The following is a 113,938-nucleotide window of genomic DNA, read 5'->3' as shown; positions in this document are numbered from 1 at the left end:
GGTGAGCGTGCCGTCCAGGTAGGACTTGATGTAGATCAGCACGTTCAGGAACCGGTCGGTGGGGAGCACCGGCACCTTGAACTCGTCCCAGCGCTGGCCCTGGCCGTCCTCCGGGTTGAACCGCGCGATCTTGACATTGATCAGCACGGAGCCTTCCGGCACCGGAGCGGCCTTCTGCGGCGTTTCAGCGACAGCAGTCATCAGTACTTACGCTCCATCGGCTCGTAACGGGTCTGCACCACCGGCTTGTAGTCCAGCCGGATGTCCGAGATCAGCTCCGGGCCGGTCTTGTAGGCCATGGTGTGGCGCATGTAGTTGGTGTCGTCGCGGTCCGGGTAGTCGTCGCGGGCGTGGCCGCCGCGCGATTCCTTGCGGTTGAGCGCGCCGACGACCGTGACCTCGGCGAGCTCCAGCAGGAAGCCGAGCTCGACGGCTTCGAGCAGATCGCTGTTGTAGCGCTTGCCCTTGTCCTGCACGGTGATCCGGGTGTACCGCTCCTTGAGCGCGTGCACATCGGTCAGCGCCTGCTTGAGGGTGTCCTCGGTGCGGAACACGGCGGCGTTCATATCCATCGTGTACTGCAGTTCGGTGCGGATGTCGGCCACGCGCTCATTGCCGTGGTCGGACAGGATCAGCGCCAGCCAGTCCTGCACCATCTGCGCCGGGCTCTCCGGGAGCTCGACGAATTCGGTGCGGGCGGCGTATTCGGCGGCGGCGATGCCCGCGCGGCGGCCGAACACGTTGATGTCCAGCAGCGAGTTGGTGCCCAGGCGGTTCGAGCCGTGCACGGACACGCACGCGCACTCACCGGCCGCGTACAGGCCGGGGACCACATCGGTGTTGTTGCGCAGTACCTCTCCGCGAATGCGGGTCGGGATGCCGCCCATGACGTAGTGGCAGGTCGGCATGACCGGAACCAGTTCGGTCACCGGGTCGACGCCCAGGTAGGTGCGCGCGAATTCGGTGATGTCGGGGAGCTTCTCCTCGAGCACGTCCTCGCCGAGGTGGGTCACGTCGATGTAGACGTAATCCTTGTTCGGTCCGGCGCCGCGGCCCTCGAGCACCTCGAGCACCATCGAGCGCGCGACGATGTCACGCGGTGCGAGGTCCTTGATGGTGGGGGCGTAGCGCTCCATGAACCGTTCACCCGAGGCGTTGCGCAGAATGCCGCCCTCGCCGCGGACCGCCTCGGAGATGAGGATGCCCAGACCCGCGAGGCCTGTCGGATGGAACTGGTGGAACTCCATGTCCTCCAGCGGAAGTCCCTTGCGGAACACGATCGCCATACCGTCACCGGTGAGGGTGTGGGCATTGGAGGTGGTCTTGTACATGCGGCCCGAACCACCGGTGGCGAAGATGATCGACTTCGCGTGGAAGACGTGGATCTCGCCGGTGGCCAGCTCGTAGGCGACCACGCCGGTCGCGGCGGTGCCGGACATGATCAGGTCGAGCACGTAGAACTCGTTGTAGAACTCCACGTTGTGCTTGACGCAGTTCTGGTACAGCGTCTGCAGGATCATGTGACCGGTGCGGTCGGCGGCGTAGCACGCGCGGCGAACCGGGGCCTTGCCGTGGTCACGGGTGTGACCGCCGAAGCGACGCTGGTCGATCTTGCCCTCGGGCGTGCGGTTGAACGGCAGGCCCATCTTCTCCAGGTCGAGCACGGCGTCGATGGCTTCCTTGGCCATGATCTCCGCGGCGTCCTGGTCGACCAGGTAGTCACCACCCTTGACGGTGTCGAAGGTGTGCCACTCCCAGTTGTCCTCTTCCACGTTCGCGAGCGCGGCGCACATGCCGCCCTGCGCCGCGCCGGTGTGGCTGCGGGTCGGGTAGAGCTTGGTCAGGACAGCGGTCCGGACGCGGGGCCCGGACTCGATCGCCGCGCGCATGCCAGCGCCACCGGCACCGACGATCACGACGTCGTAGCGGTGCTCCTGAATCGGTCGAGATTCACTCATCGGAGGCTGCCTGTTCCTAACTGATGTTGGGGTCGAAGGTGAAGATCACGTACGTGCCGGTCACCACGACGAGAATCATGGAGATGACCAGGGCGGTCTTCAGCCAGAAGCGGGTGGAATCCTTGCGCGCGTAATCGTCGATGACGGTGCGCAGGCCGTTGCCGCCGTGCAGCTGCGCCAGCCACAGCATGGTCAGATCCCAGATCTGCCAGAACGGCGAGGCCCAGCGGCCGGCGACGAAGGCGAAGTTGAGCCGGTGCACGCCGCCGTCCAGCATCAGCATGATCGTCATATGGCCGATGACCAGGACGATGAGCAGCAGGCCGGAGAAGCGCATGAACAGCCACGCGTACTTCTCGAAGTTATTGCCGCCGGCGCGCCGGGGAGCGCGCGGGGCGTCCAGGCTGGCGGGGCGGTCGTAGGACTTACCGAGAACAGGTGCGGTCATGGTCAGTGGCTCAATTCGTCAGCAGGTAGAAGAGCTGGCGGCCGATCCCGGCGCCCGCGACGACAATCCAGATCGCGAGCACGATCCAGAGCATCTGGCGCTGGTAGCGGGGGCCCTTCGACCAGAAGTCGACAAGGATGACCCGGACGCCGTTGAACGCGTGGAAGAGCACGCAGACAACGAGGCCCATCTCCATGAGGGCGACGACGGGGTTCTTGTAGGTCTCGATCGCCTGGTCGTAGGTGTCCGGGCTGACGCGCACCAGGGCGGTGTCGAGCACGTGGACGAACAGGAAGAAGAAGATGGTTACGCCGGTGATGCGGTGCAGAGCCCAGGACCACATGCCGGGGTCGCCTCGGTACAGGGTCCGCTTCGGCTTGGCCGGAGCTTCTAGCGTGGTCATAGAGTGCGGTGCCTCCAACGTCGTTGATGGACCCGGTCAGATCCGGCGCGGAGCCATTGGACTGTCGAATAACACCAGCTCACGGCCGGAATGACGTCCGGTGGCAGTGCTGCAGGCCCGCAGTCGGGAACCTGAACCGATCTGTTCTGAACTCTAATCCCAGCCATCTTCCGGAACTAATTCGGCGTGCCGCTCGTTGGCCTTGAAATTGCTGAGTTAGGTTTGCCTTTCCTGATTTTCGGGGTGTCGTTCGGGGCGTTTCAGGCGGGTTCCCGCATGGGCATGGAAGGATGGTCCGATATGTCGGATATTGACTGGAATACCCTGCGCCGCAACGCTTTCGAAGTAATGCAGAATGCCTATGCGCCCTACTCCAGATTCCCCGTCGGCGCCGCTGCTCTCACCGTTGACGGGCGCGTGGTGAGCGGCTGCAATGTGGAAAATATCTCATACGGTTTGGGCCTCTGCGCCGAATGTGTACTGGTCGGTAACTTGATTTCGTCCGGTGGCGGACGACTCGCGGCGGTCTCGGTCTGCGATTCGCGGGGCGAAATCCTGATGCCGTGCGGACGCTGCCGGCAGCTGCTGTTCGAACACGGCGGCGGCGACGTCGTCATCGATCATCGCGGCGCACCGGTACCGCTGAGCAACCTGCTGCCCGACGCCTTCGGACCCGACGACCTGGAAGCCGGGCAGCGGTAGCTCGCACATGGAAGTGTTGCGTCCATGAGTGTGCACTCGGCGGTAGCGGTGATCCGGGCCAAGCGCGACGGCGGCGAACTCAGCGACGCGCAAATCGATTGGGTGGTGGACGCCTTCACCCGCGGCGAGATCGCGGATGAGCAGATGTCGGCGCTGGCCATGGCGATCGTGTGGCGCGGTATGAGCAGACGCGAGACCGCGCGCTGGACCGCCGCCATGATCGACTCCGGAAAACGCCTGGACTTCAGCGATTTGACCCGGCCCACCGTGGACAAGCACTCCACCGGCGGCGTGGGGGACAAGATCACGCTGCCGCTGTCGCCGCTGGTCGCGGCCTGCGGTGCGGCGGTGCCGCAGCTGTCCGGGCGCGGATTGGGCCACACCGGCGGCACTTTGGACAAGCTCGAGGCCATTTCGGGCTGGCAGGCCGATATTTCGGTCGAGCGAATGCGGGAGATGCTGGCCGATCCGGCCATCGGCGCGGTGGTCTGCGCGGCGGGCGCGGACCTGGCTCCGGCCGATAAGCGGCTCTACGCGTTGCGCGATGTCACCGGGACCGTCGAATCCATCCCGCTGATCGCCAGCTCCATCATGAGCAAGAAGATCGCCGAGGGCACCGGTGCGCTGGTGCTCGATGTGAAGGTCGGGCGCGGGGCGTTCCTGAAGGAGCTGAGCCAGGCGCGCGAATTGGCCACCGCCATGGTCGAACTCGGCACCGACGCGGGCGTGCGCACCGTGGCGTTGCTCACGGCCATGGACACCCCGCTCGGGCGCACCGCCGGAAACGCCCTCGAGGTGGCCGAATCGCTCGAGGTGCTGGCCGGCGGCGGACCCGCGGACGTGGTCGAACTCACGCTCGTGCTGGCCCGGGAGATGCTGGCGCAGGCCGGAATCGACGGCATCGACCCGGCCGACGCGCTCGCCGACGGCCGCGCCATGGACCACTGGCGCGCCATGATCACCGCCCAGGGCGGCAACCCCGAGGCGCCGCTGCCCACCGCCCGGCACACCGAAATCCTGCGAGCCCCGCTGTCCGGCACCCTGATTCGGCTCGACGCGCTCGACGTCGGCATCGCCGCCTGGCAACTCGGTGCGGGCCGTGCCCGCCAGGGCGATGCGGTCCAGCCCGGCGCGGGCATCGAAATGCACGCCAAGGAAGGCGATTCCGTCACCGCGGGCGAACCCCTGCTCACCCTGCACACCGACACCCCGGAGGCCATCCCCGTCGCCCTCGAGACCCTGCGCGACTCCTACGACATCGGCGAGACCGACGAACCCTTCGGCCCCCTGGTCCTGGGCCGCATCACCGCGTCGTAAGCCCAGCCCTCGTCATCAACCCCGTCATCCCGGCATGCTTTTGGCCGGGATCCACACCGGTCCGGCATCCCCTCGATGTGTGGATCCCGGCCAAAAACGCGCCGGGATGACGGGGGAGTGTGCATAGTGGGCGCTTGACCTGGACCTGGGCGGGTCATCGAAGATCGGCCTAGCCTGGGATCGTGAAGCATAGAAGCGATTTCCGATTACGCGTTTCGATGGCCTGTCTGGGCGCGATCGCGTGCACCGCGGTGCTGCCCGCGGTCGCCTCCGCCGAACCGCGGATCAACAACACCCCGCCGCCCTCCTCGCAGGCCGCGCCGTATCCGTACTACGTGAACTGCGAGCAGGTGCGGGCGCAGGGCAAGGCTCCGCTGCTGGCCGGACAACCCGGGTATACGCGTCAGCTGGATCCGGACGGGAACGGCGTCGCCTGCGGGTACTGACCCGTCCCGCCGACCGCCGTCGCGCAATCACGCGGGGCGGCCCGGGGATTCGCGCGCGCACCCGGGTGAAGATCGCCACCGTACCTAGCAACGGGTGGGCAACGACACGCCTACGAGAGGGTGCACACAGGCGAACTACCATGCCGCAGAACGGGAATGCGGCTACCGTTTCTACATGACTGGACCGACGCCCCTCACCCTCGCTTCCATCCGCCAGGCGCCGAAGGCGGTCCTGCACGATCACCTCGACGGCGGGCTGCGTCCCGCGACCGTGCTCGAGCTCGCCCGCGACTGCGGATACGACCAGCTACCGGCTGGTGACGCCGAAACGCTCGGCAATTGGTTCCGCGACGCCGCCGACAGCGGCTCGCTGGAACGCTATCTGGAAACCTTCGCGCACACCGTCGCCGTCATGCAGACGCCCGAGGGTCTGCGCCGCGTCGCGCGCGAATGCGCGGTGGACCTCGCCGCCGACGGGGTCGTGTACGCCGAATCGCGCTTCGCGCCGGAACAGCATCTGGAGAACGGGCTCACCCTCGACGAGGTGGTGCAGTACACCATCGAGGGCTTCCGCGAAGGCGAGGCTTTGGCCGCCGCGGCGGGCACCCCGATCCGGGTGGTCTGCCTGCTCACCGCCATGCGGCATGCGGCGCGTTCCCGGGAGATCGCCGAATTGACCGTGCGCTGGCGCGATCGCGGCGTCGGCGGCTTCGATATCGCGGGCGCGGAAGCCGGGTACCCTCCCACCCGGCACCTCGACGCGTTCGAATACATGCGAGCCAATAGCGCGCACTTCACCATTCACGCGGGTGAGGCGTTCGGGTTGCCGAGTATCCATGAGGCGCTTGCCTTTTGCGGCTGCGATCGACTCGGGCACGGGGTGCGCATCACCGATGACATCACCGATTCGCCGGAAGGCCCGAAACTCGGACTGGTCGCGAATTACGTGCGGGACATGCGAATTCCGCTCGAACTCTGTCCGTCGTCGAATGTGCAGACCGGGGCGGTGCCCTCGCTCGACAAGCATCCGTTCGATTTGCTTGCGCGCCTGCGCTTCCGGGTCACCGTCAATACCGACAACCGGTTGATGAGCGACACCAGCATGAGCGAGGAGATGCACAAACTGGTGCAGACCTTCGGCTACGGCTGGAGCGATCTGGAGCGGTTCACCATCAATGCGATGAAGTCCGCGTTCATCCCGTTCCCGGAGCGGCTGCGCATCATCGACGAGGTCATCAAGCCGGGCTACGCGGTGCTGCTCGGTTGAGCGCACCCCCCGTCATCCCGGCGCGCTTTTGGCCGGGATCCACTGCGGCGGTGTGGATCCCGGCCAAGAAGCATGCCGGGATGACGGGTGGTTCATGCCGGGATGACGGGTGGTTCATGCCGGGATGACGGGTGGTTCATGCCGCGATGGCGGGGCGGTTACGCCTTGCTGAGGCGGTTCTCGAAAGCCTCTTCCAGGGCGCGCCAGGCATCGGCTTCGGCCTTGAACGGCGGGTTCGGGGCCATCCGGCTCGGGTCCGGGTTCAGCAGGTAGGACACGTACCAGCCGAGCGGGGACGACACCGCCAGCGCGGTCTCGACATTGTTCTCGTCGGCGTAATCGGCTGCGTCGGTGAATAATTCGACCGCGAGGTCGAGCTGGTCGGTATCCACCGCCTGCGGGCCCTCGGCCAGATCGTCGGCCAGGCCGGGCAGCACGTAGACGTTCTCCTCGTCGACCTCGACCTCGAGGCCGCCGTCGACCGCGGCGGTCTGGATATCGCCGTAGGTGCTCACCCGCACCAGATCGTGCTCGTGATCGTCGGCGAGGTAGCGGGCCAGCGCGCGCTCGGAACCGAACACGGTGATGGACCCGTCCTTGCCGAGGAAGATCGGCTCATCGTCCACGTAGCAGCGCAGCGTGAACCAGGTGCCCTCGGAGGTGACGATCTTGACCGGGTCGATGCCGACCTCATGCCAGAACGAGAGCTCCTCGTCCTCTTCGTCCTCATCCTCTTCGTCGAGATCGACCGGCTCGATATCCTCATCGGTATCGGCGGCATCCTCAGCGTCGACGATGTTCTCTTCCGCCGCAAGCAGTTCCGCCTCGGCGACGGCCACCGCGTCCGCGTCCACATCCGGGATCTCCACCACCGAGTCGATGGCGTCCAGGACCGCGTCCCAGTCCTTGTTGATCGCCGAGCCGATGGAATCCCACAGCTCCTCGCCTTCCTTACCGGCGAAATTGCTCACGCCGGTGGCGAGCGCGCCCAGCACCGGATGCGAGCCGAAGAACTTGTTGACGACGTCGAGTTCGCAGACGTCGCCGATATTGCGGACCATCTCGAGGGTCTCCTCGAGCTCGGACAGGATCTCCGGATCCGGATCGTCCGCGGCCAGCTCGGGCACGCCGACCAGATCGAAGACGTACTGCTCCTCCGGCTCCAGTTCGGCGGCCGACAGACCAGCGATGATCTTCCACGCGGGATGGTCGACGAGATCGTTCTCGGCATTGGTCCGGATGAACGCGGCCAGCTCCGCTACGGAGTCGAAACCGTAGAGATCCTCCTCGTGGCCGAGGAATGCCTGCCACTCATCGTCGCCGTCTCGCCAGCGCGGTGCCCACAGGGTGACGAGATCGCCTTTGGTCAGGCCGAGCGCGATCGGGACGATGTCTCCAGAAGCCATGACCGGAAGCCTATCTAGTGGTCGCTCTTGGCACTATCCGGGTCGCCCCCAACATTTCCCGGGGCGAGAGACCGGTTCAATCCGGTGAGGATTTCGGCGCGTTGCTCGGTCGCTTGCGCGGCGGCCTGACGACAGGCCCACAGCACCAATCGGGACACCTCGGCGGGTGGGCGGGAGGTCACCGATTCGGCCAGCCAGAGGCCCGTCAGCGCGCCGTCACCGTCCACTTCGGCGGTGACCGAACGGTCCTCGCTGGTGAATCCGCCGCGCACCGCGTGCAATCCGGCGAGGGCCGATTCGAGGGCTTCGAGCTGGTTGGTGACGCCGTTGACCAGCGCGTCCATCTCGGCGCTCATGAGTTCCGCAGCCAGTTCGCCGGGCCGGTATCGGCATCGTCGAGGCGATCGAGGGCATCGACGGCGGCCTGCCGGGTGGGCAGGCCGAGCCGGTCCAGTGCTTCGGCCGGCAGCCCGGCCTCGGCGAGCAGTTCGCGGCGGCGGGATTGGGCGGCGATGGCCGAGCGCTTGGTCAGGCGCAGGATCTCGTCCGCCAGAGCCTGTGCGCCGTAACGGTATTCACTCCGCTCGAAGCGGATCTCCACCGGCAGGCCCTGGTCGGTGGCGTGCACGGTGACGGTGCCCGCGCGATTGGCGCTCGCGGCCACGGTGACCTTGGGGATCTCGCTCATGCTGTGGGCCTGTAGAAGCCGAGGAAATTCATACCGCTGTTCTCCGTTCGAATCGGACCCGTCTGGACGGGATCGCCCGCCTCCACCAATTGACCGTTGCCGATCACCATCGCCACATGGCCGTCCCATACCGCCAGATCCCCGGGCATCAAGTCCCCTGGACCGATCTGGGTGTGGCCGAAGCCCTGTTCCTGTGCCAAACGCGGCAGCGGAACCCCGGCCTGCGCGTACGCCCACTGCGTCAAACCACTGCAATCCAGACCCGAACCGGGCGTGGTGCCGCCCCACACGTAGGGCGTTCCGACCGCGCTCAGCGCATTGCGCACCGCATCGGCGGCCTGCTGGTTCGGGGCCTCCACGGTACTGCCGTCCGGCAGGGTCAGCTTCACCCCGGTCCCGGTGGGGCGGGTGTCGGCGGTGGGGTGCCGGGGGCGATGCGAACCGGTCGACGGCGAATCACCCACGGACGCGGCGGTTGTGGATAAACCGGTCAGCATCGAAGCGCCGGATTCGAGTGTCCGGCCGCCGGAGGGCAGCACCGCGGACCCGATCTGCCTCGTGGATTCGGTACTCGCGGGCACGACCGTCGCGGCGGGCGAGACCTGCGGCGCATCGGTCTTCTCGGGCGCGAGCGCGGCCGGGGCCGGAGTCTTTGGCGGCGTGACCAATTCGCGCATGGCGGCGTCATCGGCCTCGAGTTCGGCTCGCACCCGCTCCACCACGCGCAGCGCCTGACCCACATGATCGATGGCCGCGCCGACGAGCAGGGCCAGCGCCGCGGGACTGAACCCCGCCGCCGCTACCGCATCGACCTTCGCGAGGAATGACCGCAGAATCTCCGCCACCTCGCGCCGTCCCGCCGCGACCTCCGTCTCGACGCGATCCAGCACGATGGCCATTCGCTCGCCGCGATCGGAGACGGTCGCGACACCCGTCTGCGCCTGAAGTGCCTTGTCCATGGCCGCGTCCCCGCCGCGTCCATTCCAACTCGGGTACATCGCGTTGATCGCGGCTCGCCCCGTCGCGTGGGTCTCGTCCGCCGTGCCCGACGCTTCGCGCAGTGCCGTCCCGGCGGAGGTCACCTCACCGGATCCGAAACCGGCCAGCAACTCCACGATCGGCTGCGCCAGCCCCGATATGTCCGGCCCGGGGCTCATGACCTCGGCCCTTTGCGCACCGCGCGGATCGGCCGACCGATGATCGATCCGGAGGCATCGGCGCTCATGCGTCCACCTCTCGGCTGTGCGCGCGCAACGCTGTCGCGTAGGCGGTGTCGGTCGTCGAGTACGCGGTCTCCGCGCCGATGGTCGCCGCGCCGAGGCTCGCCAGGACGGTGGTGAGATCCGCCAGGGCGGTCAGGTGCGTGGTGTGCGCGGCGCGATACGTGGTGAGGAAGTCCGCGCCGATGAGGCCGAGGGCGGAGGCGAGTAGGAGCGGGTCGGCGGCGGTGGCGCGGACGGTCGCGGTGGCGAGGGTCGCGGCCATCGCGGCGGCCGTCGTCGCGTACTCGGTGAGACCTGCTGGATCGATCGTGATCCGGTGCATGGATGCCCCCATCGTGCCGGTCGCTGGCTGATTACGTCCTGCAAAAGATTGGACGGAGGGCGGGTGAATTCGGTTCCGCCGGGCATGGAATTCGGGCGGCCGTATCCTCGAATCGCTGGGCTGACCTATCGTTTTCCTATGCGCACTGACATCGTGGACCACCCGCTCGCTGCCGCATTGCTGACCACCATGCGCGATGCGCGCACCACCAACCCCACCTTCCGAGCGGCGCTTCGCGATCTGACCGGTCTGCTGGTCTACGAGGCCATGCGCGACGCCCCCGTCACCCGTTTCCCGATCGCGACCCCCGTGGCCGCCGCCGAGGGCACCTGCCTGGCGTCCCCGCCGCTGCTCGTCCCGGTCCTGCGCGCCGGGCTCGGCATGGTCGAAACCGCCGAGAACCTCATCCCCGACGCCCGCATCGGCTTCGTCGGCGTGGCCCGCGACGAGGAAACCCACCAGCCCACCCCGTACATGGAATCCCTGCCCGAGGACTTATCCACCACCCCGGTCATCGTGCTGGATCCCATGCTCGCCACCGGCGGCTCCATGGTCTTCACCCTGGACCTGCTCGCCACCCGCAATGCCCGCGACATCACCGTCATCTGCGTCGTCGCCGCCCCCGAAGGCATTGCCGCCCTGGAGAAATCAGGCCACCCCATCCGCCTGGTCACCGCCTCCATCGACCGCGGCCTCAACTCCGACGCCTACATCGTCCCCGGCCTCGGCGACGCCGGCGACCGCCAATTCGGCCCCCGCTGAACCGAATTCGTTCCCACGGCCGGGAAATCCCGCCACCCCGGCGGATTTCCCGGATCACCTCCGAACGAACAACTCCAGGTGCCCGCACCCGATGCACCGGAACGCGTGTATAGCGAACCGCTCCCGCCCCCTACGCTTCGCATTGCCGAGCGCCCCCATCTCCAACGCCCCCTCGGTCCACCGCGTGTACCCGACGGTCGCGTTCTCATCGATGAACCCCGGCTCCAGATCCGTACCCCCGCACTGGGTGCAGTGCGGGACGGGCACTTCGCTCACAGTTTCTCGCAGAAGGCGCGGATCTCGGAGAGTTGCTGTGCGGCAGTGGCTTTCGCTGCTGGCAGATCCTCCGGTGTGGGGACCGGCTGGACTACCTCGACGTAGCATTTGAGTTTCGGTTCGGTGCCGGAGGGGCGGATGACTACGCGGAGGGAGTCGCCCTCGAAAACGAGTGCGTCGGTGCGCATTTGGCCGCGGAGTTGGGACATGTCGACGCAGGTCACCTTTTCGCCCGCGATTTCGGCGGGGGGTGTTTCGCGCAGGCGTTCCACCACCTTGGCGGCTTCGGCGGCGTCGGCCAGGCGCAGGGAGATCTGGTCGCCCGCGTGGACGCCGAATTCGATCGCGAGGGCGTCGAGGGCGTCATCGACGGTGCGGCCCTGGGCTTTCAGCTGGGCTATCAGGTCGGCCGCGAGGACCGCCGCCGAGATGCCGTCCTTGTCGCGGACGGTCGACGGGTCGACGCAGTGGCCGATGGCTTCCTCGTAGGCGTAGACCAGGCCGTCGCCGGCGCGCGCCAGCCATTTGAAGCCGGTGAGGGTTTCGGCGTAGCGGGCTCCGCGCGCCGGGGCCAGCTTGCTCAGCAGGCGCGAGGACACGATCGTGGTGGCCACCAGGGAATCCGGTGCGGCGGTGCGCAATACGAAATCGCCGAGCAGAACGCCGGTCTCATCGCCGCGCAGCATGCGCCAGCCGTTCGACCCGCGCACGCCCACGGCGCAGCGATCGGCGTCGGGGTCCAGCGCGATGGCGATATCCGCGTCGAGTCGTTCGGCCAAGTCCAGCAACCGATCCGAGGCCCCCGGCTCCTCCGGATTCGGGAACGACACGGTGGGGAAGTCCGGATCCGGTGCGAACTGCTCGGATACGACCAGCACCTCACCGAACCCGGCCGCCCGCAGCGCCGCTGTCGCGAGCTCGCCACCGACCCCGTGCATGGCGGTCAGTGCGATGCGAATATCGGCGCGATCACCGGAACCGCCTATGCGCCCCGGGAGTTCGGCGACTCGGGCGAGGTAGCGATGGACGATTTCCTCGCCCATATCGGTGATGGTCGCTGCGGCGGGGAGGCCGAGGATCGAGGGGTTGGGGGCGGTGGCGGCGGCGTCTTTGCGAGGGATGGTGCCGGTGACGGTGTCGATGCAGCGTTCGATTTCGGCGTCGGCGGGTGGGACGAGTTGGGAGCCGCCGTCGAGGTAGAGCTTGTAGCCGTTATCGGTGGCGGGGTTGTGCGAGGCGGTGATCTGTACGCCCGCAACGGCTCCCAGGGCGCGCACGGCGTACGCCACGATGGGGGTGGGGAGCGGGCGGGGGAGTTCGAGGACCGTGAATCCGGCGGCGGCGAAGACTTCGGCTGTGGCGAGCGCGAATTCGGCGGAGCCGTGCCGGGCGTCGCGGCCCACGATCACCAATCCGCCGCCGAGGCAGCGATTTCGGAGCCAGTCGGCGATGCCCGCGCTGGCCTGCGACACCGTGTCGACATTCATCCCGTCGGGACCCTCTTGCAGCGGTCCGCGTAGTCCAGCGGTGCCGAATCGCAGCATGTGCGCCTCCTGATGTCGTTCCTGCCGCGCGGCCGGGCAGCGTTCCCGGCGATGCTCAGCCGTTCCGCGGTCCGGGTCGTCCGGGTTCCGCGGGCCGTCCGGCCATGGCGCGGGGTGAGCGACAGGGCCGCGCGCGGCGGACGGTTCCGCCTTCCGGCGTGCGGTTACCCGATTACAGGCGTTCCAGTACTCCGCGCAGCAGTTTGCCCAATCGCGGTGCGGCGGCGTGGCCTTCGGCCAGCACTTCGGCGTGTGAGAGGTGCGCCCCGGTGACGCCCGCGGCCAGATTGGTGACCAGCGAAATGCCGAGCACCTTGGCCCCGCCCTCGCGTGCGGCGATGGCCTCGAGCACGGTGGACATGCCGACCAGATCCGCGCCGATGGTGCGCAGCCAGCGGATCTCGGCGGGTGTCTCGTACTGCGGACCGGTCAGGCCCGCGTACACGCCTTCGGTCAGGCTGGGGTCGACTTCCCTTGCGAGGGCACGCAATTCGGGATCCCAGGCATCGACCAGGTCGACGAAGTTGGCACCCGCGATGGGGGTGCGCAGGGTGAGATTCAGGTGATCGCTGATCAGCACCGGTTCGCCCACGTGCAGATCATCGCGGATGCCACCGGCGGCATTGGTGAGCAGCACGGTCTCCGCGCCCGCGGCCAGCGCGGTGCGCACGTTGTGCACGACCTGTGCGGGCTCATGGCCTTCGTAGAGATGCTGTCGCCCCATGAGCAGCAGCACCGGCGAATCGTTCACCACGACCGAGTGAATGGTCCCCTGATGTCCCTGCGCGGTCGGCGATCCGAACCCCGGCACCTCACCCATGGGGATGGTGCTCGCCGGTTCCCCGATTTCGAGGGCGGCTTCCTGCCAGCCCGATCCGAGAATCACCGCGACCCGGTGACGCTCGATACCCGTTCGTTCCGCGATGGCCTGAGCGGCCTGCTCGGCTAGCATGTCTGCCACCCTAGTCCCAGGCGATCACGGACGCTCGGTCACGCCCGCGACCTGCCGTATTCGCCCCAATTTCGCTGTGCCCGCCGCGGTTCGCCGCCGCGCTCCCGGCGCGCCCCGCCGCAGTTGCTACCCGTCAGTAGGAGCCGTCGCGCGCCCCCGCTAATCTGCACCCATGCCGTATTTGAAGCGTGACGGGGACGTGTTCGTGCTGTACCTCGGAGCCGAGGGACAGAACATCGACAGCGAGAACCGCTTCCACCCGGACTGGATCACCGAGGTGCACGCCCTGCTCGACGAGGTCGAGGCGTCCGAGGGCCCGGCCGCACTGGTGGTCACCTCGAACGGCAAGTTCTTCAGCAACGGCCTCGACACCGATTGGCTGTTCGGCAATTTCGATCGGAACTGCTGGTACCTGGACCGGGTGCATTCGCTGTACACCCGCCTGCTGGCCTTCCAGATGCCGACCATCGCCGCGGTGAACGGCCACGCCTTCGGCGCGGGCGCGATGCTCGCCACCTCCTGCGATTTCCGCCTGATGCGCGCGGATCGCGGTTTCTGGTGCCTGCCCGAGGTGCACCTGGGCATGCCGTTCACGGTCGCGATGAACGCGCTCGTCACCGGCCGCCTCACCAATCAGGTCGCCGTCGAGGCCATGACCACCGGTCGCCGCTACGGCGCGGATGACGCCATCGCCGCGGGCATCGTGGACGGCAAACTGGCCGCCGAGGCATTGCTGGCCGGTGCGGTCGCGCAGGCCGACGCGCTCAAGGGCAATCGCAAGCCGAACCTGCCGGTCATCAAGCGCGCCCTGCACCAGCACATCCTGGCGGGCCTGGCCGTCGAGACCACCCCGGAGAACCTGGGCTTCAGCCCCAGCTGAGCCGTATCGAGAATGTGCGACCGCCCCGCTTACCAGACCGGATAAGCGGGGCGGTCGGTTTTTATCGGCGGCACGCTGTCCGCTGGTCCAGAGGTTGCGGAGCGGCGGAAGAGTGTAAGACTGTGGTTTATGCCACCATCGCGCAACGGCGATGACCGGAATTCATTCCCCCCGATAAGTCGGTACGGTTCGCCCCTGCCGTCATGGCATGCTGCGTCGATGAATGCGTCCGTGGCACCCGGGGATCCGTCGCTGTTCGCCGCCGCCGACTCGGCCATCGCGGCGGCGCGGGAAGAGTTGCTGGCGCTGTCGCATTCGATTCACGCCGAGCCCGAGTTGGCATTCGAGGAATTTCGCAGCGTCGCCAAGACGATCGAGCCATTGCGCGAGCGCGGATTTCATATCGAGTCCGGTATCGCCGATCTCCCGACGGCTTTTTCCGCGACCTACGGCCATGGTGACCTGGTGGTCGGTATTTGCGCGGAGTACGACGCCCTCCCGGAAATCGGACATGCCTGCGGCCACAACATCATTGCCGCGTCCGCGGTCGGCGCGGCGCTCGGCCTGGCCGCGGTCGCGGACGCCTGCGGCATCACCGTGAAACTGCTCGGCACCCCCGCCGAGGAGAGCGGCGGCGGCAAAGTCCTCATGCTCGAGCGCGGCGCTTTCGACGGAATCGCCATGGCGCTCATGGTGCATCCGGGTCCGGACGATATCTCCGGTGCGCATTCGCTGGCCCTCGCCGATTTGTCGGTGACCTATCTGGGTCGCGAATCGCATGCCAGCGCCGCGCCGCAATACGGACGAAACGCCCTGGACGCGGTCACCGTCGCGCAAGTTGCCTTGGGTTTGCTCCGCCAACATCTCCTCCCCGGGCAACAGCTGCACGGTATAGTCGGCTCGGGCGGTGTGGCCCCGAATATCGTGCCGGGACACGCGGAACTGCTGTATTACCTACGGGCAGTCGACTCCGCGACCCTCGATGATCTGATGCAACGCGCATCGGCCTGTTTCGAGGCAGGCGCCCTGGCGACCGGATGTACCCACGAAATCCGGAAGCTCGCGCCGACATATACCGAGCTGACTCCCGACAGCGCACTACTGTGTGCCTATCGCGAGCAGATCCGCGATCTCGGACGCGAGCCGATAGCCCCGGAACTCGAGGCCGCACGCCCGCTGGGCAGCACGGATATGGGCAACGTCACCAATGTCATCCCCGGCATCCACCCGGTCATCGGGATCGATGCGGGAGGCGCGGTGACGCATCAGCCCGCGTTCGCGGCTGCCGCGGTGAACGCCTCCGCCGACCGGGCTGTGATCGACGGGGCAACGGCTTTGGCCCGCACCGCGATACAACTCGCAGGCGACAAATTTCATAGGGACAGGTTGTCGGAACGAGTCATGCAACGGCAGTTTCTTCGACAGGAGGACATTCGGTGAGCACAACCGGCCGGTCCACGGGCCACGCGAGCGCAGCGTTCGACACTGCGCGAGCCACGGGGCATTCGGCTGCTACGCGTGCGACGCAGGCTGCGAGCATCGCGGCAGGCGGCTCGGTGGGGGTCGATATGGGCTTGGAAATGGGCACGGTGGGTGTTGACATGGATATGGCTGGATTACCGGACGACATAATGCGCGGCCGGGACGTGGTGGACGCGTGGCTCGCCGAGCACGCCGACGACCTGGTGTCCTGGCGACGGCACATCCACGCCAATCCGGAGCTCTCCCGTACCGAGTTCGGCACCACCGAATTCATCGAATCCTGGCTGGTGAAGGCCGGTCTGGAACCGCGCAAACTACCGGGCGGCACCGGACTGATCTGCGATATCGGCCCGGACACCCCGCGCATCGGCCTGCGCGCGGATATGGACGCCCTGCCGCTGCAGGAGTACACGGGCCTGCCGTTCGCTTCCACGGTTCCCGGTGTCTCGCACGCCTGCGGGCATGACGCGCACACCACGATCCTGCTCGGCACCGCGCTCGCGCTGGCCGAGGTTCCGGACCTGCCGGTCGGTGTGCGGCTGGTGTTCCAGCCCGCCGAGGAGGTCATGCCCGGCGGCGCCATCGATATGGTCGCCGCGGGCGCCATGGAGGACGTGTCGCGCATGTTCGCGCTGCACTGCGATCCGCGCCTGGAGGTCGGCCGCGTCGGAATTCGGGTGGGGGCCATCACCTCCGCCGCGGACACCGTCGAACTGGTGCTGGATTCGCCGGGCGGGCATACCTCGCGCCCGCATCTCACCAGCGATCTGGTGTACGCCATCGGCACCGTCATCACCGGTCTGCCGGGTCTGCTGAGCCGTCGCATCGATCCGCGCACCAGCACCGTCATGGTGTGGGGTGCGGTGTCGGCGGGCAAGGCGCCCAACGCGATTCCGCAGACCGGCATGCTCACCGGCACCGTCCGCACCGGCGATCACGCCACCTGGTCACTGCTCGAGCCGATGGTGCGCGAGATCGTCGAGGGTCTGCTCGCACCCACCGGTGTGCGCTGGCAGCTCAACTACAAGCGCGGCGTGCCGCCGGTGGTGAATGACGAACTGGCCGTTCGCATGTTCGAGGACGCCATTCGCGAGGTCGGTCCGGACGCGCTCGCGGACACCCAGCAGTCCGGCGGCGGCGAGGACTTCTCCTGGTACCTCGAGGAGGTACCCGGGGCCATGGCGCGCCTTGGCGTCTGGTCCGGTCAGGGCGAACAGCTCGACCTGCACCAGCCGACGTTCGACATCGACGAGAAGGCCCTCGAGGTCGGCGTCCGAGTCATGACGAACATCGTCCTGAACGGCTACTGACCGGCGGTTACCGCCGAAAACCAAGCGCCGGGCCGCACCTGAGGGTGCGGCCCGGCGTTGTTTGCGTGAACTGGTTGTCACATGGCGAAGGGCCCGCACATTGCGTGCGGGCCCTTCGGGGATGGTCGGGTGGGGCGGCGGCTCAGGGGCCGAAGGTGCCGGGGCCTACGTTCTTGCTGTTGCGGGTGCGTAGGGCGTGCACGTATTCGCTTGGGGCGCCCGCTTTTTCGGCCCCTTCGGCGATGACGCCGATGTAGCGGGCCGAGGGTAGGCCGCCTTCGTAGGCGTCCAGCACGTAGAGCCAGGCCAGCACGGGCTGGGTGGCGGCGCCCTGGTTCAGGGTGACGCGGAGGCGGATCTTCTTGTGAATGCCGAAGTCCGAGCCCTCCCAGCGGTCCAGGCTCGCTTCGTCCTCACCCGGGACGTCGTAGAGGACGACGAAAACCCGGGATCCGGGCTCCTCGACCACGGTCGCGAGCGGTCCCTCCCAGCCGATGTCGTCCCCGGCGAAGGTCAGGCGCCAACCCTCCAGCCAGCCGGTTCCGTACACGGGGGAGTGCGGACAGCGCTTGAGCATCTGCTCGGGATCCATGTTGGATCCATAGGCGGCGTAAATCGGCACTGTTAGAGCGTATCGAACAATCCCGGGCAACCGCCCCTGATCCCGATCCTCAGCGGTTCGTGTGCAACCCGACCGGTCACCCCGGAGCAGCCTTTATCTCATTTACCGCACCCGCCAATTGTGACGAAGCTGTCTTCAGACGCGGTCGGAGCTGTGGGGATACCGCCCGTTAGGGTTTTAGTGCGGCGCCGGAGATCCCGGTTGCCCACCAGAAGCGAGGGAAACAAATGACCCGCATTGCGATCATCGGAGGCGGACCCGCCGGATACGAAGCGGCTTTGGTGGCCGCACAGCACGGCGCGCCCGTCACGCTGATCGACAGTGACGGCATCGGCGGCGCCTGTGTGCTCTGGGACTGTGTGCCCTCCAAGACCTTCATCGCCTCCACCGGCGTGCGCACCGATCTGCGCCGCGCCCGCGATCTCGGCATCACCGTGCATCCCTCGCAGGCGCAGGTGCGCCTGGCCGAGGTGAACTCGCGTGTGAAGGCCCTCGCGCAGGCGCAGTCCGCCGATATCAAGGTGAAGTTGCAGACCGCCGGGGTGACCGTGCTGTCCGGGTACGGCGAACTCATCGATCAGGCCCCCGGTCTGGCCACGCACCTGGTGAAGGCGACCCTCGCCGATGGTCAGCAGCAGGTGATCGAGGCCGAGGTGGTGCTGATCGCCACCGGTGCGAGCCCGCGCGTGCTGGAGGGCGCGGAGCCCGACGGTGAGCGAATCCTGAACTGGCGTCAGCTCTATGACCTCAAAGAGCTGCCCGAAACCCTGGTGGTGGTCGGTTCCGGTGTCACCGGTGCGGAATTCGTCTCGGCCTACACCGAGATGGGTGTGAAGGTGAAGCTGGTCTCCAGCCGCGACCGCGTGCTGCCCGGTGAGGACGCCGATGCCGCGCTGGTGCTGGAGGACGCGCTCGCCGAACGCGGTGTGGAACTGGTCAAGCACGCCCGCGCGGACGCGGTGGAGCGCACCGCCGACGGCATCGTGGTGAAGCTGTCCGACGGTCGCACGGTGACCGGTTCGCACGCGCTCATGACGGTTGGTTCGGTCCCCAATACCCAGAACCTGGGTCTGGCCCGTCTCGGCATCGAACTCGACAAGGGCGGTTACCTCCGCGTCGATCGCGTCTCGCGCACCACCGCCACCGGTGTGTACGCGGCGGGCGACTGCACCGGACTGCTGCCTTTGGCCTCTGTAGCGGCCATGCAGGGCCGAATCGCCATGTATCACGCACTGGGTGAGGGTGTGCAGCCGATTCGCCTGAAAACCGTTGCCTCAGCGGTGTTCACGCGCCCGGAGATCGCGACCGTCGGTGTCAGCCAGACGGCGATCGACAACGGTGAGGTGCCCGCGCGCACGGTCATGCTGCCGTTGAACACCAATCCGCGGGCCAAGATGTCGGGTCTGCGACGGGGTTTCGTGAAGATCTTCTGCCGTCCCGCCACCGGTGTGGTGATCGGCGGCGTCGTGGTCGCGCCGATCGCCTCGGAGCTGATTCTGCCTATCGCCCTTGCGGTGCAGAACAATCTGACGGTGAACGATCTCGCGCAGACGTTCTCGGTGTACCCGTCGCTGACCGGTTCGGTGACCGAGGCGGCGCGTCAGCTGATGCGGCACGACGACCTGGACTGACGGGTTAACTTCCGGTGTAATGCCACTCGCCGTCTTGCCTGGATAACGCTGGTGTGATTCACTTCGCGACGGGAAGCGATCGGCAGGGCGGTCGCGAGAACGCCGGGGGGTCAACCCTTTCCGAGGCGGCCGCTGTGCAGCTCGTACTCGCCCCGCTTGCTCGATCGCGGCGATGAGGTACGAACGAATAGGGCGAAAAGTGAAGCACCGCAAGCCGAATCGGATAAAGGCCAGTACCTCCCTGTCGCTGGCCGGCGCGGTCGCCGTGGTCAGCCTGCTGGGCGCACCCGCGAACGCGGCCCCCAACGACCCGGGCGCGGTCCCGGCGCAGCCGGGCCAGCAGCCCGGCGATACCCAGCAGCCGCCGACGACCGATCCCGCCCCCGAAAATCCGCAGGCCGCAGTGGTTCCCGCGCCCAAGCCGGAGAATGTGCAGCCGGGCACCACCAAGCCGCAGCAGAGCCAGCCGGGTGTCACCACGCCGGGCTCGCCCAAGCCCGACACCACCCAGCCCGGTACCACGGTGCCCTCGGGTGAGACCCCGAAGACCGATGACACCACCCCCAAGCCGGACGCCCAGCCCGCCGGTGTCGCCCCGCAGGCGAATAAGCCGACCCAGCCCGGTGTGACCGTGCCGCGCGTCGCGCCGCTGCCGGTGCCCGGTCAGACCGCGCCCGCCATCCCGGTGCAGAATCCGCCCGCGGGCACCCAGACCACGCCCGGTGTGCAGCCGAACAAGCCGGGCACGGCGCAGCCTGCGGTCACCACCGATCAGGATCAGCCGGACACCACGCTGAACACCCTGACCGGTGAGCAGACCAAGCCGAAGCCGCAGTGGCAGGCCCCGGCCGTGGAAACCGCTCCGGCGGCTCCGGTGGTCGCCATGCAGGGTCCGCACACCGAGGTCGGCGCGAATATCGACGGCGGCGCGGCGTTGCCCGGCTTCGCCGCCAACACGCACCACTTCAGCAACCTGGACGGTTACGTCGGCACCATCGGCTACACCACCCCGGGTGGTACCGGTGAGGCCGGTATGTCGCTGGACTTCACCCAGGTCAACCAGATCAAGGTGACGGCGTTCGCGAGCGCGGGCCCCGGCGATGATCGCAAGCTGGAGTTCGTGCTCGACTCCACCGTGGCCAATCAGGCCAAGGCGGACACCGAGAATTTCATTCGCCTGCTCCCCGGTGGCGGCACCATCCTGGACGCGGCCGCTCAGATTGGTAAGCTCCCGCAGGGCGATATCCCCGGGCAGACCACCGACCTCGGCGGCGTGACCACGCAGGTGGGCGGTTCGGTCCAGTACTGAGAATTTGCGGGCGCCCGATAGGCGCCCGCCAAGCACTGAGTTGTCGCGTGGGGCGGTCGTGAGACCGCCCCACGCGTGTGTGGCGAAAGGACGTGTGATGGATTCCGGCAAGGGCGAGTCGGCGGACCGCCCCGCATCGGGTGCCGGCTCCGGAGCGCCGGATCCGGGGACCGAGCACGACGCGCTGACCGAAGCGCACCGGCGGATCCCCGTGGAGCAGCCGGACGCGGATTCCGGGTTCGGGCCGCCGGTGTCGGAGTTCGGGCCCTCGCTCAATGACTTCGGTCCGCCGATTTCCGTATTCGGCTCCGCCGGTACGGGTTTCGGTGCGCCGAGTGGCGAATTCGGTGCGCCGGTCGCGGATTTCGGTGCGGGCGAGTTCGGCCCGCCGACGGGTGAGTATCCGGCGGTGCCGGATGCGGCCGCGCCGGGTTGGACGCCCGCGCCGGGCAGTCCCGAATTGGCCTGGCGGCCCGCCGACGACGGCGCGGTGACGCCGGGTGTCGCGCCGGAGTATCTCGCGCCGGATTCCGGGACGCCCTACGCCGGTGATCCGAATGCGTTGTACGGCAATGATTTCGACGGCTCCGAGCAGACTGTTCGGCATGCGACCGCGCCCGATCCCGAGCCGCCCAAGCGGTCCTCGGGCTGGGCCACCGGCGGCGGGATCAAGACCTCGCAGATCGGCCGGGAATCGGCCTGGCTGCGCTCCGCCGAGAACGGTATGCCGCCCGCGGATTCGGCCGCGCCGCAGCAGGAATCGCTGTCGTGGGCGGATGATCCGCTCACCAAGATGCTGATGCCCAAGAAGGACGAGTCGGGTAAGGGCGGGGCCAAGAAGGAATCGCTGTCCTGGGGCGATGACGAGATCGCCAAGCGGCTCGCGCCGAAAACGGCCGCACCGCAACGCAAGTCGAAGAAGCCGTGGATGCCGATCGCGGTCGGTGCGGGCGCGGTGGTGCTGATCGCCGTGGTCGCCCTGGTGGTGGTCTCGCTGACCGGCGGCGACGACAAGGCCCCGGAGTCCGACGTCGCGTTCGGTCCCGGCGGCAATGTCACCACCGCCGCGCCGACCTCGGTGGCGGCGCTGAGCTGTCCCGCCAAGCGCGAGGGTCCGCTGACGATCGGCAACGGCGCCGGTGGCACCGATTCCGGCGCGAACGCCATCCTGGGCTTCCAGCACGCCTTCTACGCCGATCGTGACGGCGGTAAGGCGCGCTCCTTCGTGGCTCCGGACGCGTTGAACGTCTCGCCCGCGGACACCATCCAGAAGGCCATCAACGATGTGATCCCCAAGGGCACCAGCTACTGCCTGCGGATCACCGATGTCAGCACCGAGGACGGTATCCGGGACGGCAACAACGCCTATGACGCCGATCTCACCGAGCATCGCACCGACGGCACCACGACGGTGTACCGCCAGCGCATCGGCACGGTGACCCGGGACGGCAAACACCTCATCTTCGCCATCGACGAGCGCTGAGCATTTGCCCGCAAGGGTGCTCGGCCGCCGGGGACGCCGGAGCTGAATCTCACAATGCGGGATCGGAATTTCATATTCTGGTAGCGCTGTGAAACAGTGGAATTTGGCGTACCCCGGCGTTCCCTCGGAGGTGTTTCATGTCCGCGATCACTCCACCGCTGTCCCGGCGGCTCGGTGGCCTGCAGAGTTCCGCGATTCGCGATCTGCTCAAGCTCACCGCGCGTGCCGAGATCATCAGCCTGGCAGGTGGATTGCCCGATGCGCAGCTCATGCCCCGGGACCGGATCGCGGTAGCCGCCGACGCCGCGCTGAGTGATCGCTCGGTACTCCAGTACACCGAATCCCCGGGCTGGGGTCCGCTGCGCAAGGTGCTCGCCGCCCGGGAGTCGACCCGCATGGGTCGCGCGATCCCGGTCGACGAGGTGTTCGTCACGCACGGCTCGCAGCAGGCGCTGTCCCTGCTCGCCGAGGTACTGCTCGATCCGGGCGCGCTGGTCGTGGTGGAGGATCCCGCGTATGTCGGTGCGCTGCAAGTGTTCCGCGCGGCCGGAGCCCGCATCGTCGCCGTTCCGCTGGATGCCGACGGTATGCGCGTGGACGTGCTGCGCGAACTCCTCGCACAGGGGGAGCGCCCGGCCTTCGTGCACACCGTGAGCAACTTCCACAATCCCGGCGGTGTCACCATGAGCCCGCAGCGCCGGCTGGAATTGGCGGAACTGGCCACCGCGCACGGCTTCTGGGTGATCGAGGACGATCCGTACGGCGAACTCTGGTTCGACCGGCCCTCCCCGGCGCCGGTGGCGACCTACTCGCCCAATGTGATTCGCCTGTCCAGCGCCTCCAAGATCCTGGCCCCCGCGCTGCGGGTCGGCTGGATGGTCGCTCCCACGCAGGTGTGCCGCGCGGTGGAACTGCTGAAGCAGGGTGCGGACCTCTGTGGTTCGGCATTGACCCAGCAGATCGCCACCACCCTGCTCTCGGACACCGATTGGCTTGCCGCCCACGTGGATTCGGTTCGCCAGGTCTACGGTGAACGCGCTCGCGCCCTGGTGAACGCGGTCCGCTCGGCCTTCGGCGACCGCATCGTCACCACCGACGCCGCGGGCGGCATGTTCGTCTGGGCCGATTTCCGGGACGGCACCGACACCGGCGCGCTGCTGCCCCGCGCCCTGGACGCGGGCGTCGCCTACGTCCCCGGCGCGGCCTTCGCCGTCTCCACCGACTACACCCACTCCATGCGCCTGTGCTTCACCACCTCGGATACGGCGGTGCTGGAGGACGCGGTCGCGCGCCTGGCCAAGGCGCACGCGGAACGGTAGCTGCCACCCCGTCATCCCGGCGCGCTTTTGGCCGGGATCCACACCTGGCGGACGGCAGATCCCGGCCAAAAGCATGCCGGGATGACGGAAGTGAGCTGCGTGCCGTTGCGGTACTACGCCCAGTTGTAGGTGCGTTCGACCGCCTTGTTCCATTCGTGGACGAGGTGGTCGCGGTCGGCGTCGGCCATGGTGGGGTTCCAGCGCTTGTCCTCGGCCCAGTTGGCGCGGATCTCATCGGTGGAGGACCAGTAGTCCACGGCCAGGCCCGCCGCGTAGGCCGCGCCCAGGGCCGTGGTCTCGGTGACCACCGGGCGCACCACGGTGGCCTCGAGGATGTCGGACTGGAACTGCATGAGCAGTTCGTTGACGACCATGCCGCCGTCCACCTTGAGGGTCACCTGCTCCACGTCCAGGTGCTGTGCGGCCGCGTCGGCGCGCATCGCCTCGATGACCTCGCGGGACTGGAATGCGGTGGCCTCCAATACCGCTCGCGCGATATGGCCGCGATTGACGAACCGGGTGAGGCCCGCGAATACGCCGCGCGCGTCCGGCCGCCAGCGCGGTGCGAACAGGCCGGAGAAGGCGGGCACGATATAGCAGCCGCCATTGTCGGCGACGGTGCGGGCGAGCGGTTCGATCTCATCGGCGTTGGAGATCATGCCCAGGTTGTCGCGCAGCCACTGCACCAGTGATCCGGTGACGGCGATGGACCCCTCCAGGGCGTACACCGCGGGCTGATCGGCCAGCCGGTAGCAGACGGTGGTGAGCAGTCCGTGCTCGCTGAACACCGGTGTCTCGCCGGTGTTCATGAGCATGAAATTGCCGGTGCCGTAGGTGTTCTTGGTATCGCCGGGCGACAGGCACGCCTGTCCGAAGGTGGCGGCCTGCTGATCGCCGAGGATGCCCGCGACCGGGGTGCCCGCCAGCGCGGTGCTGGTGATCTCGCCGTACACCTCCGAGGAGCTGCGAATGGTCGGCAGCATGGCCATCGGAATGCCGAAGTCGGCGCAGATGCCCGAATCCCATTGCAGCGTGCGCAGATCCATCAGCATGGTGCGCGAGGCATTGGTGACGTCGGTGATGTGCTGGCCGGTCAGGTTCCACAGGATCCAGCTGTCGATGGTGCCGAAGCAGAGTTCCCCGGCCTCGGCGCGCTGCCGCGCCCCGGGCACGCGATCCAGGATCCAGCGCACCTTGGGGCCGGCGAAGTAGGTGGACAGCGGCAGTCCGGTGCGATCGGCGTAGCGGTTCGCGCCCTCGGAACCGGCGAGTTCGACGGTCAGATCGGCGGTGCGGGTGTCCTGCCAGACGATGGCGTTGTGGATCGGCTTACCGGTGGCGCGCTCCCACACCACGGTGGTCTCGCGCTGATTGGTGACCCCCGCCGCGGCGATATCGCCCGCCCCGATGCCGACGTTCTCCAGTGCCTCGGCGATAACGAGTTCGGTATTGCGCCAAATGGTTTCGGCGTCGTGCTCGACCCAGCCGGGTTGCGGGAATATCTGCTCGTGCTCGCGTTGCGCCACCCCCACGATGAGGCCCTGGTGATCGAACACGATGCACCGGCTGGAGGTCGTACCGGAATCGATGGCAGCCACATATCGACGCATTCGGGACAGGCTACCCGCCGGGAATGCCCGCGCACCGCCATGACGCGCGCCCCGCGCGGACACCACGCCACCGGGTCGTACGCCGAACGATTAGTGTGGACTACGGTTGCTTGTGAGTAGCTGAGCGTCGACATCGATACGAACGCCGCGCCGGACATCCGCGGCGAAAGCCGGAGGAGTCGAGCATGACGAAGAACCCGCGATCGCAGTTTCTGGGCCCCGAACAGCGCGAAGAAGCCTGGGCGCGCTTGGGTAAGGACAACTTCGATGTGGTGGTGATCGGCGGCGGCGTGGTCGGCGCGGGCATCGCACTCGATGCCGCGACCCGTGGCCTGGAGGTTGCTCTCGTGGAGGCCCGCGATCTCGCGTCGGGCACTTCCAGCCGCTCTTCGAAGATGTTCCACGGCGGTCTGCGCTATCTGGAGATGATGGAATTCGGGCTGGTGCGCGAGGCCCTGCACGAGCGTGAACTCTCGCTCTCCAAGCTGGCTCCGCATCTGGTGAAACCGCTGCGCTTCCTGTACCCGCTCACCCACTACGGCTGGGAACGGCCGTACGTGGCCGCCGGGCTCACTCTCTACGACACCATGGGCGGCGCGAAATCTGTTCCGGGACAGCATCATCTGACCAAGTCGGCGGCGCTGCGACTGGCTCCCGGACTCAAGAACAACGCGCTTACCGGTGGACTCACCTACTACGACACCGTGGTCGACGACGCCCGGCACACCATGACCCTGGCGCGCACCGCCGCGCACTACGGCGCGGTCATCCGCACCTCCACACAGGTGGTCGGCTTCCTGCGCGAGGCGGATCGGGTGGTGGGTGTGCAGGTGCAGGACAGCGAGGACGGCCGCCGCACCGAGGTGCGGGGCAGTGTCGTCATCAATGCCACCGGCGTGTGGACCGATGAACTTCAGGCTCTCGCGCATCAGCGTGGTCGATTCCATGTGCGAGCGTCCAAGGGTGTGCATATCGTCGTCCCGCGCGACCGCATCGCCAGCGATACCTCGATCATTCTGCGCACCCCCACCTCGGTGCTGTTCGTGATCATGTGGGGCACCGATCACTGGCTCATCGGCACCACCGACACCGACTGGAACCTCGACCTCGCGCATCCGGCCGCCACCAAGAACGACATCGACTATCTGCTCGAACACGTCAATTCGGTGCTGGTCACCCCGCTCACGCACGCCGATATCACCGGCGTCTACGCGGGCCTGCGCCCACTGCTCGCCGGGGAGAGCGACCAAACCTCCAAGCTGTCCCGCGAACACGCGGTCGCGCGCATCGCGCCCGGCCTGGTGGCCATCGCGGGCGGCAAGTACACCACCTACCGCGTCATGGCGTACGACGCGGTGGACGAAGCGGCACAGGACATTCCGCGTCGCGTCCCGCCCACCATCACCGATAAGGTTCCGTTGCTCGGCGCGGACGGATACCACGCCCTGCTGAATCAAACCGCGCACCTCGCGGAGAAGTACGGCATCCACCCGTACCGAATCCAGCACCTGCTCAACAGGTACGGCTCGCTCATCGACGAGGTGCTCGGCCTCGCCGACGGCAAACCCGAACTGCTGCAACCGATCGAGGCGTCCCCCGGCTACCTCCAGGTCGAAGCCGTGTACGCCGCGGCCGCCGAAGCCGCCCTGCACCTGGAGGACATCCTCGCCCGGCGCACCCGCATCTCCATCGAATACGCGCACCGCGGCGTCGACTGCGCCGACCAGGTGGCCCGCCTGGTGGCACCCGTCCTCGGCTGGGACGAAGCCGAAATCGCCCGGGAGATAGCGACATACGTCGCCCGGGTACAGGCCGAGATCGAATCGCAGACCCAGCCCGACGACGCCTCGGCCGACGCCCTGCGCGTGGCCGCCCCGGAACCCCGCCCCCGGATCCTGGAGCCGGTTCCCGTCGAGAAATAGATCGGCCCCGAGCATCGCCGGGGCGGTTCAGGATACGAGTGCGCGCTTGAGAATCTTGCCGGTGGTGTTGCGCGGCAGCGACTTCAGGAAGGTGATGTCGCGCGGCACCGCGAACCGGCTCAGGCGGGTACGGATATAGCGGCGCAGCAGTTCGGCGTCCAGGTCCACACCGGAATGCGGAACCACGAAGGCCGCCAGGCGCTGACCGAAATCGCGATCGGGGACGCCGACCACGGCCACCTCCCGAATGTGGGGGAGCAGGGCGAGTGCGTCCTCGACGGCCAGGGGGAAGACCTTCTCGCCGCCGGAGATGATCATCTCGTCGGCGCGGCCGCGAATGCACAGGCGGCCGTCGGCATCCAGGTAGCCGATATCGCCGGTGTCCATCAGCCCCTGCCGGGTGCGGGGATCGGCGGCATTGAGATAGCCGTCGAACAGCATGCCGTTGCCGACGAAGACCCGGCCGGTCGCGCCGATCGGGACCACGGCGTCGGCGTCGCCGATGATCGCGATCACCGTGCCAAGATCCGGGCGGCCCGCCGTTTCCGGGGCCAAGCGCAGATCGGCGGGACCGGCGACGGTCGCCCAGGACACCTCGGTGGAGCCGTAGAAGTTGTAGAGCACATCGCCGAAGGCATCCATGGCGCGCTGCGCCAGCGAACCGGTCAAAGGTGAACCGCTGCAAGCGATCACACGCAGTGATGAGGTGTCGTAGCGGGCCCGCACCTCCGGCGGGAGTTCGAGCAGACGCTGCAACATGACCGGCACCGTCATCAGCGAGGTGCAGCGGTGTTCGGCGATCGCGCGCAGACAGGCTTCCGGGTCGAAACGCGATTGCAGCACCACCGTCGCGCGCAGCGGCGTGCTGATCTGCAACAGGCCCAGACCCCAGCTGTGGAAGAGTGGGGATGAAATGAGCATGCGCTCATTCATCCGCAAGGGTAATCGCGACAGCATGGCCGCGACGGTGCCGAAACCGCGCGGATCCGGACGGACGGCGACCTTCGGCGCGCCGGTCGTGCCCGCGGTCAGCACAATCTGCTTACCGGGCCGGGGCGGGCGTGGAAAACCTTGGCCGACATCGCGAATCAGCTCGGCGATGGTGGTGCGGCCGGGTAGCGCGCTTTTCGGACGGCAGGCGATGCGCGGCATCCCTGCGGGCAGATAGCCTGCGAGACCGTCGAATTCGTCGTCCAGGAACAGCGCGGCCAAATTATTGCGGTTCGCGATCTCCTCGATCTGCCGCGCACCCAGACCGGTGTTGAGCAGGACCGCGTCCACACCCAGTTTGCCGCAGGCGGCCATGATCTCGACCATGCCCACCTGATTGCGGGCCAGGATTCCCACCACATCGGCCGCGCGAATCCCCCTGCGGTACATGCCTTCCGCGATCCATGCCGAGCGCAGATGAATGCGTTCGAAATCGTGGCTGCCGGAATCGTCGATGATCGCGACCTGCTCCGGCGAATGCGCGTTCGCCGCCGCGTAACCGCCCTGCAGGGTGAATCCCCAGCGCCACAGCGCGGCCAGCTGCCGCAGCCCGCGATCCGGGCGGACCAGCACATTCACCACCTTGGAGGCGGTGACCGTGCGGGCCACACTGAGCGGAACCGAGCGCAGCTCACCGGAATTGGTGATGAGGGCGGTCGGGGCGTTGTTCAGGAAGTCGGCCATGCGGGTGACACCGGCTTGCAGCCAGGTGCTCACCGCGGTGTCGCGGAAGCGGAGCAGCGACGGATGCGCGGACGCGAGATTGAACAGCGTCACGCCGATCTCGGTGACGCCGGTGGCCGCGTCCTCGCGCAGGCGCACCGACAGGAACCAGTCCGCGTCCAGGCCGTCCAGCCGGAAACCGGATCCGGCGCGGATCACCCGCAGACCGAAACCGATGTGCCGCACCGGGAGTCCGTGACCGCCCGCCGCGATGGAATAGCGCCGGTCGCCCTCGGCGGTGTAGGCGCTTCGGATCGCCGAGCCCGCGCCGGAGAAGAACCGCGACCACCCGAGCGGATCGGTGAGCAGCTCCCACAGTTCATCGCGCGGCTGCTGGACACGCGTGCTCACATCGATGATGTCGGACGTCAACGTAACCGTGGTCTTTCCCGTGTGATCCGGGACAGGCCGGATGGTGTGGTTGGGAAGACTGTCACGAACGAACGACAAAAGCAATCAATTGTCTGGGACGAAGGCGTTTTCTGGAACCTGTTCAGCCGTACTGTCTCAGCTAATCGGCTCGGGCTGGCAGCGCGGGCAGAAGTAGATTCCCCGGTCGGCGCGCGCCAGCGCCGGATCGTCACCCAGCAGGTGGACAACCATATTCGTGCCACAGCGGCGGCACGGCCGGCGTTGCCGCCCGTATGCCAGTGCCCGCCACGGCGGTTGGTGCGCGGCGCGATCGAGTACACGTTGCGCTTCGTCCACCAGGGCCGGGAGATCGTCGACGCGCCCGACCGGGGTGGCGGGATGCACACGGCGCAGGAAACAGATCTCGCTGCGATAGATATTGCCTATCCCCGCCAAGTTCCGCTGATCCAGCAGCGCCAGGCCGATCGGCTGATCCGGATGCTCCGACAGCCGCCGGACCGCCTCGCCCGCATCCCAATTCGGGCCGAGCAGATCCGGGCCGAGATGATCGACGGCGGTGTGCTCGGCGGCTCGGGGGAGCACCTCCACCAGACCGAGGGAGAAGCCGACGGCTTCGGCGTCCGCGGTGGCGAGCACCAGGCGGGCGGTGAAACCCGGTTTGGTCCAGCGCTGGCCGGGGGTGAAGACGCGGTAGACGCCCTCCATCTTGAGGTGGGTGTGAATGCTCAGCTCCGGGGTGCGCACGAACAGGTGCTTGCCGTAACTGCCGACACTCTCCACCGGCTGTCCGCGCAAATCCAGGGTGGCGTACTTCGGGACGCGGAAATCGCTGCGCGTCAACACCTTCCCGGCCAGCGCTCGGCGCAGCCGGGCGGCGGTAAGGAATACCGTATCGCCCTCAGGCACAGCCGATCCCGTTCACGGGCGGCTCCGCAACCGGAACCCCTTGGGTGTGGCCGCGAACCCCGCCTGCGTCAGAAACTCCGCGAACGTGTTGCCGTGCACCGATTCCCCATCCACCCGATCGATCACCAGCGAATCCACCCGCCGCTCCCGCACCAGCCCCGCCAGCGCCTCGGCCGCCACCCCGCGCGCCCCCGCATCCTCGGTGAACGTCAGCAACGTCTTCCCGCCCCGTTCCAAATACAACGCCAGTTCCCCATCCACCAACACCACCAGCGCCCCCGCTTTCCGGCCCGGCCGATGCCCCGCACCCTCCACCGCCGATTTCGGCCAAGGCAGCGCCGCCCCATACGCATTCGCCGGATCACACGCCGCCAGCACCAGCGCGGTCCCCGTGCGTTCCACTGCCGAGCGATCGGTTTCGAAGGAGCGCAGCCGATCCACCACATCGGTGGTCGAGAACTGGGCCCCGCCCAGCGAATCCACGAAATAGCCGCGTCTGCACCGTCCCCGATCCTCGAATTCGGTGAGCACCCGGTACATCAGCGCGAACCCGCCACGAATGCCTTCGCTCTGCACCGATCCGCGGGTGAGTACCCCGTACCGCTCCAGCAGCACATCCGCCGTCGCGTGCGCCCGGATCGTATTGTCCGCCACCCGTTCCGGCAGCAGCGACCACCGCCCGGCCGCACTGGGCGGGCTGGTGCGCACCGGAACCCCGGTGCGCGGCAGATACATTCGCCCGCGCGGCGCCCGGCGCGGCGTCCGATGCGCGGTAGTGGTCCGCGCCGTCCCGGCCAGGAGTGCCCGGACCGGCGCGAAGGTATCCCCGGCGACGTAACCGGCCCACACCAACTCCCATAGCGAGCCGAGCACGGCCGCTTCATCCTCCAGCCCGCTGGCATCGGCCAGCTGCCGGAAGAAGTACGCGCCGCCACCGGACATATCCACAACCTGGTATCCGGTTCCCCGCGAAGCCGATTCGGCCCGGCCGGGTTCGAGCTGAGTACCGGGCTGGGGCAACCCATCGGGCGAGTCCGCGTCACGCTCGTTCGTGTCAGCGTCTCCGATCACCGTGGCGCCCAGTGCCATCAGCAGGCTGATGTGTGTTTCAGTGAGGTCCAATTCGTCGGGTGGGGGGAGGGTCAGGCCCGCTTGGTCGGCGGGGTGCAGGGCTATCCAGCCGTCCTTGGCGGTGATGGAGCCGTGGCCGGACCAGAGCACCTCACCGGTGGCCATGAGTTCGTCCAGCATGGCGGGGGAGTAGTCGCGGACGCGGGCGGGCAGGATGAGCGATTCCCAGGCCGAGGCCGGGATCGGCACGCCCGCAAGCTGTTCCACCACCGCGGCGACGCCGTCGACGCCGCGCAGTTCGCCGGTGCCGATGTGCTGCCAGGACGGCAGGAAGCGCGCCAGGGCGGCGGTGGCGACCGGTTCGACCTCCTTGCGGGCCGCCGCGAGGGAGCGGCGGCGCAGGCGGCGCAGGACTTCGCTGTCACACCATTCGGAACCCGTCGAACCCGGCGTGAATTCGCCTTCCACGACGCGCTTTTCGGCAGCGAGATGATGCAGGGCGGTGGCCGCGACCGCCGTGCCGAGGCCGAATCGGTGCGAAACCTGGGTGAGGGTGAACGGTCCGTGGGTACGGGCGTAGCGCCCGACCAGATCACCCAGTGGATCGGCGACCGGTTCGATGAACGCCGCCGGAACCCCGATGGGCAGCGGCACGCCGAGCGCGTCCCGCAATCTGGCCGCATCCTCGACCGCGACCCACCACCGCGAGCCCGCGAAGGAAACCTCCAGGGCGCGATGGGTTTTCACCAGCTCGGCGTGCCAGGGCCGGGGATCCTCGAGACAGCGTGCGGCGGCCTCCTCGGCCGTGATCGGCCCGAGCAACCGCAGCAGATCGGCCAGCCCCTCCATATCGCGGGCCTGCCGCTCCGGGGTGAGCCGCTGCAATTCCCGTTCGGTCAGCTCGAGTACCTCGGCATCGAGCAGCTCGCGCAGCTCGACCCGGCCCAGCAGTTCCGCGAGCAGACTGGAATCCAGCGATAGCGCCGCCGCCCGGCGTTCGGCCAGCGGACTGTCGCCCTCGTACATGAACTGCCCGATGTAATCGAACAGCAGCGAGTTCGCGAACGGCGACGGCGTGGCCGTCTCCACCTCGACCAGGCGCACCTGCCGCCGCGCCACCCGCCCCAGCAGTTCCCGCAGCGAAGGCAGGTCGTACACGTCCTGTAGGCATTCCCGCACCGTCTCCAACAGGATCGGGAACTCCGGGAATTTGCGTGCCACATCCAGTAGTTGGGCCGCCCGCTGCCGCTGCTGCCACAGCGGCGCGCGCTTGCCCGGATCGCGCCGGGGCAGCAGTAGCGCCCGCGCCGCGCACTCCCGGAACCGCGATGCGAACAGCGCCGACCCGCCCACCTGCTCGGTCACCAGATCATCGATCTCATCCGGTTCGAATACGAACAATTCCGCCCCCGGCGGATCATCGGTGGTATCCGGCAGCCGCACCACGATCCCGTCATCGGACGGCGTCGGCGCGGCATCCACCCCGAACCGCTCCCGCAACCGCGCCCCCACCGCCAGCGCCCACGGCGCGTGCACCGGCAGCCCGTACGGCGAATGCAACACCACCCGCCAGTCCCCGAGTTCATCCCGGAACCGTTCGACCAGCATGGTCTTATCGGTCGGCAACTGCCCGGTCGCTGCCCGCTGTTCCTCCAGCAGCGCAACCAGATTCGCGGTGGCATTGGCATCGAGCCCCGCGGCGGAGGTGACCCGCTCCAACTCGGTCCGAATCGGCCCGCCGGAGGAGGGTTTGCCTCGGCCACCCGTTTTACCGCGCCCGGAACCGTTCTTGCCCGCGCCTCCGGGGGTAGCTCGCGTGCCCGTGGCACCGGCCGGATCTGTGGCTTCGACGGTTGTGCCTGTTCGCGCCGCGTCCGAGCCATCGCGCGCGAATTCCTCCAGCGCTGCGGCCAATTCGACCGGTTCAGCGGCCCGGCGCGCGCGGCTGCCGGTTCCGGTAGCGCCGGATGACTGCTCCACCGCCTTGCCCGCCGTGCGGACGAATTCGCCCAGGGCCGCGCCCAATTCGGCGGGGCGGCCGAGGGAATCGCCGTGCCAGAAGGGGAGTCGGCCGGGGAGGCCGAAGGCGGGGGTGACCAGAACGCGGTCGAAGGTGATCTCCTCGATGCGCCAGCTGGTCGCGCCGAGCGCGAAGACATCGCCGACTCGGGATTCGTAGACCATCTCCTCGTCGAGTTCGCCTACGCGGGAAGCCTTCTCGCCGACCATGAAGACCGGGAAGAGACCACGGTCGGGGATCGCGCCGCCGGAGGTGACGGCGAGACGCTGTGCGCCGGGGCGACCCGTCAGGGTGCCCGCATCGCGATCCCAGACGATGCGCGGGCGCAACTCGGCGAACTCGTCCGAGGGGTAGCGGCCGGACAGCAGGTCCAGCACCGAGTCGTAGGCCGAACGAGGCAGGGCCGCATAGCTTCCCGTATCGCGCACCGTCGCGAACCACACCTCGGCGTCCAGGGGTTCCAGGGCGCAGGCGGCCACGGTCTGCTGGGCGAGGATATCCAGGGGATGCAGCGGGATTTTCAGTTCCTCGATCTGCCCGGTCGTCATGCGCTGCGATGCCACCGCGCAATGGATCACATCGGTGCGGTGCTTGGGGAAGATCACCCCGCGCGAGATCTCCCCGACCTGGTGCCCGGCGCGCCCGACCCGTTGCAGCCCGCTGGCCACCGACGGTGGGGCCTCCACCTGCACCACCAATTCCACCGCGCCCATATCGATTCCGAGCTCGAGACTGCTGGTGGCAACCACGCAGCGCAGCCTGCCGCTCTTGAGATCATCCTCGATGATCGCGCGCTGTTCCTTGCTCACCGATCCGTGATGGGCGCGCGCGAGCAGCGGGGCCGCACCGTGAATCACCTCGGTCGAGGCCCCCAACTGCGCGGGCGGCGCGTGCTCGGTGTCGACTTCTGCGCCGATCCGCCCCGCGTACTCCTCGTTCAATCGCGCCGTGAGCCGCTCGGCCAGCCGCCGCGAATTCGCGAACACGATCGACGACCGATGCTCGAGCACCAGGTCCACGATCGCCTCGTCCACATGCGGCCAGATCGATCCGGGCTGATCCGAATCCTCCGCTCCCGCATCGGGTTCGGTCATATCCGCCACCGGCACCCGCACCGACAGATCGAAGGTCTTGGGCGCGGGCGGCTTCACAATGGTGATCGGCGCATTCCCCACCAGGAACCGCCCCACCTCCTCGGGCGGCCGCACCGTGGCCGACAATCCGATCCGCTGCGCGGGCCGCTCGAAGCCGGGGGAGGCGGAGCGCAGCGCATCCAGCCGCGCCAGCGAAAGCGCCAGGTGCGCACCGCGTTTGGACCCCGCGATGGCATGCACCTCATCCACGATCACGGTGTGCACCTCGCTGAGGCTCTCCCGGGCCGCCGAGGTGAGCATCAAGAACAGCGACTCCGGCGTGGTGATCAGAATGTCGGGTGGGGTCCGCAACAGCCCCCGCCGATCCGCCGGACTGGTGTCACCAGACCGCACCCCCACCCGAATCTCGGGCGCGTCCAGCCCCAGCCGCTTCGCCGTCTGCGTGACGCCCACCAGCGGAGCCCGCAGATTCCGTTCCACATCCACCGCCAGCGCCTTCAACGGAGAGATATAGAGCACCGAGGTCTTACGCTGCTCCGCTCCGGCTTTCGCGCCGTCGTCGGCGCTCGTCGCGCGGGCCGCGGCGGCTCCGCCTTTCGCGGCGCTTCCGCCTTTCGCGGTGCCGGAGCCGGTTGCGGTGCCGGAGCCGGTCGCGCCCTTCAAGCTTCGCGTGCGGGCGGTGCGCTTGGCACCGGTAGAGCGCGCTGCCCCCGGCCCCACCCCCGCCGCATCCGATTCCCGGGTGGCGAGCTGATCGATCGCCCAAAGGAACGCCGACAGCGTCTTACCCGACCCGGTGGGCGCGATGACGAGCGTGTGTTCCCCCGCCGCGATGGCCTCCCACGCCCCCAGTTGTGCGGCCGTCGGCGCGGGGAACGCGCCATCGAACCACTCCCGGGTAGCTGGTGAGAACCGATCCATCGCCCCAGTCTGCACCCACCCACCGACACCTCGTGCGCACCCGCCCGCCGACATCGCGCCACCGCGTGCCCGTCGCCGGACACGGGGATCGCTTTCCTCGGCGCATCCATTGCCCGGACAGCTGATGGCGGTAGCGGTGTGCCCGAATCGGCCGGGCGGGTCCGGCGAAGCGCGAGTTCGGCCCGCCCGGTGCGCCGGGGCCGGGCGCGGTCCGCGCCGGTCGAACGAGGGTTCGGTGGGATTCCGGACAACCGCCCGAGCGTATGCGCACGATCAAGATCGGCTCTCGCGTCGGTCGGGAGCGAAGGACGGGCAATCGGATTACGGGTGCGGGGGCCGCGCGTAGGCTGCGAATCGTGCAGAAGGTGCTCCGGCTCGACTTGGTCAGTCACGGGATGACCGAGGCGATGCGCAAGGCACGATTCCCGGTGGATGAACCCCTGACCGAAGCCGGACGCCGCGCGGTGTCGGCGTGCGGGCGATTACAGGCGGCGCGGGTGCTGACCGCGCCGGAACGCCGGACCGTGGAGACCGCCGCGCTCATGGGGTTGATGGGCAACGAGGACGATCGATTACGCGATCTCGACGCGGGCGCGTGGCGGGGCGGGGAACTCATGTCCGTGCCCAAGGAGGATCTGTATCTCTGGCTCACCGATCCGGGCTATCGCGGGCACGGCGGTGAATCGGTGGTGGATGTGGTCGAGCGCACGGGGGAGTGGCTCGCCGATATCGCCGTCGAAGGCGAACCCACCATCGCGATCACGCACCCGTCGGTCATTCGCGCCGCCCTGCTGGTGACCCTCGACGCCCCCGCGAAGTCGTTCTGGCGCATAGACGTTCCGCCGGTCAGCGTCACCCGGCTGCACTATCGCGGCGAGTGGACCCTGCACTTCCGGCCTTGATTCGGTCCGCCCGCAACACTTTCGGAGCGGACATCGCACTGCGGCCGCGATTCAGATCGAGAGCGACCCGCCCAGCATCGCGCGCACCGCATCGGTGATCAATTGGGCGGACAGGCTCGGGTCGATGGCCCGCATGATGCCCAGTCCCACTCCGAGACTCAGGACGGCGGTCGCCGCGTCGTCCGCGGGCAGTGGCAGCGTGATGCCGGATGAATCCGCGATCGTTTGCAGACTCGCGCTGATCGTCCCGCGCACCACGCCCAGGCTGGAGGTCAATGCCGCCTGCAGCACCGGATCCTCGCGGGCGACGATGGCGAATTCGAATTCCAGCATGGTCCAGCCGACATCGCCGAGGGTGCGCTCGGCCCAGCTCTGAAAGAGCACGAGCCGATCCGTGAGCGTCCCCGCCCCCTCCAGCAGTTCGGTGACCTCGGCGAATTTGGTTTCGTGGATGAGTTCGAGCACCTCGAGGCACAGCGCGGACTTGGTGCGGAAGTTCGAGTACACCGCGCCCTTGGAGTACCCGGCCACCTCGGCGACCCGTTCCAGGCTGGTCTTGGCGTATCCGTCGGTGAGGAACAGGTCGCGCGCGGTCGCCAGCAATTCCGCGCGCGTGCGGGCCTGGCTCTCGGGGCGGGTGAGTCGTGCCATGCGGACATTCTATGTACTCGCAGATTTGGGATACCCAGGGTATTCGAATTCTGCTAGTGTTCGAAACCATGAGTAACAGGAACGGGTCACATCGACGTGGCCTGGCCATCGGATGCGGCGGCACGGTCGGCGCGGCGTGGATCGTGGCCGCGCTGGCGGCGGCCCGCGAGGTACTGGACTGGGATCCCCGCACCGCCGACGTCATGATCGGCACCTCGGCCGGCGCGGAAATGCTGACCATGCTGGGCAGCGGCATCGGCGTCGACGAACTGATCGCCATGCAGCGCGGCACCTCGACGAATCCGATCCTCACCGCCCATATGCGTTGTGAGCCACCGCGATTTCCCCCGCTGCCGCGCCCGCGCCTGAACGCCCCCGCCCGTGCCGCGCGAGAGTTGTTGGCCCGCCCCGGCAATGGCCACGCCCTGCTCACCGCGGGCAGCGGCCTGCTTCCGCGGGGCAGCGGCGACGCGAGCTGGTTGCAGCGCCTGGCGGACCGGCTCAATCCCGGCCGCACCTGGGTCGAGCACCCCGCCACCTGGCTGGTCGCCATGGACGACGCCACCGGCGAACGCGTCGCCTTCGGCTCCCCGACCGCTCCGCAGGCGAGTCTCGGTGCGGCACTTCGCGCTTCATGGGGCGTCCCCGGTTGGTTCCCGGCGGTGCCCATCGATGGCCGTACCTTCATCGACGGCGGCGCGGCCTCCACCGCCTCGGCCGATCTGCTCATTCCGGCCCAGCTCGACGAGGTGCTGGTCATCGCTCCGATGGCCTCCACCGGCCGCATTCCGGCGACCGGCGCGGGCCACTTCCTGGAGCGGCAGATGCGAAATCGCATGAGCGAGAAGCTCGATACCGAGATCGCCCAGTTGCGCGCCAGTGGCACCAAGGTGCTGCGCCTGGATGCCACCGCCGAGGACCTCGCCGTCATGGGCCCCAACTTCATGGACGGCCGCCGCCGCCTCGCCACCTTCGAACACAGCCTGATCAGCACCCGCAAAGCCATGGAACAGGGAGTCTTCGCATGAGCATCCTCGGAAAGAACTATCCGGCAATCGATCTCGCCGGAGCGCGAGTCCTGATCACCGGCGCGGGGCGCGGTATCGGCCAGTGCACGGCGGAATTGTTCGCGAGCAAGGGCGCGGAAGTCGCCATCGCCGATGTCGACACCGCCGCCGCACAATCCGTGGCAGCCGCCCTGGACGCCAAGGCTTTCGAACTCGATGTGCGCCACCGCGACCAGTGGGACAAGGTGGTCGCCGACTTCGGCCGCATCGACATCCTGGTCAACAATGCCGGTGTGATGCCCGCGGGGGCCTTCCTCGACGAACCGGACGCGGTGGGCCACACCACCATCGACGTGAACGTCTGGGGTCTCATCCACGGTATGCGCGCCGTGGCCCCCGGAATGGTGGACCGCGGTAGGGGCCACATCATCAATGTCGCCTCGCTGGCGGGCAAGATTCCGATCGCGGGCCTGGCGGTCTACAACGCCAGCAAGTTCGCCGCCGTCGGCCTCTCCGCCGCGACCCGCCTGGAGTTCGAACCGTACGGCGTCAGCGTCAGCACCGTCATGCCGTCCGCGGTGCGCACCCGCCTGTCGTCCGGCCTGGCACTGGGTGCGGGCATGCCCACCGTCGACCCGGAAGACGTTGCGGCGGCGGTGGTTCAGACCGTCCGCACCCGCCGCGCCGAGGTCGCCGTCCCCAACTATCTCGGCCCCATCGACGCGGTGTTCGCCGCCGCCCCGGAGCCCGCCGTCCGACTGGTCCGCCGCATGTTCAACGGCGACCGCGCGCTGCACCCGTCCGACGAATCCACCCGCGCCGCCTACGAACAGCAGATTCGCGCCATCAGCGCCGACGATCAGGCCTGATCCGAACACTCGACGGCCCGAACCGCATGGGGGGTTCGGGCCGTTGCCCGGCGTCCGGGACGAGCGCCGGGATCGAGAGCATCAGCCGAACTGAATACCCTGTGCCAGTGGCAGTTCGGTGGAGTAGTTGACCGTATTCGTGGCCCGGCGCATATACGCCTGCCAGGAATCCGAACCGGATTCCCGTCCGCCACCGGTCTGCTTCTCCCCGCCGAACGCGCCGCCGATCTCCGCGCCCGAGGTGCCGATATTGACATTGGCGATACCGCAGTCGGAGCCGTCGGCGGCCAGGAAGCGCTCCGCCTCGCGCTGGTTCGTGGTGAAGATCGAGGACGAAAGTCCCTGCGGCACACCATTGTGCAGCTCGATCGCGGTATCGAGATCGTGATAGGTGAGCACGTACAGGATGGGCGCGAAGGTCTCCTCGCGCACCACCGCGGTCTGCGCGGGCATCCGCACGATCGCGGGCCGCACGTAGTACGCGTCCGCACCGAACCCGTCGACTCGCTCACCGCCGCAGAGCACTTCACCGCCGTCGGCCTGCGCCCGCGCCAGCGCGTCCCGCATGGCGTCATAGGAACGGCCGTTGATCAGCGGCCCGACCAGCACCCCGTCCTCGAGTGGATTACCCACGCGCAGTTGCCGATACGCCGAGGTGATCCGATCCAGCAGCGGCCCGGCCACATCCGCGTGCACGATCAGCCGCCGCAGTGAGGTGCAGCGCTGCCCGGCCGTGCCCGCCGCCGCGAACACGATGCCGCGCGCCGCCAGATCCAGATCCGCCGAAGGCGTCACCACCGCCGCGTTATTGCCGCCCAATTCCAGCAGGCAGCGCCCGAATCGCTCGGCGACGCGCGGAGCCACGATCCGCCCCATCCGCACCGATCCGGTCGCGCTGACCAGTGCCACGCGCGGATCGCCGACCAGCTGTGCGCCGACCTCGCCGGTGCCCTGAATCAACTGGTGCACTTCGGGATTCACGCCGACATCGGCCGCCGCCCGCCGCAACAGCGAATGACACGCCAGCGCCGTCAGCGGCGTCATCTCCGAGGGCTTCCACACCACGGTGTCCCCGCACACCAGCGCCAGCGCGGTATTCCACGCCCACACCGCGACCGGGAAATTGAACGCCGAGATCACCCCGACCACGCCCAGCGGATGCCAGGTCTCCAGCAGCCGGTGCCCGGGCCGCTCGGACGGCATGGTCTTGCCGTACAACTGCCGCGAGAGCCCGATGGCGAACTCGCAGATATCGATCATCTCCTGGACCTCGCCGCGCGCCTCGGCCCCGATCTTCCCGGCCTCCAGGGTGACCAGTTCGCCCAGCTCGTTCTGGTGCTCCACCAGCAGTTGCGCCAATCGCCGCACCACGGCGGCCCGCTGCGGCGCGGGCACCGTGCGCCAGTCCCGGAACGCCTCGGCCGCGCGCCCGATGGCGGCGTCCACCTCGGCCGCCGAACTGGGTCGCAGGGTGAGCAATTCACCGCCGGTGATCGGCGTGCGCACCGAGAGCTCGCCCGGTTCGGGGGTTTTCGCGCCCAGCGCGCGTAGTAGCGACTCGGTGCGAGCGCGCGGCTCGCCGGTCAATTCATCGGTCATTACAGGGTTCATCGGCAGCTCCAGTATGGGTTCCGGCCACGAGTTCGGTTCGCTGAGTTAGCCTTCGCTGATGGCGGATACACCGGCGAAACCACAACTCGACGACATCGATCGATTGCTGATCCGTGAGCTGATAGCCGATGGTCGCGCCACACTCTCCAATCTTGCCGAGAAGGCGAACCTTTCGGTGTCAGCGGTGCAGTCGCGTGTCCGGCGGCTGGAGGCGCGCGGTGTGATCCGCGGCTACACGGCGAACGTCGATCCGGAGGCGCTGGGGCAGATGCTGTCGGCATTTGTCGCCATCACTCCTCTCGACCCGTCGCAGCCCGATGACGCACCCGCACTGCTACAGCACATTCCGGGCATCGAGGCCTGTCATTCGGTGGCCGGAGACGAGAGCTACATGCTGCTCGTGCGTGTCGCCTCACCCCGGCACCTGGAGCAGCTGCTGCAGGAAATTCGCGCGACCGCCAACGTCCGGACTCGAAGCACCATCATTCTGCAGACATTCTATGACAAGTAGGTTGCTTTCGTAATTTGTTCGGAACTTACGGACAAAACCGTAAAAGTTCGTTTACGCTGGGGTGGTGACCCTAGAACTCGATCGGCTCGGGGCGGTTGCCGACACGACCCTGGTCACCCCCGCCCGGGTGCATGAAATCCTGTCCGAGAACATCCTCGCGGACGGCTTCGATCTGGTCCTGGACCTGCGAAAGTCTCGCGGCCGCCGACTGGTCGACGCCCGCGACGGCACGGCTTACCTGGATATGTTCGGCTTCTTCGCCTCCTCGGCGCTGGGCATGAACCATCCGGCCCTGGTCGGCGACCGTCGCTTCCTGTCGAACCTGACCGCGGCGGCCCTGAACAAGCCGAGCAACTCCGACGTCTACACCGTCGAAATGGCGCGCTTCGTGGACACTTTCGCGCGCGTCCTCGGCGATCCCCGGCTACCGCACCTGTTCTTCATCGACGGTGGCGGACTCGCGGTCGAGAACGCCCTCAAGGCGGCGTTCGACTGGAAGTCCCGGCACAATGAAATGCACGGGCGCGCACCGGAACTCGGCACCAGGGTGCTGCATCTGACCGGCGCCTTCCACGGCCGCACCGGGTACACCCTCTCGCTCACCAACACCGATCCGGTGAAGACCGCGCGCTTCCCCAAGTTCGACTGGCCGCGCATCGACACCCCCTTCATCGGTGACGCGCACCCCGATATCGAGGCCGCCGAACGGCACGCGCTCGATCAAATCATCCGCGCGTTCGCCGAAAACCCGTACGACATAGCGTGTTTCATCGCCGAACCCATCCAGGGCGAAGGCGGCGACCGGCATCTGCGACCGGAATTCCTGCGCGCCGTGCAGGAACTCTGCCACGCCAACGACGCGCTGTTCATCCTCGACGAGGTGCAGACCGGCGTCGGCATGACCGGCAGCATGTGGGCCTACCAGCAGCTCGGCCTGAAACCCGATGTGGTGGCCTTCGGCAAGAAGACCCAGGTCTGCGGAATCATGGCGGGCGGGCGCATCGACGAGGTGCCGGACAATGTCTTCCACGTCAGCTCCCGGCTCAACTCCACCTGGGGCGGCAACCTCGCCGATATGGTGCGGGCGCGCCGCATCCTCGAGGTGATCGAACAGGAGAGCCTGCAGGAGCGCGCACTGGAACTCGGCGCGCACCTGCTGCGCCGACTGACCGAATTGTCCACCGCCCATGCGGAAGTCACCGAACCGCGCGGCCGCGGCCTCATGTGCGCCATCACCCTCGACACCGCCGCACTGCGCGATGACGTGGTGACCCGGCTGCGCGAGCAGGAGCACATCCTCATCCTCGGCACGGGGGAGCGCGGCATCCGCTTCCGCCCCCCGCTCACCGTCACCACCGCCGAACTGGACGAGGCTGTCGACGCGCTCGGGCGCGTCCTCGGCTGAGAAGTTCGATCGACAGCTAGGGCAGTTCGGGCGCGGCTGACCGCCGCGCCCGAATTGTGCGTGCCGCGCGACACCCGGCAGACACTCTGCGAATCACCCTGTGGCCTCCTAGTATTCGGCCGCATGTCAGCTCGCCGCCATGCCGATATGACACGGTCCATCGCGTGATCGCGCGCGGTACTCGATCGGTATCGATCCTTGCTCTTATGCTGCTGGCCGGATGTTCGGCAGGCCCCGCCGGAACCGTCGACCGCGCGGGCGGTACGACAACCGCCGTCGCGCCGTCGACCACGGTCGTCGCGCCCACAACCGTTGCGCCGCAGGCGAATCTGCTGCCGGGCATGCCGCCGCCGCTCTCGCCCGCCGATGTCTACGCGGGCACGCGCGAGCTCAGTCCCGCCGTCGCCGACCATTTGCCGCGCGTCTACGTGCCCAACAGTGAGTCGCACACCATCACCGTGATCGATCCGGCTACCTTCCAGATCGTCGACAGCTATTCGGCGGGAGGGTCGGAGCCGCAGCACGTGGTGCCCTCGTACGATCTGCAAACCCTCTACGCCAATAACGATCTGCCGATCGGCGGCGGCAGTCTGCTGCCGATCGATCCGCGCACCGGTAAGGCGGGGGAGCCGATTCCGGTGCGCGATCCGTACAACATGTATTTCACCCCGGACGGCAAATACGCCCTGGTGGTCGCCGAGGCCGACCGGTCGCTCGATTTCTACGATCCGCACACCTGGGAGAAGCTGCACGCGGTCGCGGTCCCCGACTGCGGTGGCGTCAACCATATGGATTTCACCGCCGACGGCCGCACCGCCCTGGTGAGCTGTGAATTCAGCGGCCGCATGGCCGTGGTCGACATCGCGGACCTGCGCCTGCTGCGCATGGTCGACCTGCCGCAGGGCCGCGGCGCGATGCCGCAGGACGTCAAGCTGTCCCCGGACGGGCGCACCTTCTACGTGGCGGATATGGCCACCAACGGCATCCACGTCTTCGACGCGAACACCTTCGACAACACCGGCTTCGTCCAGACCGGTGGCGGCACGCACGGGCTGTACGTCACCCGCGATTCCAAGGCGATGCTCATCACCAATCGGCACGAGGGCACCATCTCGGTGTGGGATTTCGCCACGAATCAACTGGTTCGCAAATGGCAGATTCCGGGCGGCGGCAGCCCGGATATGGGCAACCTCTCGGCGGACGGCCGCGTTTTCTGGGTCTCCGGCCGCCATCACGGCGAGGTCTACGCCATCGACATCGTGGAATGGAAGTTGTTGGCCCGCATCCCCGTTGGCCGGGGCGCGCACGGCCTCACCATCTGGCCGCAGCCCGGACGCTATTCCACAGGCCACACCGGGGTGATGCGGTGACCATTCACAGTCGAGATATTTTTCTCGGGCGAATCCGCGGACGCGGCGTCAAAACGAGTCCCGACCTGCGGGTTTCTACTGGCAGCCAGTCAATAACCATACTGACGAGTAGGCAAGACGGGATTACCAGAGGGCACTGGTACTGGTTACACTCCCGGGCATGACGAGTGTCCAGCAGCAGCCTTCGCCGGGGTCGGCGGGCGCCCCCGATATCCACACCACCGCCGGCAAGCTGGCTGACCTGCGCAACAGGCTGGATGAAGCCAAGCACCCCATGGGTGAAGCCGCCGTCGACAAGGTCCACGCCAAGGGCAAGATGACCGCGCGCGAGCGCATCCTCGCCCTGCTGGACGAAGGTTCGTTCGTGGAGCTCGACGCGCTCGCCCGGCACCGCAGCGTGAATTTCGGCCTGGAGAACCAGCGTCCGCTCGGTGACGGCGTGGTGACCGGATACGGCACCATCGACGGCCGCGACATCTGCATCTTCTCCCAGGACGTCACCGTGTTCGGTGGCTCGCTCGGCGAGGTGTACGGCGAGAAGATCGTCAAGGTCATGGATCTGGCGCTCAAGACCGGCCGCCCGCTGGTCGGCATCAACGAGGGCGCGGGCGCGCGCATCCAGGAAGGCGTTGTCTCCCTGGGCCTTTACGGTGAGATCTTCCACCGCAATATCCAGGCCTCCGGCGTCATCCCGCAGATCTCGCTCATCATGGGCCCGGCCGCGGGTGGTCACGTCTACTCGCCCGCCCTCACCGACTTCGTCGTGATGGTCGATCAGACCTCGCAGATGTTCGTCACCGGCCCCGACGTGATCAAGACCGTCACCGGTGAAGAGGTCACCATGGAGGAGTTGGGCGGCGCCCACACCCACATGGTGAAGTCCGGTGTCGCGCACTACGTCGCCTCCGGCGAGCAGGACGCCCTGGACTACGTCAAGGACCTGCTGAACTACCTGCCGAGCAATAACCGCGCCGAGGCCCCGCGCTTCCCGGCCACCGATCCCATCGAAGGCGCGATCGAGGACTCCCTCACCGAGGACGACATCGCGCTCGACACGATCATCCCGGATTCGCCGAACCAGCCGTACGACATGCACGAGGTCATCAAGGCCCTGGTCGACGACGACGAGTTCCTCGAGGTGCAGGCCGAGCGCGCGATGAACATCATCATCGGCTTCGCCCGCATCGACGGCCGCAGCGTCGGCTTCGTGGCCAACCAGCCCTCGCAGTTCGCGGGCTGCCTGGACATCGACGCCTCGGAGAAGGCCGCGCGCTTCGTGCGCACCTGCGACGCCTTCAACATCCCGATCATCACCCTGGTGGACGTTCCGGGCTTCCTGCCGGGCACCGGCCAGGAGTACAACGGCATCATCCGGCGCGGCGCGAAGCTGCTCTATGCCTACGGTGAGGCCACTGTGGGCAAGATCACAATCATCACCCGCAAGGCCTACGGCGGCGCCTACGACGTCATGGGTTCCAAGCACATGGGCGCCGATGTGAACCTGGCGTGGCCGACCGCTCAGATCGCCGTCATGGGCGCGTCGGGCGCGGTCGGATTCGTCTACCGCAAGCAGCTCAAGGACGCCGCCGCCGAGGGCGCCGACGTCGACGCGCTGCGCCTCGAGCTGCAGAACGAGTACGAGGACACGCTGGTCAACCCGTATGTGGCCGCCGAGCGGGGCTATGTCGACGCGGTCATCCCGCCGTCGCACACCCGCGGTCAGATCGTCTCGGCGCTGCGGCTGCTGGAGCGCAAGATGGTGACCCTGCCGCCGAAGAAGCACGGCAACATTCCGCTCTGATCGGACGATAAGCGCTTCATGGGGCGCACACTGAGGTTGGGACTCCGGTACCACTTGTGCCGGAACCCGCACACCGCGCAGGAACGCCCCATCCGAGCAAAGATGGTAGGAACGGGCCTTCGACGTCGAAGGCCCACAAAATACCGTTCGCGGATTCGAACCCACTTCCGCGAACAGCCGCGCTACCCGCGTGGCAATTGGACAGGAGGACTGGCGCTGTGACGACCATGGCTGACGAAGAAGTACTGCGCGCCGCCGAACTGGATCTAGCCGCCGATGGATTGGCGGAAGCGGTCGAAACGGCTGTTGCCGAGGCTGAACCGTCGAGCGCCGGTCCGCTCATCCAGGTAGTGAAGGGCAACCCGAGCGATCTCGAATTGGCCGCGCTGGTGGCCGTATTCGCGGCCGCCGCGAGTGTCCCGGGTGCCGCGGCCGCCACCGGCCCGGCCGATATGTGGGGCCGCCCGACCCTGCTGCACCGCGGCTCCGCGCCGTTCTCGCCCTACGCGTTCCCGGCCCTGTCGCATCTGAAGGACTAGGTACGCCGCAGGGCGAGCCCGACCGTGCCGGTGCGTGACCACCGGCTCGACCGGTCGTGGCACGGCGCCAAATAGGCTGTGCCCATGACGACCGCTGTGCCTAAGACGAATGTTGTGCCCAAGACGACTTTCGTCCTGGCCTCCCAATCTCCGGCCCGGCTCGGCGTACTCCGCAACGCGGGAGTCGAACCGGTGGTCCGGGTGTCCCACGTCGATGAGGACGCGGTGGCCGCGGCCCTACCCGCGGACACCACACCCGATCTCGTGGTGACCGAACTGGCCCGAGCGAAGGCGCGCGAAATCGCCGCCGTGATCGCCGCCGCGGCCGATCCCGCTTCCGGTGAATTCACCGATTCCGTTGTGGTGGGCTGTGATTCGATGCTGCTCGTGGACGGGCAGCTGCAGGGCAAACCGCTCACCCCCGAGGTGGCGCGGGCGCGCTGGGCCGAAATGGCCGGGCGCAGTGCCGATCTGCTCACCGGGCACTGTGTGCTGCGCCTGCGCGACGGTGTGATCGTCGGCGAGGCGGCCGATTGCAGTTCCACCACGGTGCATTTCGCCAAACCCGAGCCCGATGAACTCGATGCCTACATCGCGACGGGCGAGCCCTTGCAGGTGGCCGGATCCTTCACCCTGGACGGCCTCGGCGGCTGGTTCGTCGAGCGCATCGAGGGTGACCCGTCCAGCGTGATCGGAATCGGCCTACCGCTGGTTCGTCGACTGCTTGCCCAGGTGGACGTCGGGGCTACGCAGCTGTGGAGCCACCCGGCTCGTTGAGGTCGCCAGGCGTGGTTCCTCGGTGTCGTTCGTGACGCCGGGGATGCCATCGGTGGTCCGGGCCGCCGCGAGCAATTCCAGTCGCGCCACACACAATTCGGGTTCCACGAAGGGATGCAGCCGCACCGTCACGGTGTCGCGCGCGCCATTGTGGTCCAGCACCTCGCGCATGAGTCCCAAATGCACGCCGCACACGACTTCGGAGTGCGTGCGCGCGAGTTCGCGCAGCGGGCACGCGGTGAGCCGAATGAGCGAATGCTCCTCGGTCTCGCCGGCCGGATCACGTTCGGGTGCGAAACCGAGTTCGGAGGCGACGGTGACGGTGAGATCCCGTGCGTCCTCCAGTGTTTCGACCGGTTGGTCCACCGATTCCAGTTTGGAGCCCCAGACTCGGCCCGCAGCAATGGCGGCATCCGAGCGGCGGCGTGGATCGCTGCCCAGTTGATCGGCGAGCACCTGCGCCAATTCCTGATAGCCCACCGATCGCTGCACTGCGGTATATCCGATTCGCGGACGTCCGCGACCGCGCGGGGGCTGTTGGAATTGGCGTACCAGTGATTCCCGGGTGAGCACATCCAAATGGAAACGCACCGTAGTCACATGCTGGCCGGTGACGCGAGCCAGTTCCTGCGCGTCGAGAGGCTCGCTGGCGCCACGTAGGATCGCGAGCAGTCGTCGTCGCGGCCAAGAATCGGACATAGCTCACCCCTCCTCTCGAGAGACTTTATCGGATGAAGCTGCGCTTAATTCGCTCAATCATCCGATTCGTGATCTGAAACGAGTTTCGTTACCGCCACTTGCCTACGATCGGTGCTGAGATTCGAACTGCCGATACCCAACCCACCACGCGTGAAGGACCACACTGTGCCCGTTGCCCCGGATCCGCATCCCTCGTTCGGTTCCTACGCACATCCTCACCGACTAGTAACCACAGAATGGCTGTCGGCAAACATCGGCGCGCCGGGACTCAAGATCATCGAGTCCAACGAGGACATATTGCTATACGACATCGGCCATGTCCCAGGGGCCATCAAGATCGATTGGCGAAACGAGTTGATCGATCCCCGAACTCGCGATGTCGTCGACGGTGAAACCTTTGCCGCGCTCATGCGTGCCAAAGGTATAGGCCGCGACGACACCGTGGTTATCTACGGTGATCGCGCCAATGGCACCGCGGCCGCCGCCCTGTGGGTGATGGACCTCTTCGGACACGAGGATGTGCGCCTGTTGGACGGTGGCCGGGATGCCTGGATCTCCGAGGCCCGCGACACCACCTTCGAGGTCCCGTACCCGCTGGCGAGCGAATATCCGGTCCCCGCGCGCGATGACAAGACCGCCCGCGCCTTCCGCTCCGATGTCATCGCGCATCTGGGCGCACCGCTGGTCGACGCCCGCGTCTTCGAGGAGTACACCGGCGAACTCGTCGTACTGGACCGCCCGGAGGAGCAGGCCCTGCGCGCCGGGCACATTCCGACCGCCGTCAGCATTCCGTGGAGTTCCTCGGTGGCACCCGACTCGCGTTTCCGGCCGCGCGCCGAACTCGATGTCATCTACGGCGGGGTGGCGGACGGCGTGGCCCCGATGGTGTACTCCCGCATCGGCCGCTGGTCGGCCCTCACCTGGTTCGTCCTGACCTACCTCGTCGGTGTGCAGGGCGTCCGCAATTACGACGGCTCCTGGACCGAATGGTCGAACGCGGTCGGCGCGCCCATCGTCACCGGTGCGGAACCCGGCGCGGTTCCCGAGCTCATCCGGCGGTAACCCCGGCCGCTCTATGCGCGAATAGTGATGCGAGGGTAGGTTCTTCCCCGGACATCCCCGCGCAGATGCTCCACCCGGTCATCCGGGGTCCCCCGAGGGTCACGAACGTTGTGATTCTCACCCTTCGGGCCTACCCATGGGTAGCCCTAGCCCGGTTCGGCTGTTGTTGGCAGACTGCCTACACTGCCCAAGACGAAGTTATCTCCAGCACAGGAGGCTCAGTGCCCAACCATGCCAACGCGCAGATCACGAAGGTCCTCGTAGCCAATCGAGGCGAGATCGCCGTGCGCGTGATCAGGGCTGCCAAGGACGCGGGCATCGCCAGCGTCGCGGTGTACGCGGAACCGGACGCAGACGCGCCTTTCGTGAAGCTCGCCGATGAAGCTTTCGCGCTCGGTGGGCAGACCTCCGCCGAGTCGTACCTGGTCTTCGACAAGATCCTCGACGCCGCCGCCAAGGCCGGCGCGGACGCGATCCACCCCGGTTACGGCTTCCTCTCCGAGAACGCCGACTTCGCGCAGGCCGTGATCGATGCCGGTCTGATCTGGATCGGCCCGTCGCCGCAGTCCATTCGCGATCTGGGTGACAAGGTCACCGCGCGCCACATCGCGCAGCGCGCCGAGGCCCCCATGGCCGCGGGCACCAAGGATCCGGTCAAGAACGCCGACGAGGTCGTCGCGTTCGCCAAGGAGTACGGCGTTCCGGTCGCGATCAAGGCCGCCTTCGGTGGCGGCGGTCGCGGTATGAAGGTCGCGCAGACCATCGAGGAGATCCCGGAGCTGTTCGAGTCCGCCACCCGTGAGGCCATCGCCGCCTTCGGTCGCGGTGAATGCTTCGTGGAGCAGTACCTGGACAAGGCCCGCCACGTCGAGGCCCAGGTGCTCGCCGACAAGCACGGCAATGTGATCGTGGTCGGTACCCGTGACTGCTCGCTGCAGCGTCGTTTCCAGAAGCTGGTCGAGGAAGCCCCCGCCCCGTTCCTGTCCGACGCCGTGCGCGGCAAGATCCACGAGTCCGCCAAGCGCATCTGCAAGGAAGCCGAGTACTACGGCGCCGGCACGGTGGAATACCTGGTGCAGGGCGAGACGGTGTCCTTCCTCGAGGTGAACACCCGCCTGCAGGTCGAGCACCCGGTCACCGAGGAGACCGCGGGCATCGACCTGGTGCGCCAGCAGTTCCGCATCGCCGAAGGCCATGAGCTGGAACACAAGTCGGATCCGATCCCGCGCGGGCACTCGTTCGAATTCCGCATCAACGGTGAGGACGCGGGCCGCGGCTTCATGCCGGCCCCCGGCCCGGTCGTGGTCTACAAGGAGCCCGCGGGCCCCGGTGTGCGCGTGGACTCCGGTGTGGTCGAGGGTTCGGTCATCGGCGGTCAGTTCGACTCCATGCTGGCCAAGCTGATCGTCACCGGTGAGAACCGCGAGCAGGCGCTGCAGCGTGCCGCCCGCGCGCTGGCCGAGTACGAGATCGAGGGCCTGGCAACGGTGCTGCCGTTCCACCGCCACATCGTCGAGAACCCGGCGTTCATCGGCGACGGCACCAAGTTCGAGGTCTACACCAAGTGGATCGAGAACGACTGGAACAACACCATCGAGCCGTACACCGGTGGCGTGCCGATCGAGGACGAGGACGAGGCTCCCCGTCAGAAGGTCGTCGTCGAGGTCGGCGGCCGTCGCCTCGAGGTGTCGCTGCCGGGCCAGTTCTCGGTCGGCGCAGCGCCTTCGGCGAACGGCGCGGGCGTCATCCGCAAGAAGCCGAAGCCGCGCAAGCGTGGCGGCGCGGCCGGTGCCGGTGCTTCCGGTGATTCGGTCACCGCTCCGATGCAGGGCACCGTCGTCAAGGTCGCGGTCGAAGAGGGCCAGACCGTCGAGGTCGGCGATCTGGTCGTGGTGCTCGAGGCCATGAAGATGGAGAACCCCGTCACCGCCCACAAGGCCGGTGTCATCACGGGTCTGTCGGTCGAGGCCGGCGCCGCCATCACCCAGGGCACCGTGCTCGCCGAGATCAAGTGATCTCCCGCCGGATCTGACCGTCCGGCAACAGCTTTCGGGATGGGCCGCGCACACGATGTGCGCGGCCCATCCGCGTTTCCGGGGGTTTGGGGGCCTTGCCCCCAAGTCCCCTTCTTTCGGGGTTGGGGGCGCAGCCCCCATCGACCTGCCGCGCTAAGGTCGACACATGGCTGAACCACCGGATATTCGTATCGGCACCGCGGAGCGGGAAGAGGCCATGAAACGGCTGTCGGACAACTTCGCCGCGGGGCGGTTGAGTGTTGCCGAATTCGATGAGCGCAGCAGGGTTGTGGCCGCGGCCATGACGCGCGGGGACTTGGAGCCGGTGTTCTCGGATCTGCCCGCGGTGGTGCTCGATAAGCCGGTTCCGGCGACGCAGGGATTGCGGTTCGGCGGGAATCTGCCGCAGCGGATCATGCCGGTGGTGCCGATTCTGGCGGTGATTCTCTTCTTCGTCACGCATCAGTGGTGGGTGTTCCTGTTGATTCCGGTCGCGGGTGCGCTGTTGTTCGGCGGCGGTAATCATGAGCGGCGCGGGCGGCGCGAGGATCGCCGCGATCGGAGGCGGGAGCGCTAATGGAACCGATCGAAATCAATGCGGGCAGTTGGTATTTGCGGGCGCTGCGCGCGGATGAGCGCATCGACGATCGCCCGGCGCTGGCGGATGGCGGCATCACCGATCCCGGCTATGTGGCCACCCGGACCGCGCAGTGGGCCGACGAAACGCATTATTCGTGGGCGGTGTGCGTGCCCACCACCGCCGAGATGGTCGCCGAGATCGGCGTGACTCCCGGGGCCGACGGCACGGCCGCGATCACCGGCTGGGTGCGCGAGGGCTATCGCGAGGCCCTCGATGACGGCCTGGTCGCCGTGCACCGATTCACCTCCGGATTCCTCGGCTTGGAACCGGTCGACGCGTCCTGAAGCGCGGCTCCGGACCGTCGATCCTATCCGGTCCGGAGAAATTCCTCCCCATTGAAACCCCAGTTCAGGGCGCTGAATCGGCGCAGTTCCGGGCATAAATCATTGGTGCGCAGCCCTTTTCCACGAGACCCTGGAATGGCATCCGAAGCCGACGACAGGGGAGCGGTTATGTGGGGCTGGAGTACACATCAGGCAGAACGGGCGGCGGTCTCGGCGGTCACGAGTTGGACCACTACCGAGCCGCGGCCGACCATTACCGAACACGAGATCCGTACCGAGACCCGGGGGATCGAGGACAGCGCACCCGCCGCCAATGGCGGGTGCGCTGCCGCGCTCATCGACGACGAAATGTGCATGGCGGACGCCCCGGCCGCCGACCCGCGCATGCCGGTCGGGGGCGCGGGGGTCCGTGCATCCGGTGGAGTAGCCTCGCGGCATGGACAGGCCAGCCTTGGATATCGACCGACTGCGGAGCAGTCTCGCCGCCTCGCCGGAGGGGTCGTTCTTCACCGGGATCGACGTGGTCACCTCGACCGGGTCGACGAATGCGGACCTGGTTGCGCGTGCGGCCGATTCGACCATCGACCGGGTGGCGCTGATCGCCGAAGCGCAGGAGCGCGGCCGCGGCAGGCACGAACGGCAGTGGGTGAGCCCGCCGCGCGCCCAGATCGCCATGTCGGTCCTGGTGCGGGCGCGCGGTATCGACCCTGAGGTGTTGGGCTGGCTGCCCCTGCTGACCGGGGTGGCCGTGGTGGACGCGGTGCGCGCGTCCACCGGGGTCAAGGCGGTGCTCAAGTGGCCCAACGACATTCTGGTCGACGGCCGCAAACTGTCCGGCATTCTCGCCGAGATCGCCTCGGCCGGAACCGATCCCGCGATCGTGATCGGCGTCGGGGTGAACGTCAGTCTCACCGAGGCGGAATTGCCGGTGCCGCACGCGACTTCGCTACTGCTGTCCGGTGCGGGCGATACCGATCGCACCGAACTGGTGGCGGCCATGCTGCGCGAGTTCGCGCGCCGCTTCACCGCCTGGGAGGCGGCGGGCTGGAATACCGCCGAACTGTCCGCCGAGTACCGGGATCGCTGCTCCACCATCGGATCTCAGGTGAAGGCCGAGATTCCGGGCGGTGAGGTGCTCACCGGCATCGCCACCGGAGTCGACGCGCACGGTCGCCTGTTGATCGGCGATCGCGCCGTCTCCGCCGGTGACGTCACTCACCTGCGCGCCGAATACTGAGCGCACCCCGTCATCGTGCGATGACGGGGTGTACGGGTATTCCGATGGGTGCTAGACGATTTCGGTGTTCGGCCTAGACGGTCTGGAGTTCGGCGCGGGCCGCTTCGCGGGCCAGCAGGCGGTCGCGCTGCTCCTCGAATTTGAGGGTGTCCGCTTCCAGCTTGGCGACGTACGCGGCCAGGATCTCCCGGGCCTTGTCGCCGCGCGGCCCGAAGTCGTTGCGCTCGAAGATATTCCAGTTCTTGAGCACCGGCTGCACCACCTCTTCGAGGTGCTGGCGCAGATCGTAGATGCCGTGCTTGGCCATCAGCACGCCGTTGCGCCGGAAGTTCGGCATCCCCGCGCCGGGCATGACGAAGTTGGTGAGCACCTTGGTGATCGCTTCCATGGCCTGATCGGGGGCCAGGTCCAGGCCCGCGCCGCAGAGGGTGCGGTAGAAGATCATGTGCAGGTTCTCGTCGGCGGCGATGCGCTGGAGCATGCGGTCGGCGATGGCGTCGTTGCAGACGCGTCCGGTGTTGCGGTGCGAGATGCGGGTGGCCAGTTCCTGGAAGGTCACGTACGCGACGTTCTCCAGGAATCCGCCCCAATCATCGGGTGACTGTGCGCCATTGGTCATGTGGATCATGCGCGCTTCTTCGAGCGCGACCGGGTCGACGCCGCGGGTGACGATCAGGTAGTCGCGGATGACGATGCCGTGCCGGTTCTCCTCGGCGGTCCAGCGGCCGACCCAGGTGCCCCAGGCGCCGTCCTGGGAGAAGTTCTCGGCGATTTCGCGGTGGTAGGAGGGCAGGTTGTCCTCGGTGAGCAGGTTGGTGACCATGGCGATCTTGGCGACTTCGCTGAGTGAGGATTGCGAAGGGTCCCAGTCCTGTCCGCCCATGGCGGCGAAATTGCGGCCCTGATCCCACGGCACGTAGTCGTGCGGGTGCCAGTCCTTGGCCATGGACAGGTGGCGGTTGAGATTCTGCTCTGCCACCGGTTCGAGTTCTCGCAAGATTTGCAGCTGGGTCAACTCTCGGGTCACACACGCCTCCTGTGTCATGCGCCGGTTTGAACGCGGCCGGAATGGTGTTGCGCGGGACAGCTCGACGAAAGGCAGATCTGAGTCGCCGATGCTACGCGGATGCCGCACGATTGTGCGCCAGACCGCTGTTCGGCGTGAGGCATTCTGTCATCTCCGCGGGATAGGGTGCTTACATGGGTTATCCAGAGGAAGCATTGGCGCCGGAGGAGCAGCTGGTGCTACATCGTCATCCGCATTGGAAGATGTTGTTCTGGCCCGCTGTAACTTTCATCCTGATCACCGCATTGGCCGGATTCGGGTTGGGCGTTGCCGCGCGCAATACCAATGGCAACGTGGCGACCGGTCTGTTGATCGGCATCGGCGTGCTGTGGCTGGTGATTGTGTTGTGGCGCAGCGTCATCCCGCTGATTCGCTGGAAGTCCACGCATTTCATCATCACCGACCGGCGGGTGCTGATCCGGCAGGGCGTGCTCACCCACACCGGTATCGACATTCCGATGAACCGCATCTCGAATGTGCAGTTCCGGCATGGGTTGTTCGATCGAATGCTGGGCACCGGAACGCTCATCATCGGGTCCGCGTCGGAGGATCCGCTGGAGTACGACGACATTCCGCATGTGCAGCAGGTGCACGCGCTGCTCTATCACCAAGTCTTCGATGTGGTGCAAAACGATCCGCGCAATCACGGTTCCCCGCCCGCCTACCCGTAGGCTTGCTCCGTGACCGCTGTACTGCTGGCCGAAGACGACGAGGCCATTGCCGCGCCGCTGTCGCGGGCGCTGGGGCGTGAGGGCTATGCGGTGACCGTGGAGAGCTACGGTCCCGCCGTATTGGAACGCGCCCTCGAGGGCGGCCATGACCTGCTGATTCTCGATCTCGGACTACCCGGTATGGATGGTCTGGAGGTGTGCCGCCAGGTGCGGGCGCGCGGGGCGGATCTCGCGGTGCTGATGCTCACCGCGCGCACCGACGAGGTCGATTTCGTGGTCGGGCTGGACGCCGGCGCGGACGACTATGTCGGCAAACCCTTCCGGCTCGCCGAACTGCTCGCCCGGGTGCGAGCCCTGTTGCGGCGCAGCGGAATCGGGGACGAAACGGTCGAGGTGGGCGGAATCCGGCTCGAACCCGCCGCGCGCCGCGTACTCGTGAACGGCCTCGAGGTGAATCTGGCCAACAAGGAGTACGAACTGCTCAAGGTGCTCATCGACCGCGCCGGGCAGGTGGTTTCGCGCGAGACCATCCTGCGCGAGGTGTGGGGTGACGCCGATCTGCGCGGCTCCAAAACCCTGGATATGCACATGTCCTGGCTGCGCCGGAAAATCGGCGATGAGGGACCGGTGGCGGAGCGCCGGATCGTGACGGTGCGCGGCGTAGGCTTCCGCTTCAACACCGATTAGCGGTTCCCGCGACCGGTTTTTCGTATGCTCCCCCCTGCGCCAGAGCGCGCGAGTCAGGTCGCGCCCCGGCGTACCCGATGGTCCGTGCCGTGGCGTCGGCCGACGCCGTGGCGTATCCGTATCGAACGCCGAGCGAAGCGAGGCATCTCGACGATGAGACGCAGAATCCTGCTGTCGATGGTGGCCGCGCTCACCCTCACCACACTGGTTCTCGGTGTGCCACTGGCCTTCACGGCCTGGCAGTGGGTGGAGGACATCTCCCGCAATGAGCTGCGCAACCGCCTGGATCGGATCGCGGTGGAGGTGGTGGCGCAGGAGCGCGATGACGGCCTGGTGCACGGCGAGCTGGATCTGCGGTCGGTGCGGCCGCTGATACCGCCGGACGGGCGGCTCACCATCGTGTATCCGACGCCGCAGGACAATGCCTCGCGCATCGATGTGGGCGCGGATCAGGTGCGCGATCCGCTGGCCGAATCGCTGGCCATGGGCACCTCGGGCTCGCTGCGGCTGGAAACCCCTGCCGCGCCGATGCATTCGATGCAGCGGCAGGCACTCGGCGCGGTCGCGGCGCTGGTGCTGATCTCGCTCGGGGCGGGTATCGCGGTCGCGGTGGTGACCGCGCGCCGGGTGGCGGATCCGCTGCGGGATGTGGCGGCGCGGGCCGCGCGGCTGGCGATGGGGGATTTCCGGGCGGATTCGCGGCGGCACGGGATTACCGAACTCGATCGCGTATCGGACGTATTGGACTCCGCGACAGTGGAAATCGCGGGTCGGCTGCAACGTGAGCACGCCCTCGTGGCCGATGTGTCGCATCAGCTGCGCAGTCGCCTCACCGCCGTGCGGCTGCGGCTGGACGAACTCTCCACCCATGACGATCCCGCCGTCGTGCACGAGGCGGAAGAGGCCATGGCACAGGTGGATCGGCTCACCGACGCCATCGACGAATTGGTGCGCGCCTCCCGGGACGAAGGCGCGGCCGACCGTGATCCGGTCCCGGTCGTCGCGGAACTCCGTGGGGTGGTGGCGGAATGGCGGCACCCCTTCGCGGAAGCGGGCCGCAAACTGGTGCTGCTCGGTGATCCCACCCTGCGCGCCCCCGTCACCGGTTCCCGGCTGCGCGAAGCGGTCGCGGTGCTGGTCGACAATGCCCTCATGCACGGCGGCGGCACCTGCACCGTCTCGGTTCGCACCGTCACCGGCGGCTTGGCTTCCCGCGAACCCCTCGTCGTGGTCGAGGTGGCCGACGAAGGTGACGGCGTCCGAGACGAATTGGCCCCGCACATCTTCGACCGCGGCTTCTCCGCCGCGGGCTCCACCGGCGTGGGCCTGGCCCTGGCTCGCGCCCTCATCGAGGCCGACGGCGGCCGCATGGAACTCCAGCGCCGCCGCCCCGCCCTCTTCGCCGTCTTCCTCGGCTCCAGTGGCGGCTCGCCCCGCCCCGCCCCCAACGGTCCAGTTACCGAACCGCGTTGAGACCGTGTTCTCTATCGATTCCCTAACCATTCGCTAGCCGGGGCTGAGAACTTGCTCCATACCTTCGGATTCGTCAGACAGAACGGCGAGAGATCGCCGACGAACCGAAGGAGTTGCCATGCAGAAGACCACAGTTCGCCGCGGCGCGATCGCGGGCGGTATCGCGGGTGTCGCCGTGATCGCCGCGCTGCTCGCCCCGGCCGTCGCCAATGCGGCCGAACCGGACGCGACCGGCGGCGAGGTGGCCCGCCCCGGCGTGGCGATCCCGGTGGACCCGAATGTGCAGTTCCCCTCCGACCCGTCCGAAACCATCCTGGTGACCAAGGACGACGACGGCAATGTCACCGTGCAGCGCGGCCGCCCGGGCCAGCTGCCCCCCGGCGCGATCCCCGCGACCCCGCTCGAGCCCGGCCAGCACGGCGTCACCATCCTCCCGCGCGACACCTATCCCGCCTCGCCGGTCGTCCCGGCCCTGCCCGCCCCCTCCACCGGCAGCGCGGGCTGAGAAATTCCGGGTGATTCGCTCACAGTTTTCGCACGGGTGGCGTCAGTAGGGTCTGGGCTGTGAGTGGTCCGCTGATTCTGGTTGTGGACGATGACGCGCGGGTGCTGGCGTCGGTGGCGCGGGGGCTGCGGCTGTCCGGTTTCGAGGTGGAGACCGCGACGGACGGGGCCGCCGCGCTGGCGCGCATCACCGCCAGCGCGCCGCAGGCGATGGTGCTGGATCTGAATATGCCGCTGCTGGACGGGGTGCAGGTGGTGACGGCGCTGCGGTCGTTCGGGAACGATATTCCGATCTGCGTGCTGAGTGCGCGGGCGGAGGTGACCGATCGGATCGGGGCGCTGGAGGCCGGGGCCGACGACTATCTGACGAAGCCGTTCGACCTCGGCGAACTGGTGGCGCGCTTGCGCGCCATGCTGCGCCGCGCCCCCGCGCCCGCGTCCGAGGCGGATCGAATTACGGTGGGCCCCCTCACTATTCAGCCGAGTGCCCGCCGCGCCTTCGCCAATGACGCCCGCCTCGATCTCACCAAACGCGAATTCGATCTGCTCGCCGCCCTGGCCGCCGCCCCCGGCCAGGTCTTCACCCGCGCCCAGCTGCTGGATCGCGTCTGGGGCTACGACTTCGAAACCCAGACGAAAGTGGTCGACGTGTTCGTCTCCTACCTGCGCCGCAAAATCGAATCCACCGGCAGTCCCCGCCTGATCCACACCGTCCGCGGCGTCGGCTTCGTCCTGCGAGACGACGCGTGAGCGGGTTCGCTCGCATCCGGCAGCGGTTCGGCTCGGTTCGGCGGCGCGGACCCGGTACCTCCCGGCGGCCGCTGTCGCTGCGCACTCGTGTCGCGCTTGCCAGTGCCGCGACCGCCGCCGTGGTGGTGGCGCTGATGAGCACGGTGTTGTTCGCGGTGGCGAGCAGTGATGCCAAGACGCAGGTGGGGTCGGTGGTGGATGCGATAGCGCTGTCTCCGGCGCAGCCGCTGCCCGCGTTGCCGACGGATCCGAGCGCGCCGCTGGTCACGACGGATGTGCCGGGCGCGCATGCGCTACCCGAGCCCGCGACGCCCGGTCCGGAGCTGTACCTGCAACGTGGCCCCGCTGCGGATTCCTCGACCGCGGTGGAGTTCGCCCGCACCTTCCCGGTGGCGGGCAAGACCGTGGTGGTGGCCGTACCCCGCACCGTCGCAACGGATTCCGCGACCAAGCAGCGCACCCGGATCATCGGCATCGGGGTGGCGGCGACGGCGCTGGCGGCCCTGCTCGGCTGGTATTTCGCCTCGCGCGCGGTGGCCCCGCTGCGCCGTCTCACCGCCGAGACGGCCGGGCTGGGGGATCGGCTGGCATTGGACCCGCCCAAGCGTCCGGTGGCAAGTGAGACAAGGGAATTGGCCGATGCCATGAACACCATGCTGGACCGGATCGCGGTCGAGCGGCGGCACACCAGTGAAGCCCTGGTCACCGCAAGGGATTTCGCGGCCACGGCCGCGCATGAACTGCGAACCCCGTTGACCGCCATGCGCACCGATCTGCAAGTCCTGCGCACCATGTCGCTCTCGGAGTCCGAGCGCACCGAGATCCTGGACGAGGTGCTGGCCGGTCAAACCGCGATCGAAGCCACCCTGCATGCCCTGGAGCGCTTGGCCGTCGGCGATCTCACCACCGAATCCGATTGGGAGGACGTCGATCTCGGCCAGCTCATCGATCAGGTGGTCGACGACGCGCTGCATATGAATCCGGGTGTCGCCATCGAAACCGAAGGCGTGGAACCCATTCGACTGCGCGGCCTGGCGGCGGGCCTGCGCTCGGTGGTCGAGAACGCCATCACCAATGCCGTCCGGCACGGCTCCGCCGGCCGAATCGACATTGCCGCCCGCGGCAGCGACGGCATCGCCACCCTCACCATCGACGATGACGGCACCGGCGTTCCCGAGTCCGAACGCGAGCGCGTCTTCGACCGCTTCCACCGCGCCAGCCCCACTCCGGGCAGCGGCCTGGGCCTGGCCCTGGTGGCCCAGCAGGCCCGCTTGCACGGTGGCACAGCCACTCTCACCGACAGCCCGCTGGGCGGTGCCCGTCTGACCGTCACCCTGGTGGTGGACCGAGGCTGACGCCGCCTGGCACGGCTCTCGGCGCGGCGGGCCCCGCCACCCCCGAATACGACCGCGGCCCACAACCGAAAGGTTGTGGGCCGCTATCTTTTCAGGCTCTAACTATGTCCGAGTTGTTCCTCGTTGACCAGATCCTCGAACTCTTCTTCGAGTTCTTTCATTTCATCCGGAAATACCCAGCGCCGCATCGCCCAGAATCGGAATGCCATCTGCAGCAGATTTCCGATGATGAACGCGCTGAAGAAGTCGGCGATGTTCTCCACGGTGAAGCTGACGTTCGGCTGCCGCAGATCGAACACATAGCTGGAGATGTACAGCGGCAGGCTGGCCAGCAGCACGCCGATACCGCTGACCGCGAAGAACAGCAGCGCCTCGTGATGCTTCTCGCGCCCGCCGCGCTTGTCGAAGGTCCATTCGCGGTTGAGGATGTACGACACGATGACCGCGATGGTGCCCGACAGGATGCGGGCGATCGTCGGCTTGGTGTCCAGTACGGTCCACTTCAGCAGGTAGAAAATCCCGATATCGATAACGAAGGTCGTCGCTCCGACAATCGCGAACTTCAGCAGTTCGGAATGGCGGTCGGCGAGGTCCCGCAGTGGTGTGGGCAGGACGTTTATGACCTTGTCGACAAATGACACCAGCCGAGTCTACGTCGCTTACCGACTCGGAGAGCAACCCGCGGGTTGTAGGGGGTCGGTGCCATGACAACATTGACGAACGTGAGCGCACGTTCCTTCGATTCCTCCGCGATGCCCACCGTCACCATGATCGGTGGCGGCCAGCTCGCGCGCATGACCCATCAGGCGGCCATCGCCCTCGGGCAGCGGCTGCGCGTGCTGGCCGAACGGCCGGACGACCCGGCGGCGCAGGTCACCCCGGATGTGGTGTTCGGCAGCCATCAGGATCTGGCGGCGCTGCGCAAGGCGGCCGTCGGCTCGAACGCGGTGACCTTCGATCACGAGGGCGTCCCGACCGAGCACCTGGAGGCGTTGATCGCCGAGGGCGTGAATGTGCAGCCGCCGCCGAGCGCGCTGATCTTCGCGCAGGACAAGCTGATCATGCGCCGCAAGCTGGCCGAGCTGGGTCTGCCGATTCCGGCGTTCACCGAGGTGACATCGGTCACGGACGCGGTCGAGTTCGGTGACGCGAACGGCTGGCCGTTCGTGCTCAAGGCGGTGCGCGGTGGTTATGACGGTCGCGGCGTGTGGATGCCCGCCGATGCCGCCGAGACCGAGCGCATCGTGACCGATCAACTGGCGCACGGGGTTTCGCTGCTGGCCGAGGCCAAGGTGGATCTCGCTCGCGAACTGTCGGCCATGGTGGCGCGGTCCCCGTTCGGTCAGGCCGCGGCCTGGCCGGTGGTGGAGACCGTGCAGCGCAACGGTCAGTGCGCCGTGGTGATCGCGCCCGCGCCCGCGCTGCCCGAGCAGCGCGCGACCGCGGCCGGTGCCCTGGCTTTGCGCCTGGCGGCCGAACTCGGCGTCACCGGGGTCATGGCCGTGGAGCTGTTCGAAACGCACTCCGGTGAGCTGCTGGTGAACGAGCTGGCGATGCGGCCGCACAATTCCGGGCACTGGGGTATGGACGGTGCGTGCACCGGTCAGTTCGAACAGCATCTGCGCGCGGTGCTGGATTACCCGCTGGGTTCCACCGCGCCGCTGGCTCCGGTGACCGTGATGGCGAACATTCTCGGTGCGGCCGAATCCCCGGAGATGTCCATGGACGAGCGCCTGCATCACCTGGCCGCGCGCCTGCCCGAGGCGAAGGTGCACCTGTACGGCAAGGGTGAGCGCCCCGATCGCAAGATCGGCCACATCAATATCCTCGGCGACGATGTCGCCGTCACCCGCGAGAAAGCGGAGCGCGCGGCGCATTGGATGTCGCACGCGATTTGGACCGACGGATGGGATCCGCATCATGACTGAGACCGCACAGGTTGGCCTGATCATGGGCAGCGACTCCGACTGGCCGACCATGGTCGCCGCCGCGGAAGCGTTGGCGGAGTTCGGAATTCGTTTCGAGGTCGGTGTCGTTTCGGCGCACCGCACCCCCCAGCGCATGCTCGATTACGCCAAGGAGGCGGCCGGTCGCGGCCTCCGGGTGATCATCGCGGGCGCGGGTGGCGCGGCGCATCTGCCGGGCATGGTCGCCTCGGCGACCGCGCTGCCGGTGATCGGCGTGCCGGTCCCGCTCAAGCACCTCGACGGCATGGACTCGTTGCTCTCGATCGTGCAGATGCCCGGCGGCGTCCCGGTGGCCACGGTCTCCATCGGCGGCGCGCGCAATGCCGGTCTGCTGGCCGTGCGCATCCTGGCCGCCGCCGATCCCGAACTCCGCGGGTGCATGGAGCAGTTCCAGGCCGATCTGGAGAAGATGGTCCTGGAAAAGGATCAGGCCCTGCGAACCCAGCTGCTGGGCTGACCGAATCCGTGCGCCCACCCGGCTACGGTGGGCAGGTGGCCCCCGACGACGCTACTGCCAGACGCCTGACGGTTGTCGATCATGCCCTCCGGTTGTTCGCCGAAAAGGGTTATGAGGCAACCACTGTCGATGAGATAGCGGAGGCGGCCGGTATTTCGCGGCGCACCTTCTTCCGGCAGTTCCGGTCGAAGGAGGATGTGGTCTTCGCCGATCACGAATCGCAGCTGGCGCAGGCGCGGGCGTATCTGGATGCCGCGCAGGGCGATCCGTGGGACGCGGTGCTCGAGGCCGTGGTGGCGGTGTTCGAAAGGTTCACGCAGTGGCGGGAATTGGCGGCGCGCCGGTATCAGGTGGTGCGGCAGGTGCCGACCTTGCGGGAGCGGGAGATCGTCACCGTTTTCCGGTATGAGCGGCTGTTCACCGACTATCTGCGGACGCGGTTGCGCGGCGAGTCGGATCTGGCGCTGGTGCAGTTCACGGCCGCGGTGACCGCCACGCACAACTATCTGCTGCGGCGCATGGTGCGCGGCGAGTCCGATGCGAGTCCGGCGGATCTGCGGGCGGCGCTGGCGACGGTGCCGCGGGGGGATGCCGAGCGTCCGGCGGGGGTGCCGTCGGATCAATTGGTGGTGGCGGTGTTCCCGCGCGATATGCCGTCTCGGCAGGTCGCCGATCTTCTACAGCGTCGTCTCGATACGCTGTGACCGATGCGCAGTGGCGTAGATGACACTGCGTGCCACGGTTTGATAGGGAACTAAGCGCACGTGGCCGCGCTGTCGCGGCGTATACTTTGCTTTGAATGGCACTGAGTGCCGAGACGCTGGGAAGGTTGGGCTTCCAGCGGCGATCCGATCCGAACGACCAGGAGACGAATCCATGGCGGGCAATCCCGATTTCGATCTGTTCAAGCTCGAGGACTTCCACGATGAGCTGCGCGGCGCGATTCGCGCGCTGTCGGAGAAGGAGATCGCCCCGTACGCGAAGGACGTCGACGGCAACTCCCGCTTCCCGGAGGAGGCGCTGACCGCGCTGAACGCCGCCGGTTTCAACGCGGTGCACGTGCCGGACGCCTACGGCGGCCAGGGCGCGGATTCGGTCGCCACCTGCATCGTGATCGAAGAGGTCGCGCGCGTCTGCGGTTCCTCCTCGCTGATCCCCGCGGTCAACAAGCTCGGCACCATGGGCCTGATCCTGCAGGGCTCCGAGGAGCTCAAGCAGCAGGTGCTGCCGACCATCGTCAACGGCGGCATGGCGTCCTACGCGCTGTCCGAGCGTGAGGCCGGTTCCGATGCCGCGTCCATGCGCACCCGCGCCAAGGCGGACGGCGACGGCTGGATCATCAACGGCTCCAAGTGCTGGATCACCAACGGCGGCAAGTCCGATTGGTACACCGTCATGGCCGTGACCGACGCCGACAAGGGCGCGAACGGCATCTCCGCGTTCATGGTGCACAAGGATGACGAGGGCTTCGTCGTCGGCCCGCTGGAGCACAAGCTGGGCATCAAGGGTTCGCCCACCGCCGAGCTGTACTTCGAGAACTGCAAGGTGCCCGGCGATCGCATCATCGGCGAGCCCGGCACCGGTTTCAAGACCGCGCTGCAGACCCTGGATCACACCCGCCCGACCATCGGCGCGCAGGCCGTCGGCCTGGCACAGGGTGCCCTGGACGCGGCCATCGCGTACACCAAGGACCGCAAGCAGTTCGGCAAGGCCATCGCGGACTTCCAGAACACCCAGTTCATGCTCGCCGATATGGCGATGAAGGTCGAGGCCGCGCGCCTGATGGTGTACACCTCGGCCGCGCGCGCCGAGCGTGGCGAGAAGAACCTCGGGTTCATCTCCGCAGCCGCCAAGTGCTTCGCCTCGGATGTGGCCATGGAGGTCACCACCAACGCCGTGCAGCTGTTCGGCGGCGCGGGCTACACCACCGATTTCCCGGTGGAGCGCATGATGCGTGATGCCAAGATCACCCAGATCTACGAGGGCACCAACCAGATTCAGCGTCTGGTGATGTCGCGTCAGATCCTGCGCTGACCTTCGCGCCGTACCTGATATCCCGCAAGGCGGTCCGAGTGCTACTCGGGCCGCCTTCGGCGTTTCCGGAGGGAAAACGGTTCGGGTGGAACGCTGTTCAGACCGTGTCGCCGAAACGCAGTGAGCGCGTGATGAGCTCGCGCAGCGCCCGCTGACCCGCTTCGCCGGGTGCGATGGTGTAGGTGATCAAGGCGCGAACGCCGGGATCCGCTGTGAGGGGCAGGAATTCGTAGTCGAGGGAGATCGGCCCGACCTCGGGATGCCGGAAGTGGTAGACCCCGTGCGCGACGCCGACGACATCGTGACTGCTCCACAGTTCGTCGAATTGCGCACTGGACGAACGCATTCGGTCGACCAGATCACGCAGTTCCGAATCGCCGGGGCGGTGCGCCAGCCGCATGCGCAGATCATGGGTGATCTGCCGGGCGATAACGGATTGTTCGCCCGCGAGCAGCGTCCGCAGCCGCGGATCCAGCAGCACCAGATGCGCCCAATTGCGTTGCGGCCCGGGCAGGGTGGCGAAGTCGATGCCGAAAAGCACGGTGGCGGCGTGATTCCAGCCGAGGATATTGGTGTGGTGCCCGACGATGTACGCCGGAACCTGCTCCAGCGCGGCCAGCAGCGCGTGCAGGGCAGGCCGCAGCGCCGGTGCTGTGGGCTCCTCGCCGGGTGCGGGCGGATGCGCCAGTTGATATAGATAGCCGCGCTCGTCATCGCTGAGCCGCAGCGCGGTCGCCACGGCATCCAGCACGGTGAACGACACATTGTCGAGCCGCCCCTGTTCCAGCCGCGCGTAGTAGTCGGCGCTGACCCCGGCGAGCTGGGCGAGCTCCTCGCGGCGCAGCCCGGGCACGCGGCGGCGGGTGCCGTAGTACGGCAGTCCGACATCCTGCGGCTGCAGCCGGGCACGCCGGGAGCTCAGGAAATCGCCGAGTTGCTGAGAGGTGTCCACGAGTACCGAATCTTAGGGTGGGTTTGCTGGACCGAGGTTGCCCGGACCTCGGAAATACAGGTTCTGGTCCGGACGTTCGTGATCGATGAGGCTGTTGATCGACACAGTCTCCAAGCACGAGAACGGATTTCGCCATGTCTGCCCCCACTGCCCGCACCCCGGGTATCGAGAAGGTCGCCACCACCCCCGACTGGTACCACCCGTACCGCATCTCCCAGGCGATCACCGTGAACGGCATGATCTACGTCTCCGGCCAGGCCGGTTTCACCGAGGACGGCCGTACCGTCCCCGGCGGTTTCCTCGAACAGGGCCGCCAGGCCTTCCGCAATGTGCAGCGGGTATTGGCCGAGGCCGGGGCCGATTTCAGCGATGTGGTGAAGGTGGGCATCTTCGTCACCGATATGCCCGCCAACCTCCAGCACGTGATCACCCTGCGCGGAGAATTCCTGTCCGAGCCCTACCCCGCCGACACCTTGCTGCAGGTCGCGGCCCTGGCCCAACCCGATTGGCAGATCGAGGTCGAGGTCATCGCGATGGTCCACCCCGGCTGACCGATCCGCTGCTGCTCCTCGGTGGCGCGGGCGGCGGGGCGGCGCGGGTGGGACGGCGGCGCGTTTGCGCGTGTCCGATGTCCGAGTTGCCCCCAATTCCCGGGTGTTGCAAGGGTTTGGCCTCGAACGTTGTGTGTTGGTCTGGGAAATAAGAGGTTTCAAGACTGTTCGAAGTGGGAAAGCGGGGGCACTATGGAGCCATGGCCGGAGTCGAAATCACCGACACCTTCGTCCGGCGGACCCTCGCGGACGGACGGGTTGAGGAAGTCGCGTGGCGGGAGCTGGCGGAGGTGCGCATTATCACCACGGCCGATGGGCCGTTCGCCGAAGATGTTTTCTTCGTGCTGATCGGGGCCACCGGTAAGGGATGCGTGGTACCGCATTCCGCCGCCGACACCGCGTTCCTGGCGCGATTGCAGCGGCTACCCGGGTTCGACAACGAGAAGGTCGTCGAGGCCATGGTGAGCACCGGGGATCGGCAGTTCCTGGTGTGGCGGGCGCAGCGACCCGAGGGCAATCGGTCGAATTAGCCGACCAGATCGGCGTATTCGGGATGTGAGCCGATGTACTTCTCCACATACCAGCAGGTCGGAATGATCGAGAAGCCCTGGGCGCGTGCGTCGTTCAACGCGAACTCGACGACCTGTGCGGCCACGCCGCGGCCCCGGAACTCGGGGAAGGTGAGGGTGTGCTGGATGTCGAGGGTCTTCTTGTCGCCGTCCACGCGCTCGGCGTAGTCGGCGTAGCCCGCGAGGGTGTCATCGAGGTAGATCTCGTAGCGGGTGTCGTCGACATTGTGTTCCAGCCGGGTACTCATGGTCGGTGAAAACTCCCTCGCGCTGCGGATTGTTCCGGGCGGCGGGTCAGATGACCGCGCCCGGATTCAGTATCCCGTGCGGATCCAGCGCGTCCTTGACCCGGCGCGTGAGCGCCATCACATCCGGACCGAGCTGATCGGGCAGCCACGCTTTCTTCAGCCGTCCCACCCCGTGTTCCCCGGTGATGGTGCCGCCCAGCCCGATCGCCAGATCCATGATCTCGCCGAACGCCAGGTGCGCGCGCTCGGATTCGGCTGGATCATTCGGATCGTGCACGATCAGCGGGTGGGTGTTGCCGTCCCCCGCGTGCGCGATCACCGAGATGAGCACCTGCCGTTCGCGCGCGATATCGGCGATGCCGTGCACCAGATCGCCGAGCCGGGGCAGCGGCACCCCGACATCCTCGAGCAACAGCGGCCCTTTGCGTTCCACCGCCGGTATGGCGAATCGCCGTGCGGCGCAGAATGCTTCGCCCTCCTCGGGATCGTCGGTCCGGAAAGCCTCGCTCGCCCCGGCCTTTTCGCAGGCGGCGAGCATGATGTCGGCCTCGTGCCCGGCGTATTCGCCCGGCGCGTCCGACCGCGCCACCAGCAGCCCGGCGGCCGACCGATCGAGCCCCATGCGCAATTCGTCCTCGACCGCGTTGATGGCGACCGAATCCATGAATTCCAGCATGGACGGCCGCAACGCCCCGGTGATGGCGAGAATCGCCTCCATCGCCCCGCCGAGCGTCGGGAAACTCGCCACCACCGTCGACTGCGGCGGCTGCGCGGGCAGCAGCCGCAGGGTGAGTTCGGTGATGATGCCGAGCGTCCCCTCACTGCCCACGAACAGTTTGGTGAGCGAGAGCCCCGCCGAATCCTTCAGGCGCGGACCGCCCAGTCGCACCGCGGTGCCGTCCGCCAGCACGACCTGCATACCGAGCACGTAATCGGTGGTGACGCCGTACTTCACACAGCACAGCCCGCCCGCGTTGGTGGCCGCGTTGCCGCCGATGGAACAGATCTCGAATGAGGACGGATCCGGCGGATACCACAGGCCCTGTTCCGCGACAGCTCTTTTCACCTCGGCGTTCAGCAGCCCCGGCTGTACGACGGCGGTCCGGGTGACCGGGTCGACGCTGATCTCGCGCATCTTCTCGGTGCTCAGCACCAGCGCCCCGGCCTGCGCGGTGGCCCCGCCCGAGAGTCCGGTGCCCGCCCCGCGCGGCACGATCGGCACCCGATGCTCGTGTGCCCAGCGCACCACCGCCGCCACCTGTTCGGTGGTCGCGGGCCGCACCAGCGCCAGCGCGAGCGCGGCGTCCGGATCGAATGCCCGATCCTGCCGGTAGGCCCCGAGCACATCGGGATCGGTGACGAGCATGCCGTCCGGGAGCAGGACGCGGAGCGAGTCGAGATCGGTGTCCGAGTTCACAGTTGAAAGCTACGTGATGGGCGCCCGCACGGGGTGCGTGTCCGATTAGTCGCGATTATTGGCACTATTTACCGATTGTTCTCCGTGTCGGGGTGCCAGGGTGATTGCCGCGCACACTCTTATCCGACAGCATGCGAACTCATGCCGTCCACACCGCTCAACCCCGCCGGTGACGTTCCGGATACCGGTATCCCCGCGCGACTCGCCGCCCAGATGACCATGGCCGAGCAGCATGACTGGCATCGCGCCTATCTGCGCCGCCACGCGGTCTCGCGCCGGAACTTCCTGCTCGGCTCCGCGGCCGCCGCGGCGGTGGCGGGGGTGGGCGCATCGCCGTTCGCCGCCCGCGCCTACGCCGATGACGCCCCGCTGGGCGTGGCGGGCCGCCATGTCGGCTTCGGCGCGGATTCGACTACGCAACTGCGCTTTTCGGCGCAGCTTTCCCGTAATCCCGGTGCCGCCAAGGTTTTCCTGGATCACGGCGCGACACCGGCGCTGGGTGGCACCGTCGAGGCCGAGGTGCGCAATCTGGTCACCCAGATCCCCAGCGCCGACGGGGGAGTGCTTGCGGCGGAACAGTTCTACGTGCACGCACCACTGGACGGCCTGCCCGGCCGCCTGCCGCACTTCTACCGCTGGCGCACCTCGGACGGTTTCGCGGGCGATGTGCGCTCGGCGTCCACCGCCATGCCCACCGCGCGCGCGGCCGTACTGCCCTTCCGCTTCACCATGATGGGTGATCAGGGCGCGGACGACACCCCGGGGCAGCCCGCCGGTCTCGCCCCGGGCGACTACGACGATATGTACTACAAGCCGGACAATGAGCCGACCGTCCGGCACACCGAGAACGTCATGCGCCAAATCGTCGCCGCCCGACCGGATTTCCACGTGCTGGCCGGTGACATCGCCTACGCCGATCCGTCCGGTGCGGGTAAGAGCCCGCAGTACGTCGCCTCGGGCGGGACCCCCGCGAGCGGTTTCGACAAGTTCAATCCCTATGTCTGGGACGTGTACTTCGGCGCGATCGAATCGAGCGCCTCGACCACCCCGTGGATGTTCGCCACCGGCAACCACGATATGGAGGCCGCCTACAACACGCACGGGTACGGCGGACATCTCGCGCGCCTCGACTTCCCGGGCAACGGCCCGGCGGGCTGCCCGTCCGCGTACTCCTTCACCTACGGCAATGTCGCGGTGCTGTCGCTGGACGCCAATGACGTCTCCTACGAGATCGGCGCGAACACCGGCTACTCGGGTGGAGCCCAGAACAGCTGGGTGGAAAGCACTCTCGCGCGCTACCGCTCGAATCCGGATATCGACTTCATCGTCTGCTTCTTCCACCACTGCGCCTACTCCACCACCGATTCGCATGCCAGCGACGGGGGAGTGCGCGCCGCCTGGTGCGCGCTGTTCGACCGCTACCAGGTGGATCTCGTTCTCCAGGGCCACAATCATGTCTTCGAGCGCACCGACCCGATTCGCGGAGGCGTGCCGAGCAAGGCGGCGGGCGACAATTCCATCGTCTACCCGGACACCGACGGCACCGTCTACTACACCGTGGGCGGTGGCGGCCGCCCCCGCTACGGCTTCCAGCCCGGCTCGCAGGAGAGCTACCGCGGCAACGAGGTGCCCGACACCGCCGTCCCGAACAGCTACGTCTGGAACTCCGGCGGCGCGAAGACCGACGAGGCCGCCCCGTGGTCCCGCGTCCGCTTCCGCAACTACTCCTTCATCCGCGTCGACGTCCGCCCCGGCTTCTTCTCCAGCGAGATGGACGTGATCGCCGTCGACGAATACGGCCGCGAATTCGACAAGGTCACCTACCGCCGCCAGGTCCGCGGCTAGCCGTCACCCCGGAAACCCAAGCGGGGCAGACGATTCCCTCCGTCATCCCGGCATGCTTTCGGCCGGGATCCACACACCGCGTACATGCGCTGAGGGTGTGGATCCCGGCCAAAAACGCGCCGGGATGACGAGGGATCCGTCGCCTATCGGGTTGTGCTGCGCGGCAGTGTGAATGCGGCCCCGAGCACCACCGCTACGATCCCCAGCGCCGCCAGCGCCGCGATCTCCATGGCGTGCACCGAACTGCCTAGATCATGCGCCCCGCCGAGCGCGCTGAAGAAGATGGTGCCGAGAACCGTTGCGCCGATGGCGTTTCCGAACTGCTGCGCGGTGGTGAGCACTCCCGCCGCCATGCCGGCCTGATGCGCCGGGATCCCGGACGACAGCACCGCGCCGATGGCCGACGGAATGGTCATCCCGTTCCCGATGCCGACCAGCACCATGCCCGGAATCAGGGTCCATGCGGTGATGGACGATCCGTACCAACCCAGCACGCCGACGGTGAGCGCCAGCCCGGTGAAGCTGATGCCGGTGCCCAGCACCATGACCCGATTGCCGATCCGCTCGGCCACCTTGCGGGCGAACAGCGAGCTGGTGGCGAAGGCGATTCCCAAGGGCGCGAAGGTGAGTCCGGCCGCCAGCGGTGACATGCCGAGCCCGTTCTGCAGCAGCAGCGTCAGGCAGAGCATGAAGCCCGCGAAGAACGCCAGGTAGCCGCCGGAGATCACCATGCCCGCCGCGAACACCCGCTCGCGGATGAGTGCGGTATCGAGCACCGGTTGTCCGCCGCGCCGAGTCAGCGCGGCCTCGTAGCGCAGGGTCAGCAGCAATACCGGCAATGCCGCGGCCATGGACACCCAGGTCCACACCGGCCAGCCCTCGGGCCGTCCCAGCGTCACCGGCACCAGCACCAGTGCGAGCGCCGCCGAGATCCCCAGCGCACCAATCGGATCCAGCCTCGGCCGATGGGTCTGCTCGTGCCGGGGCAGCCACCGCGCCGCCAGCAGCGCCGCGATCACCCCGATCGGCAGGTTGATGAAGAAGATGGTCCGCCAGCCCCACCCGAACAGGTCGAGATCGAGCAGCACCCCGCCCAGCACCTGCCCCGAGACCGCGCCCAGTCCGACGGTCGCGCCGAACGCCGCCATGGCCTTGGCCCGTTCGGCGGGCGGGAACATGGTGTTGATCAGCGCCAGCATCTGCGGCACCATCGCGGCGGCCGTAATCCCCTGTAGCACTCGGAATCCCACCAGCGACCAGGCGCTCCAGGCGAGCCCGCAGAGCAGCGATGCGGCGGCGAACGCCAGCATCCCGATGACGAACATGCGCCGATGCCCGAACAGATCGCCGAAGCGTCCGCCGGTGATGAGCCCGCTGGCATAGGCGAACCCGTATCCGCCGACCACCAATTCGAGCGCGGCTTCCCCGGCGTGCAGATCGTGTTGCAGCGACGACGCCGCCACATTGATGACGAAGTAGTCGAACATGGCCATGAACATGGCGGTGAGGATGACCGGCAGCACCCGCCACCGATTCGGGAATGCCCCGGCGACGTCGGTCGATGATGCGGAAACCGCTGTGGCGGTACGGCTTTCGATGATGGTCACGTCGTTCTCCGAACGTGGAACAGGAATTGAGCAGAACGTGCGGCGCGCCATTGCACCGAGGTCGGGGGTTCGGGGGCCTGCCCCCGGAACTTCCCCTCACCTTTCGCGAAGGTCATAACCAACTGGTTAGTTGAAAGTATTCCACTCGCTACAGCCCTGTCAACTACTCAGTTGGTTATGATTGGCGGCATGGCAGCAGTCAGGGATCCGGAGGCGACGAAGGCGCGGATTTTCGCCGCCGCCACCGAGGAGTTCGCCGCGCACGGCATCGCCGGTGCCCGGGTCGATCGCATCGCCCGCAATGCCAAGGCCAATAAACAGCTCATCTACGCCTACTTCGGCGATAAGGAACTGCTGTTCCGGCAGGTGCTGGAGAAGACCATGCTCGATGTGGCGGCCTCGGTCACCACCGATATCGAGGATCTGGATACCTGGATCGATCAGCATCTGGACTACCACCGCGAGCATCCCGAACTGCTGCGCCTGCTCATGTGGGAGGCCCTGGAACTGGGCGCGGAGAACGCCTCGGCGGGTGAGCTGCGCTGCGGCCGCTATCTGGAGAAGCGCGCCAAAGTCGAAGTGGCGCAGGAGAAGGGCCTGATCCGCAAGGATATGCCGTCCGGCCACGTCATCATGCTGCTGATGAGCATGATCAACTACCCGCTCGCGGTCCCGCAGGTCGCCGAGTTCTCCCTCGGTGAGGACGGCGATCCGGAACTGGTGCGCAAGTGGACCAAGGACGCCATCCGCCGCGTGGTCGCCCCGCAGCACGATGCCGCCGCGCCCGGTCCGAGCACCTGACCGGTCGGTCCCGGCTCGGTAACCGCGCCGCAGTACAGTGTCGCCGTGCCCGATCCCAAGCTCGAAATCCAAATGCTGCACGACCGCGTCATGGTCAAGCTCAATCAGGACGCGGGCGAGCGTCGCAGCAGCGGGGGCATTCTCATTCCGGCTACGGCCCAGGTGGCCAAACGCCTGTCCTGGGGTGAGGTGTGCGGCGTCGGCTCACACGTGCGCGCCATCAAGGTCGGCGATCAGGTGCTCTTCAGCGCCGACGACCAGTACGAGGTCGAGATCCAGGCGCAGGCGTATTACGTACTGCGCGAACGCGATATCCACGCGGTCGCCAACGAACAGGCCGAACACGGCACCGGCCTGTACCTCTGACCCGGAAATCGGTACGGCCCGTGCCGTTTCGGAGCACGGGCCATCGGTCATGACGCGCGGCGTCGGGTTCAGAGCGTCTTGATGGTCCCGCCGTCGATGACGATGTCCGCGCCGACGATATTCCCGGCCAGTCCCGAGGCCAGGAAGGCGATCAGCGCCGCGACCTCTCCGGCTTCGGTGATGCGGCCCGACGCGATGCCGAATTGTTCGGGGACGGCATCGAGGAATTGTTCCTGGGCAAGGCCGTTGGCGTGCGCGAGCTTGGCCCCGACGCTGTCGGGTCCGCGCCAGATGGCGGTGCCGACCACGCCGGGGGATACCGTGTTGACTCGCACGCCCCGCGGCCCGAATTCCTCGCTGAGTCGTTTGTTGAACGCGGTCAGCGCGGATTTGGCCTCGCTGTAGCCGACCGGTCCGCCGGCGGGCAGCTGCGCGTTGATCGAGGAGACCGTCACGATGGCCCCGCGCCGTTCGATAAGGCTCGGCAATGCCGCACGGGTGACGGCCACGACGCCGAACAGGTTGAGGTCGAACAGGTTTCGCCACTGCTCGTCGGGAATGTCGAGGACGCCCTCGAGGCCGAGCTTATCGCCGTCGCCGCCGCCGGCGTTGTTGATCAGGATATCGATCCCGCCGAGTTCGGTCAGTGCCGACCGCACCGCGGCGGTGGCTCCGGCGGCGGTGCTGAGATCGGCGGAAACGGTTGCGGTCGCCACCTTTTCGAGTTCCGGGGTGATGGTGCGCGCGACACCCGCCACGCGCACGCCCGCATCGGCGAGCGCTTCGGCGACGGCGAGCCCGATGCCCCGGCTGGCGCCGGTGACGAGTGCGGTCTTGCCGTGCAGTCCGAGATCCATGATGTGCCTTTCTTGAACTTAAGGTCAAAAATGAGTGCGGAAAAATACGGGTCGCTCGCGCGGCCCGTGGTTATGGGTGTTTCAGAGGGTGTTCAGTGCGGTGTCGATAATCCGATACAGCGTCGCGGCGTCGGCGGTCTTGGCGGTAATGCGCAGTCCCACAACGGTGTTCTGTACGAACTCCGCGTAGCCCCGCGCATCGATCTCATTCCGCACATCGCCGTCCCGGCGGCCCTGGTCGATGCGCGCCGTGAGCGCCGAGATCATGCGCTGCTGTGACGCGTCCACCGCGCGGGCGGCAACGGCGTCATGCCCGGCCAATTCCAACGCCGTGTTCGCGACCAGGCAGCCGCGCCGATGTGCCTGCGCGAGATCGGTATCCACCACGAATCGCAGCCAGGCGCGCAGCCGGTCACGGGTGCTCCCGGGTTGGCTCAGCACCGCGGTGATGAGCTCGCCGCCTTGGCGGTCGTAATGCTCGAGAGCCCTGTCGAACAGCTCGCGTTTACTGCCGAAGGCGTTGTAGAGGCTGCCTTTTCCGAGTCCGGTGGCCTCGGCGAGCTGTGCGGGTGAGGTATTGGCGTAGCCGTTGGTCCAGAACGTCTCCATCGCGCGCTCCACCACGGTGTCCGCTTCGAAGTTGCGTGGCCGTCCCATGGCATGAAAATACCCCGTTCTGTACCTTGAGGTCAAGAACGGGGTATTTCAGCGGGAGAACCCTAGAGCGCCTTCAGTTCCTCGGTGACCGCACCGACGGACTTCTTGGCATCGCCGAACAGCATCGAGGTGGTGTCGGCGTAGAACAGCGGGTTGTCGATACCGGCGAAGCCGGAGTTCATCGAGCGCTTGAGCACGATGACCGATTTGGCCTTGTCCACATCCAGCACCGGCATGCCGTAGATCGGCGAGGACGCGTCCTCACGGGCGGCCGGGTTGGTGACATCGTTCGCGCCGATCACCAGGGCGACATCGGTGCGGCTGAATTCGCCGTTGATATCGTCCATTTCCTTCATGGCGTCGTACGAGACCTCGGCCTCGGCCAGCAGCACGTTCATATGGCCCGGCATACGACCGGCGACCGGGTGAATCGCGTACTTGACCTCGACGCCCTTGGCCTCGAGCAGCGCCGCCATCTCCTTGACCGCGTGCTGGGCCTGGGCCACGGCCATACCGTAGCCGGGGACCACGATGACCTGGTTGGCGTACGCCATCTGGATCGCGGCGTCCGCGGCGGAAGTGGCCTTGGCCTGCTTCTGCTCACCGTCACCCGACGCGCCGGGAGCCGTTCCGCCACCGCCGAATCCGCCCGCGACGATGGCGGGGATGGACCGGTTCATGGCCTTGGCCATCAGGTTGGTCAGGATGGTGCCGGACGCGCCGACGATCATGCCCGCGACGATCATGGCGGTGTTGTTCAGCGCCAAACCCGCTGCGGCGGCGGACAAACCGGTGAGCGCGTTGAGCAGCGAGATGACGACCGGCATATCCGCGCCACCGATGGGCAGCACGACCATCAGGCCCAGGATGCCCGCGAGCACCAGCACCAGGATCATCCAGTACTGCGGCACACCGTCTTTGGTCGCACCGATACCGATGACCACCGCGGCCGCGATGGCGCCCGCGAGCAGCAATAGGTTCAGCGGCTGCTGTAGCTTGCCCACGCTGATCGGGCGGCCGGACAGCAGTTCCTGCAGCTTGGCGAACGCGATGACCGAGCCCCAGAACGACACCGAGCCGATGACCGCCGCGAACAGCGAGGCGATCACGATGTGCGCGGTCGGCTGCTCACCGGCGGGGAAGTCCGAAAAGCCCTTGGTCTCCAGGAATTCCGCCCACGCGATGAGTGCCACGGTGCCACCGCCGACGCCGTTGAACGCGGCGACGAGCTGCGGCATGGCGGTCATCTTGGTGAAGCGGGCCGGGGGCACGCCCAGGCCGATGCCGACCACCAGACCGGCGATGATGATGATCCAGTTATTGGTATCGCGGATGGAGATGAACGTCGCGATGACGGCGATGAACATGCCGACCGCGGCGATCTGGTTGCCGCGCACCGCGGTCTTCGGGCCGGTCAGGCCCATCAGACCGTAGATGAACATCGCAAACGCGACGATGTAGAGAATATTGACCAGATTGTCCATGGCTTACTTGTCCGCCTTCTCTTGCGCAGCAGGCTTCTTGGCCTTGAACATGCCGAGCATGCGGTCGGTGACCACGAAGCCGCCGATGACGTTCAGCGTGCCGAACACGACCGCGACGAACAGGATGATCTGCATGAGCACCGAGGGGTGCTCGATCTTGCCGAACACCACCAGCGCACCCAGCACGACGATGCCGTGAATGGCATTGGTGCCGGACATCAGCGGGGTGTGCAGGGTGTTGGGCACCTTGGAGATGACGGCGAAGCCCACGAACCCGGACAGCACCAGGATCGCGATATTCGCGAGAAGTTCGGTGTACATCAGGCTTCCACCTCACGGGTGACGCAGGAATCGGCCAGCACCTGATCGCTGAAGTCGGGTGCGAGCGCACCGTCCTTCAACATCAGTTCCAGCAGCGCCGAGATGTTCTTGGAGTACAGCTCGGAGGCGTGCTCGGGCATGGTGGCCGGGAGGTTCAGCGGCGAGGCGATGGTGACGCCGTGGCGCACAATCGTTTTGCCGGGCTCGGTGAGCTCGCAGTTGCCGCCGGTCTCGCCCGCCATATCGATGATGACGCTGCCGGGCTTCATACCCTCGACCGCGGCGGCGGTGACCAGGCGCGGGGCGGGACGCCCGGGCACCAGCGCGGTGGTGATGACCACGTCGAAGCCCTTGATGGCGTTCTCCAGCGCGGTCTGCTGCTGGGCGCGCTCTTCCTCGGAAAGCTCACGCGCGTAACCGCCTTCACCGGCGGCGTCGATGCCGAGGTCGAGCCACTGCGCACCGACCGAGCGCACCTGATCGGCGACCTCGGGGCGCACGTCGTACCCGGTGGTCCGGCCGCCCAGGCGCTTGGCCGTGGCCAGCGACTGGAGACCGGCCACACCCACGCCGAGCACCAGTACGGTCGCGGGCTTCACGGTGCCCGCGGCGGTGGTGAGCATTGGGAAGAAGCGGGTGGACTCCGACGCCGCCAGCAGTACGGCCTTGTAACCGGCGACATTGGCCTGCGAGGAGAGCGCGTCCATGACCTGGGCACGGGAGATGCGCGGAATCGCTTCCACCGCAAAGGCTTGCACGCCGGCGGCCTTCAATGCGCCGATCTTGGTGTCGGCGTTGCGGGGTGCGAGGAAGCCGATGAGCGTCTGACCACTCGAAAGCTTGGCGATCTCGGCGTCGTTGGGGGGCGCGACCTTGACGACCACATCGGTGTTCCACGGATCGCCGATGGTGGCGCCCGCCTCGACGTAGGCTTCGTCAGGAATGAGCGCGCCCAGACCGGCACCGGACTCGACGACCACTTCCACGCCCTGCTTCAGCAGCGACGGAATGATCTTCGGCACCAATGCGACACGTCGTTCGTCCGCGTTGGTCTCGCGAACCACGCCGACACGCGCACCGCGGGGCGCAGCTGTCTCGGCGCTCTGCGTTGTGTCCACTTGTCAAACTTCCTTCTCGTGGTGAGCCCGGGCCACCCGGTACTTCCTGATGGGCCGTGTCACCGGTCCAAACGGTGGGCCGAACTTACTTGTGAGTAAGTTCGTGAGAATTCTCGCAACTGTACCTGCTTCGCGGTGAGCGTAGCGGAGATAGGCATCACATGGGGTCGCGGGAAAACTGGACAACTCCATGGTCGGCGGCGTTGCGAACAGCCACAAGAGCGCACGACGCGGTGCGCTACCTACTGGTAGGTGTGTATCCAGGTGAACGGGCACGCGCCGCTCGCAGGGGTGTCGCGCATCACTTTTACGCCGTAATGTCTGGCGGGTGAGCGGCTGCGTATTCTGTCGGATCGTGTCGGGCGACGCGCCCGCGACCAAGATCTTCGAGGACGACATCCTCCTGGCGTTTCTCGATATCCGGCCCATCACCCGCGGGCATACGCTGGTGATCCCCAAAAACCACGCCTCCGACCTGGACGATCTGAATCCGGCGCTCGGTGCGCAACTCTTCGCGGGCGGGCATCGGCTCGCCAAGGCCATGCGGCGCAGCGACTTTCCGGCAGACGGTGCGAACCTGCTGATCAATGACGGCAAGGCCGCCTTCCAGACCGTGCATCACGTGCACCTGCACGTGATCCCGCGCCAGACCGGCGACACCTTCACCTTCGCGAAGGGGTTCGTGCTGCGCCGCCCGCACGATATGGAACATACGGCCGCCGCGATTCGCACCGGCTTGGACCGGCTCGCCGCCGAGGAAAGGGAAACCCACGCATGACCGACACGGTGCCGGACCAGACGGCGATCATCGCCGCCCTGTCCGACCAGTGGGACCAGCTCACCCGGCTAGTGGACGGACTCCCCGAACAGCGCTGGCGGGTGTCCTCGCCGCTGCCGGGCTGGACCGTGTTCGATGTGCTCGCGCACATCACCGGCACCGAATCGCTGCTGGCGGGCGAGCCGACCCCGGATCTGGAGGTCGGCGGCGACCATATTCACAATGCGATCGGCGCGCTCAACGAGAAGTGGATCGCCTCGCTGCGACCGCTGCCCGGGTCTGAACTGCTGGAGCGATTCCATCAGGTCACCGCCGGGCGGCTGAAGACCCTCGCGGGGCTCTCTCCCGAGGCATGGGCCGAACCCGGGCCGTCCCCGGTGGGCATGACGCCCTACGGCCGGTTCATGCGCATTCGGGTCTTCGACTGCTGGATGCACACGCTGGATATCGCCGACGCCCTGGGCGTTTCGATCGACGAGGGCGGGGTGCGGGCCGAAACCGCCTTCCCCGAAGTGATTTTCGGCCTCGGCCGGGCGGTGGTGAAAGGCGGCGGCGCTCCCGAGGGCGCGCGCGTCACCTTCGAGCTGACCGGGCCGGTGGCACGCACCCTGCATGTCGCGGTGGTCGGCGGCAGGGCGAACCTGGTCGAAATCCTGGACGGCCCTGCCGATGTCGTGCTCACCCTGGATTCCGGATTGTTCGCGCGCTTGCGCGGCGGGCGCACCACCGCGGACGCGCACACCGGCGAATTCACCATCGCCGGTGACATCGAACTCGGCAACCGCCTGGTTCGCGGCCTGACCTTCACCATCTGAGTTCCGGTGCGACTGTTCCTGTCCAGCTACCGATTCGGGGCGCACGCGAACCGGCTCCTCGCCCTGACCGGTCCGCCGGGCCGGATCGCGGTGATAGCCAACGCCTGTGACGCCTGGCCCTCGGCCTGGCAGAGTGCGGTCACCAGCGATCTGGTTCCACTGCGCCGCATGGGTTTCCAGCCCGAGGTGGTCGACCTGCGCGAATACATCGGCCGGGCCGAGGCGCTGGCGGACACGCTGTCCGGCTTCCCAGCGGTGTGGGTGCGCGGTGGCAATACCTTCGTATTGCGCGCCCAATTCGCCCGCAGCGGGGCCGATCTCGTGCTCACGCGGCTGCTGGAGGCCGATGCGCTGGTCTACGCGGGCTACAGCGCCGGAGCCTGCGTCATGACACCCGACCTGCACGGACTCGAATCCACCGACGATCCGGCCGAGGTGCGCACCGCCTGCGGTATCGAACCGCGGTGGGACGGTCTGGGTTTGGTACCGCGCCGGATAGTCCCGCACCTGGATTCGCCCACCGACCCCGAGGGGCACTCCCGCAAACTCGTCCGCGACTTCCTGGCTTCCGGCACCCCGCACTGGGCGCTGACCGATGACCACGTGGTGGTCGTCGACGGGGATCTAACAGAAGTGCTCACCTAGCCGAACCCCGTCATCCCGGCATGCTTTTGGCCGGGATCCACACGGCTGGTGTGGATCCCGGCCAAGGAGCGCGCCGGGATGACGGGAGAGTTACTCGCCGCCGTGGCGCATGCCGTGAATCACCGCGATGATCGCGGCCAATGCCGCCGCGATGCCGAGAATGGTGAAGCACAGCACGTACGCGCCCAGCGTCGGCACATGGGTGTGCGCGATGACCTGCGAGGTCAGGATGGATCCGGTGATCGCGCCCGCCACGCTGCCGCCCGCGGTGCGGACCAGCGAGTTGATGCCGCTGGCGATACCGCTCTCGCTCATCGGCACGTGCATCACCGCGAGGGTGCCCAGCGCCGCGTAGCCGATACCGAATCCGGTGCCCTGCAAGATATTCGAGATCACCATCTGCCAGCCGTGATCGTGGAACGCGGCGGTCCACAGCAGCGCCGCCGCGGCGAATCCCGAACCGATGGCGAGGGTGTACGCCGCGCCGATGCGGGCCGCGATGCGCCCGGTGCGGAAGGAGAACAGCGTCATCAGCAGTGCGCTGGGCACACCGTAGAGACCCACCGCCAGCACCGATCCGGACAGGCCGTAGCCGACCTTGTCGGCCGGGGTCTGCACGAAATTCGAGACCAGCGTGAAGGATCCGAACAGCGCCGCGCCGAGCAGCAGCGAAATCAGGTTGGCGGTCAGCGATTTCGGCCCGACCAGCAGCGGCAGCCGCACCAGCGGCTGACTCACCTTGAGTTCCACGAATACCCACGCCACGGTGAGCGCGATGGCAGCGCCGAACAGTCCGAGCACGCTGCCCGAGGTCCAGCCCCAGCGCGGGCCTTCGCTGATGCCCAGCAGCAGCGTGACCAGCAGTCCGGCCAGCAGTGCCGCGCCCGCGTAATCGGGGGAGCCGCCGTGTCGCACGCCGGTGTCCTTGGCGCTGAACTGAATCAGGATGGCGGCGACCACGCCGAGCGCCGCGGTGACCCAGAAGACGGGGTGCGGGTTGGTGGTGTGGTCGGCGATGATGCCGGTCATCAGCATGCCGATGGTGCCGCCGACGCCCATGGTGCCGGACACGATGCCGATGGCGGTGACCATCTTCTCGGGCGGGAAGGTATCGCGCAGAATGCCGATGGCCAGCGGGATCATGGCCGAGGCGGTGCCCTGGAGGGCGCGGCCGATGATGTAGACGCCGAGCGAGGTGGCGAAGGCGCAGACCACCGAACCGATGATCAGCAGCCCCATGGCGATCAGCACCATGCGCTTCTTGCCGTACATATCGCCGAAGCGGGACAGCAGGGGAGTGGCGACCGCACCGGACAGCAGGGCGGCGGTGAACAGCCATTGGATCCCGGCGGCATTGGTGCCGAGCTGCACCATCATGTGCGGCAGCAGTGGAATGACCACCGTCTGCTGCAGCGAGACGACCAGACCGGCGGCGCCGAGCGCGAGCAAGGTGAGCCCGAGATGGGCTTTGGGGCGGTCGTCGGTGGTGGTTCCGGCGACCTGACCGACAGCGGTCGTAGTCATGCGGCAATCCTTCAGATTACTTACCAAAATTAAGTAAATGGGTTACGTAAGATAACCACATGCCGCCGCCGGAAGCCACATCCGTCCATCAAGTGGACGCAGCTCACATCGTGGAACTCGAAGGCGCGCTCGCCCGGGTCGCGTACCTGCTCACCAGGGTCCGCCGACACGATTACGCCATGGTCAAATGCGGTGTCACCATGGATCGCGCCAGCGTCCCGCTGCTGCGTGTGCTGGCCGATGCCGACGAACCCATGCGCCTCGGCGAACTCGCCACCCGCCTCGATGTCGAAGCCCCGCACGTGAGCCGCCAAATCCAGCGCCTCGAGAAAGCGGGCTACGTCGAACGCACCCCCGACCCCGCCGACGGCCGCGCCCAGCGCGTCCGCCCCACCCCCGAAGGCCGCCGCGCGGTGGACGCCGTCCGAGATGTGCTGCGCAACTGGATGGCCGAAGCCCTCGCCGACTGGTCCACCGAAGATCTGAAGGCCCTGGCCGTCCTGAACCACCGCATGGTCGACGGCTTCCTCTCGCACGCCGAACAAATCGGCGACCTCGGCGCCGCCGCCCGCGAAAGCAAGCCCGTGCGCGCCGACTAGTTCGGTGCCCGGGTGCCCACGGCTCCAGCTGCCCACGCGCACAACAGCAGTGCGACCAGTGGCACCACCATCGCGGTGGTGAGCGGCACGAGTTGGGTGAGCCAGCCGATGACGGCGGGCCCGGCGAGCAGACCCATATAGCCGAGGCCGAACACGCGGGACATATCGGTGGCGGCGGTCGCCGAGCCCAAATTGCCTGCGGCCGTGAAGACCTGGGGTACCGCGCCGGACAGGCCGATGCCCACCAGCGCCCAGCCGAACAGGGTCAGCGGCAGCCAGCCCGAGAGCGCGATGAGACCGAATCCGAAGGCTCCCAAGACGGTTCCCCAGCGCACCACCGCGACGCGGCCGATCCTGCCGCTGACCCGATCGGCCACGAGTCGGCCCGCGGTCATGGTGGTGGAGAACGCGCCGTAGGCCAGGGCGGCGGTGCCCACATCCACGCCGAGGCGATCACGTAGTTGCAGTGCGCTCCAATCCGCCGCCACGCCTTCGGCCATCAGCACGGCGAAGGCGATTATCCCGAGCACCAGCACTTTTCGTGAGATACCCGAGCGCTTGGCGGTAGCGATCTCGGTGCCGGACACCCCGGGGTGATCGACCTCCGCGGGCGGTGTGGCGTGCTGGTCCGGCTCGTGCGGGAGCAGGCGCGGGGTGCAGATCGCCACGGCGGCCAGGCCGAGCGCGGCCGAGACCAGCAGGGTGGTGTGCACCGGCCAGTGCGCGCGCTGGGCGGCGGCCCCGCCGAGGGATCCGAGCAGGCCGCCGAGCGAGAAGAAGGCGTGGAAGGCGGACATGATCGGGCGGGGATAGGCGCGTTCGATATGGACGGCCTGGGCGTTCATCGAGACGTCCAGCATGCCCATGCCGATGCCGAACCCCGCCAGCGCGAGAGCGAGGGTGGCGGGGCTGGTGGCAAGTCCGGGTCCGATGAGGGCGAGCGAGAGCAGGGTGGCGGCGGTGGCGGTGAGGGTGCGGCTGCCGAAGCGGTCGGCCAGCGGCCCGGCGGCTTGCATACCGATGATGGCGCAGCCCGCCATGAGCAGGATGAGCATGCCCAACAGGCTGTGCGAGACCCCGGTCCGTTCGGTGACGGCCGGAATGTGCACGATCCACAGCGCGGAAAGCATGCCGTTGAGGCCGAAGACCACGAACAGCGCGAGACGGGCGTTCCGGATCGGAGGAGCGGGCGTCGTGGCGGCCATCGGCACGACGCTACCGGTCAGGGCAGCTCCTCGTCAGCCACTGCCCTTCGCGGCTTCCTCGACGCTCCGGGCAGTGCTCCGAAATTGGTGTACTACAAGCTCTTTCACGCCAATTGTAGGCCCCGGCACCGACAGGTTCAGGCATCCGCCGGAACCGACCAGGCGCCGGATTTCGCCACGTCACGGGCGTAATCGGCGAAGTCGCGGGGTGCGCGGCCCAGCGCCCGGAACACCCCGTCGGTGGTCTGTTCGTTGCGCCCGTCCAGCACCGTGCCGAACAGGTAGTCCAGCAGGCTCACCACATCGGCGGGCACACCGTAAGAGGTAAGGGACGCAACGAATTCGGTGCGGGACAGCGGAATGAACGCGATCTCGCGCCCGGTGGCCGCGGCGATCTCGGCGGTCGCCTCGGCGAAGGTCAGCGAGCGCGGCCCGGTGAGTTCGTATACCTGCCCGGTGTGGCCGTCCGCGGTCAGCGCCGCCACCGCGACATCGGCGATATCGTCGGTATCGACGAACGGTTCGGGCACATCACCCGACGGCAGCGCGACCTCGCCCGCCAGAATGTAGTCCGCGAACGCGCCCTCGCTGAAGTTCTGCGCGAAGAAGGCGCAGCGCACCACGGTCCATTCCAGTCCCGAATCCCGCACGATCCCTTCGCATTCCAGCGCCTCGGGCTCACCGCGACCGGACAGCATGACGATCCGCCGCACGCCCGCCGCGACCGCGTGCTCGGCGAACGCCTTGATATCGGCGGGCGCGCCGGGCACCGCCACATCGGGTTGGTAGGCCAGGTACACCGATCCGATTCCGGTCAGCGCCGGCGTCCAGGTGGCCCGGTCGGCCCAGTCGAAGGGAATTGCGGCCGTGCGGGAACCGATGCGCACGGGCACGCCCAGAGCTGTCAAGCGGGCCGCCACCCGGCTGCCGGTTTTCCCGGTGCCGCCGGTGACCAGAACGGTGTTTTCGCTGTTCGCGGTGTCTTTGTTTGTCATGACTCAATTACAGCGAGAAACCGTGAGAGCGAACATGGTTGAGAAGCGCGCGAGCATTTGCCATCGTCTTACCCATGGACGCTTTGGCCAGCCTGCTCGAAGGACCACGTGCGCGGGCGGCTTTCGTCATGCGCACCTCATTCGATCCGCCGTGGTCCCTGCGCATCAGGGACGAGTCCCCGCTGACGCTGGTGGCCGTGGTGCGCGGTGGCGGCTGGATCATGCCGGACCCCAAGGGCGGCAAGCCGACTCCGCCGCGGCAGTTGCGGGCCGGCGATATCGCGCTGTTCCGCGGGCCGGACCACTACACCCTGGCCGATGATCCCGGCACCGAACCGCAGGTGATCATCCATCCCGGCCAGACCACCACCACGCTCAGCGGTGAGGTGCTGTGCGAGACCCTGAGCCTGGGCGTGCGCAACTGGGGCAGCAGCGCCGACGCGCAGACCGTGCTGATCACCGGCAGCTACGAACAGGAGTCCGCCGCCAGCCGCCGACTGCTGCGCGCGTTGCCGCCCATCGCCGTGCTCGGTCGCGGTGAAGTGGATTCGCGCGTGCTGGATCTGCTGGTGGAGGAGTCGGCGAAGGATCTGCCCGCGCAGGGCGCGATGCTCGATCGTCTGCTGGATCTGCTGTTGATCGCCACCCTGCGCGCCTGGTTCGCCCGCGCCGACGCCCCCGCCTGGTATCACGCCTACGGTGATCCGCTGGTCGGCAAGGCGCTGCGGCTCATGCAGCACAATCCCGCGCACAACTGGACCGTCGCCTCCCTCGCGGCCGAGGTGGGCGTCTCGCGCGCCGCCCTGGCCCGCCGCTTCACCGAACTGGTCGGCGAACCCCCGATGGCCTTCCTCACCGATTGGCGGCTCGCCCTGGCCGCCGACCTGCTGCACGAATCCGACGCCACCTTGGAGTCCATCGCCCGCCGGGTCGGCTACGGCAGTGCCTTCGCCCTCAGCACCGCCTTCAAACGCCATCACGGCATCAGTCCCCGCGACCACCGCAACGCCTCCGACCAGCGCACGGCCTGACCCGCCAACCCCGCGCGTAACGCCGGGCCCCGGGGATTGGACACTGTCACCGTGAGCGATCTGGATTACCCGGTGCTGTGGCCGGTGCCGACCCGTTGGGCGGACAACGACCACTACGGCCACGTCAACAACGTGACGTATTACAGCTACTTCGATACGGCCGTGAACGCGTGGCTCATCCATGCCACCGGCACCGATATCCGCGACCTACCCGCCATCGGTGTGGTGGCGCAGACCTCCTGCACGTTCATCGGGTCGATCAGCTTCCCCGATCAGCTGCTGGTGGGCATTCGCATTGCGCGCCTGGGCAATTCGAGCATCAATTACGACCTGGCCATCTTCCGCGACAACGGCGATTCGCTGGATCTGGCCGCCACCGGCACCTTCGTGCACGTCTACGTGGACGACGCCACCCGCAAGCCGGTGCCGATTCCCCCGGTCATCCGCGCGGCGGCCGAACCCCTGGTGGTCACGGCCGCCGAGCACTGATTCACCGGTCAGACGCGGCCGAGCAGGGTGAGCGGGTCTTCCAGCAGCGCGGCGATGCTGCTCAGGAAGCGTGAGCCCTGTTCGCCGTCGATGAGGCGGTGATCGAAGCTCAATCCCAGCGTGGTCACCCAGCGCACCGCGAGTTCGTCGCGGTGCACCCACGGACGCTTGCGGATGGATCCCAGGCACAGGATGGCGGCCTCGCCCGGATTCACCAGGGGGACACCGGTATCCACGCCGAACACGCCGACATTGGTGAGGGTGAAGGTGCCCGCGGTGAGATCGGCCGGGGTGACCGCGCCGTCCCGGGCGGCGTGCGCGATATCGCCGATCTCCTGGCACAGATCCCGAAGGCTGTGCGAGTGCGCGTCTTTCAGGTTCGGGACCAGTAGCCCGCGCTCGGTGGCGACCGCGATGCCGAGATTCACATAGTGCTTGGTGATGATCTCCTGGTTCTGCTCGTCCCAGGACGAGTTCAGTTCCGGGAATTCGGTGAGCGCGACCAGCGTCGCCTTGGCCACCAGCGCCAGCGGGGTGAGGCTCAGTCCGGCGAAGGTCGGGGTGGCGCGCAGATGATCGAGCAATTCCATGGAGCCGGTGAAATCGGTGGTGACGAAGGTGCTCGCCTGTGGAATATGCTGCGCGCTGGCCACCATGGCGGCGGCCGTGCGCTTGCGGATTCCGGCTATGGGCGTGCGGGTTTCGCGCTCCCCGGCGGTGCGCGTGACCGGCGCCGCGGTGTGCATGGGCGGTACCGGCGGCGCGGTGTGGATCGGAATGTGTTCGCCCGCACGACTGTCCGGTCGCGCACCGCGCAGATCGTCAACGGTGACAGCGCCTTCCGGTCCGCTGCCGGTGACCGTGCGCAGATCGGCTCCGATCTCGCGCGCCAGCTTCCGCGCCCCGGGGGTGGCCGCGGGTCGTCCGAGATCGGTCCCGAACGCGGATCCGGCCGTCGAGTCACCCACGGGCGCAGCCAGTTTCGCCGCGGCACTGCGCGCCCGCCGGGACACCGACTCATTGTCCGGGCCGTATCCGACGAGTACCGACTGGCGTTCGGCGGGCGCGTCCGGTTCCTGGGATTGCGCCTGGGCCATGGCGTTCACGTCCAGCGCGTGCCCTCCGGCGGTCGCCGGGCTGCGATAGAGCCGTTCGGCCCCGGCGTCGGCGTGCACCTGCTGTGCGGTGGCGGCGGCCGTGCCGATGCGAATGAGCGGTGCGCCCACCAGCACGGTATCGCCGGGATTCGCGAGCAGTTCCAGCACCGTCCCGGCGTATGGACTGGGCAGTGCCACCTGCGCTTTCGCGGTTTCCACCTCGGCGATGACCTGGTTCAATTCCACCGTATCGCCGATTTGCACCGACCAGGACACCAATTCGGCGTCGGCCAATCCCTCACCGAGGTCCGGCAATGCGAATTCCATTACTTGACGCTGTTCTTCCACCGAGCTTCCTCCGAAGGCATGGACCGTTAGGCGGCGAGCGTGCGATCGACCGCGGCGAGAATGCGGTCGGGGTCGGGCAGGTGGTGCCGCTCGAGCTTAGCCGGGGGATAGGGGATGTCGAAGCCGCCGACCCGCAGGACGGGCGCTTCCAATTGATAGAAGCACTTTTCGGTGATGCGCGCGGCGATCTCGGCGCCGAGGCCGCCGAATACCGGTGCCTCATGGGCAATAATCAACCGACCGGTTTTACGTACCGACGTTTCAATGGTGTCGAAGTCGATCGGCGACAGACTGCGCAGATCGATCACCTCCAGCGAATGCCCTTCCGCCGCCGCGATATCGGCGGCGGTCAGCGCGGTGGCGACGGTACCGCCGTAGGCGACCACGGTGGCATCCTCGCCCTGCGTGCAGACCCGCGCGCGGTCCAGCGCGAGCCCGCCGCCCTGATCGAGCAGATCGAAATCCACCTCGGCTTTGTCCCAATACCGCCGCTTCGGCTCGAAGAAGATGATCGGATCATCCAGCGCGACCGCCTGCCGCATCATGAGATACGCGTCCGCCGGATTACTCGGCGATACCACACGCAACCCCGCCGTATGCGTGAAATACGCTTCTGGCGATTCCGAATGATGTTCCACCGCACCGATCCCGCCGCCGAACGGAATGCGAATGGTGATGGGCGCGACCACTTTCCCCCGCGTCCGATAGTGGATCTTCGCTACCTGGCAGACGATTTGATCGAACGCCGGATACACGAATCCGTCGAACTGAATTTCACACACCGGCCGCAGCCCGCGCAGCGCCATTCCGAAAGCCGTTCCGATGATGCCGGATTCGGCCAGCGGCGTATCGATGACGCGATTGTTCCCGAAATCCTTCTGCAGGGTGTCGGTCACCCGGAACACCCCGCCCAGGCGGCCGATGTCCTCACCCATCAGCACCACCTTGGGGTCGTCCTCCAGCGCCCGGCGCAGGCCGAAATTGATGGCGCCCGCGAATGTCGTCTTCATGGCCGGACTCCCTCCAGATAGGCGGCGTACTCGCCGCGTTCGGCCTCGATCAGGCGGTGCGGGGTGGCGTAGACGTGATCGAAGAGTTCCATCGGATCCGGATCGGCCATGGCCAGGGTGGCGCTGCGCAGCCGGGCGGCGACCGCATCGGACGTGACCGCCGCCTCCTGCTCGAAATCGCTGTCCCACATGCCTTCCCGCTTCAGTAGCCGGTCCAGTCGATCGATCGGGTCGCGTTGCCGCCACAGTTCGAGTTCGGCGGCGGTGCGGTACCGGGTGGGATCGTCGGAGGTGGTGTGCGGTCCCATGCGATAGGTGATGGCCTCGATGAACGACGGACCGCCGCCGCTGCGGGCGCGGGCCAGCGCCTGCCGGGTGACCGCCAGCACCGCGAGCGCGTCATTGCCGTCCACCTGCACGCTGGGAATTCCGTATCCGACCGCGCGCTGTGCGATCGGCGTCGCGCTCTGCACCCGCACCGGTGCGCTGATGGCCCAGTGATTGTTCTGGCAGAAGAACACGACGGGCGCACTCCAGGAAGCGGCGAAACCGAGCGCCTCGGCGATATCGCCCTGACTGGTGGCCCCGTCGCCGAAATAGGCGATGGTCGCGATCTCCGCGCCCTCCAGATGGGCGGCGTAGGCGTAACCGGTGGCGTGCAACCCCTGCGCGCCGACCACGATCGCCGGATTGGTCATCTTGTATTCGTCCGCGTCCCAGCAGGAATGCGCGACGCCGCGCCACAGCGGGGTGAGCTGTTCGGGCGGTACGCCGCGGCAGTAGGCCACCCCCGCCTCGCGATAGGAGCAGAACACGTAGTCGTCGGGGAGCAGCGCGTGCGCCGAACCGATCTGCGCGGCCTCCTGACCGAGCAGCGGCGGCCACAGTCCGAGCTGGCCCTGGCGCTGCAATGCGGTCGCCTCGGTGTCGATTCGGCGGGCCACGACCATATCGAGGTACATGGCACGCAATCGGTCGATGCCGACATCCTCGACCAGCGCGGAGTGCGCGCGATCGAATACGCGGCGGCCGTCGGGCTGGACGAGCTGCACCGGGTAGGTGTTCTTGTCGGGCATGGGTATCGCCTCCTCGAAACACCGGGTACACCGTTATCGCCGTGGGATTGTGTCCCGTGAGCAACGATGTGTGTCCTGTATCACCCAGCATCCTCCATCGAGCTATCTGCGCAAGTATTGCGGGCGAAACTGTGCAGAATGCTCGGTCAACGGCCTATCCGGCGTGTCATACTGCCTTGCATGTCCAGTAGGGAGCCTTTGACCGGGTCATTGGACGCCACCGACGCCCGGCTATTGCTGGAACTGGTGGCCAACCCGCGCGCGACCGGCGTGGAATTGGCTGCGCGACTGGGCCTTTCCCGCAATACCGTGCAGGCGAGACTGGCGCGCTGGGAGGCGAACGGGGTGCTGGCAAGCGTCGAGCGGCGGGTCCAGCCCCGCGCCCTCGGCTATCCGCTGGCAGCCTTCGTCGCGGTGGTGGTGGATCAACATCGACTCGATGACGTGGTGGCCGAACTATCGGAGATTCCCGAGGTCACCGAGGTGTGCGGGATGACCGGCGCCACCGATCTCACCGTGCGCGTGGTGGCCCGCGACGCCGACGATCTGTACCGGATCGCCGGGCGCATTCTGAAGATCTCCGGTGTGGAGCGCACCAATATGGCTCTGATCATGCGGTCCCTGGTCGGGCCGCGCACCGCGCCGCTGCTCGATCGCCTCGCGGGCGGAAATGACGACGGCAGTGCGGTTGACGCTGCCGGATCCGTCGGCGGCGCGGCGGGCGACAGCGCATCCGGGGACCGCTGAAGCGAATTTCAGTCCAGTTTCGGTGGATTGGCTGGTGACCCGAGGTCCACTGGACCGGGACCATGAGCCGATGAGCACTACCGCCATCGAGCCGCCCGCAGTCGCAGATCCACCCGAGGTGGGGCTCGGTCAGCCGATCGGCGCGGGCATTGTGACCGCCCTGGTCGGGTTCACCAGCTCGTTCGCCGTGGTCTTGGCGGGGCTCAATGCCATGGGAGCGACTGCGGCACAGGCGGCTTCGGGGCTGCTGGCGGTATCGGTGACCATGGCACTCGGGATCCTCGTGCTTTCGCTGCGCTATCGCATGCCGATCACACTGGCCTGGTCGACACCCGGCGCGGCACTGCTGGCCAGCACCGGGGCGGTATCCGGCGGGTGGGCGGCGGCGGTGGGCGCGTTCGCGGTGGCAGGTCTGCTCATCGTGCTCACCGGATTCTGGCAGCGGCTCGGCGCGCTGATCGCGGCCATTCCGGTGGAGATCGCGCAGGCCATGCTCGCCGGGGTGCTGCTGCCGCTGTGCCTGGCACCGGTGAAGGCATTGCCCGTCAGCCCGGCAGTGGTGGTGCCGGTCATCGCCACCTGGCTGATCCTGCAGAAGTTCGCGGCGCGCTGGGCGGTGCTCGCGGCGTTCGGCGTCGCGGCCATCGGCGCGAGTATCGATATCGCGGTCACGCACCGGAGCCTGGCGTGGTCGGAAATGGCACCGCGCATCGAATTGACCATGCCGCACTGGAGTTTTCCCGCACTGATCGGTGTGGCGATACCGCTGTACGTGGTCACCATGGCCGCACAGAACATTCCGGGCACCGCCGTGATGAGCTCGTTCGGCTACCGGGTGCCGTGGCGATCGGCCATGACGGTCACCGGCCTCGGCACCATGCTCGGTTCGGTGGCGGGCGGTCACGCCATCAACCTGGCCGCCATCAGCGCCGCCCTGGCCGCCGCGCCCTCGGCCCATCCGGACCCCAAGCGCCGCTGGATCGCCGCGACCACCGCGGGTATCACCTACCTACTGCTGGCCCTGGCCTCCAGCGCCCTGGTGATCTTCATCGCCGCCGCCCCGAAGGGTGTCCTGGAAACCGTTGCGGGCCTTGCCCTCATCGCCACCCTGGCCGCCGCCCTCACCGCCGCCCTGACCCCCGCCGACCACCGCACCTCCTCCACCCTCACCTTCCTGGTCGCCGCCTCCGGCGTCACCCTGCTCGGCATCGGCGCGGCCTTCTGGGCCCTGGTGGCCGGACTCCTGGTCCGCTGGCTCCTGCGCCCCCGCCTAGAGGCCGCCACCGACTCCCCGAACTGACGCCCCGTCATCCCGGCGCGTATTTGGCCGGGATCCACACCCGAGGATGGTGCACTGCAAGGTGCGGATCCCGGCCAAGAAGCGCGCCGGGATGATGGGGCTATGTCCGGATGACGTGGGGATGAATGCGGATCGGCCGCTCACATCCGGGCGGGCGCGCAGTAAGGTGGGGCCGTCTGGTTCCGGCGTGAATTCTGCGAAGAGGAGTTGGGTTGAGCGCGGTGCTGATTTCGGCCGAGGAGCTGCGGGAGCGGCTCGCCGACGGGGATTCCGAGGTGCGGCTGCTGGATGTGCGGTGGGCACTGGGCGATCCCGATGGGCCGCAGCACTATTTGGACGGGCATATTCCGGGCGCGGTCTTCGTCGACCTGGAAACCGAACTCGCCGATCCGCCCTCGCCCGCCAAGGGCCGCCACCCCATGCCGGAACTCGCACACCTGCAGAAATGCGCCCGCAGCTGGGGCCTGCGCACCGGTGACACGGTCATCGCCTACGACGCGACCGGCGGTATGGCGGCCGCGCGCGCCTGGTGGCTGCTGCGCTGGGCCGGGCTCGCCGACGTCCGCATTCTCGACGGCGGCCTGCCCGCGTGGGAACGCGCCGGCGGTAAGGTGGTCGCGGGTGAGGAAGCCGCTCCCGAACCCGGCGATGTCGCATTGACCACCGGCGGTATGCCGGTCATCGACGCCGACGCCGCGGCCGACTGGTCCGGCCTGCTGCTCGACGCGCGCGCGGGCGAGCGCTACCGCGGCGAGGTCGAGCCCATCGACCCGCGCGCGGGCCACATTCCGGGCGCGGTCAGCGGCCCCACCGCCGAAAACCTCACCGCCGCCGGCACTTTCAAATCCCCGGACGAATTGCGTTCGCGTTTCACCGAATTCGGCTCCGGCCCGGTCGCGGTCTACTGCGGTTCCGGCGTCACCGCCGCCCATCAGGTGGCCGCTCTCGCGGTGGCGGGCATCGACGCCGCCCTCTACCCCGGCTCCTGGTCCCAGTGGTCCAACGATCCGAAACGCCCCGCCGCCACCGGCAGCTGATCCGGCATGTGAAGGTCAGTCGCCCGTCGCGACGGGCGACTTCCGCCGCCGCGGTGGCGTCCGCTGCGGCCGCAGAGGTGGCTGCAGGCTCTCGACTCATTCGAAAACCGCTCGGCGGCAAGGATATTCGCCACCGCAGGGTTCAGGGGCAGTTCTTCGCGATGTGGCGCAGGGCTTTCTGATCGCCCTTGGTGATGGGTAGGTCGTATTCCAGCGCGACGGTGAGGTACTTGCCCGCGTAGAAGCAGTGGTTGGCGCGCGCGGGCGGGAGCCAGTCGGCCGGGGTGCGATCACCCTTGTCCTGGTTGGCTTTTCCGTCCACGGCGAGCAGTTCCAGGTCGAGGTCGTTGGCGAAGCGCATGCGGCGCTCCAGGGTCCAGCCGGACGCGCCCAGATCCCACGCGGCGGCCAGCGGGAAGACATGGTCGATCTGCACGGCCTTGGCATCGACCTTGTCGAAGACGATGTGGGTGCCGGTGTACGGATCCTCCAGGGTGCCGCCCACCACCACGCAGGACTTGCCGCCGGGGCGGAAGGCCGCGCCCGAGAGCTGGCGGGCTAGCACGTTATTGCGGGTATCGCAGCCGTCGCGCCCACCGGGACCATCCTGCGCATCGCTCCAGGCGGGCCCGAACACGCAGCGCTGCCCCGATTTACAGCCCCGGTCGTACCCGCCCGGGCGCACCCTCTTGGGCACGACGCGCACCTGATTCAGCATGTGTTCGAGGTAGTCGCGCGCGGGACTGCCCGGCGCGGGTGCGACCGGCGGGCTGATCACCTCGCACCCGGTGGTGCTCAGCACGACGATCGCGGCGCCGAGCGTCGCGAGCACTATCCGAAATGCCGACCCGATGGACCGCACATCCCAGATTTACCGCAGCACGCCGGGCCAGTCGCGCAACCACGCGACTTCGCACCCCGGCGCGCCGGAGAAATCGGGTTACAACCAGGCGTGTGCGAGCAGATCGTCCGCCGCGGTCTCGGTCAACTGGGGTGGGAACCGCATGGCGGCAATGGATTCGGCATTGACTCCGTCATGGCCGATGAGCCAGGAGCCGCCGCGCTCTTCGCATTCGGCGATCTTGGCGAAGGTGGTGAGTAGAAATGTGATGGCGTCGCGCGCCTCGGGGGTGCGCGCCAGCCGCTGGGATTCGCCCGGCCGGGACAGATCGAGCCACACCCCCGCCTGTCCGTCCAGGCGCATGTCCACGATTTTGGTCGTGTCCACGAACGTGAATTTGCGTCGTTCCCACGGCGTTGTCGGCGTGAAGGACTGCTCTAGCACTTGGAGCAGAATCGTCATCTTCACGGCCTCCCTCGGTATCGAAAGTGCCACGGCTCCGGATTGAGTCGCGGTGATTATCAGGGTGCGTCCCCGCCCGGCTGTGAAGCGCGCATGACGAATATCGCCGCCATTGCGCACAGCCGACCCCGCCGTATGCGGTGACCAGGGGTTATTCCAGTATGTCCCGGTTCGCGGCAGAAATAAAGACCCGGTAGGGGTCGTGATTCGCGGGATTACGAATCGAACCCTCGGTAATCGCTCCGTGCCCCGGCGCACCGGTCCCGAGCAGGGCGGCACCGAGCTGTCGGCGGGGGCTGGTTGGATGGTCGGATGCTGCACGGACTGTGGACGCCGGGATCGGGCTTGGTGCTGTGGCACGACCCCGATCGGGACGCCGTCGACGCCGCCGCGCTGCCCGATCCGCTGGGCCGGATCGTGCGGGCCGCGAAATTCCGGCATCGGGCCACGGTGCTGCGGCGTGGTCCGTACGGGCAGGAGAAAGCTCAGGTCAAAGCGCATGCGCTGGCTCCGGAAGCCGCCGCGGGGGTGCTGCTGCAACAGCTGCCGGACGGGTTGGTCGCGGGCGATCTGCGCTATCTCGGACATGTCGCCCGCGGCGTCGATCGCTGGGTGCGGGCGGGGCGGATCGTGCCCGAGGTGCGGCGCGATGACGGTGAGTGGTGGGTGCGGTGGCGGCTGGTCGGGGGTCAGCGCCAGCGCGCGTGGCTGGCGGAGTTGGCGGTTGCCATGCCGCCCGCGCTTCAGGTCGGGGGCCGTCCGGCCGAACTCCTGGACAACCTCACGGCCGAACTCACCGACCCGATCACCCGGCTGCACCTGATGCCGAAAGTGCCCGAGGGGTTCGGCGAAATCGATACGCGCGATACGGAAATGGCGGCGATCACGGCGGCGCGGCAGACGCTGCCGCAGGCCTGGGCGGAGCTGCCGAATACCGATCGGCAGCGCGGGTTCGGTATCGCCGATGACAATGAGTTCCCCGAACCGCGGTCCCATCCGCTGGTGACGGCGTTGCTGAAAGCCGTTCCGCTGGAAAGCGGTTCGCATCGGGTGGCGGCGGTGCTGGAGGACTGGCGCACGAGTTTGACGGCGGGGGAGCCGGAGCTGGTGCTGCGCTTGCTCGAGCCGGATGGCGAGGACGCGGCCGAGCCGGGTGCGCTGTGGCGGCTGGAGGTGTGCCTGCGCGAGGAGGGGGAGGCCCCGCAGCCGGTGCTGCTGCCCGGCGATCCGCATCTGGTGCGGCTGGCGGGGGAGAAGCTGGCGGCTGCGAAGGCGGCGTATCCGCGGCTGCGGGATCTGCCCGGGGACGGGCGCAGCATGGATATGTTCCTGCCCACCGAGGTGGTCCTGGATCTGGTCGCACACGGGGCGAATGTCTTGCAGGGCACCGGGATTCGATTGCTGCTGCCGCGTTCGTGGCGGATTGCCGCGCCCACGCTGCGGCTGCGGGTGCAGAGTCCGCCCGCCTCGGAGAGCGCGGTCGGGCTCAACGGTTTGGTGTCGTTCCGGTGGGAATTGGCGCTGGGCGACACCACGCTCTCGCAGGCCGAGATGGCGCGCCTGGTGCAGGCCAAATCCGATCTGGTGCAGCTGCGCGGGGAATGGGTGCAGGCCGATCACCGCATGCTCGCGGCGGCCGCGGATTACGTCGCGGGCCGCACCGACGCCACCGAGACCACCGCGGGCGCGCTCTTCGCCGAACTCGCCGCGCATCCCGCCATCGGCGTCCCCATCGAACCGGTCTCCGCGACCGGTTGGGCCGCACAGCTTTTCGACGCCGAACGCACCGACGAACCGGTCCCCGACCCGATCGGCCTCAAGGCACAGCTGCGCCCGTACCAGCAGCGCGGCCTGGCCTGGCTCGCCACCATGAGCCGCCTGGGCTGCGGCGCGATCCTCGCCGACGATATGGGCCTGGGCAAGACCGTGCAGGTGTTGGCATTGCTTGTGCACGAACGCGAAACATCCATCGCCGCAGTAGATTCCAACCGACCTGCGGTCGCGGCGCGGCGCTCCGGCCAGGGGGGCGCGGCGGAGTCGGTGACCGCGTCCGGCGTACGAGAAGACAGCGGCGTCGGACCGACCCTGTTGGTTTGTCCCATGTCGGTGGTCGGCAACTGGCAGCGGGAGGCGGAGCGGTTCGCGCCGGATCTGCGGGTGCTGGTGCATCATGGGCCGGGGCGCCGGTCGGGCGCGGAATTCGATGCGGCGGTGGCGGATTCGGATCTGGTGGTGACCACGTACGCGCTGCTGGCGCGGGATGTGGAGGAATTGAAGCGGCAGCCGTGGGCGCGCACGGTGCTCGATGAGGCGCAGCACATCAAGAATGCCGGGACCAGGCAGGCGCGGGCGGCGCGACTGGTGCCCGCGCGACATCGGCTGGCGCTCACCGGAACTCCGGTGGAGAACCGCCTCGAAGAGTTGCGCTCGATCATGGATTTCGTGAATCCGAAGCTGCTGGGCAAGCCCGCGGATTTCCATGCCCGGTTCGCGGTGCCGATCGAACGGGAGCGCGATGAGCTCGCGGTGAGCCGATTGCGCGCGCTCACCGCACCTTTCGTGCTGCGCCGGGTGAAGACCGATCCGGCGGTCATCTCGGATCTGCCCGACAAGATCGAGATCACCATGCGCGCCAACCTCACCGTGGAGCAGGCGGCGCTGTATCAGGCGGTGCTGGACGATATGTCCGCGAAACTGAAGGCCGCCAAGGGTATGGAGCGCAAGGGCGCGGTGCTGGCTGCGCTGACCCGGCTCAAACAGGTCTGCAATCACCCCGCGCACTATCTGCGCGACGGATCGGCGGTGCTGCGCCGCGGCCATCACCGTTCCGGGAAATTGGCGCTGGTGGAGGACATTCTGGAATCCGTCATCGCGGATGGTGAGAAGGCGCTGCTGTTCACCCAATTCGCCGAATACGGCGAGCTGGTCGGCCCCTATCTCTCCGAACGTTTCGGCGTGGCGGTCCCGTTCCTGCACGGTGGGGTGAGCAAACAGCGCCGCGACGATATGGTCACCCGCTTCCAGGAGGATCCGGACGGTCCGCCGCTCATGCTGCTCTCGCTCAAGGCGGGTGGCACCGGCCTGAACCTGACCGCCGCCAATCATGTTGTGCACCTGGACCGCTGGTGGAATCCGGCGGTGGAGAACCAGGCCACCGACCGCGCCTTCCGGATCGGCCAGCGCCGGGATGTGCAGGTGCGCAAGCTGGTCTGCGTGGACACCATCGAGGAGCGGGTCGACGATATGTTGCAGGGCAAACGTCAGCTCGCCGATCTGACCGTCGGCGCGGGCGAGAAGTGGATCACCGAACTCGGTGATGAGGAATTGCGCGCGCTGTTCGCGCTCGGCGCGGAGGCGGTGGGCGAATGAACACCTACATCGATGTCGGTGAGTTCGGCGAGCGCCGCCCCGTCGAAGGCGGCGTCTCCTCGCGCAGTCGCCGCGGCGCGGCCTTCGCCCGAACCTGGTGGGGCCGTTCGTTTCTACAGGCCATCGAGGATGTCGCCGATCCCGGCCGGCTCACCCGGGGCCGCTCGTACGCCCGCACCGGCCAGGTGATCAGCTATCACCTGGAGCCCGGCGCGGTCGCCGCCGAGGTACAGGGCAGTCAGCCGCGCCCGTTCATCTCGGTGCTGACCCTGCGCCAGCTGCGCGACGAACGCCTGCGCGAACTTGTCGACCTGGTGCGCGCCACCCCCGGCATGCTCGGTGAGATCGCTTCCGGCTCCCTGCCCAAATCCCTCGGCCCGCTGCTGCTTCCGAATACCGCCCCGGAACTGGATTTCTCCTGCACCTGCCCCGATGTGGGCTGGCCGTGCAAGCATGTGGCCGCCATCTGCTACGTCATCGCCGAACGTCTCGACGAGACCCCGCGCGATCTGCTCACCCTGCGCGGCATCGAACTCGACGATCTCATCGGCAGCGTGCAGCAGGACGGCAACCCGGCGGATTCGGCCGACCTGTACGGCGAGAACATCCGCCTGCCCGCCTTGCCGAAGCCCGAATTCCAGCCGGCCCCGGCGGATCTCGACGCCGTCCTGCTCCGTCGAGGTCTGCGCATGACCGCCGAGGACGAGCGCAGCGCCGAGATCGGCTATCGGCACCTGCGCACGCTCTACTCCCTGCTGGAGTCCTGAACTATCGCACCGCGGCTTTCGTGGTGGCTTTGATTCGGCTGTCGGTGCGCTTGCCCAGTGCGGTGAAGCTGTAGTCCGCGAAGTCGAAATGTCCTGCGCGCCAAAAACCTTCGGGTGTGGTCATGGCGCGCAATGGAACATCGCCGTTCTTATCGAAGTAGTAACTGTTGGCGCGGGTGCAGGAGTCCTGCCAGAACACCTGTGTGCCACGGCGATTCAGCATCTCCTCGAAGAAGCGTTCGTTCGCCTCCTCGGTGACTTCGATCCGGGTGGCATGGCTCCCGCGCGCCTTGCGGAGCAGCCGCAGGATATGCCGGGTCTGCATTTCGATCAGCGCGAAGTACGAGGAACCGTTGTAGCCGTACGGGCCGATAATGGTGAAGAAGTTCGGGAAGCCGGGCACGCTGACGCCTTCGTACGCCTGTAGCCGGTGGGTGTCCCACCAGTCCTCCAGCCGGATGCCGCCGCTGCCGTGCAGATCGAAGGTGGGCATATTGCCCGACTCCATCACCTTGAACCCGGTGGCCATGATCAGCACATCGACCTGATGATGCCCGGCGGCGGTGCGCACCCCGGTCGCGGTGATCTCGGCGATGGGCTCGGTGTCGAGCCGCACATTCGACCGATTGAACGTCTTCAGATAGTCATTGGAGAAGGACGGCCGCTTACAGCCGAGCGCGTAGTCGGGCGTGAGCTTCGCCCGCACCTGCGGATCGTCGACCTGGTCGCGCAGATGCGCCAGCCCGGTCCGCTCACCCAGCTTGGACATGGGCAGCACCCGGTAATAGTGCGCGGCCAGCGGGAACGTGAGTTCCACGAATGCCTGGGAGACCAAGCGCGTCACCAGCTTTCCGCCGGGCAGCCCGAGCAGCCGGTGCACCAGCGGGGGCAGCGCGGTATCCGGTCGCGGCAGGCACCAGATCGGAGTGCGCTGGAAGACAACGAGTTCCGCGACCTCGGGCGCGATCTCCGGAATCACCTGCACCGCGGAGGCCCCGGTGCCGATGATGCCGACCCGCTTACCGCGCAAGTCCTGATCGTGATCCCAGCGCGAGGTGTGCATGGTGACACCGGTGAACCGTTCCACCCCTGCGATTTCGGGCAGTTTGGGCCGGGTCAGCACCCCGGTCGCACCGATCACATAGCGCGCGGTGAGTTCCTCGCCGTCACCGGTGCGCAACCGCCACAGGTGCAGCGCGTCATCGAAATCGGCGCGGACGATGCTGGTGGAGAAGCGAATTCGCGGTCGCAACCCGTACTTGTCGACGCAGTGCTCGGCGTACGCCTTCAATTCCCGTCCGGGCGCGTACACCCGGGACCAGGTGCGCTGCTGTTCGAAGGAGTACTGATAGCTGAACGACGGGATGTCCACGCCGATACCGGGATAGGTGTTCCAATGCCAGGTGCCGCCCACTCCGTCGGCGTCGTCGACCATGAGGAAATCGTCGAATCCCGCCTTGCGCAGCGCGATCGCCGTCCCGATCCCGGCGAAACCCGCGCCGACGATAATGATCTCGTGGTCCACCACGGTGCTGTTCACAATGCGTCCTCCGCGTAGATGATGCAGTCCACCCGATGTTCGACACCGTCCACGGTGCGAATGCCGAGCGGGGCGAGCCGGGCGATCGGCCAGGTGACGAGCTCGCAATGGGGTTGGTTCAGCGCCCGGTAGTACCCGCCGTGCAGGCGCACACCGGTCGCGGTATCGGGGGTGAGCTGGCGTCGCACCCAGGAATCGCGCACCGAGACGAACAGATTCGCGGTGGCGGCCATTCGCAACAGGGTCGCGGCGATACCGTGCGGTGGCCGGGGCGTGCCCGGCAATGGCTGGGAGGCGGGGTCGCCGGGCAGCGGTCGCGCACTGTCGCTGGGCAGCGAACCGAGCAGATCATCCGGTAGTCGACGCAGCAGTTTGCGCCCGGGAATGGGCGGTGCGGGCAGTATCCACACCGGATCCCGCTGGAAGACGGTGACCCGGCGGGCCTGCGCGGTGATACCCGGCAGCACCCGGGCGATCGCCGTTGCGGAGCCGATCAGCGCCGCGTGCCTATCCCGCAGTTCGAGTTGCCCCCGCCAGCGCCCGCAGTGCACCTGCGGTCCGGTGTAGCTGTCCGCGCCGCGCGGTCCGGCGGCGCGAACCCTGCCCGAATCACCCTCTCTGCCCGAATTACTCTGCTTGGCAGTGGCGTTCATTTCGCCACCGGATCGTAGGTCAGCCCCTGCGACCAGGTCGGCGGCTTACCGAGCACCCGCACCGGGAAATAGTCGATGGCCTTGTTCAGCACATCATTGATGCCCTGGATCGGCTGCCACCTGTTGATGGTGGCCTTCCCATGCATCCGCACCACGTGGAAGAGCGGTACGCGTTTGATGCTGGGCGCGCGTTCACCCGCTTTCTCGTACCGCCGCACCGCATTCCAGAGCTTCTCCTCATCCAGGCCCATCGCCATGATGTTGGTGGACATGCGGGACAGCAGCGGTGTGTACAGCAGTGCTCCCATGAGCAGCGTGGGCCGCAGCGCGAAACCCGCCGTCTCGATGGCGATGCGCCGCATCGGCCCGGCCCCGAGTTGTTCGAGCACCTGGAAGCCGACCGCCAGATGCCGGGATTCATCGCTGTTGATGTGCCGGAAAACCTCGTGGCACAGCGGATCCCGCACCTCGTCCAGCAGGAATTTCACCAGCGCGCCGTCGAGGGCGCATTCGAGCGACGGGATCACCGTGCCGAGCACCGGCAGTGTCAGATCGTCGCCGTACCGGTCCACCCACTGGATGACCATGCGAATGTTCTTGTTGGGCAACGGCATCTGATCGCCCTCGAGCATGCCCCAGCGCCGCATCAGCGCCAGTTCGGCATTGGCGTGCTTCTGCTCCTCGGCATGGAAATACCGGTAGATCTCCTTGAGCGGGCCTTCCGGCGCGCGTTTGGTGAGCGCGGCGAAGCCGCGCGCGCCCACATGTTCTATCCACACGAGATCGGCCATGAACGCGGTGAGCGCGGGTCGCTGCTCCGCGGTGATGAGGTCGGCTCCCGGTGCGTCCCAGTCGATATCGACCAGCGCCCACTGCTTGTCCTTGATGACCGTGAGCATGTCGGAATACGCGAACGCCATTGTTCACTCCTTCTCGTGAATGGCCGTCGTGCTACCGCACCAGCCGCTCCAGCAGACCGGCGGCGCGGGTATATGGCTCCGGCAGTAGTCGTTTGGACTGCCAGATCAATTTGGCTTCGATTTGCGGGACGACGTAGAGCTGACCGCGATCCACGGCATCGAGGGTGGTGCGGGCGATCGAGGCGGGCGGGCGGCCGGTCCAGCGCAGCAGCCGGTCGCCCCACTCCGAGATGTTCTCGTCGCCGATCGAAACGTCCTGGAGGATATTGGTTTTCACCGCCGTCGGGCAGAGTGCGGTGACGCTGACGCCGGTGCCGGAGAGTTCCGCGGCGAGAGTTTCTGAGAGCGCCAGCACGCCCGCCTTGCTCACGTTGTAGGCGGCCATGCGCGGTGCGACACCGAACGCGGCGGCGGAGGCCACATTCACGATCGCGCCGGTTCCGGCGGCGCGCAGTCGCGGTGCGAAGACGTGGCAGCCGTGGATGACGCCCCACAGATTGATATCGAGCACCTGATGCCATTCGTCCAGGGGCGCATCGCCGATGACCTCGCCGCCGCGGCCGATTCCGGCATTGTTGACCACCACGTCGGCGGTCTTGCCGAACCACTGTTCGGCGGTGGCGGCGAGCGCCTCCACCTGGTCTATCTTGCTCACATCGCATACCGCGTCGAAGGCCTTGCCGCCGGTGGCGCTCACCAATTCGACTGTCTCGCGGGCTCGTTCGGCATCGATATCGGAGCAGATCACCCGCCCGCCCCGCCTGCCGAGTTCGACCGCGAAGGCGCGGCCGATACCGCTGCCGGCGCCGGTCACCACCGCGTCCGCCTGCCGGGTGCGGTGGGAACCGCCGAAGGGGTTGAGTCGCATGGGAACTCCCGGATCCGAAATGTCCGGTGCGGCAACTGGTGGCATCTGCCACCATTGGCCGCGCCTGCCCCCAATTAGGCGCGCGATAGGGCAAAATGTCAATGATGAACGTGCGCGCACCCGCCCGGACCTGGGGTGGGCGAACCCAGGAGGAACGCCGTACCGAACGCCGTGCCCGGCTGATCGCCGAGGCGCTCGCGATATGGCTCGAAAACGGCTGGGCCGCAGTCACAATGCGCGGGGTGTGCAATCGCGCCGCGCTCAACGACCGCTACTTCTACGAGCACTTCGCGGACCGCGACGAACTGCTCGCCGCGGTCTGGGACGAGGTCTGCCTCGAGGTCTTCGGCGAACTGTCCGGCGTGGTGGCGGAAAACCTGCACCTGCCGCCGCTGGAGATACTGCACCGCGCCATCGCCCGTGCCGTCGCTCTGCAACTGGACAGCCCCGCCCGCATCCTGTTCGGCGATCACGCCGGTTCCCGGGTGCTCGAGGAACGGCGCAAGGCCATGCTCACCGAGGCGACCGACCTGCTCATCGCCACCGGACGGCCCTATCTGCGGCCGGGCTTCGACGAAGCCGATCTGCGGATGGGAACCCTCATGGGCATAGGCGGTTTCGTGGAGCTGCTCACCGCCTGGCGCACCGGGGCCATCGAATCCGATACCGACCGCATCGTCGAACACGTCAGCCGCACCGCGCGACTATTGGGCACGCAGTACCTGGCCGTGCCCGACTGAATCGCACCCGCTCGAGCGGGCGCGACCGCCGGGCCTCGCCGACGTGGTCAGAGGTTGTCGATGCGGTAGACCCGCTGGGCATTGCTGCGGAACACCTGCTCCAGCGCCTTCTCATCCGCCCCGTGCGCGGTGAGTGCGGTCGCCACCGCCTCGGCGGCATTGCCGATGCTCGTAATCGGTTTGTCCACCGGGAAATTCGAGCCCCAGATGAGCCGATCCGCGCCGAAGACGTCGAGGGCGTGCTCGAGCAGCGGCGAAATACGCTCCAGCAGTGCGGGTACCGGAGTCGGATTACCGCGTGGCGGCACCGGATGCCCGAGGATCGGCATCATCAGCCCGCTCACCTTGGCCACCACATTCGGGTGCGTGGCCAGTGCGCTGAGATCATCGCGCCAGCGCACGAACAACTCCCGCCGTTGTCCCGGATTGTGCCCGGTCTCCTTGCCGACCGGACCGAAAATACCCGCGGGCGTGCCCAAATGGTTCAGCACGATGGTGGCGTCCGGATAGTGTCCGGCCAGCGCGGTGACCTCGGGCAGCTGGTTCGAGAACACCCACGCCTCGAAGCCGAGCCCGCGTTCGGCGAGCGCGCCGAAACCATCGAGGAACGCGGGCGCGGTGAGCGCGCCCGGAGCTTTGTTGTGCGCGCGCACCTTCGGATCCGGGTGGTACTCAACCCGCGTGCGAATGCCCCGGAACAGCGGTGAGGCCGCCAGGTGCGCGTCCAGCAACTCCGCGAAGCCCGGTGCGGCCGGATCGCCCGCGCCGATGATCGCCCCGAGCGCGGGGGTGTCGACGCCGAACGGCAGGCTCGCCACCCAGCGCGTCTCCCCGACGGGTGCGAGCGGACCCTTACCGCTCCACTCCACCTCGATGTGCACGATGCCCTCGACCGGAACGTCCCCGGCATCGGTGCGGTAGTCGGCGGGCAGATACGGGTGGACGAACGGTTCCGGATCGCCGACGAATTCGCGATCTCGTTTGGGGGCCAGACGTTTGGCCCAGTCGATGGGAACGGGCACGTAGTGGAACAGTTTGGCGAGTCCGCTGAATTCGCGCGGCGTGGTCAGCGGATCCCACTGGTGGATATGCGCATCGACGACTGTCATGCCCGCAAGGTCCATGATGTCCCTTCCGTCCGGATCGACCTGCAGCGGATTCTTTCACGCGCCGCACCCGGAAACGCCGAAATCGGGTAGCGGCACCGGAAACAGCCGGGGGCGTCCGAGCCCCGGGCCGTCACAGGCGGAGTCCGGCTCCGATCGATTCGCCGAGATCGATTCCGGGCGGCATGGCGAATATCGCGCTACCGGTGTGCTGCACCACGGTATTGAGCCGATCGCTCGCCGCCAGCAGGTGCTGCGCCCGGATGAACTGCTCCGGCGGATTGTTCATATACGCGGCGAACAGCAGTCCGGCATCGAGCTGGGCATGTCCGCCGTGCGTGTGATTCGGCGCGGTGCCCTCGGGATGATCGTGCGCGGGAACGGTTTCCGGAACCGGTGCGGCGGTGGTCGCGCTGGTCGCCACCAGCGTGCCGTAGTCGTAGCTGTACCCGCGCCGCAGCATGGGAATGCCGTGCACCAGCCGCACATGCGCGGCCGCCGGGATGATCGGCTCCCCGTTCGCCGCGCGGGCGTCCAGATCCACCGGATCGAATTCGGCGTTGCCGGTCAAGGGTGATCCGTCATCGCGCCGCCGGCCGATGATGCGATCCTGCTCCGGCCTGGACAGCATGTCCCATTCCGCGGTGCTCATGCGGATCTTGCGGAACACCAGATACGTTCCGCCCCGGAACCATTCGGGTTCCTCGGGCGCGTTCGCCCAGACGGCCGCGTCGAATTCGGCGGTACCGACGACCGGATTCGCGGTGCCGTCCTTGTGCCCGAACATATTTCGGGGAGTGCCGCCGTCGACCGGTCGACTCAGGAAGCCGTGCTGGGTCCAGCGCAGATTGCCGAGTCCCGGCATCCGGGCGCGCAGCGCGCGAAAGGCGTGGCTGACGATCTGCGGATCATCGGCGCAGATCTGCGCCATGATGTCGCCGCCGGTCCAGCTGGGCCGCAATTGATCTCCCGCGAATTCCGGCAGGGTCGCCAGATGCCGGGGCCGCCGATCCGACAGTCCCGACCAGTTCTCGAACACCGCCGGTCCCAGTCCGAAGGTGATGGTGAGGCGGGCCGGATCGAGTCCGGTCGCGAAATCGGTGTGATCGCTGAATCCCGGTGCGCTGTCCGGCTTGTCGGGCACCCGGTGGCCCGCCGTCAGCGCCGCGGCCGTTTCGGTCCAGGCGGCCAGCAGATCTCGCAGTACCCCGCGGTCGCGACTCGCGAGATCGCAGGACAGGAACAGCGCGTGCGACTGTGCCGCGGTGGCGATGCCCGCCTGCCGTGCGCCGTGGAAAGCCACCGTGCGGGAATCGTTTTCGTTCGGCGCGGTGACCCGTCCGGCCACCGCGCCCGCCGTGGCCGCGCCCGCCGCCACCAGTGCCGATCCGAAGAGTCCGCGCCGGGAGACCCGGGGTATGCCGAATGAATTACTACGATCTGTAGTAGAGCCGCTCATGATCACGAAGGATAGCCCGCTTCCGGCTCACCTTCAACCATACTGAAGGTCGCCGAAAAAGGCACGGCTCCCCGGCTGTCACCGCTCCATACGCGAGACTGGAGCCGTGACCACCGAGAACGGCCGCTCCCGGCCGCGAATAACCAGCGCGGGCATCGTCCTGCTCACCCTGGCCAAACGCGTCGAGACCGAACTCAATACCGCGCTCACCCCGCTGGGCCTCACCGTCGCCAGATTCGGACTGCTCGCGCACATCGCCGCGCGGCCCGGCGCGTCGTTCAGCGATCTGGCCCGCATGTCCGGCGTCAGCGTGCAGAGCGTGCACACCGGCGTGAAAACCCTGGTGGCACACGGCCTGGTGCACGATCGCACCGCGCGCGCCGGATCCGCATCGACCATCGAACTCACCGCGGAGGGCACCCGCGTACTGCGCCGGGCCGAACAGGTGGCCGTCGAGGTCGACGCGCACATGTTCGGCCCGGAAGCGGATCCGATTCAGCGGCAGATCGGGCAGAGCGTGCTCGCCGCCTTCGCCGAACCGGAGTCCTGACCGTCGCGATCAGGCGATCTCGTACTCGAAACCGATGTGATGGGTGCCGTCCGCATCGACGGTGATGGTCCCCGTGCCGGTGATGCCCGCCAGCTCCCCGGTGCCGCTGCCCGGCACGATGATGAAGTACTCATTGCTGCGATCGGTGCCCGAGGTGGTCGCCGAATGCGCGAAATTGAACGCGCCCGCCCGGCCCGCCAGCGCGCCCTCGAACGATTCCATGGCCACGTAGGTCCCGACTCCGGCGGCCTGATCGAAGGCCGAGGTGAACAGGGTCGCCGCGCGGCCCGTCACCTCACCCTCGAACTGCTTCTCCATCTGCACGACGCCCACGGGCACGGCGGTGGCGATGGCCGGATCCGGGACGACCTCGGTGGGTACGAATGACTTGACGCTGAAAGTTCCTGTTACCTGCACGAATCCGAGCGTATCGGCGGCGGCCGACATGCTCTTGTAAATACGCGTCAGGCCGGTCGCCGCACCTCAGACATTGCGCCGGTACTGGCCGCCGACCATGAAGAAGGCATCGGTCACCTGCCCCAGCGTGCACACCCGCGCGGCGTCCATGAGCGCGTCGAAGACATTCGCGTCCGAACCGGCCGCCTCGGCGAGCCGGGCCAGCGCGGCGGGCGCCTGTTCGCGATGACGGCCGGTGAACTCGCGCACCCGTCGCAGCTGCGACTGCTTCTCCTGTTCGGTGCCGCGCGCCAATTCCAGGACGCGGTGCTCCTCCTCATGCGGATTGCGGAAGGTGTTGACGCCGATCAGCGGCAGGCTGCCGTCATGCTTGCGCCGCTCGTACAGCATGGATTCATCCTGAATGCGGCCGCGCTGATAGCCGGTCTCCATGGCCCCGAGCACGCCGCCGCGCTCACTGATCCGGTCGAATTCGCGCAGTACCGCCTCCTCCACCAGATCGGTCAGCTCATCGATGATGAAACTGCCCTGCAGCGGATTCTCATTCATCGCCAGGCCCCACTCGCGATTGATGATGAGCTGAATGGCCAGCGCCCGCCGCACCGATTCCTCGGTCGGGGTGGTGACGGCCTCGTCATAGGCATTGGTGTGCAGGCTGTTGCAGTTGTCGTAGACGGCGATCAGCGCCTGCAAAGTGGTGCGAATGTCGTTGAAGCTCATCTCCTGTGCGTGCAAGGACCGGCCCGAGGTCTGCACGTGGTACTTGAGCTTCTGCGACCGCTCGTTCGCCCCGTACCGGTCTCGCATCGCGACCGCCCAGATGCGCCGGGCCACCCGGCCGATCACCGAATACTCCGCGTCCATGCCATTGGAGAAGAAGAACGACAGATTCGGCGCGAAATCGTCGATATCCATACCGCGCGCCAGATACGCCTCCACATAGGTGAAGCCGTTGGCCAGGGTGAAGGCCAGCTGGCTGATCGGATTCGCCCCGGCCTCGGCGATGTGATAGCCGGAGATCGACACCGAGTAGAAATTGCGAACGCTGTTGCGCACGAACCATTCCTGGATATCGGCCATCATGCGCAGGCTGAACTCGGTGGAGAAGATGCAGGTGTTCTGGCCCTGATCCTCCTTGAGAATGTCCGCCTGCACGGTGCCGCGCACGGTGGACAGCGTCCGCGCGCGCAGCTCCGCGGCCTCCTCGGCGGTCGGCTCGCGACCCTGCGCGGCCGAGAACTGTTCCAGCGCTTGATCGATCGCGGCATTGAGATAGAACGCCAGGATCGTCGGCGCGGGACCGTTGATGGTCATCGATACCGAGGTGCTCGGCGCGTCCAGATCGAAACCGTCGTATAGCGCCTTCATATCGTCCAGTGTGGCGATGGAAACACCCGAGGTGCCCACCTTGCCGTAGATATCCGGACGCTCGGCCGGATCATGCCCGTACAGCGTCACCGAATCGAAGGCCGTCGAAAGCCGTTTGGCGTCAGCGTGTTCGGACAGCACCTTGAATCGCCGATTGGTGCGGAAGGGATCGCCCTCGCCCGCGAACATGCGCGCCGGATCCTCACCGTCGCGCTTGAACGGGAACACCCCGGCCGTGAACGGGAACCGCCCCGGCAGATTCTCCGCGCGCAGAAAACGCAGCAGCTCACCGTGATCGGTGAAGCGGGGGAGCGCGACCCGGGGAATCGAATTGCCGGACAGGGTTTCCCGGCGCAGCTGCGTGCGCAATTCCTTATCCCTGATCCGAACCACCTGCTCCTCGCCGCGATAGGACTCGGCGACCTCGGGCCAATGGGAAAGCAGAGCGGCGTTCTCGGGAGTCAGATCGGCGCTCGCCCGGTCCAGTAGTTCGCCTACGGCGGCCGCCGCCTCCGTCATTCCGGCGTGTTCTTGGCCGGAATCCACCCCGGCCTGTGGATCCCGGCCAAAAGCATGCCGGGATGACGTGGTGAGTTCGTCCCGCACCTGCTCCAGGCGCTGAATGCGCTGTGCGGCAGCGGTTTGACTTGCCGTGGCGGCGTGATAATCGCGCACAGTCTCCGCGATCTCTGCCAGATAGCGGACCCTGGCCGGTGGGATGATCTGCGCGAACCGGGTCGAGGATCGGGTGTCGACCCGGGGCAGCACACCTGTTTCCAGTGGCAGGCCCTGCTCGCCCAGCAGTCCGCTCAGATGCTGGTAGAGCGCGGTCACCCCGTCATCGTTGAAGGTCGCGGCGCTGGTGCCGAATACCGGCATATCCTCCGGTAGGGCGTGGAACGCCTCCCGGTTGCGCACCAGCTGCCGCGACACATCGCGCAACGCGTCTTCCGCGCCGCGCCGCTCGAACTTGTTGACCGCCACCACATCCGCGTAATCCAGCATGTCGATCTTCTCCAGCTGGGAGGCCGCGCCGAACTCGGGTGTCATCACGTAGAGCGAGACATCCACGTGTTCGGCGATCGCCGCGTCACCCTGTCCGATGCCCGGGGTCTCCAGTACGACGAGATCGAAACCCGCTGCCTTGCAGGCGATCACCATCTGATCGATATTCTGCGGCAGCTCCCGCTCACCCCGGGTGGCGAGGGAACGGAAGTACACCCGCTCCCCGTCGAGGGCGTTCATGCGAATGCGATCACCGAGCAGCGCGCCACCGCCGCGCCGCCGCGTCGGATCGACCGCGAGCACCGCCACCCGCAACTTGTCCTGCTGATCGGTGCGCAGTCGCCGAATGAGTTCATCGGTGAGAGAAGACTTTCCGGATCCACCGGTGCCGGTGATGCCGAGCACGGGCACTCGCCGCGCACTCGCCGCCGCGGTCAGCTCGGCCATATCCGCCGACGGCAGCGTGTCCTGCTGCAAACAGGTGAGCGTGCGCGCCAGCGCGGCCCGATCCCCGCTGAGCACCGCCTCCACCGGCGCGGGCGTGATCGACAGATCCACATCGCAGCCCGCGATCAGCTGATTGATCATGCCGGGCAATCCGAGTCGCTGTCCGTCCTCGGGCGAGAAGATGGTGACCCCGGCCTTCGCGAGCCGTTCGATCTCCTCCGGAATGATCACCCCGCCGCCCCCGCCGAAGATCCGCACGTGCTCCGCCCCGGCCTCGCGCAGTGCCGTCGCCAGGTATTCGAAGTACTCGATATGCCCGCCCTGATACGAGCTGACGGCGACGCCCTGTACGTCCTCGCTGACCGCCGCGTCCACCACATCCCGCACGGCCCGGTTATGCCCGAGGTGAATCACCTCCGCGCCCTGCCCCTGCAGGATTCTGCGCATGATGTTGATGGCCGCGTCATGGCCGTCGAACAGCGCCGCCGAGGTCACGAACCGCACCGGGTTCGTCGGAACATGCAGATCGGCCATGGGAATCCTCCGCGTCTACGGCCGCACAGTTGATACCCCAATAGTAGGACGTCAAATCAAATGTGAGGTGAGATCCGCCACAGCAACATCTCTGGAAATAGATGGATGTCCAACTATATGGTGACCTAAGACCGCGTGGACCACGCGGTGACATCGAGACAGGACTGGCATGGTTCGCGAACTCACGCACTTCATCGGCGGTCAGCACGTGGCCGGGACCTCCGGCAAATTCGGAGACGTCTTCAATCCCAGCACCGGAGCGGTGCAGGCGCGGGTGCCGCTGGCCACCAAGACCGAGGTCGAGGCCGTCATCGCCAATGCCGCCGAGGCGCAGCAGGTGTGGGCCGCGTACAACCCGCAGAAGCGCGCCCGCGTGCTGATGAAGTTCCTGACCCTGGTGCAGGACGAGATGGATTCGCTCGCCGCACTGCTGTCCAGCGAACACGGCAAGACCATCCCGGACGCCAAGGGCGATATCCAGCGCGGGCTCGAGGTCATCGAATTCGCCGTCGGCATACCGCATCTGCTCAAGGGCGAGTACACCGAGAGCGCGGGCACCGGCATCGACGTGTACTCCATGCGTCAGCCGCTCGGCGTGGTCGCGGGCATCACCCCGTTCAATTTCCCGGCCATGATCCCGCTGTGGAAGGCCGGACCGGCGCTCGCGTGCGGAAACGCGTTCGTGCTCAAGCCTTCCGAGCGCGACCCCTCGGTACCGCTGCGACTGGCCGAGCTGTTCCTCGAGGCCGGACTGCCCGCGGGCGTGTTCAACGTGGTCAACGGCGGTAAGGAAGCCGTCGACACGCTGCTGAACGATGATCGGATCAAGGCCGTCGGCTTTGTCGGCTCCACCCCGATCGCGCAGTACATCTACGAGACCGCGACCGCGAACGGCAAGCGCGCGCAGTGCTTCGGCGGTGCCAAGAACCACGCCATCGTCATGCCGGACGCCGATCTGGACGATGTCGCCGATCAGCTCATCGGCGCGGGCTACGGCTCCGCGGGCGAGCGCTGCATGGCCATCTCCATCGCGGTGCCGGTCGGCGAGGAGACCGCGGATCGCCTGCGCGACAAGCTGATCGAACGCATCGCCAAGCTCAATGTCGGCCTCTCCGATGATCCGGGCGCGGACTTCGGTCCCCTGGTCGGGCAGGACGGCGTCGATCGCGTCAACGACTACGTGCAGATCGGCGTCGACGAGGGCGCGGAACTGGTCATCGACGGGCGCGGCCTGGTCGTAGAGGGCGGCGAAGAGGGATTCTTCGCGGGTGCGACGCTTTTCGATCGCGCCACCCCGGACATGCGCATCTACAAGGAAGAGATCTTCGGTCCGGTGCTCACCATCGTGCGCGCCAAGGATTACGAAGAGGCGCTGCGCCTGCCGAATGAGCACGAATACGGCAATGGCGTAGCGATTTTCACCCGCGACGGTGACACCGCCCGCGACTTCGCCGCCCGCGTGCAGGTCGGCATGGTCGGCATCAACGTGCCCATCCCGGTGCCGATCGCGTACCACACCTTCGGCGGCTGGAAGCGTTCCGGCTTCGGCGATCTCAACCAGCACGGCCCGGACTCGATCCGCTTCTACACCAAGACCAAGACGGTGACCCAGCGCTGGCCCTCCGGCCTCAAGGAGAGCAACGCCTTCGTCATCCCGACCATGGACTGAGAATGTTCACACTCGACGACGACGAAAAGGCGATCACCGCGACCGCCCGCTCCTTTGCCGACGAGCTGCTCGCGCCCAATGCGCTGGAATGGGATGAGCGCAAGCACTTCCCGGTGGACGTACTGCGCAAGGCCGGGCAGCTCGGCCTCGGCGGCATCTACGTCCGGGAGGACGTGGGCGGTTCGGAACTGCGGCGGCTCGACGCCGTGCGCATCTTCGAACAGCTCTCCACCGGCTGCCCCGCCATCGCCGCGTACATCTCCATCCACAACATGGCCTCGTGGATGATCGACAGTTACGGCGATGCGGCACAGCGCAATCGGTGGCTGCCCGGGCTGACCTCGATGGATCTGCTGGCCAGCTACGCGCTCACCGAACCGAGTGTGGGTTCGGACGCGGCAGCCCTGAGCACCAAGGCCGTTCGCGACGGTGACGACTATCTGCTCACCGGGGTCAAGCAATTCATCTCCGGTGCGGGCAGCAGCGATGTGTACGTGATCATGGCACGCACCGGTGACGATGGGGCGCGCGGGATTTCGGCGTTCATCGTGCCCGCCGACACCCCCGGCCTGTCCTTCGGCGCGAACGAGCGCAAGATGGGCTGGAACGCACAGCCCACCCGGCAGGTCATCCTCGACAATGCCCGGGTGCCCGCCGCCAACCGGCTCGGTTCCGAGGGCGACGGCTTCCGGATCGCCATGAACGGGCTCAATGGCGGGCGGCTCAATATCGCCGCCTGCTCGCTCGGCGGGGCACAGGCGGCCATGGATCAGACCGTGGCCTATCTGGCACAGCGCAAGGCGTTCGGCTCGCGGCTGCTCGACAACACCGCACTGCAATTCGAACTCGCCGATATGCGCACTTCCCTGGAGGCCGCCCGCACCCTGCTGTGGCGCGCGGCCGCCGCCCTGGACGCCGACGCCGACGACAAGGTCGAACTCTGCGCCATGGCCAAGCGGTTCACCACCGACGCCGGATTCGAGGTGGCCAACAAGGCCCTGCAACTGCACGGTGGCTACGGTTACCTGGCCGAATACGGGATCGAGAAGATCGTCCGCGATCTGCGGGTGCATCAGATTCTGGAAGGCACGAACGAGATCATGCGGGTCGTAGTCGCCCGCTCGGTGGTAGGAGCAGCATGAGTGACAACGCAGAACCCGAGGTGCTGATCGGTAAGCGCGACGGCCTCGGCCTGATCACGCTCAACCGGCCCCGGGCGATCAACGCGCTGAATCACCCGATGGCACTGGCCATTCTGGACGCGCTGCGCACCTGGGAAACCGATGACGAGGTGCGCACCGTGGTGCTCACCGGCGCGGGGGAGCGCGGGCTGTGCGCGGGCGGCGATATCGTCGCCATCCACACCGATGCCAAGAACGCTGTGGCCCACAATGATTCACCGTGGACCGCCGCCGATTCGCCCAGCGGGCGGTTCTGGCGGGACGAGTACATCCTGAACGCGCTCATCGGCGGCTACGCCAAGCCGTACGTGGCGATCATGGACGGCATCGTGATGGGCGGCGGCGTCGGCCTGTCCGGGCATGCCTCGCATCGCATCGTCACCGAACGCTCCAAGATCGGCATGCCGGAAACCGGCATCGGCTTCATCCCGGACGTGGGCGGCACCTACCTGCTCGCACACGCACCCGGCGAGATCGGTACGCACGTCGCGCTCACCACCGCGCGCATGAGCGCCGGTGACGCCATCGCCGCCGGATTCGCCGACGCCTTCGTACCGTCCGAACACCTTCCGGCCCTGCTGGAAGCGCTCGGCACGCTCAGCGCGGATGACGCCATCGCGAAATTCGCACAGCCCGCACCTGTTTCGGAATTCATCGCGCAGCGCGACTGGATCGACTACTGCTACGGCGCGGACACCGTCGAGGAGATCGTGCACCGGTTGCAGACCGACGGGCGCGCCGAGGCCGCCCGGGCCGCCGCGGATGTGCTGTCGAAATCGCCGGTGGCGCTGAAAGTCACGCTGCGGTCGCTGCGCGAGGCGCGCAAGGCCGACAGCCTCGAAGCGGTGCTGAACCGGGAGTACCGGGTCTCGGCCGCCTCGCTGAACACCCACGACCTGGTGGAGGGCATTCGCGCCCAGGTCATCGACAAGGATCGCAACCCGCAGTGGCGGCCCGCGACGCTCGCGGATGTCACCGACGCCGATGTGGACGCCTACTTCGGCGCGCTCGGCGATCGCGAATTGGGTTTGGCCACACCGAAGGATCAACAGTGAGCTCTGAAAAGATCAGCAGGGTAGGGTTTCTCGGCCTCGGCCATATGGGCGGCCCGATGGCGGCCAACCTGGTGAAGGCCGGATACGAGGTCCTCGCCTACGATCCGGTGCCCGCCGCACAGGATCAGGCGCGCGCCGACGGCGCGACGGTCGTCGCGACACCCGTTGCGGCCGTGACCGAATCGGAGATCGTCATCACCATGCTGCCCAACGGCCGCATCGTGCTCGACCTCTACAACGATGTACTGTCCGCCGCCAAGCCCGGCACCCTGTTCGTCGACTGCTCCACCATCGACGTCGGCGATGCCAAGGCCGCCGCGGAACTCGCTGTGGCAGCGGGACATCGGGCCCTGGACGCCCCCGTCTCCGGCGGTGTCGCGGGCGCGGCGGCGGGCACCCTCACCTTCATGGTGGGCGGCGCGGCCGCCGACTTCGCCACCGCGCTGCCGCTTTTGGACGTCATGGGCGGCAAGGTCGTGCACTGCGGCGGCGCGGGCGTCGGCCAGGCCGCCAAGATCTGCAACAACATGATCCTGGGCATCTCCATGATCGGACTCTCCGAGGCCATCGTGCTGGGCGAGAAGCTGGGGCTGACGCACGACAAGTTCTTCGATGTGGTGTCCACCGCGTCGGGGCAGTCCTGGGCACTCACCTCGTACTGCCCGGTGCCCGGACCGGTGCCGACCAGCCCGGCCAATAACGACTACCAGCCCGGTTTCGCCACGGCGCTCATGAACAAGGATCTCGGCCTGGCTGCGAATGCCCTGCAGGCCAATGGGGTTGACGGACAGATCGGTTTGCTTGCGGCGGAGATCTACAACCGCTTCAACCAGGACGAAGCGGGCAAGGATTTCTCCGCTATCGTCACCGATATTCGTACCCGATCTGGAGGAGAACAGGCGTGACCGACTTCGAGACGATTCTGCTGGAGCGCAAAGGCCGCGTCGCCCTCATCACGCTGAACCGGCCGAAGGCTCTGAACGCGCTGAACTCGCAGGTCCTGACCGATATCTCGGCGGCCCTCGACGAGCTGGAGAACGACAACGAGATCGGCGCGGTCGTGCTGACCGGCTCCGAGCGGGCCTTCGCGGCCGGTGCGGACATCAAGGAGATGTCCGAGAAGTCGTACATGGACATGTTCCTCACCGACCACTTCGCCGGCTGGGACCGCCTCGTCGCCTTCCGCAAGCCCATCATCGCCGCGGTCGCCGGGTACGCCCTCGGCGGCGGCTGCGAACTCGCCATGATGTGCGACATCCTGCTCGCCGCCGACACCGCCAAGTTCGGGCAGCCCGAAATCAAGCTCGGCGTCATCCCCGGCATGGGCGGCTCGCAGCGCCTCACCCGCGCCGTCGGCAAGGCCAAGGCCATGGACCTCATCCTCACCGGCCGCAATATGGACGCCGAGGAGGCCGAGCGCGCGGGCCTGGTCTCGCGCATCGTCCCGGCCGCCGACCTGGTCGCGACCGCCCTCGAGGTGGCCGAGACCATCGCGTCCATGTCGCTGCCCTCGGTGATGATCGCCAAGGAAGCGGTCGACCGCGCCTTCGAAACCACCCTCACCGAGGGCCTGCGCTTCGAACGCCGCGTCTTCCACTCCCTGTTCGCCACCGAGGATCAGAAGGAAGGCATGGCCGCCTTCGTCGAGAAGCGCCCGGCCAACTTCAGCAACAAGTAGCCGTAAATGGTCGGGGGTTTGGGGGGGGGGGGCCCCCCCGCCCGCGCCCACATGTTCTATCCACACGAGATCGGCCATGAACCCGGTGAGCGCGGGT

106 protein-coding genes (1 of these 106 only partly in view) are annotated in these 113,938 nt (G+C 67.4%); 60 read left to right on the top strand and 46 right to left on the bottom strand.

From position 1 onward, the window contains the following. The 4 genes in view from ACFVUS_RS15865 to sdhC are tightly spaced (at most 16 nt apart) and all read right to left on the bottom strand, a layout consistent with a single transcriptional unit that may run on beyond the window. Nucleotides 1-201, bottom strand: the start of a protein-coding gene (locus ACFVUS_RS15865) for a succinate dehydrogenase iron-sulfur subunit (RefSeq protein ID WP_387766011.1). Its footprint begins 567 nt before the window's first position; the window shows 201 of its 768 coding nt (coding positions 1-201); its start codon is at nt 199-201; its stop codon lies off the left edge, out of view. Continuing rightward, nucleotides 201-1,958, bottom strand: coding sequence for a succinate dehydrogenase flavoprotein subunit (gene sdhA, locus ACFVUS_RS15860; protein WP_387766008.1), 1,758 nt, complete (start codon nt 1,956-1,958; stop codon nt 201-203). Before sdhA ends, ACFVUS_RS15865 begins: the two co-directional genes overlap by 1 nt. 16 nt (nt 1,959-1,974) lie before the next feature. Then, a complete protein-coding gene (locus ACFVUS_RS15855; protein WP_387766005.1) occupies nt 1,975-2,406 on the bottom strand; it encodes a succinate dehydrogenase hydrophobic membrane anchor subunit in 432 nt (143 codons plus the stop codon). 10 nt (nt 2,407-2,416) lie between these two features. Beyond that, nucleotides 2,417-2,809: a succinate dehydrogenase, cytochrome b556 subunit gene (gene sdhC, locus ACFVUS_RS15850; RefSeq protein WP_375963459.1), complete on the bottom strand. Its 393-nt coding sequence runs from the start codon at nt 2,807-2,809 to the stop codon at nt 2,417-2,419. A 300-nt stretch (nt 2,810-3,109) separates the two neighbouring features. On the opposite strand from sdhC, the gene ACFVUS_RS15845 reads away from it, so the two are divergent. The 4 genes from ACFVUS_RS15845 (at nt 3,110) to ACFVUS_RS15830 (ending at nt 6,541) form a co-directional block, all read left to right on the top strand. Then, complete coding sequence (locus ACFVUS_RS15845) at nt 3,110-3,511, top strand: cytidine deaminase (protein ID WP_387769894.1); 402 nt, start codon at nt 3,110-3,112, stop codon at nt 3,509-3,511. Between the two features lie 24 nt (nt 3,512-3,535). Then, nucleotides 3,536-4,828 carry a thymidine phosphorylase gene (locus ACFVUS_RS15840; protein ID WP_387766001.1) on the top strand — a complete coding sequence of 431 codons (1,293 nt, stop codon included), beginning with the start codon at nt 3,536-3,538 and terminating at the stop codon, nt 4,826-4,828. Nucleotides 4,829-5,010: 182 nt separating this feature from the next. Further along, nucleotides 5,011-5,274, top strand: a complete 264-nt coding sequence (locus ACFVUS_RS15835; protein WP_375963463.1) for an excalibur calcium-binding domain-containing protein — start codon at nt 5,011-5,013, stop codon at nt 5,272-5,274. Between the two features lie 175 nt (nt 5,275-5,449). Beyond that, nucleotides 5,450-6,541, top strand: coding sequence for an adenosine deaminase (locus tag ACFVUS_RS15830; RefSeq protein WP_375963465.1), 1,092 nt, complete (start codon nt 5,450-5,452; stop codon nt 6,539-6,541). Nucleotides 6,542-6,699: 158 nt separating this feature from the next. Here ACFVUS_RS15830 and ACFVUS_RS15825 read toward each other — a convergent pair whose 3' ends face one another. The 5 genes from ACFVUS_RS15825 to ACFVUS_RS15805 all read right to left on the bottom strand — a co-directional run bounded on the left by ACFVUS_RS15825 (nt 6,700) and on the right by ACFVUS_RS15805 (nt 10,180). Continuing rightward, the gene (locus ACFVUS_RS15825) at nt 6,700-7,947 is read right to left on the bottom strand and encodes a primosomal protein (protein ID WP_387765996.1); all 1,248 of its coding nucleotides are present in this window, start codon (nt 7,945-7,947) and stop codon (nt 6,700-6,702) included. 14 nt (nt 7,948-7,961) lie between these two features. Beyond that, nucleotides 7,962-8,303 carry a YbaB/EbfC family nucleoid-associated protein gene (locus ACFVUS_RS15820; protein ID WP_387765993.1) on the bottom strand — a complete coding sequence of 114 codons (342 nt, stop codon included), beginning with the start codon at nt 8,301-8,303 and terminating at the stop codon, nt 7,962-7,964. Further along, the gene (locus ACFVUS_RS15815) at nt 8,300-8,635 is read right to left on the bottom strand and encodes a hypothetical protein (RefSeq protein ID WP_387765990.1); all 336 of its coding nucleotides are present in this window, start codon (nt 8,633-8,635) and stop codon (nt 8,300-8,302) included. Before ACFVUS_RS15815 ends, ACFVUS_RS15820 begins: the two co-directional genes overlap by 4 nt. Further along, complete coding sequence (locus tag ACFVUS_RS15810; RefSeq protein WP_387765987.1) at nt 8,632-9,792, bottom strand: C40 family peptidase; 1,161 nt, start codon at nt 9,790-9,792, stop codon at nt 8,632-8,634. Before ACFVUS_RS15810 ends, ACFVUS_RS15815 begins: the two co-directional genes overlap by 4 nt. A gap of 64 nt (nt 9,793-9,856) precedes the next feature. Then, complete coding sequence (locus ACFVUS_RS15805; protein ID WP_387765984.1) at nt 9,857-10,180, bottom strand: type VII secretion target; 324 nt, start codon at nt 10,178-10,180, stop codon at nt 9,857-9,859. A gap of 138 nt (nt 10,181-10,318) precedes the next feature. On the opposite strand from ACFVUS_RS15805, the gene upp reads away from it, so the two are divergent. Further along, nucleotides 10,319-10,942 carry a uracil phosphoribosyltransferase gene (gene upp, locus ACFVUS_RS15800; RefSeq protein WP_387765981.1) on the top strand — a complete coding sequence of 208 codons (624 nt, stop codon included), beginning with the start codon at nt 10,319-10,321 and terminating at the stop codon, nt 10,940-10,942. Nucleotides 10,943-11,214: 272 nt separating this feature from the next. Here upp and ACFVUS_RS15795 read toward each other — a convergent pair whose 3' ends face one another. Continuing rightward, nucleotides 11,215-12,762 (bottom strand): phospho-sugar mutase, encoded by a 1,548-nt coding sequence (locus tag ACFVUS_RS15795; protein WP_387765978.1) that lies wholly within the window; start codon nt 12,760-12,762, stop codon nt 11,215-11,217. Nucleotides 12,763-12,934: 172 nt separating this feature from the next. Further along, nucleotides 12,935-13,714 (bottom strand): purine-nucleoside phosphorylase, encoded by a 780-nt coding sequence (locus tag ACFVUS_RS15790; RefSeq protein ID WP_376062238.1) that lies wholly within the window; start codon nt 13,712-13,714, stop codon nt 12,935-12,937. 172 nt (nt 13,715-13,886) lie between these two features. Between ACFVUS_RS15790 and ACFVUS_RS15785 the strand changes: the two genes are divergently transcribed. From ACFVUS_RS15785 to ACFVUS_RS15775, 3 genes are all read left to right on the top strand, one after another. Then, nucleotides 13,887-14,594 carry an enoyl-CoA hydratase/isomerase family protein gene (locus ACFVUS_RS15785; protein WP_387765974.1) on the top strand — a complete coding sequence of 236 codons (708 nt, stop codon included), beginning with the start codon at nt 13,887-13,889 and terminating at the stop codon, nt 14,592-14,594. 219 nt (nt 14,595-14,813) lie between these two features. Beyond that, entirely contained in the window at nt 14,814-16,034 is a 1,221-nt protein-coding gene (locus ACFVUS_RS15780) for a M20 family metallopeptidase (RefSeq protein WP_387765971.1), read from the top strand. 191 nt (nt 16,035-16,225) lie between these two features. Continuing rightward, nucleotides 16,226-17,386: a M20 family metallopeptidase gene (locus ACFVUS_RS15775; RefSeq protein ID WP_387769891.1), complete on the top strand. Its 1,161-nt coding sequence runs from the start codon at nt 16,226-16,228 to the stop codon at nt 17,384-17,386. Nucleotides 17,387-17,528: 142 nt separating this feature from the next. On the opposite strand, the gene ACFVUS_RS15770 is transcribed toward ACFVUS_RS15775, so the two are convergent. Continuing rightward, nucleotides 17,529-18,008 carry a gamma-glutamylcyclotransferase gene (locus ACFVUS_RS15770; protein WP_387765968.1) on the bottom strand — a complete coding sequence of 160 codons (480 nt, stop codon included), beginning with the start codon at nt 18,006-18,008 and terminating at the stop codon, nt 17,529-17,531. Between the two features lie 227 nt (nt 18,009-18,235). Here ACFVUS_RS15770 and ACFVUS_RS15765 point away from each other — a divergent pair, with 227 nt between their 5' ends. From ACFVUS_RS15765 to ACFVUS_RS15750, 4 genes are all read left to right on the top strand, one after another. Continuing rightward, entirely contained in the window at nt 18,236-19,639 is a 1,404-nt protein-coding gene (locus ACFVUS_RS15765; protein ID WP_387765965.1) for an NAD(P)H-quinone dehydrogenase, read from the top strand. A 199-nt stretch (nt 19,640-19,838) separates the two neighbouring features. Next, on the top strand, nt 19,839-20,948 hold the full coding sequence (locus ACFVUS_RS15760; protein WP_387765962.1) for a hypothetical protein: 1,110 nt from the start codon (nt 19,839-19,841) through the stop codon (nt 20,946-20,948). A 97-nt stretch (nt 20,949-21,045) separates the two neighbouring features. Further along, nucleotides 21,046-22,431, top strand: a complete 1,386-nt coding sequence (locus tag ACFVUS_RS15755; RefSeq protein ID WP_387765959.1) for a hypothetical protein — start codon at nt 21,046-21,048, stop codon at nt 22,429-22,431. 137 nt (nt 22,432-22,568) lie between these two features. Beyond that, nucleotides 22,569-23,750 (top strand): PLP-dependent aminotransferase family protein, encoded by a 1,182-nt coding sequence (locus ACFVUS_RS15750; RefSeq protein WP_387765956.1) that lies wholly within the window; start codon nt 22,569-22,571, stop codon nt 23,748-23,750. A gap of 113 nt (nt 23,751-23,863) precedes the next feature. Here ACFVUS_RS15750 and glpK read toward each other — a convergent pair whose 3' ends face one another. Further along, nucleotides 23,864-25,360, bottom strand: coding sequence for a glycerol kinase GlpK (gene glpK, locus ACFVUS_RS15745; protein ID WP_387765953.1), 1,497 nt, complete (start codon nt 25,358-25,360; stop codon nt 23,864-23,866). A gap of 185 nt (nt 25,361-25,545) precedes the next feature. On the opposite strand from glpK, the gene glpD reads away from it, so the two are divergent. Then, nucleotides 25,546-27,282, top strand: a complete 1,737-nt coding sequence (gene glpD / locus ACFVUS_RS15740; protein ID WP_387765950.1) for a glycerol-3-phosphate dehydrogenase — start codon at nt 25,546-25,548, stop codon at nt 27,280-27,282. A 27-nt stretch (nt 27,283-27,309) separates the two neighbouring features. Here glpD and ACFVUS_RS15735 read toward each other — a convergent pair whose 3' ends face one another. The 3 genes from ACFVUS_RS15735 to ACFVUS_RS15725 form a co-directional block, all read right to left on the bottom strand. Continuing rightward, nucleotides 27,310-29,313: an AMP-binding protein gene (locus ACFVUS_RS15735; protein ID WP_387769888.1), complete on the bottom strand. Its 2,004-nt coding sequence runs from the start codon at nt 29,311-29,313 to the stop codon at nt 27,310-27,312. A 189-nt stretch (nt 29,314-29,502) separates the two neighbouring features. Beyond that, nucleotides 29,503-30,273, bottom strand: coding sequence for a DNA-formamidopyrimidine glycosylase family protein (locus ACFVUS_RS15730; protein WP_387765947.1), 771 nt, complete (start codon nt 30,271-30,273; stop codon nt 29,503-29,505). Between the two features lie 12 nt (nt 30,274-30,285). Next, on the bottom strand, nt 30,286-35,379 hold the full coding sequence (locus tag ACFVUS_RS15725) for a DEAD/DEAH box helicase (protein ID WP_387765944.1): 5,094 nt from the start codon (nt 35,377-35,379) through the stop codon (nt 30,286-30,288). Between the two features lie 356 nt (nt 35,380-35,735). Here ACFVUS_RS15725 and ACFVUS_RS15720 point away from each other — a divergent pair, with 356 nt between their 5' ends. Beyond that, nucleotides 35,736-36,281, top strand: coding sequence for a histidine phosphatase family protein (locus ACFVUS_RS15720; RefSeq protein ID WP_364646194.1), 546 nt, complete (start codon nt 35,736-35,738; stop codon nt 36,279-36,281). 51 nt (nt 36,282-36,332) lie between these two features. On the opposite strand, the gene ACFVUS_RS15715 is transcribed toward ACFVUS_RS15720, so the two are convergent. Continuing rightward, complete coding sequence (locus tag ACFVUS_RS15715; RefSeq protein WP_387765940.1) at nt 36,333-36,932, bottom strand: TetR/AcrR family transcriptional regulator; 600 nt, start codon at nt 36,930-36,932, stop codon at nt 36,333-36,335. Nucleotides 36,933-37,000: 68 nt separating this feature from the next. Between ACFVUS_RS15715 and ACFVUS_RS15710 the strand changes: the two genes are divergently transcribed. Together ACFVUS_RS15710 and ACFVUS_RS15705 are read left to right on the top strand one after the other, a co-directional pair. Further along, nucleotides 37,001-37,960: a patatin-like phospholipase family protein gene (locus tag ACFVUS_RS15710; protein WP_387765937.1), complete on the top strand. Its 960-nt coding sequence runs from the start codon at nt 37,001-37,003 to the stop codon at nt 37,958-37,960. Beyond that, complete coding sequence (locus ACFVUS_RS15705; RefSeq protein ID WP_387765934.1) at nt 37,957-38,808, top strand: SDR family oxidoreductase; 852 nt, start codon at nt 37,957-37,959, stop codon at nt 38,806-38,808. The genes ACFVUS_RS15710 and ACFVUS_RS15705 overlap by 4 nt, the downstream gene beginning before the upstream one ends. Before the next feature lie 81 nt (nt 38,809-38,889). Here ACFVUS_RS15705 and ACFVUS_RS15700 read toward each other — a convergent pair whose 3' ends face one another. Continuing rightward, nucleotides 38,890-40,419 (bottom strand): aldehyde dehydrogenase family protein, encoded by a 1,530-nt coding sequence (locus tag ACFVUS_RS15700; RefSeq protein WP_387765931.1) that lies wholly within the window; start codon nt 40,417-40,419, stop codon nt 38,890-38,892. Nucleotides 40,420-40,477: 58 nt separating this feature from the next. On the opposite strand from ACFVUS_RS15700, the gene ACFVUS_RS15695 reads away from it, so the two are divergent. The 6 genes from ACFVUS_RS15695 (at nt 40,478) to ACFVUS_RS15670 (ending at nt 46,822) form a co-directional block, all read left to right on the top strand. Further along, entirely contained in the window at nt 40,478-40,930 is a 453-nt protein-coding gene (locus ACFVUS_RS15695) for an Lrp/AsnC family transcriptional regulator (protein WP_067562135.1), read from the top strand. A 64-nt stretch (nt 40,931-40,994) separates the two neighbouring features. Further along, nucleotides 40,995-42,335, top strand: a complete 1,341-nt coding sequence (lat, locus tag ACFVUS_RS15690) for an L-lysine 6-transaminase (protein ID WP_387765927.1) — start codon at nt 40,995-40,997, stop codon at nt 42,333-42,335. A gap of 164 nt (nt 42,336-42,499) precedes the next feature. Continuing rightward, nucleotides 42,500-43,705: a beta-propeller fold lactonase family protein gene (locus ACFVUS_RS15685; RefSeq protein ID WP_387765924.1), complete on the top strand. Its 1,206-nt coding sequence runs from the start codon at nt 42,500-42,502 to the stop codon at nt 43,703-43,705. 160 nt (nt 43,706-43,865) lie between these two features. Further along, nucleotides 43,866-45,506, top strand: coding sequence for an acyl-CoA carboxylase subunit beta (locus ACFVUS_RS15680; protein WP_387765921.1), 1,641 nt, complete (start codon nt 43,866-43,868; stop codon nt 45,504-45,506). A gap of 227 nt (nt 45,507-45,733) precedes the next feature. Beyond that, nucleotides 45,734-46,045 carry an acyl-CoA carboxylase epsilon subunit gene (locus ACFVUS_RS15675; RefSeq protein WP_387769885.1) on the top strand — a complete coding sequence of 104 codons (312 nt, stop codon included), beginning with the start codon at nt 45,734-45,736 and terminating at the stop codon, nt 46,043-46,045. A gap of 84 nt (nt 46,046-46,129) precedes the next feature. Next, nucleotides 46,130-46,822: a Maf family protein gene (locus ACFVUS_RS15670; protein ID WP_387765918.1), complete on the top strand. Its 693-nt coding sequence runs from the start codon at nt 46,130-46,132 to the stop codon at nt 46,820-46,822. Here ACFVUS_RS15670 and ACFVUS_RS15665 read toward each other — a convergent pair. Then, complete coding sequence (locus tag ACFVUS_RS15665) at nt 46,748-47,521, bottom strand: helix-turn-helix transcriptional regulator (RefSeq protein WP_387765915.1); 774 nt, start codon at nt 47,519-47,521, stop codon at nt 46,748-46,750. The genes ACFVUS_RS15670 and ACFVUS_RS15665 overlap by 75 nt on opposite strands. A gap of 165 nt (nt 47,522-47,686) precedes the next feature. On the opposite strand from ACFVUS_RS15665, the gene ACFVUS_RS15660 reads away from it, so the two are divergent. From ACFVUS_RS15660 to ACFVUS_RS15640, 5 genes are all read left to right on the top strand, one after another. Further along, the gene (locus tag ACFVUS_RS15660) at nt 47,687-48,583 is read left to right on the top strand and encodes a sulfurtransferase (protein WP_387765912.1); all 897 of its coding nucleotides are present in this window, start codon (nt 47,687-47,689) and stop codon (nt 48,581-48,583) included. 221 nt (nt 48,584-48,804) lie between these two features. Beyond that, on the top strand, nt 48,805-50,598 hold the full coding sequence (locus ACFVUS_RS15655; RefSeq protein WP_387765909.1) for a biotin carboxylase N-terminal domain-containing protein: 1,794 nt from the start codon (nt 48,805-48,807) through the stop codon (nt 50,596-50,598). 166 nt (nt 50,599-50,764) lie between these two features. Beyond that, nucleotides 50,765-51,175: a DUF1707 domain-containing protein gene (locus ACFVUS_RS15650; protein WP_387765906.1), complete on the top strand. Its 411-nt coding sequence runs from the start codon at nt 50,765-50,767 to the stop codon at nt 51,173-51,175. Beyond that, nucleotides 51,175-51,522: a hypothetical protein gene (locus ACFVUS_RS15645; protein WP_387765902.1), complete on the top strand. Its 348-nt coding sequence runs from the start codon at nt 51,175-51,177 to the stop codon at nt 51,520-51,522. The genes ACFVUS_RS15650 and ACFVUS_RS15645 overlap by 1 nt, the downstream gene beginning before the upstream one ends. A 436-nt stretch (nt 51,523-51,958) precedes the next feature. Continuing rightward, the gene (locus ACFVUS_RS15640) at nt 51,959-52,759 is read left to right on the top strand and encodes a biotin--[acetyl-CoA-carboxylase] ligase (RefSeq protein WP_387765899.1); all 801 of its coding nucleotides are present in this window, start codon (nt 51,959-51,961) and stop codon (nt 52,757-52,759) included. A 73-nt stretch (nt 52,760-52,832) separates the two neighbouring features. Here the strand turns inward: ACFVUS_RS15640 and ACFVUS_RS15635 are convergent, their stop codons facing one another. After that, nucleotides 52,833-53,786 carry an acyl-ACP desaturase gene (locus ACFVUS_RS15635; RefSeq protein ID WP_387765896.1) on the bottom strand — a complete coding sequence of 318 codons (954 nt, stop codon included), beginning with the start codon at nt 53,784-53,786 and terminating at the stop codon, nt 52,833-52,835. 173 nt (nt 53,787-53,959) lie between these two features. Between ACFVUS_RS15635 and ACFVUS_RS15630 the strand changes: the two genes are divergently transcribed. From ACFVUS_RS15630 to ACFVUS_RS15605, 6 genes are all read left to right on the top strand, one after another. Beyond that, complete coding sequence (locus tag ACFVUS_RS15630; RefSeq protein WP_387765893.1) at nt 53,960-54,496, top strand: PH domain-containing protein; 537 nt, start codon at nt 53,960-53,962, stop codon at nt 54,494-54,496. 9 nt (nt 54,497-54,505) lie between these two features. Beyond that, nucleotides 54,506-55,183 (top strand): response regulator transcription factor, encoded by a 678-nt coding sequence (locus ACFVUS_RS15625; RefSeq protein ID WP_364646249.1) that lies wholly within the window; start codon nt 54,506-54,508, stop codon nt 55,181-55,183. Between the two features lie 153 nt (nt 55,184-55,336). Continuing rightward, nucleotides 55,337-56,656, top strand: coding sequence for a HAMP domain-containing sensor histidine kinase (locus ACFVUS_RS15620; RefSeq protein WP_364646252.1), 1,320 nt, complete (start codon nt 55,337-55,339; stop codon nt 56,654-56,656). A gap of 118 nt (nt 56,657-56,774) precedes the next feature. Continuing rightward, complete coding sequence (locus ACFVUS_RS15615; RefSeq protein ID WP_387765889.1) at nt 56,775-57,161, top strand: hypothetical protein; 387 nt, start codon at nt 56,775-56,777, stop codon at nt 57,159-57,161. A gap of 59 nt (nt 57,162-57,220) precedes the next feature. Then, the gene (locus tag ACFVUS_RS15610; protein ID WP_387765885.1) at nt 57,221-57,910 is read left to right on the top strand and encodes a response regulator transcription factor; all 690 of its coding nucleotides are present in this window, start codon (nt 57,221-57,223) and stop codon (nt 57,908-57,910) included. Continuing rightward, complete coding sequence (locus ACFVUS_RS15605; protein WP_387765882.1) at nt 57,907-59,265, top strand: sensor histidine kinase; 1,359 nt, start codon at nt 57,907-57,909, stop codon at nt 59,263-59,265. Before ACFVUS_RS15610 ends, ACFVUS_RS15605 begins: the two co-directional genes overlap by 4 nt. Nucleotides 59,266-59,363: 98 nt before the next feature. Here the strand turns inward: ACFVUS_RS15605 and ACFVUS_RS15600 are convergent, their stop codons facing one another. Then, nucleotides 59,364-59,906, bottom strand: a complete 543-nt coding sequence (locus ACFVUS_RS15600; protein ID WP_364646265.1) for a GtrA family protein — start codon at nt 59,904-59,906, stop codon at nt 59,364-59,366. A gap of 63 nt (nt 59,907-59,969) precedes the next feature. Here ACFVUS_RS15600 and ACFVUS_RS15595 point away from each other — a divergent pair, with 63 nt between their 5' ends. The 4 genes from ACFVUS_RS15595 (at nt 59,970) to ACFVUS_RS15580 (ending at nt 63,723) form a co-directional block, all read left to right on the top strand. Further along, nucleotides 59,970-61,193, top strand: a complete 1,224-nt coding sequence (locus ACFVUS_RS15595) for a 5-(carboxyamino)imidazole ribonucleotide synthase (protein ID WP_387765878.1) — start codon at nt 59,970-59,972, stop codon at nt 61,191-61,193. Beyond that, nucleotides 61,186-61,689, top strand: a complete 504-nt coding sequence (gene purE / locus ACFVUS_RS15590) for a 5-(carboxyamino)imidazole ribonucleotide mutase (protein ID WP_387765875.1) — start codon at nt 61,186-61,188, stop codon at nt 61,687-61,689. The genes ACFVUS_RS15595 and purE overlap by 8 nt, the downstream gene beginning before the upstream one ends. Before the next feature lie 35 nt (nt 61,690-61,724). After that, nucleotides 61,725-62,393, top strand: coding sequence for a TetR family transcriptional regulator (locus ACFVUS_RS15585; protein WP_387765872.1), 669 nt, complete (start codon nt 61,725-61,727; stop codon nt 62,391-62,393). Nucleotides 62,394-62,565: 172 nt separating this feature from the next. Then, nucleotides 62,566-63,723: an acyl-CoA dehydrogenase gene (locus ACFVUS_RS15580; protein ID WP_364646274.1), complete on the top strand. Its 1,158-nt coding sequence runs from the start codon at nt 62,566-62,568 to the stop codon at nt 63,721-63,723. Between the two features lie 97 nt (nt 63,724-63,820). On the opposite strand, the gene ACFVUS_RS15575 is transcribed toward ACFVUS_RS15580, so the two are convergent. Beyond that, nucleotides 63,821-64,675, bottom strand: a complete 855-nt coding sequence (locus tag ACFVUS_RS15575; RefSeq protein WP_387765868.1) for a helix-turn-helix transcriptional regulator — start codon at nt 64,673-64,675, stop codon at nt 63,821-63,823. Nucleotides 64,676-64,809: 134 nt separating this feature from the next. Here ACFVUS_RS15575 and ACFVUS_RS15570 point away from each other — a divergent pair, with 134 nt between their 5' ends. Next, nucleotides 64,810-65,226, top strand: coding sequence for a RidA family protein (locus ACFVUS_RS15570; RefSeq protein ID WP_387765865.1), 417 nt, complete (start codon nt 64,810-64,812; stop codon nt 65,224-65,226). Between the two features lie 200 nt (nt 65,227-65,426). Continuing rightward, nucleotides 65,427-65,756, top strand: a complete 330-nt coding sequence (locus ACFVUS_RS15565; protein ID WP_364646277.1) for a hypothetical protein — start codon at nt 65,427-65,429, stop codon at nt 65,754-65,756. Here ACFVUS_RS15565 and ACFVUS_RS15560 read toward each other — a convergent pair. Together ACFVUS_RS15560 and ACFVUS_RS15555 are read right to left on the bottom strand one after the other, a co-directional pair. Continuing rightward, nucleotides 65,753-66,043: a GNAT family N-acetyltransferase gene (locus ACFVUS_RS15560; RefSeq protein ID WP_364646280.1), complete on the bottom strand. Its 291-nt coding sequence runs from the start codon at nt 66,041-66,043 to the stop codon at nt 65,753-65,755. The two genes, ACFVUS_RS15565 and ACFVUS_RS15560, sit on opposite strands and share 4 nt — an antisense overlap. Before the next feature lie 46 nt (nt 66,044-66,089). Then, complete coding sequence (locus ACFVUS_RS15555) at nt 66,090-67,409, bottom strand: FAD-binding oxidoreductase (protein WP_387769882.1); 1,320 nt, start codon at nt 67,407-67,409, stop codon at nt 66,090-66,092. Between the two features lie 192 nt (nt 67,410-67,601). Here ACFVUS_RS15555 and ACFVUS_RS15550 point away from each other — a divergent pair, with 192 nt between their 5' ends. Beyond that, on the top strand, nt 67,602-69,305 hold the full coding sequence (locus ACFVUS_RS15550; RefSeq protein ID WP_387765860.1) for a metallophosphoesterase: 1,704 nt from the start codon (nt 67,602-67,604) through the stop codon (nt 69,303-69,305). 143 nt (nt 69,306-69,448) lie between these two features. Here the strand turns inward: ACFVUS_RS15550 and ACFVUS_RS15545 are convergent, their stop codons facing one another. Then, a complete protein-coding gene (locus tag ACFVUS_RS15545; protein WP_387765857.1) occupies nt 69,449-70,912 on the bottom strand; it encodes an MFS transporter in 1,464 nt (487 codons plus the stop codon). A gap of 189 nt (nt 70,913-71,101) precedes the next feature. On the opposite strand from ACFVUS_RS15545, the gene ACFVUS_RS15540 reads away from it, so the two are divergent. Continuing rightward, nucleotides 71,102-71,713 carry a TetR family transcriptional regulator gene (locus tag ACFVUS_RS15540; protein WP_387765854.1) on the top strand — a complete coding sequence of 204 codons (612 nt, stop codon included), beginning with the start codon at nt 71,102-71,104 and terminating at the stop codon, nt 71,711-71,713. A 45-nt stretch (nt 71,714-71,758) separates the two neighbouring features. Further along, nucleotides 71,759-72,079, top strand: coding sequence for a co-chaperone GroES (locus tag ACFVUS_RS15535; protein WP_364646293.1), 321 nt, complete (start codon nt 71,759-71,761; stop codon nt 72,077-72,079). Between the two features lie 68 nt (nt 72,080-72,147). Here ACFVUS_RS15535 and ACFVUS_RS15530 read toward each other — a convergent pair whose 3' ends face one another. The 5 genes from ACFVUS_RS15530 to ACFVUS_RS15510 form a co-directional block, all read right to left on the bottom strand. Further along, complete coding sequence (locus ACFVUS_RS15530) at nt 72,148-72,936, bottom strand: SDR family oxidoreductase (RefSeq protein WP_387765850.1); 789 nt, start codon at nt 72,934-72,936, stop codon at nt 72,148-72,150. An 81-nt stretch (nt 72,937-73,017) separates the two neighbouring features. Next, the gene (locus ACFVUS_RS15525) at nt 73,018-73,593 is read right to left on the bottom strand and encodes a TetR/AcrR family transcriptional regulator (protein ID WP_387765847.1); all 576 of its coding nucleotides are present in this window, start codon (nt 73,591-73,593) and stop codon (nt 73,018-73,020) included. Between the two features lie 62 nt (nt 73,594-73,655). After that, entirely contained in the window at nt 73,656-75,077 is a 1,422-nt protein-coding gene (locus ACFVUS_RS15520; protein WP_387765844.1) for an NAD(P)(+) transhydrogenase (Re/Si-specific) subunit beta, read from the bottom strand. A gap of 3 nt (nt 75,078-75,080) precedes the next feature. After that, the gene (locus ACFVUS_RS15515; RefSeq protein ID WP_153805792.1) at nt 75,081-75,398 is read right to left on the bottom strand and encodes an NAD(P) transhydrogenase subunit alpha; all 318 of its coding nucleotides are present in this window, start codon (nt 75,396-75,398) and stop codon (nt 75,081-75,083) included. After that, the gene (locus ACFVUS_RS15510; protein WP_387765840.1) at nt 75,398-76,516 is read right to left on the bottom strand and encodes a Re/Si-specific NAD(P)(+) transhydrogenase subunit alpha; all 1,119 of its coding nucleotides are present in this window, start codon (nt 76,514-76,516) and stop codon (nt 75,398-75,400) included. The genes ACFVUS_RS15515 and ACFVUS_RS15510 overlap by 1 nt, the downstream gene beginning before the upstream one ends. A gap of 328 nt (nt 76,517-76,844) precedes the next feature. Here ACFVUS_RS15510 and ACFVUS_RS15505 point away from each other — a divergent pair, with 328 nt between their 5' ends. The 3 genes from ACFVUS_RS15505 to ACFVUS_RS15495 are packed head-to-tail and all read left to right on the top strand — an operon-like array spanning nt 76,845 to nt 78,754. Beyond that, the gene (locus ACFVUS_RS15505) at nt 76,845-77,294 is read left to right on the top strand and encodes an HIT family protein (protein WP_387765837.1); all 450 of its coding nucleotides are present in this window, start codon (nt 76,845-76,847) and stop codon (nt 77,292-77,294) included. Further along, complete coding sequence (locus ACFVUS_RS15500; RefSeq protein WP_387765834.1) at nt 77,291-78,109, top strand: maleylpyruvate isomerase family mycothiol-dependent enzyme; 819 nt, start codon at nt 77,291-77,293, stop codon at nt 78,107-78,109. Before ACFVUS_RS15505 ends, ACFVUS_RS15500 begins: the two co-directional genes overlap by 4 nt. Nucleotides 78,110-78,115: 6 nt before the next feature. Next, nucleotides 78,116-78,754, top strand: a complete 639-nt coding sequence (locus tag ACFVUS_RS15495) for a Type 1 glutamine amidotransferase-like domain-containing protein (protein ID WP_387765829.1) — start codon at nt 78,116-78,118, stop codon at nt 78,752-78,754. A 90-nt stretch (nt 78,755-78,844) separates the two neighbouring features. Here the strand turns inward: ACFVUS_RS15495 and ACFVUS_RS15490 are convergent, their stop codons facing one another. Continuing rightward, nucleotides 78,845-80,278, bottom strand: coding sequence for an MFS transporter (locus ACFVUS_RS15490; protein WP_387765826.1), 1,434 nt, complete (start codon nt 80,276-80,278; stop codon nt 78,845-78,847). A 92-nt stretch (nt 80,279-80,370) separates the two neighbouring features. Between ACFVUS_RS15490 and ACFVUS_RS15485 the strand changes: the two genes are divergently transcribed. Next, a complete protein-coding gene (locus ACFVUS_RS15485; RefSeq protein ID WP_387765823.1) occupies nt 80,371-80,877 on the top strand; it encodes a MarR family winged helix-turn-helix transcriptional regulator in 507 nt (168 codons plus the stop codon). On the opposite strand, the gene ACFVUS_RS15480 is transcribed toward ACFVUS_RS15485, so the two are convergent. After that, complete coding sequence (locus tag ACFVUS_RS15480) at nt 80,874-82,082, bottom strand: MFS transporter (RefSeq protein ID WP_387765820.1); 1,209 nt, start codon at nt 82,080-82,082, stop codon at nt 80,874-80,876. The genes ACFVUS_RS15485 and ACFVUS_RS15480 overlap by 4 nt on opposite strands. A gap of 137 nt (nt 82,083-82,219) precedes the next feature. Further along, nucleotides 82,220-83,077: an NmrA family transcriptional regulator gene (locus tag ACFVUS_RS15475; protein ID WP_387765817.1), complete on the bottom strand. Its 858-nt coding sequence runs from the start codon at nt 83,075-83,077 to the stop codon at nt 82,220-82,222. 74 nt (nt 83,078-83,151) lie between these two features. Between ACFVUS_RS15475 and ACFVUS_RS15470 the strand changes: the two genes are divergently transcribed. Together ACFVUS_RS15470 and ACFVUS_RS15465 are read left to right on the top strand one after the other, a co-directional pair. Beyond that, nucleotides 83,152-84,108 carry a cupin domain-containing protein gene (locus ACFVUS_RS15470; RefSeq protein WP_387765815.1) on the top strand — a complete coding sequence of 319 codons (957 nt, stop codon included), beginning with the start codon at nt 83,152-83,154 and terminating at the stop codon, nt 84,106-84,108. Nucleotides 84,109-84,168: 60 nt separating this feature from the next. Further along, the gene (locus ACFVUS_RS15465) at nt 84,169-84,597 is read left to right on the top strand and encodes an acyl-CoA thioesterase (RefSeq protein WP_375963953.1); all 429 of its coding nucleotides are present in this window, start codon (nt 84,169-84,171) and stop codon (nt 84,595-84,597) included. A gap of 8 nt (nt 84,598-84,605) precedes the next feature. Here the strand turns inward: ACFVUS_RS15465 and ACFVUS_RS15460 are convergent, their stop codons facing one another. From ACFVUS_RS15460 to pdhA, 3 genes are read right to left on the bottom strand one after another with little or no spacing between them, the layout of a single operon-like run. Continuing rightward, entirely contained in the window at nt 84,606-86,021 is a 1,416-nt protein-coding gene (locus tag ACFVUS_RS15460; protein ID WP_387765812.1) for a dihydrolipoamide acetyltransferase family protein, read from the bottom strand. A 47-nt stretch (nt 86,022-86,068) separates the two neighbouring features. Then, complete coding sequence (locus tag ACFVUS_RS15455; protein ID WP_387765809.1) at nt 86,069-87,052, bottom strand: alpha-ketoacid dehydrogenase subunit beta; 984 nt, start codon at nt 87,050-87,052, stop codon at nt 86,069-86,071. Further along, nucleotides 87,049-88,128, bottom strand: coding sequence for a pyruvate dehydrogenase (acetyl-transferring) E1 component subunit alpha (gene pdhA, locus ACFVUS_RS15450; protein WP_387765806.1), 1,080 nt, complete (start codon nt 88,126-88,128; stop codon nt 87,049-87,051). Before pdhA ends, ACFVUS_RS15455 begins: the two co-directional genes overlap by 4 nt. A gap of 180 nt (nt 88,129-88,308) precedes the next feature. Between pdhA and ACFVUS_RS15445 the strand changes: the two genes are divergently transcribed. The 3 genes from ACFVUS_RS15445 (at nt 88,309) to ACFVUS_RS15435 (ending at nt 91,212) form a co-directional block, all read left to right on the top strand. Next, nucleotides 88,309-88,875, top strand: coding sequence for an Lrp/AsnC family transcriptional regulator (locus tag ACFVUS_RS15445; RefSeq protein WP_387765803.1), 567 nt, complete (start codon nt 88,309-88,311; stop codon nt 88,873-88,875). Between the two features lie 70 nt (nt 88,876-88,945). Then, nucleotides 88,946-90,175, top strand: a complete 1,230-nt coding sequence (locus ACFVUS_RS15440) for a benzoate/H(+) symporter BenE family transporter (protein WP_387765800.1) — start codon at nt 88,946-88,948, stop codon at nt 90,173-90,175. Between the two features lie 212 nt (nt 90,176-90,387). Next, the gene (locus ACFVUS_RS15435; protein ID WP_387765797.1) at nt 90,388-91,212 is read left to right on the top strand and encodes a sulfurtransferase; all 825 of its coding nucleotides are present in this window, start codon (nt 90,388-90,390) and stop codon (nt 91,210-91,212) included. A gap of 142 nt (nt 91,213-91,354) precedes the next feature. Here ACFVUS_RS15435 and ACFVUS_RS15430 read toward each other — a convergent pair whose 3' ends face one another. Together ACFVUS_RS15430 and ACFVUS_RS15425 are read right to left on the bottom strand one after the other, a co-directional pair. After that, nucleotides 91,355-92,065 (bottom strand): HNH endonuclease family protein, encoded by a 711-nt coding sequence (locus ACFVUS_RS15430; RefSeq protein ID WP_387769878.1) that lies wholly within the window; start codon nt 92,063-92,065, stop codon nt 91,355-91,357. A gap of 87 nt (nt 92,066-92,152) precedes the next feature. Further along, the gene (locus ACFVUS_RS15425; RefSeq protein WP_387765794.1) at nt 92,153-92,515 is read right to left on the bottom strand and encodes a hypothetical protein; all 363 of its coding nucleotides are present in this window, start codon (nt 92,513-92,515) and stop codon (nt 92,153-92,155) included. A 312-nt stretch (nt 92,516-92,827) separates the two neighbouring features. Here ACFVUS_RS15425 and ACFVUS_RS15420 point away from each other — a divergent pair, with 312 nt between their 5' ends. Further along, entirely contained in the window at nt 92,828-95,884 is a 3,057-nt protein-coding gene (locus tag ACFVUS_RS15420; RefSeq protein WP_387765791.1) for a DEAD/DEAH box helicase, read from the top strand. Beyond that, nucleotides 95,881-96,651, top strand: a complete 771-nt coding sequence (locus tag ACFVUS_RS15415) for an SWIM zinc finger family protein (RefSeq protein ID WP_387765788.1) — start codon at nt 95,881-95,883, stop codon at nt 96,649-96,651. Before ACFVUS_RS15420 ends, ACFVUS_RS15415 begins: the two co-directional genes overlap by 4 nt. Nucleotide 96,652: 1 nt before the next feature. On the opposite strand, the gene ACFVUS_RS15410 is transcribed toward ACFVUS_RS15415, so the two are convergent. Genes ACFVUS_RS15410 through ACFVUS_RS15395 form a run of 4 tightly spaced genes read right to left on the bottom strand, consistent with a single transcriptional unit; the run spans nt 96,653 to nt 100,632 of the window. Beyond that, entirely contained in the window at nt 96,653-98,179 is a 1,527-nt protein-coding gene (locus ACFVUS_RS15410; protein ID WP_387769875.1) for a flavin-containing monooxygenase, read from the bottom strand. Nucleotides 98,180-98,187: 8 nt separating this feature from the next. Beyond that, the gene (locus ACFVUS_RS15405) at nt 98,188-98,844 is read right to left on the bottom strand and encodes a hypothetical protein (protein WP_387765785.1); all 657 of its coding nucleotides are present in this window, start codon (nt 98,842-98,844) and stop codon (nt 98,188-98,190) included. After that, complete coding sequence (locus tag ACFVUS_RS15400; RefSeq protein ID WP_387765782.1) at nt 98,841-99,764, bottom strand: ferritin-like domain-containing protein; 924 nt, start codon at nt 99,762-99,764, stop codon at nt 98,841-98,843. Before ACFVUS_RS15400 ends, ACFVUS_RS15405 begins: the two co-directional genes overlap by 4 nt. A gap of 31 nt (nt 99,765-99,795) precedes the next feature. After that, the gene (locus tag ACFVUS_RS15395) at nt 99,796-100,632 is read right to left on the bottom strand and encodes an SDR family NAD(P)-dependent oxidoreductase (RefSeq protein WP_387765779.1); all 837 of its coding nucleotides are present in this window, start codon (nt 100,630-100,632) and stop codon (nt 99,796-99,798) included. Nucleotides 100,633-100,742: 110 nt separating this feature from the next. Between ACFVUS_RS15395 and ACFVUS_RS15390 the strand changes: the two genes are divergently transcribed. Further along, complete coding sequence (locus tag ACFVUS_RS15390; protein ID WP_387769872.1) at nt 100,743-101,372, top strand: TetR/AcrR family transcriptional regulator; 630 nt, start codon at nt 100,743-100,745, stop codon at nt 101,370-101,372. 47 nt (nt 101,373-101,419) lie between these two features. On the opposite strand, the gene ACFVUS_RS15385 is transcribed toward ACFVUS_RS15390, so the two are convergent. Both ACFVUS_RS15385 and ACFVUS_RS15380 read right to left on the bottom strand, forming a co-directional pair. Next, complete coding sequence (locus tag ACFVUS_RS15385) at nt 101,420-102,481, bottom strand: amidohydrolase family protein (RefSeq protein WP_387765776.1); 1,062 nt, start codon at nt 102,479-102,481, stop codon at nt 101,420-101,422. 130 nt (nt 102,482-102,611) lie between these two features. After that, nucleotides 102,612-103,937, bottom strand: coding sequence for a Dyp-type peroxidase (locus ACFVUS_RS15380; protein WP_387765773.1), 1,326 nt, complete (start codon nt 103,935-103,937; stop codon nt 102,612-102,614). 106 nt (nt 103,938-104,043) lie between these two features. On the opposite strand from ACFVUS_RS15380, the gene ACFVUS_RS15375 reads away from it, so the two are divergent. Continuing rightward, on the top strand, nt 104,044-104,487 hold the full coding sequence (locus ACFVUS_RS15375; protein WP_387765770.1) for a MarR family winged helix-turn-helix transcriptional regulator: 444 nt from the start codon (nt 104,044-104,046) through the stop codon (nt 104,485-104,487). A 9-nt stretch (nt 104,488-104,496) separates the two neighbouring features. Here the strand turns inward: ACFVUS_RS15375 and ACFVUS_RS15370 are convergent, their stop codons facing one another. Beyond that, a complete protein-coding gene (locus ACFVUS_RS15370) occupies nt 104,497-104,904 on the bottom strand; it encodes a DUF3224 domain-containing protein (RefSeq protein WP_387765767.1) in 408 nt (135 codons plus the stop codon). Between the two features lie 66 nt (nt 104,905-104,970). Then, nucleotides 104,971-108,258, bottom strand: coding sequence for a fused isobutyryl-CoA mutase/GTPase IcmF (gene icmF, locus ACFVUS_RS15365; RefSeq protein ID WP_387765764.1), 3,288 nt, complete (start codon nt 108,256-108,258; stop codon nt 104,971-104,973). 169 nt (nt 108,259-108,427) lie between these two features. Here icmF and ACFVUS_RS15360 point away from each other — a divergent pair, with 169 nt between their 5' ends. The 5 genes from ACFVUS_RS15360 to ACFVUS_RS15340 are packed head-to-tail and all read left to right on the top strand — an operon-like array spanning nt 108,428 to nt 113,841. Then, complete coding sequence (locus ACFVUS_RS15360) at nt 108,428-109,927, top strand: CoA-acylating methylmalonate-semialdehyde dehydrogenase (RefSeq protein ID WP_387765761.1); 1,500 nt, start codon at nt 108,428-108,430, stop codon at nt 109,925-109,927. A gap of 2 nt (nt 109,928-109,929) precedes the next feature. Next, nucleotides 109,930-111,069 carry an acyl-CoA dehydrogenase family protein gene (locus ACFVUS_RS15355; RefSeq protein WP_387765758.1) on the top strand — a complete coding sequence of 380 codons (1,140 nt, stop codon included), beginning with the start codon at nt 109,930-109,932 and terminating at the stop codon, nt 111,067-111,069. Next, nucleotides 111,066-112,163: an enoyl-CoA hydratase/isomerase family protein gene (locus tag ACFVUS_RS15350; RefSeq protein WP_387765755.1), complete on the top strand. Its 1,098-nt coding sequence runs from the start codon at nt 111,066-111,068 to the stop codon at nt 112,161-112,163. Before ACFVUS_RS15355 ends, ACFVUS_RS15350 begins: the two co-directional genes overlap by 4 nt. Then, nucleotides 112,160-113,068, top strand: coding sequence for a 3-hydroxyisobutyrate dehydrogenase (gene mmsB / locus ACFVUS_RS15345; protein ID WP_387765752.1), 909 nt, complete (start codon nt 112,160-112,162; stop codon nt 113,066-113,068). The genes ACFVUS_RS15350 and mmsB overlap by 4 nt, the downstream gene beginning before the upstream one ends. Further along, nucleotides 113,065-113,841, top strand: a complete 777-nt coding sequence (locus tag ACFVUS_RS15340) for an enoyl-CoA hydratase (protein ID WP_375963646.1) — start codon at nt 113,065-113,067, stop codon at nt 113,839-113,841. The genes mmsB and ACFVUS_RS15340 overlap by 4 nt, the downstream gene beginning before the upstream one ends. The last annotated feature ends 97 nt before the right edge of the window (nt 113,842-113,938 follow it).

It is taken from the genome of Nocardia sp. NPDC058058, from assembly GCF_042885355.1.
GTDB lineage: Bacteria > Actinomycetota > Actinomycetes > Mycobacteriales > Mycobacteriaceae > Nocardia.
Note: the sequence above shows the minus strand (reverse complement) of the source record. Positions and strands in the feature narration are given on the sequence as shown.

Coding starts and splice junctions, on each gene's coding strand:
- ACFVUS_RS15715 (WP_387765940.1), bottom strand. CDS start 36,932: ATGGCACGACTCACCCGCCCCGAGAGCCAGGCCCGCACGCGCGCGGAA.
- ACFVUS_RS15415 (WP_387765788.1), top strand. CDS start 95,881: ATGAACACCTACATCGATGTCGGTGAGTTCGGCGAGCGCCGCCCCGTC.
- ACFVUS_RS15665 (WP_387765915.1), bottom strand. CDS start 47,521: ATGTCCGATTCTTGGCCGCGACGACGACTGCTCGCGATCCTACGTGGC.
- ACFVUS_RS15785 (WP_387765974.1), top strand. CDS start 13,887: ATGCCGTATTTGAAGCGTGACGGGGACGTGTTCGTGCTGTACCTCGGA.
- ACFVUS_RS15595 (WP_387765878.1), top strand. CDS start 59,970: ATGACAACATTGACGAACGTGAGCGCACGTTCCTTCGATTCCTCCGCG.
- ACFVUS_RS15855 (WP_387766005.1), bottom strand. CDS start 2,406: ATGACCGCACCTGTTCTCGGTAAGTCCTACGACCGCCCCGCCAGCCTG.
- ACFVUS_RS15405 (WP_387765785.1), bottom strand. CDS start 98,844: ATGAACGCCACTGCCAAGCAGAGTAATTCGGGCAGAGAGGGTGATTCG.
- ACFVUS_RS15420 (WP_387765791.1), top strand. CDS start 92,828: ATGCTGCACGGACTGTGGACGCCGGGATCGGGCTTGGTGCTGTGGCAC.
- ACFVUS_RS15810 (WP_387765987.1), bottom strand. CDS start 9,792: ATGAGCCCCGGGCCGGACATATCGGGGCTGGCGCAGCCGATCGTGGAG.
- ACFVUS_RS15480 (WP_387765820.1), bottom strand. CDS start 82,082: ATGGCCGCCACGACGCCCGCTCCTCCGATCCGGAACGCCCGTCTCGCG.
- ACFVUS_RS15400 (WP_387765782.1), bottom strand. CDS start 99,764: ATGGCGTTCGCGTATTCCGACATGCTCACGGTCATCAAGGACAAGCAG.
- sdhC (WP_375963459.1), bottom strand. CDS start 2,809: ATGACCACGCTAGAAGCTCCGGCCAAGCCGAAGCGGACCCTGTACCGA.
- ACFVUS_RS15765 (WP_387765965.1), top strand. CDS start 18,236: ATGACCCGCATTGCGATCATCGGAGGCGGACCCGCCGGATACGAAGCG.
- ACFVUS_RS15540 (WP_387765854.1), top strand. CDS start 71,102: ATGGCAGCAGTCAGGGATCCGGAGGCGACGAAGGCGCGGATTTTCGCC.
- ACFVUS_RS15695 (WP_067562135.1), top strand. CDS start 40,478: ATGGCGGATACACCGGCGAAACCACAACTCGACGACATCGATCGATTG.
- ACFVUS_RS15725 (WP_387765944.1), bottom strand. CDS start 35,379: ATGGATCGGTTCTCACCAGCTACCCGGGAGTGGTTCGATGGCGCGTTC.
- ACFVUS_RS15525 (WP_387765847.1), bottom strand. CDS start 73,593: ATGGGACGGCCACGCAACTTCGAAGCGGACACCGTGGTGGAGCGCGCG.
- ACFVUS_RS15645 (WP_387765902.1), top strand. CDS start 51,175: ATGGAACCGATCGAAATCAATGCGGGCAGTTGGTATTTGCGGGCGCTG.
- ACFVUS_RS15425 (WP_387765794.1), bottom strand. CDS start 92,515: ATGACGATTCTGCTCCAAGTGCTAGAGCAGTCCTTCACGCCGACAACG.
- ACFVUS_RS15490 (WP_387765826.1), bottom strand. CDS start 80,278: ATGACTACGACCGCTGTCGGTCAGGTCGCCGGAACCACCACCGACGAC.
- ACFVUS_RS15565 (WP_364646277.1), top strand. CDS start 65,427: ATGGCCGGAGTCGAAATCACCGACACCTTCGTCCGGCGGACCCTCGCG.
- ACFVUS_RS15555 (WP_387769882.1), bottom strand. CDS start 67,409: ATGCTCGTCACCGATCCCGATGTGCTCGGGGCCTACCGGCAGGATCGG.
- ACFVUS_RS15750 (WP_387765956.1), top strand. CDS start 22,569: ATGTCCGCGATCACTCCACCGCTGTCCCGGCGGCTCGGTGGCCTGCAG.
- ACFVUS_RS15840 (WP_387766001.1), top strand. CDS start 3,536: ATGAGTGTGCACTCGGCGGTAGCGGTGATCCGGGCCAAGCGCGACGGC.
- ACFVUS_RS15360 (WP_387765761.1), top strand. CDS start 108,428: ATGGTTCGCGAACTCACGCACTTCATCGGCGGTCAGCACGTGGCCGGG.
- ACFVUS_RS15530 (WP_387765850.1), bottom strand. CDS start 72,936: ATGGATCTCGGACTGCACGGCAAGACCGCACTCGTCACCGGCGCCAGC.
- ACFVUS_RS15755 (WP_387765959.1), top strand. CDS start 21,046: ATGGATTCCGGCAAGGGCGAGTCGGCGGACCGCCCCGCATCGGGTGCC.
- icmF (WP_387765764.1), bottom strand. CDS start 108,258: ATGGCCGATCTGCATGTTCCGACGAACCCGGTGCGGTTCGTGACCTCG.
- ACFVUS_RS15520 (WP_387765844.1), bottom strand. CDS start 75,077: ATGGACAATCTGGTCAATATTCTCTACATCGTCGCGTTTGCGATGTTC.
- ACFVUS_RS15705 (WP_387765934.1), top strand. CDS start 37,957: ATGAGCATCCTCGGAAAGAACTATCCGGCAATCGATCTCGCCGGAGCG.
- ACFVUS_RS15670 (WP_387765918.1), top strand. CDS start 46,130: ATGACGACCGCTGTGCCTAAGACGAATGTTGTGCCCAAGACGACTTTC.
- ACFVUS_RS15795 (WP_387765978.1), bottom strand. CDS start 12,762: ATGCTGCGATTCGGCACCGCTGGACTACGCGGACCGCTGCAAGAGGGT.
- ACFVUS_RS15790 (WP_376062238.1), bottom strand. CDS start 13,714: ATGCTAGCCGAGCAGGCCGCTCAGGCCATCGCGGAACGAACGGGTATC.
- ACFVUS_RS15680 (WP_387765921.1), top strand. CDS start 43,866: ATGACGAGTGTCCAGCAGCAGCCTTCGCCGGGGTCGGCGGGCGCCCCC.
- glpK (WP_387765953.1), bottom strand. CDS start 25,360: ATGCGTCGATATGTGGCTGCCATCGATTCCGGTACGACCTCCAGCCGG.
- ACFVUS_RS15460 (WP_387765812.1), bottom strand. CDS start 86,021: ATGGAATTCGCATTGCCGGACCTCGGTGAGGGATTGGCCGACGCCGAA.
- ACFVUS_RS15620 (WP_364646252.1), top strand. CDS start 55,337: ATGAGACGCAGAATCCTGCTGTCGATGGTGGCCGCGCTCACCCTCACC.
- ACFVUS_RS15475 (WP_387765817.1), bottom strand. CDS start 83,077: ATGACAAACAAAGACACCGCGAACAGCGAAAACACCGTTCTGGTCACC.
- purE (WP_387765875.1), top strand. CDS start 61,186: ATGACTGAGACCGCACAGGTTGGCCTGATCATGGGCAGCGACTCCGAC.
- ACFVUS_RS15515 (WP_153805792.1), bottom strand. CDS start 75,398: ATGTACACCGAACTTCTCGCGAATATCGCGATCCTGGTGCTGTCCGGG.
- ACFVUS_RS15380 (WP_387765773.1), bottom strand. CDS start 103,937: ATGAGCGGCTCTACTACAGATCGTAGTAATTCATTCGGCATACCCCGG.
- ACFVUS_RS15775 (WP_387769891.1), top strand. CDS start 16,226: ATGCGCGGCCGGGACGTGGTGGACGCGTGGCTCGCCGAGCACGCCGAC.
- ACFVUS_RS15675 (WP_387769885.1), top strand. CDS start 45,734: ATGGCTGACGAAGAAGTACTGCGCGCCGCCGAACTGGATCTAGCCGCC.
- ACFVUS_RS15825 (WP_387765996.1), bottom strand. CDS start 7,947: ATGGCTTCTGGAGACATCGTCCCGATCGCGCTCGGCCTGACCAAAGGC.
- pdhA (WP_387765806.1), bottom strand. CDS start 88,128: ATGCCCGACAAGAACACCTACCCGGTGCAGCTCGTCCAGCCCGACGGC.
- ACFVUS_RS15830 (WP_375963465.1), top strand. CDS start 5,450: ATGACTGGACCGACGCCCCTCACCCTCGCTTCCATCCGCCAGGCGCCG.
- ACFVUS_RS15385 (WP_387765776.1), bottom strand. CDS start 102,481: ATGACAGTCGTCGATGCGCATATCCACCAGTGGGATCCGCTGACCACG.
- sdhA (WP_387766008.1), bottom strand. CDS start 1,958: ATGAGTGAATCTCGACCGATTCAGGAGCACCGCTACGACGTCGTGATC.
- ACFVUS_RS15560 (WP_364646280.1), bottom strand. CDS start 66,043: ATGAGTACCCGGCTGGAACACAATGTCGACGACACCCGCTACGAGATC.
- ACFVUS_RS15570 (WP_387765865.1), top strand. CDS start 64,810: ATGTCTGCCCCCACTGCCCGCACCCCGGGTATCGAGAAGGTCGCCACC.
- ACFVUS_RS15780 (WP_387765971.1), top strand. CDS start 14,814: ATGAATGCGTCCGTGGCACCCGGGGATCCGTCGCTGTTCGCCGCCGCC.
- ACFVUS_RS15805 (WP_387765984.1), bottom strand. CDS start 10,180: ATGCACCGGATCACGATCGATCCAGCAGGTCTCACCGAGTACGCGACG.
- ACFVUS_RS15395 (WP_387765779.1), bottom strand. CDS start 100,632: ATGCGACTCAACCCCTTCGGCGGTTCCCACCGCACCCGGCAGGCGGAC.
- ACFVUS_RS15455 (WP_387765809.1), bottom strand. CDS start 87,052: ATGAAGACGACATTCGCGGGCGCCATCAATTTCGGCCTGCGCCGGGCG.
- ACFVUS_RS15615 (WP_387765889.1), top strand. CDS start 56,775: ATGCAGAAGACCACAGTTCGCCGCGGCGCGATCGCGGGCGGTATCGCG.
- ACFVUS_RS15440 (WP_387765800.1), top strand. CDS start 88,946: ATGAGCACTACCGCCATCGAGCCGCCCGCAGTCGCAGATCCACCCGAG.
- ACFVUS_RS15350 (WP_387765755.1), top strand. CDS start 111,066: ATGAGTGACAACGCAGAACCCGAGGTGCTGATCGGTAAGCGCGACGGC.
- ACFVUS_RS15815 (WP_387765990.1), bottom strand. CDS start 8,635: ATGAGCGAGATCCCCAAGGTCACCGTGGCCGCGAGCGCCAATCGCGCG.
- ACFVUS_RS15550 (WP_387765860.1), top strand. CDS start 67,602: ATGCCGTCCACACCGCTCAACCCCGCCGGTGACGTTCCGGATACCGGT.
- ACFVUS_RS15820 (WP_387765993.1), bottom strand. CDS start 8,303: ATGAGCGCCGAGATGGACGCGCTGGTCAACGGCGTCACCAACCAGCTC.
- ACFVUS_RS15470 (WP_387765815.1), top strand. CDS start 83,152: ATGGACGCTTTGGCCAGCCTGCTCGAAGGACCACGTGCGCGGGCGGCT.
- glpD (WP_387765950.1), top strand. CDS start 25,546: ATGACGAAGAACCCGCGATCGCAGTTTCTGGGCCCCGAACAGCGCGAA.
- ACFVUS_RS15630 (WP_387765893.1), top strand. CDS start 53,960: ATGGGTTATCCAGAGGAAGCATTGGCGCCGGAGGAGCAGCTGGTGCTA.
- ACFVUS_RS15500 (WP_387765834.1), top strand. CDS start 77,291: ATGACCGACACGGTGCCGGACCAGACGGCGATCATCGCCGCCCTGTCC.
- ACFVUS_RS15445 (WP_387765803.1), top strand. CDS start 88,309: ATGTCCAGTAGGGAGCCTTTGACCGGGTCATTGGACGCCACCGACGCC.
- ACFVUS_RS15700 (WP_387765931.1), bottom strand. CDS start 40,419: ATGAACCCTGTAATGACCGATGAATTGACCGGCGAGCCGCGCGCTCGC.
- ACFVUS_RS15355 (WP_387765758.1), top strand. CDS start 109,930: ATGTTCACACTCGACGACGACGAAAAGGCGATCACCGCGACCGCCCGC.
- ACFVUS_RS15845 (WP_387769894.1), top strand. CDS start 3,110: ATGTCGGATATTGACTGGAATACCCTGCGCCGCAACGCTTTCGAAGTA.
- ACFVUS_RS15710 (WP_387765937.1), top strand. CDS start 37,001: ATGAGTAACAGGAACGGGTCACATCGACGTGGCCTGGCCATCGGATGC.
- ACFVUS_RS15580 (WP_364646274.1), top strand. CDS start 62,566: ATGGCGGGCAATCCCGATTTCGATCTGTTCAAGCTCGAGGACTTCCAC.
- upp (WP_387765981.1), top strand. CDS start 10,319: ATGCGCACTGACATCGTGGACCACCCGCTCGCTGCCGCATTGCTGACC.
- ACFVUS_RS15650 (WP_387765906.1), top strand. CDS start 50,765: ATGGCTGAACCACCGGATATTCGTATCGGCACCGCGGAGCGGGAAGAG.
- ACFVUS_RS15640 (WP_387765899.1), top strand. CDS start 51,959: ATGGACAGGCCAGCCTTGGATATCGACCGACTGCGGAGCAGTCTCGCC.